This window comes from Streptomyces sp. NPDC033174 (genome assembly GCF_055577795.1).
This window is the reverse complement of the sequence record NZ_JBVIPQ010000004.1, coordinates 426,603-537,477: the sequence shown is the minus strand read 5'-3', so window position 1 is coordinate 537,477 and position 110,875 is coordinate 426,603. Positions and strand designations below refer to the sequence as shown.

At 70.4% G+C, this 110,875-nt stretch carries 109 protein-coding genes, 2 tRNA genes and 3 pseudogenes (2 of these 114 only partly in view); 54 read left to right on the top strand and 60 right to left on the bottom strand.

Translation table 11 applies throughout. The features are described 5' to 3' along the window. On the top strand, window positions 1-811 hold the 3' portion of the coding sequence (locus ACZ5VC_RS16130; protein ID WP_469120654.1) for a metallophosphoesterase. 128 nt of this gene lie to the left of the window's left edge; only the last 811 of its 939 coding nucleotides appear in the window; its start codon lies beyond the left edge, outside the window; it ends in the stop codon at window positions 809-811. A 128-nt stretch (window positions 812-939) separates the two neighbouring features. Beyond that, window positions 940-1,013: transfer RNA gene (locus tag ACZ5VC_RS16125), tRNA-Pro, on the top strand. A gap of 78 nt (window positions 1,014-1,091) precedes the next feature. Here the strand turns inward: ACZ5VC_RS16125 and ACZ5VC_RS16120 are convergent. Beyond that, window positions 1,092-2,103, bottom strand: a pseudogene (locus tag ACZ5VC_RS16120) (tyrosine-type recombinase/integrase). Between the two features lie 959 nt (window positions 2,104-3,062). On the opposite strand from ACZ5VC_RS16120, the gene ACZ5VC_RS16115 reads away from it, so the two are divergent. Continuing rightward, a complete protein-coding gene (locus ACZ5VC_RS16115; RefSeq protein WP_469120653.1) occupies window positions 3,063-3,308 on the top strand; it encodes a hypothetical protein in 246 nt (81 codons plus the stop codon). 502 nt (window positions 3,309-3,810) lie between these two features. On the opposite strand, the pseudogene ACZ5VC_RS16110 reads toward ACZ5VC_RS16115, so the two are convergent. From ACZ5VC_RS16110 to ACZ5VC_RS16100, 3 genes and pseudogenes are all read right to left on the bottom strand, one after another. After that, a pseudogene (locus ACZ5VC_RS16110) lies at window positions 3,811-4,066 on the bottom strand (site-specific integrase); the annotation flags it as partial. Between the two features lie 346 nt (window positions 4,067-4,412). After that, entirely contained in the window at window positions 4,413-5,327 is a 915-nt protein-coding gene (locus tag ACZ5VC_RS16105; protein ID WP_469120652.1) for a YncE family protein, read from the bottom strand. Between the two features lie 366 nt (window positions 5,328-5,693). Next, window positions 5,694-7,793 (bottom strand): nuclease-related domain-containing DEAD/DEAH box helicase, encoded by a 2,100-nt coding sequence (locus ACZ5VC_RS16100; RefSeq protein WP_469120651.1) that lies wholly within the window; start codon window positions 7,791-7,793, stop codon window positions 5,694-5,696. 177 nt (window positions 7,794-7,970) lie between these two features. Here ACZ5VC_RS16100 and ACZ5VC_RS16095 point away from each other — a divergent pair, with 177 nt between their 5' ends. The 4 genes from ACZ5VC_RS16095 (at window position 7,971) to ACZ5VC_RS16080 (ending at window position 10,363) form a co-directional block, all read left to right on the top strand. Beyond that, window positions 7,971-8,567 carry a dihydrofolate reductase family protein gene (locus tag ACZ5VC_RS16095; protein ID WP_469120650.1) on the top strand — a complete coding sequence of 199 codons (597 nt, stop codon included), beginning with the start codon at window positions 7,971-7,973 and terminating at the stop codon, window positions 8,565-8,567. 120 nt (window positions 8,568-8,687) lie between these two features. Further along, complete coding sequence (locus ACZ5VC_RS16090) at window positions 8,688-8,897, top strand: hypothetical protein (RefSeq protein WP_469120649.1); 210 nt, start codon at window positions 8,688-8,690, stop codon at window positions 8,895-8,897. A 33-nt stretch (window positions 8,898-8,930) separates the two neighbouring features. Then, on the top strand, window positions 8,931-9,545 hold the full coding sequence (locus tag ACZ5VC_RS16085; RefSeq protein ID WP_469120648.1) for a dihydrofolate reductase family protein: 615 nt from the start codon (window positions 8,931-8,933) through the stop codon (window positions 9,543-9,545). A gap of 311 nt (window positions 9,546-9,856) precedes the next feature. Beyond that, window positions 9,857-10,363 carry a hypothetical protein gene (locus ACZ5VC_RS16080; protein ID WP_469120647.1) on the top strand — a complete coding sequence of 169 codons (507 nt, stop codon included), beginning with the start codon at window positions 9,857-9,859 and terminating at the stop codon, window positions 10,361-10,363. A gap of 59 nt (window positions 10,364-10,422) precedes the next feature. Here the strand turns inward: ACZ5VC_RS16080 and crcB are convergent, their stop codons facing one another. From crcB to ACZ5VC_RS16065, 3 genes are read right to left on the bottom strand one after another with little or no spacing between them, the layout of a single operon-like run. After that, window positions 10,423-10,797, bottom strand: a complete 375-nt coding sequence (crcB, locus tag ACZ5VC_RS16075) for a fluoride efflux transporter CrcB (RefSeq protein WP_469120646.1) — start codon at window positions 10,795-10,797, stop codon at window positions 10,423-10,425. Beyond that, the gene (locus ACZ5VC_RS16070; protein ID WP_469120645.1) at window positions 10,794-11,165 is read right to left on the bottom strand and encodes a DUF190 domain-containing protein; all 372 of its coding nucleotides are present in this window, start codon (window positions 11,163-11,165) and stop codon (window positions 10,794-10,796) included. Before ACZ5VC_RS16070 ends, crcB begins: the two co-directional genes overlap by 4 nt. Further along, window positions 11,162-11,614, bottom strand: a complete 453-nt coding sequence (locus ACZ5VC_RS16065; RefSeq protein WP_469120644.1) for a fluoride efflux transporter FluC — start codon at window positions 11,612-11,614, stop codon at window positions 11,162-11,164. The genes ACZ5VC_RS16070 and ACZ5VC_RS16065 overlap by 4 nt, the downstream gene beginning before the upstream one ends. An 80-nt stretch (window positions 11,615-11,694) precedes the next feature. Here ACZ5VC_RS16065 and ACZ5VC_RS16060 point away from each other — a divergent pair, with 80 nt between their 5' ends. Next, window positions 11,695-12,909, top strand: a complete 1,215-nt coding sequence (locus ACZ5VC_RS16060) for a winged helix DNA-binding domain-containing protein (protein WP_469120643.1) — start codon at window positions 11,695-11,697, stop codon at window positions 12,907-12,909. Here the strand turns inward: ACZ5VC_RS16060 and ACZ5VC_RS16055 are convergent. Beyond that, window positions 12,878-13,717 carry a class I SAM-dependent methyltransferase gene (locus tag ACZ5VC_RS16055; RefSeq protein ID WP_469120642.1) on the bottom strand — a complete coding sequence of 280 codons (840 nt, stop codon included), beginning with the start codon at window positions 13,715-13,717 and terminating at the stop codon, window positions 12,878-12,880. The two genes, ACZ5VC_RS16060 and ACZ5VC_RS16055, sit on opposite strands and share 32 nt — an antisense overlap. A 193-nt stretch (window positions 13,718-13,910) precedes the next feature. Between ACZ5VC_RS16055 and ACZ5VC_RS16050 the strand changes: the two genes are divergently transcribed. The 4 genes from ACZ5VC_RS16050 to ACZ5VC_RS16035 all read left to right on the top strand — a co-directional run bounded on the left by ACZ5VC_RS16050 (window position 13,911) and on the right by ACZ5VC_RS16035 (window position 18,354). Next, the gene (locus ACZ5VC_RS16050) at window positions 13,911-15,692 is read left to right on the top strand and encodes a S9 family peptidase (protein ID WP_469120817.1); all 1,782 of its coding nucleotides are present in this window, start codon (window positions 13,911-13,913) and stop codon (window positions 15,690-15,692) included. 323 nt (window positions 15,693-16,015) lie between these two features. Beyond that, entirely contained in the window at window positions 16,016-16,762 is a 747-nt protein-coding gene (locus ACZ5VC_RS16045; protein WP_469120641.1) for an SURF1 family protein, read from the top strand. Between the two features lie 369 nt (window positions 16,763-17,131). Further along, complete coding sequence (locus ACZ5VC_RS16040) at window positions 17,132-17,776, top strand: dihydrofolate reductase family protein (protein ID WP_469120640.1); 645 nt, start codon at window positions 17,132-17,134, stop codon at window positions 17,774-17,776. 125 nt (window positions 17,777-17,901) lie between these two features. Beyond that, window positions 17,902-18,354, top strand: coding sequence for an integrase core domain-containing protein (locus ACZ5VC_RS16035; protein WP_469120639.1), 453 nt, complete (start codon window positions 17,902-17,904; stop codon window positions 18,352-18,354). On the opposite strand, the gene ACZ5VC_RS16030 is transcribed toward ACZ5VC_RS16035, so the two are convergent. From ACZ5VC_RS16030 to ACZ5VC_RS16015, 4 genes are all read right to left on the bottom strand, one after another. Further along, window positions 18,351-19,679, bottom strand: coding sequence for a hypothetical protein (locus ACZ5VC_RS16030; protein ID WP_469120638.1), 1,329 nt, complete (start codon window positions 19,677-19,679; stop codon window positions 18,351-18,353). The genes ACZ5VC_RS16035 and ACZ5VC_RS16030 overlap by 4 nt on opposite strands. Continuing rightward, window positions 19,676-20,386, bottom strand: coding sequence for a SigE family RNA polymerase sigma factor (locus ACZ5VC_RS16025; protein ID WP_469120637.1), 711 nt, complete (start codon window positions 20,384-20,386; stop codon window positions 19,676-19,678). Before ACZ5VC_RS16025 ends, ACZ5VC_RS16030 begins: the two co-directional genes overlap by 4 nt. Before the next feature lie 308 nt (window positions 20,387-20,694). Continuing rightward, window positions 20,695-21,789 carry an aspartate-semialdehyde dehydrogenase gene (locus tag ACZ5VC_RS16020; RefSeq protein ID WP_469120636.1) on the bottom strand — a complete coding sequence of 365 codons (1,095 nt, stop codon included), beginning with the start codon at window positions 21,787-21,789 and terminating at the stop codon, window positions 20,695-20,697. Between the two features lie 48 nt (window positions 21,790-21,837). Further along, window positions 21,838-23,109, bottom strand: coding sequence for an aspartate kinase (locus tag ACZ5VC_RS16015; RefSeq protein WP_468711549.1), 1,272 nt, complete (start codon window positions 23,107-23,109; stop codon window positions 21,838-21,840). 427 nt (window positions 23,110-23,536) lie between these two features. Here ACZ5VC_RS16015 and ACZ5VC_RS16010 point away from each other — a divergent pair, with 427 nt between their 5' ends. Next, window positions 23,537-25,087, top strand: a complete 1,551-nt coding sequence (locus tag ACZ5VC_RS16010; protein WP_469120635.1) for an MFS transporter — start codon at window positions 23,537-23,539, stop codon at window positions 25,085-25,087. Between the two features lie 118 nt (window positions 25,088-25,205). On the opposite strand, the gene ACZ5VC_RS16005 is transcribed toward ACZ5VC_RS16010, so the two are convergent. Genes ACZ5VC_RS16005 through ACZ5VC_RS15995 form a run of 3 tightly spaced genes read right to left on the bottom strand, consistent with a single transcriptional unit; the run spans window position 25,206 to window position 26,893 of the window. Beyond that, window positions 25,206-25,871 (bottom strand): DUF5063 domain-containing protein, encoded by a 666-nt coding sequence (locus ACZ5VC_RS16005; protein ID WP_469120634.1) that lies wholly within the window; start codon window positions 25,869-25,871, stop codon window positions 25,206-25,208. 35 nt (window positions 25,872-25,906) lie between these two features. Then, window positions 25,907-26,506, bottom strand: a complete 600-nt coding sequence (gene recR / locus ACZ5VC_RS16000; protein ID WP_469120633.1) for a recombination mediator RecR — start codon at window positions 26,504-26,506, stop codon at window positions 25,907-25,909. 51 nt (window positions 26,507-26,557) lie between these two features. Further along, window positions 26,558-26,893 (bottom strand): YbaB/EbfC family nucleoid-associated protein, encoded by a 336-nt coding sequence (locus ACZ5VC_RS15995; RefSeq protein ID WP_468711557.1) that lies wholly within the window; start codon window positions 26,891-26,893, stop codon window positions 26,558-26,560. A gap of 275 nt (window positions 26,894-27,168) precedes the next feature. Between ACZ5VC_RS15995 and ACZ5VC_RS15990 the strand changes: the two genes are divergently transcribed. Then, window positions 27,169-27,948, top strand: coding sequence for an SLATT domain-containing protein (locus ACZ5VC_RS15990; protein ID WP_469120632.1), 780 nt, complete (start codon window positions 27,169-27,171; stop codon window positions 27,946-27,948). Window positions 27,949-28,206: 258 nt separating this feature from the next. Here the strand turns inward: ACZ5VC_RS15990 and ACZ5VC_RS15985 are convergent, their stop codons facing one another. From ACZ5VC_RS15985 to ACZ5VC_RS15975, 3 genes are all read right to left on the bottom strand, one after another. Then, a complete protein-coding gene (locus ACZ5VC_RS15985; RefSeq protein ID WP_469120631.1) occupies window positions 28,207-28,857 on the bottom strand; it encodes a hypothetical protein in 651 nt (216 codons plus the stop codon). 217 nt (window positions 28,858-29,074) lie between these two features. After that, window positions 29,075-29,755 (bottom strand): GntR family transcriptional regulator, encoded by a 681-nt coding sequence (locus tag ACZ5VC_RS15980; protein WP_469120630.1) that lies wholly within the window; start codon window positions 29,753-29,755, stop codon window positions 29,075-29,077. 251 nt (window positions 29,756-30,006) lie between these two features. Next, window positions 30,007-31,368 (bottom strand): aminotransferase class III-fold pyridoxal phosphate-dependent enzyme, encoded by a 1,362-nt coding sequence (locus ACZ5VC_RS15975; RefSeq protein ID WP_469120629.1) that lies wholly within the window; start codon window positions 31,366-31,368, stop codon window positions 30,007-30,009. A 189-nt stretch (window positions 31,369-31,557) separates the two neighbouring features. On the opposite strand from ACZ5VC_RS15975, the gene ACZ5VC_RS15970 reads away from it, so the two are divergent. Both ACZ5VC_RS15970 and ACZ5VC_RS15965 read left to right on the top strand, forming a co-directional pair. Next, window positions 31,558-32,199, top strand: coding sequence for a type 1 glutamine amidotransferase family protein (locus ACZ5VC_RS15970; protein ID WP_469120628.1), 642 nt, complete (start codon window positions 31,558-31,560; stop codon window positions 32,197-32,199). Next, window positions 32,196-32,663, top strand: coding sequence for a MarR family winged helix-turn-helix transcriptional regulator (locus ACZ5VC_RS15965; protein ID WP_469120627.1), 468 nt, complete (start codon window positions 32,196-32,198; stop codon window positions 32,661-32,663). The genes ACZ5VC_RS15970 and ACZ5VC_RS15965 overlap by 4 nt, the downstream gene beginning before the upstream one ends. Here the strand turns inward: ACZ5VC_RS15965 and ACZ5VC_RS15960 are convergent. From ACZ5VC_RS15960 to ACZ5VC_RS15950, 3 genes are all read right to left on the bottom strand, one after another. Further along, a complete protein-coding gene (locus ACZ5VC_RS15960) occupies window positions 32,660-33,124 on the bottom strand; it encodes a VOC family protein (protein ID WP_469120626.1) in 465 nt (154 codons plus the stop codon). The genes ACZ5VC_RS15965 and ACZ5VC_RS15960 overlap by 4 nt on opposite strands. 77 nt (window positions 33,125-33,201) lie before the next feature. After that, window positions 33,202-33,750, bottom strand: coding sequence for a DinB family protein (locus ACZ5VC_RS15955; protein WP_468711568.1), 549 nt, complete (start codon window positions 33,748-33,750; stop codon window positions 33,202-33,204). Between the two features lie 55 nt (window positions 33,751-33,805). Continuing rightward, window positions 33,806-34,933, bottom strand: coding sequence for a CapA family protein (locus tag ACZ5VC_RS15950; protein WP_469120625.1), 1,128 nt, complete (start codon window positions 34,931-34,933; stop codon window positions 33,806-33,808). A gap of 146 nt (window positions 34,934-35,079) precedes the next feature. Here ACZ5VC_RS15950 and ACZ5VC_RS15945 point away from each other — a divergent pair, with 146 nt between their 5' ends. Further along, window positions 35,080-35,640: a hypothetical protein gene (locus ACZ5VC_RS15945; RefSeq protein WP_469120624.1), complete on the top strand. Its 561-nt coding sequence runs from the start codon at window positions 35,080-35,082 to the stop codon at window positions 35,638-35,640. 74 nt (window positions 35,641-35,714) lie between these two features. Beyond that, window positions 35,715-36,581: an alpha/beta fold hydrolase gene (locus ACZ5VC_RS15940; protein ID WP_469120623.1), complete on the top strand. Its 867-nt coding sequence runs from the start codon at window positions 35,715-35,717 to the stop codon at window positions 36,579-36,581. Here ACZ5VC_RS15940 and ACZ5VC_RS15935 read toward each other — a convergent pair. After that, entirely contained in the window at window positions 36,553-37,440 is an 888-nt protein-coding gene (locus tag ACZ5VC_RS15935) for a glycoside hydrolase family 19 protein (protein WP_469120622.1), read from the bottom strand. The two genes, ACZ5VC_RS15940 and ACZ5VC_RS15935, sit on opposite strands and share 29 nt — an antisense overlap. A 269-nt stretch (window positions 37,441-37,709) precedes the next feature. After that, window positions 37,710-38,993 (bottom strand): adenylosuccinate synthase, encoded by a 1,284-nt coding sequence (locus ACZ5VC_RS15930; RefSeq protein WP_469120621.1) that lies wholly within the window; start codon window positions 38,991-38,993, stop codon window positions 37,710-37,712. Between the two features lie 175 nt (window positions 38,994-39,168). Here ACZ5VC_RS15930 and ACZ5VC_RS15925 point away from each other — a divergent pair, with 175 nt between their 5' ends. Continuing rightward, a complete protein-coding gene (locus ACZ5VC_RS15925; RefSeq protein ID WP_469120620.1) occupies window positions 39,169-39,975 on the top strand; it encodes a serine/threonine-protein kinase in 807 nt (268 codons plus the stop codon). Further along, the gene (locus ACZ5VC_RS15920; protein WP_469120619.1) at window positions 39,927-40,250 is read left to right on the top strand and encodes a hypothetical protein; all 324 of its coding nucleotides are present in this window, start codon (window positions 39,927-39,929) and stop codon (window positions 40,248-40,250) included. The genes ACZ5VC_RS15925 and ACZ5VC_RS15920 overlap by 49 nt, the downstream gene beginning before the upstream one ends. 54 nt (window positions 40,251-40,304) lie before the next feature. Here the strand turns inward: ACZ5VC_RS15920 and ACZ5VC_RS15915 are convergent, their stop codons facing one another. The 17 genes from ACZ5VC_RS15915 to ACZ5VC_RS15835 all read right to left on the bottom strand — a co-directional run bounded on the left by ACZ5VC_RS15915 (window position 40,305) and on the right by ACZ5VC_RS15835 (window position 58,432). Further along, complete coding sequence (locus ACZ5VC_RS15915; protein WP_469120618.1) at window positions 40,305-41,519, bottom strand: cytochrome P450; 1,215 nt, start codon at window positions 41,517-41,519, stop codon at window positions 40,305-40,307. Between the two features lie 87 nt (window positions 41,520-41,606). Beyond that, entirely contained in the window at window positions 41,607-42,266 is a 660-nt protein-coding gene (locus ACZ5VC_RS15910; protein WP_469120617.1) for a response regulator, read from the bottom strand. Further along, the gene (locus ACZ5VC_RS15905; RefSeq protein ID WP_469120616.1) at window positions 42,263-43,621 is read right to left on the bottom strand and encodes a sensor histidine kinase; all 1,359 of its coding nucleotides are present in this window, start codon (window positions 43,619-43,621) and stop codon (window positions 42,263-42,265) included. The genes ACZ5VC_RS15910 and ACZ5VC_RS15905 overlap by 4 nt, the downstream gene beginning before the upstream one ends. A 177-nt stretch (window positions 43,622-43,798) precedes the next feature. Next, window positions 43,799-44,701 (bottom strand): alpha/beta hydrolase family protein, encoded by a 903-nt coding sequence (locus ACZ5VC_RS15900; protein ID WP_469120615.1) that lies wholly within the window; start codon window positions 44,699-44,701, stop codon window positions 43,799-43,801. An 85-nt stretch (window positions 44,702-44,786) separates the two neighbouring features. Continuing rightward, window positions 44,787-45,977 (bottom strand): kynureninase, encoded by a 1,191-nt coding sequence (gene kynU / locus ACZ5VC_RS15895; RefSeq protein ID WP_469120614.1) that lies wholly within the window; start codon window positions 45,975-45,977, stop codon window positions 44,787-44,789. Then, window positions 45,970-46,815, bottom strand: coding sequence for a tryptophan 2,3-dioxygenase (locus tag ACZ5VC_RS15890; RefSeq protein ID WP_468711583.1), 846 nt, complete (start codon window positions 46,813-46,815; stop codon window positions 45,970-45,972). Before ACZ5VC_RS15890 ends, kynU begins: the two co-directional genes overlap by 8 nt. A 113-nt stretch (window positions 46,816-46,928) precedes the next feature. Further along, window positions 46,929-47,864 (bottom strand): DUF3152 domain-containing protein, encoded by a 936-nt coding sequence (locus ACZ5VC_RS15885; RefSeq protein ID WP_469120613.1) that lies wholly within the window; start codon window positions 47,862-47,864, stop codon window positions 46,929-46,931. A gap of 184 nt (window positions 47,865-48,048) precedes the next feature. Continuing rightward, a complete protein-coding gene (locus ACZ5VC_RS15880) occupies window positions 48,049-48,462 on the bottom strand; it encodes a DUF3151 domain-containing protein (protein ID WP_469120612.1) in 414 nt (137 codons plus the stop codon). Window positions 48,463-48,466: 4 nt separating this feature from the next. Beyond that, window positions 48,467-49,921 (bottom strand): MFS transporter, encoded by a 1,455-nt coding sequence (locus ACZ5VC_RS15875; RefSeq protein WP_469120611.1) that lies wholly within the window; start codon window positions 49,919-49,921, stop codon window positions 48,467-48,469. A gap of 175 nt (window positions 49,922-50,096) precedes the next feature. Beyond that, on the bottom strand, window positions 50,097-51,119 hold the full coding sequence (gene fbaA, locus ACZ5VC_RS15870) for a class II fructose-bisphosphate aldolase (protein WP_468711588.1): 1,023 nt from the start codon (window positions 51,117-51,119) through the stop codon (window positions 50,097-50,099). Window positions 51,120-51,331: 212 nt separating this feature from the next. Beyond that, window positions 51,332-51,880: an orotate phosphoribosyltransferase gene (pyrE, locus tag ACZ5VC_RS15865; RefSeq protein WP_469120610.1), complete on the bottom strand. Its 549-nt coding sequence runs from the start codon at window positions 51,878-51,880 to the stop codon at window positions 51,332-51,334. 24 nt (window positions 51,881-51,904) lie between these two features. Next, on the bottom strand, window positions 51,905-52,705 hold the full coding sequence (locus tag ACZ5VC_RS15860) for an aldose epimerase family protein (RefSeq protein WP_469120609.1): 801 nt from the start codon (window positions 52,703-52,705) through the stop codon (window positions 51,905-51,907). A 57-nt stretch (window positions 52,706-52,762) separates the two neighbouring features. Then, window positions 52,763-53,653 (bottom strand): SRPBCC family protein, encoded by an 891-nt coding sequence (locus tag ACZ5VC_RS15855; protein WP_469120608.1) that lies wholly within the window; start codon window positions 53,651-53,653, stop codon window positions 52,763-52,765. A 52-nt stretch (window positions 53,654-53,705) separates the two neighbouring features. Then, window positions 53,706-55,367 (bottom strand): polyamine aminopropyltransferase, encoded by a 1,662-nt coding sequence (locus tag ACZ5VC_RS15850; protein WP_469120607.1) that lies wholly within the window; start codon window positions 55,365-55,367, stop codon window positions 53,706-53,708. A 68-nt stretch (window positions 55,368-55,435) separates the two neighbouring features. Further along, a complete protein-coding gene (locus ACZ5VC_RS15845; protein WP_468711595.1) occupies window positions 55,436-55,954 on the bottom strand; it encodes a DUF2617 family protein in 519 nt (172 codons plus the stop codon). A 324-nt stretch (window positions 55,955-56,278) separates the two neighbouring features. After that, window positions 56,279-56,521, bottom strand: a complete 243-nt coding sequence (locus tag ACZ5VC_RS15840) for a hypothetical protein (protein ID WP_468711597.1) — start codon at window positions 56,519-56,521, stop codon at window positions 56,279-56,281. Between the two features lie 279 nt (window positions 56,522-56,800). After that, window positions 56,801-58,432, bottom strand: a complete 1,632-nt coding sequence (locus ACZ5VC_RS15835) for a serine hydrolase (RefSeq protein WP_469120606.1) — start codon at window positions 58,430-58,432, stop codon at window positions 56,801-56,803. A gap of 216 nt (window positions 58,433-58,648) precedes the next feature. Here ACZ5VC_RS15835 and ACZ5VC_RS15830 point away from each other — a divergent pair, with 216 nt between their 5' ends. Both ACZ5VC_RS15830 and ACZ5VC_RS15825 read left to right on the top strand, forming a co-directional pair. Then, window positions 58,649-59,824: a pyridoxal phosphate-dependent aminotransferase gene (locus ACZ5VC_RS15830; RefSeq protein WP_469120605.1), complete on the top strand. Its 1,176-nt coding sequence runs from the start codon at window positions 58,649-58,651 to the stop codon at window positions 59,822-59,824. Between the two features lie 105 nt (window positions 59,825-59,929). Continuing rightward, a complete protein-coding gene (locus tag ACZ5VC_RS15825; RefSeq protein ID WP_469120816.1) occupies window positions 59,930-61,093 on the top strand; it encodes a hypothetical protein in 1,164 nt (387 codons plus the stop codon). 39 nt (window positions 61,094-61,132) lie between these two features. Here ACZ5VC_RS15825 and ACZ5VC_RS15820 read toward each other — a convergent pair whose 3' ends face one another. Together ACZ5VC_RS15820 and clpB are read right to left on the bottom strand one after the other, a co-directional pair. Next, the gene (locus ACZ5VC_RS15820) at window positions 61,133-61,666 is read right to left on the bottom strand and encodes a type III secretion system chaperone family protein (RefSeq protein ID WP_469120604.1); all 534 of its coding nucleotides are present in this window, start codon (window positions 61,664-61,666) and stop codon (window positions 61,133-61,135) included. Window positions 61,667-61,838: 172 nt separating this feature from the next. Continuing rightward, window positions 61,839-64,424, bottom strand: a complete 2,586-nt coding sequence (gene clpB, locus ACZ5VC_RS15815) for an ATP-dependent chaperone ClpB (protein ID WP_469120603.1) — start codon at window positions 64,422-64,424, stop codon at window positions 61,839-61,841. A 134-nt stretch (window positions 64,425-64,558) separates the two neighbouring features. On the opposite strand from clpB, the gene ACZ5VC_RS15810 reads away from it, so the two are divergent. After that, window positions 64,559-64,972, top strand: a complete 414-nt coding sequence (locus tag ACZ5VC_RS15810; protein WP_469120602.1) for a pyridoxamine 5'-phosphate oxidase family protein — start codon at window positions 64,559-64,561, stop codon at window positions 64,970-64,972. A gap of 124 nt (window positions 64,973-65,096) precedes the next feature. Here the strand turns inward: ACZ5VC_RS15810 and ACZ5VC_RS15805 are convergent, their stop codons facing one another. After that, window positions 65,097-65,417, bottom strand: coding sequence for a (2Fe-2S)-binding protein (locus ACZ5VC_RS15805; RefSeq protein ID WP_468711606.1), 321 nt, complete (start codon window positions 65,415-65,417; stop codon window positions 65,097-65,099). A 331-nt stretch (window positions 65,418-65,748) separates the two neighbouring features. On the opposite strand from ACZ5VC_RS15805, the gene ACZ5VC_RS15800 reads away from it, so the two are divergent. Continuing rightward, window positions 65,749-66,783, top strand: a complete 1,035-nt coding sequence (locus ACZ5VC_RS15800) for a helix-turn-helix transcriptional regulator (RefSeq protein WP_469120601.1) — start codon at window positions 65,749-65,751, stop codon at window positions 66,781-66,783. Beyond that, window positions 66,735-67,208, top strand: a complete 474-nt coding sequence (locus tag ACZ5VC_RS15795; RefSeq protein ID WP_469120600.1) for a hypothetical protein — start codon at window positions 66,735-66,737, stop codon at window positions 67,206-67,208. Before ACZ5VC_RS15800 ends, ACZ5VC_RS15795 begins: the two co-directional genes overlap by 49 nt. A 160-nt stretch (window positions 67,209-67,368) precedes the next feature. Here the strand turns inward: ACZ5VC_RS15795 and ACZ5VC_RS15790 are convergent, their stop codons facing one another. From ACZ5VC_RS15790 to dnaK, 4 genes are read right to left on the bottom strand one after another with little or no spacing between them, the layout of a single operon-like run. Further along, on the bottom strand, window positions 67,369-67,821 hold the full coding sequence (locus ACZ5VC_RS15790) for a heat shock protein transcriptional repressor HspR (RefSeq protein ID WP_468711612.1): 453 nt from the start codon (window positions 67,819-67,821) through the stop codon (window positions 67,369-67,371). A gap of 4 nt (window positions 67,822-67,825) precedes the next feature. Continuing rightward, complete coding sequence (gene dnaJ, locus ACZ5VC_RS15785) at window positions 67,826-69,007, bottom strand: molecular chaperone DnaJ (RefSeq protein WP_468711613.1); 1,182 nt, start codon at window positions 69,005-69,007, stop codon at window positions 67,826-67,828. 27 nt (window positions 69,008-69,034) lie between these two features. Continuing rightward, window positions 69,035-69,685 (bottom strand): nucleotide exchange factor GrpE, encoded by a 651-nt coding sequence (grpE, locus tag ACZ5VC_RS15780; protein ID WP_468711614.1) that lies wholly within the window; start codon window positions 69,683-69,685, stop codon window positions 69,035-69,037. Next, on the bottom strand, window positions 69,682-71,535 hold the full coding sequence (gene dnaK / locus ACZ5VC_RS15775; RefSeq protein WP_469120599.1) for a molecular chaperone DnaK: 1,854 nt from the start codon (window positions 71,533-71,535) through the stop codon (window positions 69,682-69,684). The genes grpE and dnaK overlap by 4 nt, the downstream gene beginning before the upstream one ends. A 235-nt stretch (window positions 71,536-71,770) precedes the next feature. Between dnaK and ACZ5VC_RS15770 the strand changes: the two genes are divergently transcribed. The 3 genes from ACZ5VC_RS15770 to ACZ5VC_RS15760 all read left to right on the top strand — a co-directional run bounded on the left by ACZ5VC_RS15770 (window position 71,771) and on the right by ACZ5VC_RS15760 (window position 76,024). After that, entirely contained in the window at window positions 71,771-72,502 is a 732-nt protein-coding gene (locus ACZ5VC_RS15770; protein WP_469120598.1) for a sugar transferase, read from the top strand. A gap of 143 nt (window positions 72,503-72,645) precedes the next feature. Continuing rightward, window positions 72,646-74,892 (top strand): (Fe-S)-binding protein, encoded by a 2,247-nt coding sequence (locus ACZ5VC_RS15765; protein WP_469120597.1) that lies wholly within the window; start codon window positions 72,646-72,648, stop codon window positions 74,890-74,892. 211 nt (window positions 74,893-75,103) lie between these two features. Beyond that, entirely contained in the window at window positions 75,104-76,024 is a 921-nt protein-coding gene (locus ACZ5VC_RS15760) for a Yip1 family protein (RefSeq protein ID WP_469120596.1), read from the top strand. Between the two features lie 111 nt (window positions 76,025-76,135). Here ACZ5VC_RS15760 and ACZ5VC_RS15755 read toward each other — a convergent pair whose 3' ends face one another. Together ACZ5VC_RS15755 and dcd are read right to left on the bottom strand one after the other, a co-directional pair. Continuing rightward, entirely contained in the window at window positions 76,136-76,633 is a 498-nt protein-coding gene (locus ACZ5VC_RS15755; protein WP_468709229.1) for a phosphoribosyltransferase, read from the bottom strand. A 3-nt stretch (window positions 76,634-76,636) separates the two neighbouring features. Beyond that, window positions 76,637-77,212 carry a dCTP deaminase gene (gene dcd, locus ACZ5VC_RS15750; RefSeq protein WP_469120595.1) on the bottom strand — a complete coding sequence of 192 codons (576 nt, stop codon included), beginning with the start codon at window positions 77,210-77,212 and terminating at the stop codon, window positions 76,637-76,639. A gap of 479 nt (window positions 77,213-77,691) precedes the next feature. Here dcd and ACZ5VC_RS15745 point away from each other — a divergent pair. Beyond that, a tRNA-Gly gene (locus ACZ5VC_RS15745) sits at window positions 77,692-77,765 on the top strand. Between the two features lie 249 nt (window positions 77,766-78,014). Here ACZ5VC_RS15745 and ACZ5VC_RS15740 read toward each other — a convergent pair. From ACZ5VC_RS15740 to ACZ5VC_RS15730, 3 genes are all read right to left on the bottom strand, one after another. Beyond that, window positions 78,015-78,839: a sulfite exporter TauE/SafE family protein gene (locus ACZ5VC_RS15740; RefSeq protein WP_469120594.1), complete on the bottom strand. Its 825-nt coding sequence runs from the start codon at window positions 78,837-78,839 to the stop codon at window positions 78,015-78,017. A 181-nt stretch (window positions 78,840-79,020) separates the two neighbouring features. Next, complete coding sequence (locus ACZ5VC_RS15735; protein WP_469120593.1) at window positions 79,021-79,704, bottom strand: response regulator; 684 nt, start codon at window positions 79,702-79,704, stop codon at window positions 79,021-79,023. Further along, window positions 79,701-80,828, bottom strand: a complete 1,128-nt coding sequence (locus ACZ5VC_RS15730; RefSeq protein ID WP_469120592.1) for a sensor histidine kinase — start codon at window positions 80,826-80,828, stop codon at window positions 79,701-79,703. Before ACZ5VC_RS15730 ends, ACZ5VC_RS15735 begins: the two co-directional genes overlap by 4 nt. A gap of 197 nt (window positions 80,829-81,025) precedes the next feature. On the opposite strand from ACZ5VC_RS15730, the gene ACZ5VC_RS15725 reads away from it, so the two are divergent. Continuing rightward, a complete protein-coding gene (locus ACZ5VC_RS15725) occupies window positions 81,026-81,448 on the top strand; it encodes a DUF6223 family protein (protein ID WP_469120591.1) in 423 nt (140 codons plus the stop codon). A gap of 70 nt (window positions 81,449-81,518) precedes the next feature. On the opposite strand, the pseudogene ACZ5VC_RS15720 reads toward ACZ5VC_RS15725, so the two are convergent. Beyond that, window positions 81,519-82,255: pseudogene (locus ACZ5VC_RS15720) on the bottom strand (sigma factor-like helix-turn-helix DNA-binding protein); the annotation flags it as partial. Between the two features lie 512 nt (window positions 82,256-82,767). Between ACZ5VC_RS15720 and ACZ5VC_RS15715 the strand changes: the two are divergent. Next, complete coding sequence (locus ACZ5VC_RS15715) at window positions 82,768-83,142, top strand: STAS domain-containing protein (protein WP_469120590.1); 375 nt, start codon at window positions 82,768-82,770, stop codon at window positions 83,140-83,142. Window positions 83,143-83,382: 240 nt separating this feature from the next. Here the strand turns inward: ACZ5VC_RS15715 and ACZ5VC_RS15710 are convergent, their stop codons facing one another. The 3 genes from ACZ5VC_RS15710 to ACZ5VC_RS15700 are packed head-to-tail and all read right to left on the bottom strand — an operon-like array spanning window position 83,383 to window position 84,780. Next, the gene (locus ACZ5VC_RS15710; protein WP_469120589.1) at window positions 83,383-84,165 is read right to left on the bottom strand and encodes a YhjD/YihY/BrkB family envelope integrity protein; all 783 of its coding nucleotides are present in this window, start codon (window positions 84,163-84,165) and stop codon (window positions 83,383-83,385) included. A gap of 49 nt (window positions 84,166-84,214) precedes the next feature. Then, window positions 84,215-84,589 (bottom strand): DUF1206 domain-containing protein, encoded by a 375-nt coding sequence (locus ACZ5VC_RS15705; RefSeq protein WP_469120588.1) that lies wholly within the window; start codon window positions 84,587-84,589, stop codon window positions 84,215-84,217. A gap of 50 nt (window positions 84,590-84,639) precedes the next feature. Then, window positions 84,640-84,780, bottom strand: coding sequence for a CsbD family protein (locus ACZ5VC_RS15700; RefSeq protein ID WP_469120587.1), 141 nt, complete (start codon window positions 84,778-84,780; stop codon window positions 84,640-84,642). Window positions 84,781-85,811: 1,031 nt separating this feature from the next. On the opposite strand from ACZ5VC_RS15700, the gene ACZ5VC_RS15695 reads away from it, so the two are divergent. The 9 genes from ACZ5VC_RS15695 to ACZ5VC_RS15655 all read left to right on the top strand — a co-directional run bounded on the left by ACZ5VC_RS15695 (window position 85,812) and on the right by ACZ5VC_RS15655 (window position 92,429). Next, complete coding sequence (locus ACZ5VC_RS15695; RefSeq protein WP_469120586.1) at window positions 85,812-86,108, top strand: helix-turn-helix domain-containing protein; 297 nt, start codon at window positions 85,812-85,814, stop codon at window positions 86,106-86,108. Further along, window positions 86,063-86,533, top strand: coding sequence for a LysR substrate-binding domain-containing protein (locus ACZ5VC_RS15690; RefSeq protein ID WP_469120585.1), 471 nt, complete (start codon window positions 86,063-86,065; stop codon window positions 86,531-86,533). Before ACZ5VC_RS15695 ends, ACZ5VC_RS15690 begins: the two co-directional genes overlap by 46 nt. 128 nt (window positions 86,534-86,661) lie before the next feature. Then, window positions 86,662-87,204, top strand: coding sequence for a GNAT family N-acetyltransferase (locus ACZ5VC_RS15685; RefSeq protein WP_469120584.1), 543 nt, complete (start codon window positions 86,662-86,664; stop codon window positions 87,202-87,204). Between the two features lie 359 nt (window positions 87,205-87,563). After that, on the top strand, window positions 87,564-87,767 hold the full coding sequence (locus tag ACZ5VC_RS15680) for a cold-shock protein (RefSeq protein WP_469120583.1): 204 nt from the start codon (window positions 87,564-87,566) through the stop codon (window positions 87,765-87,767). Window positions 87,768-88,099: 332 nt separating this feature from the next. Beyond that, window positions 88,100-89,596, top strand: a complete 1,497-nt coding sequence (locus tag ACZ5VC_RS15675; RefSeq protein WP_469120582.1) for a DEAD/DEAH box helicase — start codon at window positions 88,100-88,102, stop codon at window positions 89,594-89,596. A gap of 49 nt (window positions 89,597-89,645) precedes the next feature. After that, window positions 89,646-90,050, top strand: coding sequence for a CBS domain-containing protein (locus ACZ5VC_RS15670; RefSeq protein WP_469120581.1), 405 nt, complete (start codon window positions 89,646-89,648; stop codon window positions 90,048-90,050). Window positions 90,051-90,107: 57 nt separating this feature from the next. After that, window positions 90,108-90,413 (top strand): SCO5918 family protein, encoded by a 306-nt coding sequence (locus tag ACZ5VC_RS15665; RefSeq protein ID WP_469120580.1) that lies wholly within the window; start codon window positions 90,108-90,110, stop codon window positions 90,411-90,413. Window positions 90,414-91,237: 824 nt separating this feature from the next. Next, entirely contained in the window at window positions 91,238-91,576 is a 339-nt protein-coding gene (locus ACZ5VC_RS15660) for a helix-turn-helix domain-containing protein (protein WP_469120579.1), read from the top strand. Between the two features lie 232 nt (window positions 91,577-91,808). Beyond that, complete coding sequence (locus tag ACZ5VC_RS15655; RefSeq protein WP_469120578.1) at window positions 91,809-92,429, top strand: hypothetical protein; 621 nt, start codon at window positions 91,809-91,811, stop codon at window positions 92,427-92,429. Window positions 92,430-92,547: 118 nt separating this feature from the next. Here ACZ5VC_RS15655 and ACZ5VC_RS15650 read toward each other — a convergent pair whose 3' ends face one another. After that, a complete protein-coding gene (locus tag ACZ5VC_RS15650; protein ID WP_469120577.1) occupies window positions 92,548-93,072 on the bottom strand; it encodes a DUF5994 family protein in 525 nt (174 codons plus the stop codon). 277 nt (window positions 93,073-93,349) lie between these two features. Between ACZ5VC_RS15650 and ACZ5VC_RS15645 the strand changes: the two genes are divergently transcribed. The 5 genes from ACZ5VC_RS15645 (at window position 93,350) to ACZ5VC_RS15625 (ending at window position 95,181) form a co-directional block, all read left to right on the top strand. After that, entirely contained in the window at window positions 93,350-93,910 is a 561-nt protein-coding gene (locus tag ACZ5VC_RS15645) for a DUF5994 family protein (protein ID WP_469120576.1), read from the top strand. A gap of 4 nt (window positions 93,911-93,914) precedes the next feature. Then, the gene (locus ACZ5VC_RS15640) at window positions 93,915-94,139 is read left to right on the top strand and encodes a hypothetical protein (protein WP_469120575.1); all 225 of its coding nucleotides are present in this window, start codon (window positions 93,915-93,917) and stop codon (window positions 94,137-94,139) included. 115 nt (window positions 94,140-94,254) lie between these two features. After that, the gene (locus ACZ5VC_RS15635; RefSeq protein ID WP_469120815.1) at window positions 94,255-94,518 is read left to right on the top strand and encodes a hypothetical protein; all 264 of its coding nucleotides are present in this window, start codon (window positions 94,255-94,257) and stop codon (window positions 94,516-94,518) included. 12 nt (window positions 94,519-94,530) lie between these two features. Beyond that, window positions 94,531-94,803 carry a hypothetical protein gene (locus ACZ5VC_RS15630; protein ID WP_469120574.1) on the top strand — a complete coding sequence of 91 codons (273 nt, stop codon included), beginning with the start codon at window positions 94,531-94,533 and terminating at the stop codon, window positions 94,801-94,803. A gap of 210 nt (window positions 94,804-95,013) precedes the next feature. After that, window positions 95,014-95,181: a hypothetical protein gene (locus tag ACZ5VC_RS15625; RefSeq protein ID WP_469120573.1), complete on the top strand. Its 168-nt coding sequence runs from the start codon at window positions 95,014-95,016 to the stop codon at window positions 95,179-95,181. A gap of 134 nt (window positions 95,182-95,315) precedes the next feature. On the opposite strand, the gene ACZ5VC_RS15620 is transcribed toward ACZ5VC_RS15625, so the two are convergent. Beyond that, the gene (locus ACZ5VC_RS15620) at window positions 95,316-95,930 is read right to left on the bottom strand and encodes a dihydrofolate reductase family protein (protein WP_469120572.1); all 615 of its coding nucleotides are present in this window, start codon (window positions 95,928-95,930) and stop codon (window positions 95,316-95,318) included. 338 nt (window positions 95,931-96,268) lie between these two features. Here ACZ5VC_RS15620 and ACZ5VC_RS15615 point away from each other — a divergent pair, with 338 nt between their 5' ends. Then, window positions 96,269-97,054, top strand: a complete 786-nt coding sequence (locus ACZ5VC_RS15615) for a hypothetical protein (RefSeq protein WP_469120571.1) — start codon at window positions 96,269-96,271, stop codon at window positions 97,052-97,054. Between the two features lie 132 nt (window positions 97,055-97,186). On the opposite strand, the gene ACZ5VC_RS15610 is transcribed toward ACZ5VC_RS15615, so the two are convergent. Together ACZ5VC_RS15610 and ACZ5VC_RS15605 are read right to left on the bottom strand one after the other, a co-directional pair. Continuing rightward, window positions 97,187-98,404, bottom strand: a complete 1,218-nt coding sequence (locus ACZ5VC_RS15610) for a L,D-transpeptidase (protein WP_469120814.1) — start codon at window positions 98,402-98,404, stop codon at window positions 97,187-97,189. 72 nt (window positions 98,405-98,476) lie between these two features. After that, a complete protein-coding gene (locus ACZ5VC_RS15605) occupies window positions 98,477-99,121 on the bottom strand; it encodes a hypothetical protein (protein ID WP_469120570.1) in 645 nt (214 codons plus the stop codon). Window positions 99,122-99,309: 188 nt separating this feature from the next. Between ACZ5VC_RS15605 and ACZ5VC_RS15600 the strand changes: the two genes are divergently transcribed. The 8 genes from ACZ5VC_RS15600 to ACZ5VC_RS15565 form a co-directional block, all read left to right on the top strand. Then, window positions 99,310-100,575 carry a helix-turn-helix domain-containing protein gene (locus ACZ5VC_RS15600; protein WP_469120569.1) on the top strand — a complete coding sequence of 422 codons (1,266 nt, stop codon included), beginning with the start codon at window positions 99,310-99,312 and terminating at the stop codon, window positions 100,573-100,575. A gap of 691 nt (window positions 100,576-101,266) precedes the next feature. Continuing rightward, window positions 101,267-101,452 (top strand): plantaricin C family lantibiotic, encoded by a 186-nt coding sequence (locus ACZ5VC_RS15595; protein WP_468709202.1) that lies wholly within the window; start codon window positions 101,267-101,269, stop codon window positions 101,450-101,452. Window positions 101,453-101,515: 63 nt separating this feature from the next. Then, window positions 101,516-104,557: a type 2 lanthipeptide synthetase LanM family protein gene (locus ACZ5VC_RS15590; protein ID WP_469120568.1), complete on the top strand. Its 3,042-nt coding sequence runs from the start codon at window positions 101,516-101,518 to the stop codon at window positions 104,555-104,557. Window positions 104,558-104,626: 69 nt separating this feature from the next. Next, window positions 104,627-104,827 carry a class II lanthipeptide, LchA2/BrtA2 family gene (locus ACZ5VC_RS15585; RefSeq protein ID WP_468709198.1) on the top strand — a complete coding sequence of 67 codons (201 nt, stop codon included), beginning with the start codon at window positions 104,627-104,629 and terminating at the stop codon, window positions 104,825-104,827. Window positions 104,828-104,924: 97 nt separating this feature from the next. Beyond that, entirely contained in the window at window positions 104,925-107,693 is a 2,769-nt protein-coding gene (gene lanM / locus ACZ5VC_RS15580) for a type 2 lanthipeptide synthetase LanM (RefSeq protein WP_469120567.1), read from the top strand. Next, window positions 107,693-109,855, top strand: a complete 2,163-nt coding sequence (locus ACZ5VC_RS15575) for a peptidase domain-containing ABC transporter (RefSeq protein WP_469120566.1) — start codon at window positions 107,693-107,695, stop codon at window positions 109,853-109,855. The genes lanM and ACZ5VC_RS15575 overlap by 1 nt, the downstream gene beginning before the upstream one ends. A gap of 8 nt (window positions 109,856-109,863) precedes the next feature. After that, window positions 109,864-110,619, top strand: a complete 756-nt coding sequence (locus tag ACZ5VC_RS15570) for an ABC transporter ATP-binding protein (RefSeq protein ID WP_469120565.1) — start codon at window positions 109,864-109,866, stop codon at window positions 110,617-110,619. Further along, window positions 110,616-110,875: the beginning of an ABC transporter permease gene (locus ACZ5VC_RS15565; protein ID WP_469120564.1), read on the top strand. The gene runs 592 nt beyond the window's last position; only the first 260 of its 852 coding nucleotides appear in the window; the start codon lies at window positions 110,616-110,618; the stop codon falls past the right edge of the window. The genes ACZ5VC_RS15570 and ACZ5VC_RS15565 overlap by 4 nt, the downstream gene beginning before the upstream one ends.

Here is a 110,875-nt window from a genome sequence, read left to right as displayed (position 1 = left end):
ACTGCCTCCGGGCATGAGAGACCTGCGGGTCCTTCAGGTGTCCGACATCCACATGGTGTGCGGGCAGCGCAAGAAGCGCGCATGGCTCCAGTCGCTGGCCGGCCTGCGCCCCGACTTCGTCGTGAACACCGGTGACAACCTCTCCGACACGGAAGGCGTACCGGAGGTCGTCGACGCGCTCGGCCCCCTGATGGAGTTCCCGGGTGTCTATGTCTTCGGCTCCAACGACTACTACGGCCCGCAACTCCGGAACCCCGCGCGCTATCTCTACGAGAAGGCGAAGGGCCGGCACGGCCTGAACGGCAACGCGCCGGTGGTCGGCGCGGTGCACAACCCCTGGGAGGGGCTGCGGGACGCGTTCGACGCGGCGGGCTGGGTGAACCTCACGAACACTCGGGGGCGCCTGAAGCTCGACGGGCTCGACCTGGCCTTCACTGGGGTCGACGACCCGCACATCAAGCGGGACCGCTACGAACAGGTGGCGGGCGGCCCCGACCCCGACGCCGACTTCTCGATCGGCGTGGTCCACGCTCCGTACCTGCGCTCACTGGACGCCTTCACATCGGACGGCTACCCCCTGATCCTCGCCGGCCACACCCACGGCGGTCAGCTGTGCATCCCCTTCTACGGGGCACTGGTCACCAACTGCGACCTGGACACGGACCGGGTGAAGGGCCTCTCGACCCACTCCGCCTCGGGCCACCTCTCCTACCTCCACGTCTCGGCGGGCTGCGGCACGAACCGCTACACCCCGGTGCGCTTCGCCTGCCCTCCGGAGGCGACCCTGCTGACACTGACGGCCCGGGACTGATCACCGAGGGACCCCCGCCCCGGGGCCCCGCCCCCACCTGCGGGACCGCGAAAACCGGATTTCGTCTCCGGCCGCGGGTGGGCTAAAGTAATCGATGTCGCCGCGACGGAATGCCTGAGCAGTGACATCGGGGTGTAGCGCAGCTTGGCAGCGCGCTTCGTTCGGGACGAAGAGGTCGTGGGTTCAAATCCCGCCACCCCGACAGCTGAAACACCAGGTCAGGGCCGGTTTCCTTCACGGGAAACCGGCCCTGATTCGTTGTGAGGGTCTAACTGAGTGCCTACGGTTTCGGATCGACCTTGAAAATGCCGTCCATGGCGATCGCTCCGGTCCGGATCACGGGGCGGATCTGCTTCCGGTAGACCTCCTCCGTGACCGCGGTCCCGGAGTGTCCCACCAACCGAGAGATCTCTTCGAGCGATACACCGTTGTCGGAGAGCGCAGACACGAAGCTGTGCCGTAGCTCACGAGGTGTCCACTCGTCAGCGTTCACTCCGTCTGTCGCCTTGATGGCTTGGCGGAAGGCTCTACGGACGTTGGTGGAGTCGAGCTCGCGGCCGACGGCGGAGGCGAAGACGAGACCGTTCTCTTCCCACTTGTCACCAGCCGCCAGCCGATCCCAGCCCTGGTCCTCCCAGCGCTGCCAGAGCACGTCCACGCACCGCGCAGCAAAGCGAGGGTCCGCCGTGACTTCCGCGTCTTGGTATCTCCCCCTGCCCGTACCGAGCGCCACACCGCGATGTGCGGGGGTACGGGCGGACCCGCATCCGGCTTTCCCTTGAGGAAGACGTGATTCCAAGTGAGAGCCCGCAACTCCTCCGTACCTGCCCCGGTGAGCAGCGCCAGCACGACATAAGCGTGCATGGACGTGCCTGCGGCAGCCTTCAGCACGGCCTCGGCCTGAGCGAACGTCAGCGCCTTGGACGGGCGTCCCGGCTGGCCCTTCGGCACAGAGCACAACTCCACGACATTGCGCTTCACCTTGTCCCGCGCCATGGCTCGTTTGACCGAGCGGTTCAGGCAGGAATGGATCCCTTGCAGCGTCCGGGTACTGAGCGACTTGGCCTTGATGCAGCCACTTGTCCACGTCTTCCGCGCCCAGGTCACGAAGCTTGCGGGCACCCAGCGACGGAATCACGTGGCTGCGGCTGAGGGTGGAGCACGCGTCCAACGTTGCTTTGTCGCGTCCGGCCAGGCCGATACATCAGCCAGTCGTTTACCGCGTTCTCCACCGTGTAATTCGTGGGCGCGATGGCCAGGCCATCCTCATGATCGCGAAGAACCTCCTTCAGCTTGTTCTTGGCTTCAGTCGTTCTGGCGAACCGAGACTGGCCGGTCGTCGGCGGCCCGGGTGGAGCTCCGGCGCCTGGTCCGCGCGCAGGAGGGGGGAGCCCCGTGGTCGATCACCTCACCGGGCGGCAAGAGAGCGTCCTGCGGTGCATCACAGAGTGGATCGCTGAGCACGGCACGGCGAGGCGCGGCCCGACGGCTCGGGCCGCGCACCTGTCTTCGCCCAGCACGACCCGGCCGGCGGCCGCACGCCGAGCGGCGAAGGGCTACTGAGGAGAAACGCGGAGCCTGGGGCGGTCGGCTCCACGGCTTGAGGCAGCCACAATGGGGCGAACCTCGAAGAGGGGCCGTGACATCCGCCCCCACGAGCAGCGCCCACACGCGCCGGAGGAGTTGCGCCCCCGTTCACGCGCGGTGCTGTCATGTCAGTCACGTCCCCGGGACGAGCTCGCCCGAAAGGCTGACGCCAAGCCTGTATTCACAAGCACGATGAGCCAGCGCGCTGTGTGGTTATAAGACCGAACGGGTCGTTCACTACGGAAAATGGGTGCAGCCGAGTATGCACGGCGCGTAACTCTCAGTAATTTACCGCAGCGGTGGTAGCTTGCGGCGCGTGGGCAAGGCAAGAATTGATGCTCACGCCGCAAGCCCCTAGAGCGATCGAAGATGAGGAGGCCCTTCAATGGCCGTTGGCTATGACCCAACAGTCCACTTCATTGGACCGAATCAAACGCTGGGATTCAATTGGGCGTGGGGAAATGGAGGCTACCACGGTCCGATTGTGCTCGGCGCCGCCCCTGAAACGAACCACGTGGCACTAAACGGGTCGCTTGGCCATGTGGAGTTCACCGCAACTGGCGGCCTCACTAGTCCATGCTTCTACCACAACACAGTCACGAACTTCAATGGCTTCGGAGTATCCTTCAGAAGCCATTCGTTTTACAGTTAACCAGGAGGCATGATGAATAAGATCACGCTGGTTACCGATGACGCGGGTAATGTCATCGGTGGCTCGCTGGCGGGCAGCTCGGACAGGGATACCCGAGCAGAATTCAGCCAAACCATTGTCGCTATGGACGGACAACGGGTTCATCATGACGTCGATTTGCCGACGGAGCTACTCTCGCAGGAAGACAACGAGTCACTCGTCCGAGAACTCCTGAAATACCGGATCGACGAGTCCGGAAACCTCGGACGCAAGGATTGACCTGCGTTCGTTGCGTCGGCGCAGGCGGCCAAGTGACTGACGATTGTGCGCGTCGCCAGTGTGCTGGAACGGCAGCAGCGCGCAAAGGCCCAAGCCTCAGAGGGCGCACACGCTAAGCGGGGCCGGCATCAGTTTTGGTCTCGATTAGTGCGTAGGGGTTCGAATCCCGAAGGCGGCTCAGGTGAAGCCCAGGCCAGTTCTCCGCTGACCTGGACTCTGCTCCGGACACGCTCGTCCAAGTCCGTCCCAGCTGTCCGACTGTCCGGTTAGGCCCACGACCTGCGGAAACGACCCGGACAGCTCAAGCCGAGGCTGTCCGGAGTGTCCGGTTACAGACGGCTGCAACACTCGGGGATGTTGCAGCCCGTCGGCGAAGCCGACCCCTGTGGGGTGCAGGCGCCGAAGGCGACGTCCCTTGAGCTCCTGCACTGCGGCTGAGTGTCTAACGTTCCTAGGGGGCCTGTTTCGTTGTGCGCGACTACTCGGGTGACTATCTGCGTGGCTACCGCTTCTGATCTTGCTTGAAGATGCCGTCCATCACGGTCGCCCTGGTCTGGATCACGGGGCGGATCTGCTTCCGGTGGACCTCCCCGGTGACGGCCGTACCGGAGTGCCCGACCAATCGAGAGATCTCTTCGAGGGCACCCCCTTGTCGGAGAGCAGCGACACGAAGCTGTGCCGCAGCTCCCGTGCAGTCCACCTCGTCGCCTCCATCCCCTCGGCGCCTGCGATGCCTGCCGAAAGGCCCGGCGAACGTTGGGAAGGGTGTCCGGTCATCATCCGGATGCGTCTGTACCTGTCCCGCGGCAGGCTGTTGGGATGCCGGACCGTACGGAGACCGTCATCCACCGTTTCACCGAAGGCGGCAGGAAGGGGACAGTGCAAGCGCTCGGGGTGATGCCCACCTTGAGCGGGCGTTTACGCTGGCGGACGTGTCCGAGTTCCTGCGCAGTGCCGGCCTGGAGTACGACCAGTACCGGGACGGGTTGGCCAGGTACTTGAGCACCTGACGGGGGCAACCGCCTCAGTGAGTGGTCGCGGCGGTCGCCGCGCGCACTCGCCGCCAAGGGCGTGAACGCCACCGCTTCACAACGGTGGTGACTTCTAACTGGCGGCGAGATCGATCGCCGATACGGTGCCGTCGCCGCTGTTGGCAACATAGACGCGATCGCTGTGGGGCTCGAAGGCCAGGCCCTCCGGTCGGGAGCCCACCGGGATGGTGGCACTCACTCTGTTGGACGCGGCATCGATCACCTTCACCGTGCCGTCGAATTGGGTGACGTAGGCGTCGCCTCGGGAGTCAACCGTTACACCAGTGGGTCTGGCAGTGACGTTGATATCAGCGACGCCGCCGGTAGTGATATCGATCACGGACACTGCGTTGAAGCCTGAATTGGCGACATAGACACGCCGCCTCAGGGCGTCGACCGCGAGACCGGTGGGCTGCTGTCGTACCGGAATGGTCGCAACGACCCCGTTGGCCGCAGGGTCGATCACCGACACCGTGTTGAAGTCGGGTTGCGTGACGTAGACGCGGTGACTTGTCGAATCAACCGCCACACCAAGGGGACCAGGGACATCGATGAAATGGTGGGCGGGGAGCGGCCCGCCGCTGACGCTGATTATCGACACCCGGTGGCTGCCGCGGTTGGTCACGTACGCGCGACTCAAAATGTGATCAACCGCCACCCCCATCATCTTGGGTAGGGGGATGAGCACGCCTTCGATGCTGATTGTGGCGATGACGGCGTTGAATCTGTCGATCATTGTCACGGTGTTGTCGCCGCCGTTGGCCACGCAGGCGCCGAATTGAGGATCTGTTGCCACGCCCTCTGGGCGCAGGCCGACGTTGATGGTGCCGCTCACCGTGTTGGTCGACGAATCGATCACTGACACGGTGTTGGCACCGCTGTTGGTGACGAAGACGTGGTCGTGGACATCCACCGCCACAGCAAGCGGCTTCGCTCCCACCGGGATGTTGGCTACGACACGCAGTTGTTCAGTGTTGGATATGTTCATTACTACATGACCTTCGTGATCGAGCGGCCCGCAGGGGAAGTTGTGGTGGCCGCCCGTCTGCGGTGGGCGTCGCTTCGGAGGGTTGTGTCGCGGTGGTACTTCACGGTCACCGGCTAGCCGCAGGTCGGAGACGGCCAAACCCTGACCGGCGGGGCCTGGGGAGCAGCGCGCCACGGGGCACGCCAGTTGCCCAGGGGGAAATTCGCCCACGCCCGCGTCGACGCCTGCCGTGGCCTCGAAGACCAGCGCAAGAACCCGACCACCTCCGGTGCCAGTGGCCGACATCAGACTCTGGTTCAAGTATGGGCGCGAGCCTTGCGCCCTGCGAGTTGGGCCGCCGCGAGGCCCCTGGCGATGAGGCCGGTCTCAGCGAGTGGCCGCCTGGGCCTGTCGTTCCATGCGTACGCTGCCCAGCCACAGGACGTCGCGGGCGCGAGTCATCGCCACGAAGAGCTGGCTACGAGCGATCTCGTCCCGTTCGCGTTCTGTTTCGGGAGTCCCGGCCGCCCTCGGAGGGGCTGCGTCGTAGTTCGGTAGATACACCCGTTTGAATTCGAGGCCCTTGGCGCGGCGGTAACTGCCCAGCTTCGCCGCCTCGACCGGGCGCCCGTCGTAGTGCTCCAGCAGGCACACGGGGATGCCGGCGCGGGAAAGAAGGCGTTGGTAGTGCTCGATGGCACGCATTGAGGGACACAGGACAGCGGCGTCTGCCAGCGCCTGCGGCGACAGGGCACGCAGGGCGTCCAGCAGTGCCCGGTCATGTTCCGCCGTTGTTTCCGCTCTCACGCGGTGCACGTGGCCGTCGTGGTACGTCAGATCGACATCCCGTCGACCCGGGCTGCTCAATCCGTCGATGTCCTCGAAGGCGTCCTCGGCGACGACCGCGAGAGCTGCCTCCAGGATCTCCTTGCTGTTGCGGTAGTTGACCCGCAACACCTGTCCTCGATCGCCACGGATGTCCACGCCGGCGTCGGAGAGGCGGAACCCGCCCGGATAGGCCGCCTGTTGGCCGTCGCCGATGAGCAGCAGACCGTTGGGGGCGTCGCCAACCAGGGCGTGCAGGAGCCGGACCCCGACGAGGGTCAGGTCCTGTACTTCGTCAACGATCACAGCGGTGTAGGGCGATCGATGCTGTCGGCCGGTTCCGTGGCCCGCCTCTGCCAGGGCGAGGGAGAGAACGTCGTTGAAGTCGTGCACTCCGCGTTCGACGCGCGCGCGTTCGTAGGCCTCGTACAGTGCCCATACCGCCTGGCGGTGTGACCTGCGCAAGACAGTACGGCGTCGGCGCCTGGGCACAGCGGCGTACTCCTCGAAGGACGTGATGCCGCGGCCCTTGATGACGTAGTCGATCTCGTCACGCCAATAGCGGTGTCCCGAATCGATCTCGGTAAGGCAGCTGCCCCGGCCGACGTGCTTCCAGGCAAGGCTGAAGGCGGTCTCTGCCTTGTCCCCACTGAGGCGCACCGCCACCTCGCGACTCTGCAGGAATTCCTGGGCCCAGGAGTGAAGACTGCGGAAGTCGACGCGATCCGCCACGGCCGGCGCCATGGCCTTCAGGAAGGTGCCCTGCACGCGGGGCAGGTTGTTGGCGAAGGTGACGTACAGGATTCGCCCGGCGGTGCGTTGGGCGAGGTGTGCCGCGCGGTGGAGACCCACGACCGTCTTGCCCGTGCCCGCGGGACCGCTGATCCGGGCGGGACCTGCCCAATTGCGCCGGACTAGAGCGACCTGGTCGGGGTGGAGAAAGGTCATCCATTGCTCGATGGGAGCCTGCCGCGCCTCGTCCAGAGCGGCCTCGCGCAGCGTTCCGATGTCGAAGAGGCCGTCGGCCTCACCGTGCACCGCGTGCTCGTCGCGTCGAAGCGTCTCCGGAACAGCCGAGTCTTCGTACTCGGGAAACACACGCTCCAGATGGTCCGCGATCGCCCGGATCTGCGCCGGCTGAAGCCGACGGCGCTCCGAGAGCAGACAGGGCCCGACCTCCCGTTCGCCGAGCAGCCGGATCCTGCCCAGCTCGGCGTCCAGGCGTCGGCCCGCGAAGACCATGACCGGCCGAACGGCCACGGGTGACAGCCCCAGGGCCCCGACCGCGCTCTCCGCGGCCTTCGTCACCGCCAGCAGCTTGCGTGCGTGTTCGTCCCTCGGCTCGCCGCCGGCCCGGAGCCTTCCGTCCGAAACCTCCGGAGCGGCCCGCCAATTCTTGACGTCGATGACGAAGACGCCACCTGGGCCGACCAGCAGCATGTCCACGTTGGCGGCACGCGTTCCCGGCCACCGCCGGTCGACCAGCAGCCGCCACCCGTGCTCGGTCAGCACCAGCAGTTGAGCCGCGACGCGCCGCTCCCCCTCGCTCGCCGCCTGCCATCTGCGGGCCTCCTGCCGAGCGGCCTGCCACTGCTCACGTAAGCGCCGTTCCTGCCGCCGCGCCTCCTGCGCCCGCCGGGACGCCGAATCCCCCGCAGCCATGCCCGCCCCCTCGTACACCGAGTAGCGATCATAAAACGTTGTGCAACACACCGACAGGGGGCCTGCCGACCGCACCGATGGGCGGCAGCCGAGAGGATCCCCGTGTAGCGATGACTTTTTGACGGTGCGACAGTCTCTATTGCCGTAAACCGAAAGCGTTGAAGAGGAGCCAGTCCCGTGCGCATCGTGATCAGTGAGTTCATCAGCCTGGATGGCGTCGTGCAGGCACCCGGTGGGGCGGGCGAGGACACCGACGGCGGGTTCGCCCATGGTGGGTGGTCGAATCCGTTCTTCGATCCGGAGGTGGTCGGTGGGGCCTTCAATGAGGTGGTGGGGAAGGCCGAGGCGCTGCTGTTCGGGCGGCGTACCTGGCAGACGATGGCCGGGGCGTGGCCCGGGCGGGCTGGGGATCCGTTCGCCGATCGGATGAACGCGCTGCCGAAGTACGTGGTCTCACGGACGCTGGGCGAGGGCGAGTTGACGTGGGAGAACACGACCCGCATCGACGGTGACAAGGCTCTCGAGCGCATCCGGGAGCTGCGGGACGGCGTGGGTGGGGACGTGCTGGTCATGGGGAGCCCCACGCTCGCGCGGACGCTGCTGAGTGAGGGCCTGGTCGATGAGCTCCGGCTCATGGTGATGCCGGTGCTTCTCGGCGGGGGTAAGTCGATTTTCCCCGCGGATGATGGCCTGCGGACGCTGGAGCTGGTGTCCACGGTCACCAGCGCCACGGGAGTCAATGTGTGCACCTACCGCCCGGTCGGCGGAGCGTAACGTCCGCCCTCGGCGGCCGCTGCGCCGGTGTTCCGCCCGGCCGGGTGTCCGGCCTCCGCCCTCGGCGGCCTTCCGGCCGTTGCCGGAAGGCCGCCGGGCCTCGGCACGGAGGTGGTTCTCGTGGCCGAAGGTGGCGCGAGCGAACCGTGGATGCGTCAGGGCGCTGGGGAGCTCACCGAGTTGCTGCCCGCCTCCGCCGGAGGCGCGCGGGAGCTCGCCGGGTTGCTGCCCGCCTCCGCCGGAGGCGGGCGGGAGTTCGCCGGGTTGCTGTCCGCCTCCGTCGGCCGCACGCTCGACGGGCAGGTCCGCGCGCCCTCGCCCCGCTGCTGACGGACCCCTTGACCATGAACGGAGAGCGGTGACATGAGCAAGGTCTTCGCCAGCCTGGGTATGTCCCTGGACGGCTTCATCGCCGGGCCGAACGCGCGGCCCGGCAACCCGCTCGGCGACGGAGGGACGCGCATCCACCAATGGCTGTACGGGGTCGAGGCCTGGCGGGAGCGTCAGAGCATGAGCGGCGGCGAGACCAACGTCTCCGGTGAGGTCGTCGAGGAGAACTTCGCCCGGGCGGGCGCCTATGTCATGGGCCGGAGCATGTTCTCCGAAGGGGAGATCGGCTGGCCGGACCCGCCGCCGTTCCGCGCGCCCGTCTTCGTCCTGACGAGCACGCCGCGTGAACCCTGGGTACGGCAGGGCGGGACGACGTTCACCTTCGTCACGGACGGCATCGAGAGCGCCCTCGACCGGGCCCGCGCCGCCGCCGGGGAGAAGGACGTGCAGATCGCCGGGGGCGCCGGGACGGTCCGCCAGTACCTCAACGCGGGACTGGTGGACGAGCTTGAGATCCACCTCGCGCCGATCGTGCTCGGTGAGGGACTGCGACTGCTCGACGGCGTCACGGCCGATCTGCGACTGGAACCGGACCGGGTCGTCGACGCGCCGGACGTCACGCATGTGCGGTACCGCGTCGTGCGCTGAGCCGGCGCACCTCAGCACCTTCGTCCACCGAAGCCTCGCCCCTCAGGGCGGGGCTTTTGCCGTGCCGCCGTCGCCCGTGCCGTACCGCCATCGTCTGCCGTTTCCGCACACCTCCCCCTTGTCCGGCGTGTCCGGAGGACGAGACGTATGGACGGGACGTATTGACGTGCGCGGCCGCAGCCACTTAGGTTCGCCTAACCTCACTTCACCGAAAGGTTTCAGCCATGTCCGGGGCTTCCCATCCGCCAGCGTCCCTGACGCCACAGACGCCCCAGAGCTCTCTTGCGCCCCTTTCGGCCATCGGCACCCCGGTGTCGACCCTGGTGGTGATCGGCGCCCTGAGCTGCGCCGCGCTGACCACGGTCTGCTGGGTGGCAGGCCATGTCCACGCCACCACGTCCCTCCTCACCGGGGCGCGCTTCCTGCACCTCGCGTCACTCGTCGTCGGACTCGGCTCCGTACTCGCCGTCGACTGGCTCGCCATCCTCTGGGTCCTCGGCCGCCGGCGCCTCAGCGACGTCGTGCAGACCGCCTCCGCGCTGCATGTCCCGATCTGGGGCGGGCTGGCCGGCCTGGTGCTGAGTGGCATGTTCCTCAGGCCGAACATGGAGTCGCCGCTCACCTGGGTCAAGCTCGGACTCGTCCTCGTCGTCACGCTCAACGGCCTCTACGCCCACTGGCTCGGACAGCGCCTGACTCCCGTGGGAGCGGCGCCCGTACCGCGTCGGCTGCTGGTACGGTGCGCGATCGCCGCCACCGTCTCCCAGTGCGGGTGGTGGGGCGCCACCTTCATAGGCTTCCTCAACAGCCAGTCCTAGGAGCCTCAGGCGGCAAGGGCGTGGAGCTTCGCCGACATGCCTGGGCTCACGTAGGCCACCTACCCCCACAGCGCCTCCGCCGCCTCCACCCCCGCGAAGACCGCCCCCAGCCCCGCCGCCACACTCCCGATCACATTCGCCGCGGCGTAGAGCGTCGCGCCGTCCTCCGCCAGACGCAGCGTCTCGTACGAAAAGGTGGAGTACGTGGTCAGCGCCCCGCACAGGCCCGTGCCGAGCAGCAGTTGCAGTTCCGATCCGGCGGCGCCCGCCGTGGCCGCTCCGGTCAGGAGGCCGAGGACGAGGCAGCCCGTCACGTTCACGGTGAAGGTGCCCCAGGGGAAGAGGGAGTCGTGGCGCTTCTGCACGGCGCGGTCGGTGAGGAAACGCAGAGGGGCGCCGACCGCGGCGCCGACGATCACCAGGAGCCAGTTCACCCGGGGGCCCCGGTCCCCGGACCCTCGTCCGCCGCGCGGCCCGCGTAGCGGATGACCTCGCACTCGTCGAGGATCACCAGGCCCTCCCCCACCAGTTCGTCGAGCTGCGGCAGGAAGGCCCGTACGCGCTCCTCGGTGTCCACGATCACGATCGCCACCGGCAGGTCCTCGCTCAGGGACAGCAGCCGGGAGGTGTGGATCAGGGACGAGGCCCCGAAGCCCTCGATGCCCCGGAACACGCTGGCACCGGCGAGGCCGGCCGCGTGGGCGCGGTGCACGATCTCCGTGTAGAGAGGCCTGTGGTGCCACAGGTCGCTCTCCCCGATGAACACCGTGACCCGCAGGGCCGTGCCCGTCAGCCTCGTCATGGCGCACTCCTCTCCGTTCGGGGTGGCCTGCCCGCCGGACGCCGGGCCGCCGCCACGCGACGCGCCGCGCCCACCCCGAGCCATACGCCGGCGAGCGCCGCGAGCAGTGTCGCCCCCAGATAGGCCAGCCCCTTGACCGCCTCGCCGCCGTCCACAAGACGCTGGATGTCGGCGGCGTACGTGGAGAAGGTGGTGAAGCCGCCCAGGACACCGGTCCCGAAGAAGGGGCGTACGAGCCGGTGCGCGGCCCACACGTCCGCGATCACGACCATGAACGCCCCGATGACCACGCACCCGACGGCGTTCACCGCCAGGACCGTCCACGGAAAGGCCCCGGGCTCCGTCGGCCAGAGCAGAGCGGCTCCGTACCGGGCAGCGGCTCCGACGGCCCCGCCGGCCGCCACCACACCGACGACGGGCCACAGCGCCGTCGGGGCTGGCCTGGTCATACGTCTCCTACGGGGGCGGGGCCTCAGCGTATCGCCGCGCCCGTCCGCAGGGCGGGAGGGGCGCATTAACCTTCCGGGCCATGGGCACTGTGCGGCGGAGGATCTCGGGGGAAGAGCGGCGCGTACGGCTGGCGGTACGCCATCGGCTGGCGGGGGACGCCCGGGGCGGCGGGGCCGAGGAAGTCGGACGGGCCGTCGTGGCCCTGCACGCCACCGACGCGGCGAGCGTCTACCTCGCGGTCGGCGCCCGGCTCCAGGACGCCGGCAGGACGGTCGCCGAGGTCGAGAGGGCGCTGTACGAGGACCGGACGCTGCTTCGGATGCACGGCATGCGGCACACCCTCTTCGTCTTCCCGGCCGACCTCGTGCCCGTAGTCCAGGCGTCCACCACGCACGCCGTCGCCGTCCGCGAACGCACCGTGCTCATCAAGCATCTCGAGGCCGGCAGCGACCTCGACGCGGCGTGGCTGGAGCAGACGGAGCAGGAGACGCTCGCCGCCCTGGAGGCGCGGGGCGAGGCGACGGCCGCGCAGCTGGGTGCGGACGTACCGCGGTTGCGGACACGGTTCGTCTACGGTCCCGGCACGCCCAACGAGGGGCCGCAGTCCGTGTCCTCCCGGCTGCTGCGCGTCCTCGGCACCGAGGGGCGGGTGACGCGCGGGCGGCCGCTCGGCTCGTGGACGTCCAGTCAGTTCCGCTGGGCCGTCGCGCCGCCCATGCCCGACGTGCCGGTCGGCGAGGCGCAGGCGGAGCTCGTACGGCACTGGCTGGCCGCCTGCGGTCCCGCCACCGAGGCCGATCTGAAGTGGTGGACCGGCTGGAAGGTCACGGATGTGCGCAAGGCCCTCGCCACCCTCGGCGCGGAGGCCGTCGATCTCGACGAGGGCGTGGGGTACGTGCTGCCCGGGGACACCGAGGACACCTCGGCGCCCGGGCCCTGGGCGGCCCTGCTGCCCGCGCTCGACCCCACCGCGATGGGCTGGCAGGGCCGCGACTGGTTCCTGCGTCCCGGCCATCGCGCGGAGCTCTTCGACCGCAGCGGCAACATCGGTCCCACCGTCTGGTGGAACGGCCGGATCATCGGGGGCTGGGCTCAGCGGGCGGACGGCGAGATCGTGTGGAAGCTGTTCGACGACCCGCCCGCTCCGGTCCGGGACACCGCCGCCGCGGTCGCCGCCGTCGAGAAGGAGGCCGAGCGGTTGTACGGGTGGCTCGGCGAGGTCCGCGTCACTCCCCGCTTCCGTACGCCCCTCGAGCGCGCGCTCACCGGCCCGAGGACGGGCGGGACGCCTTGATCGAGTACATCAGCGGGGTACGGGGGCGGTCCGCCGGGTAGCGGTAGTAGCCGTCCTCGTGCCGTCGCAGCGAGCCGAAACGGGGGAAGAGCGTGACGTCGTGCTCGTGCAGGAACTCGATGCGCAGGCCGGCCGCCGCTATCGCGGAGACGACGTCGCCGACGGGGTGCTGCCACTCCACGCTGCGGTTGTTGACGGTGGCGGCGTCGGTGTCGGCGTACGTCCCGGCCACCTCGTCCACCCAGGCGTCCCGGGCGAAGTAGTCGTAGCTGATCCGCGAGCCGGTCTCCTCGTCGAGCGCGTCGGTGAGCGGGTGGAACTCGCTCAGGTAGAGGAAGCCGCCGGGCGCGACGAGGGACGCGGCGGTGTCGGCCCAGCGCTCGATGTCGGGGAGCCAGTTCAGCGCGCCACAGCCGGTGTAGACGATGTCGTACGCGCTGTCGGGGACGGCCTGCGCGGCGTCGTACACGTCGGCGGCGACGAACGCGGCCGCGTCCGGTGCGAGTCCGAGGCCGGCGGCGAGCGAGCGGGCGGTCTCGACGGCGGGTTCGGAGAAGTCGAGGCCGACGACGTGAGAGGTGCCTCGGCGTGCCCAGGAGAGAGTGTCGAGGCCGATGTGGCACTGGAGGTGAAGCAGCGAGCGGCCGCTGACGTCGCCGACCTCCGCCACCTCGAAGTCGCGCAGTACGTCCTTGCCGGCCCGGAAGGCGGCGAGGTCGTAGAAGTCGCTCGCGACGTGGATCGGGACCCGTTCGTCCCAGCGTGCGCGGTTGGCCTCGCGCCAGTCGGCGGGGGTCGGAGAGTACATGCCGGGGAGGTTATCCACAGGCTGCGGACGATGCGAGCGGATTGTCGGCGGGGCAGAGCATCATGGGCGCATGACTGAGCACCGCAACACGAACGAGTCGTCGCCCGCCGGCCCGGGGACCAGCCCCGCGAGGGCGGACCTCGCCGGGACGGCCCCTGCGGGAGCCGGCATCGACGGGCCGGACCTCGCCGGGATGCCGGAGTGGGAGAAGCGCTTCCGCGCGCCGCGGGTGTCGCTGCCCGACTGGGCCCTGGACGCTCCGGACCGGTCGCTGTTCGTGTCCAATGCCACCGGGACGTACGAGCTCTACGCGTGGGACCGGGCCACCGGCGAGCAGCGGCAGGCCACGGACCGGCCGAACGGCACGACCGACGGCACGCTGTCGCCCGACGGCGAGTGGATCTGGTGGTTCTCGGACACGGACGGCGACGAGTTCGGCGTGTGGATGCGTCAGCCCTTCGGTGGCGGAGGGGACACACCGGCTGTGCCCGGGCTGGAGGCGTCGTACCCGGCGGGGCTGGCGATCGGGCGGGACGGCACGGTGGTGGTCGGCCGGTCCACCGACGAGGACGGATCGACGGTCCATGTCGCGCGGGACGGCGGGGCTCCGGTCGAGATCTACCGGCACCGGGAGCTGGCCGGGGTCGGCGACCTCTCCCACGACGGCACGCTGATCGCCCTCGAACACACCGAGCACGGGGACGCGATGCACTCGGCGCTGCGGGTGGTCCGCCGGGACGGCTCGCCGGTGGCGGAGCTGGACGACACCAAGGGCGGCCAGGAGGAGCTGGGGCTCTCGGTGCTGGGGTTCGCGCCGGTCGACGGGGACACCCGGCTGCTGGTCGGGCACCAGCGGCGGGGCCGCTGGGAGCCGTTGCTCTGGGACGTCGCGTCGGGCACGGAGACCGACCTGGACCTCGGGCTGCCGGGCGATGTGTCGGCGGAGTGGTACCCGGACGGGTCGGGGCTGCTGATCGTGCACAGCTTCGAGGCGCGCAGTGAGTTGTGGAGGTACGACACGGCCACGCGCGCCCTGGAGCGGATCGAGACCCCTGCCGGGTCGGTGACGGACGCGACGGCCCGCCCGGACGGGGCCGTCGAGTACCTGTGGTCGTCGGCGCAGCGCCCGCCCGCGGTGCGCTCCACCGGAGGCCGGGTGGTGCTGGACCCGCCCGGCCTGAAGGCACCGGAGTCGGTGCCGGTGGAGGACGTCTGGGTGGAGAGCCCGGGCGGCCGTGTCCACGCCCTGGTGCAGCGGCCCACCGGCAGCGGTCCCTTCCCGACGGTCTTCGAGATCCACGGCGGCCCGACCTGGCACGACAGCGACGCGTTCGCGGCCGGGCCGGCGGCCTGGGTGGATCACGGGTACGCGGTCGTACGGGTCAACTACCGGGGCTCCACGGGGTACGGCCGGGAGTGGACGGACGCGCTGAAGCACCGGGTCGGGCTGATCGAACTGGAGGACATCGCGGCGGTCCGTGAATGGGCCGTCTCCTCCGGGCTGGCCGACCCGGGGAAGCTGGTACTGGCGGGCGGTTCCTGGGGCGGCTATCTGACGCTGCTCGGGCTCGGCACGCAGCCCGACGCCTGGGCGGTGGGGCTGGCGGCGGTACCGGTCGCCGACTACGTCACGGCGTACCACGACGAGATGGAGGCCCTGAAGGCGATGGACCGCACGCTGCTGGGCGGGACACCGGAGGAGGTCCCGGAGCGGTTCGAGGCGTCGTCGCCGCTGACCTACGTGGACGCCGTGCGCGCGCCGGTCTACATCTCGGCGGGCGTCAACGACCCGCGCTGCCCGATCCGCCAGGTCGAGAATTATGTGGACCGGCTGGCGGCGAGGGACGCGGTGCACGAGGTGTACCGGTACGACGCGGGGCACGGCTCGCTGGTGGTGGAGGAGCGGATCAAGCAGGTGCGGCTGGAGCTGGACTTCGCCGAGCGGCATCTGCGGGGGCCGCGTGCCGAGGCGTGACCCGCGGAGCGGGGGGTGAGGGCGTGAGCGGGCGGTGACCCGTGTCAGCGGGGCGAGCGGGACGAGCGGGAAGGCGTCGCGTGGCCTGGCTTGCGGGGGACAGCGGGCGGCGACCGGTCGGCGCGGCGGGGCGTGCGTGGGTGAGCGGGCGGCGACCGGTCGGCGCGGCGGGGCGTGCGTGGGTGAGCGGGCGGTGACCGGGCCGGCAGGGTGAGCCCCGGTTCTCGGTACGGTCCGGGGACCCCGGCCGGGGGAGCCGGGTTCTCGGCGCGGTCCGGGGACCCGAGCGGCCGGGAGGGGAGCGCGTTCCGTACCGTGGAGGGGTGTACCGGTTCCTGAGAACACCCCGCTGGTGGGGGATCAACGTCTTCGTCCTGCTGGCGATCCCGTTCTGTGTGTTCATGGGCACCTGGCAGCTGGGCAAGTTCGAGGACCGCGTCGACTCCCACCGGCAGGCCGAGCAGCGGCCCGATCCCGGTACACGGGCCGCCGCGCCGCTCGACGAGCTCCTGCCGGTCGACAAGGAGACGTCCGGGCGGCACGCGTCGGCGAGCGGGCGGTACGGCGAGCAGTTCCTGGTGCCGGACCGTGAGCTGGACGGCCGGACCGGCTCGTACGTGCTGACGATGCTGCGGACCGACGGCGGCAGGTCCCTGCCGGTGGTACGGGGATGGCTTCCGGCGGGCGGGAAGGCCCCGGCCCCGCCGTCGGGCGAGGTCACCGTCACGGGTGCGCTCCAGGCCTCGGAGAACCCCGGGACGAACGGTGTCCACGCGGGTGGCGGCCTGCCGGAAGGGCAGCTGGGGATGATCAGCGCGGCGTCGCTGGTGAACGTGGTGTCCGACGACGTCTACGACGCCTGGGTGACGCTCACGGACGCCCCTCAGGGCCTGAAGCCGGTCCCGGCGAGTGCGCCGGCGGGCAGCGGTCTGGATGTGAAGGCGTTCCAGAACCTCGGCTACACGGGCGAGTGGTTCGTCTTCGCCGGCTTCGTGATCTTCATGTGGTTCCGTCTGTTCCGCCGGGAGGCGGAGGCGGCGAGGGACGAGGCCCTGGGCCTCACGGCCTGAGGCGGCCGACGCCTGGCCGTGTGTCGCGTCGCGTCCACCGCGACCGGCGGCCCCGACACGGCGCTCCGGCCGGGGTGCGCACGGCCGCCGCGCCCGCGGCCCGGCCTCCGCGCACTGCGCCTCACCGGCCCGTCCCGTGCGGTTCCAGCCCCCAGCCCCGGCCGGTCCCGTGCGGTTCCAGCCCCCAGCCCGGCGCGTTCCGTGCGCTTCCAGCCCCCAGCCCCGGCCCGTGCCGGCCCGCCTGGGAGCACCACCGCGGCGGCGGTCGTCGTGCCGCGCAGTCCGGCCGGGTTCCGGCGCGGCAATGAGTCTGCGGGCAGCCGCAGGTCTATCTCTTGACGGAGACAACCGACTCATCGGGAGTAAGCCATGGGCCTCATCCACATCGAGCTGTTCGCGACCCTCGACCTCGTCGGGCAGGCGCCCGGCGGCCCCGACGAGGACCCGGTGGGGTTCCCGTTCGGCGGATGGCAGGCGCCCCTGCTGGACGAGGTCGCCGGGGCGCAGGTCGGTGCCGCGTACGAGGGCACGGACGCCCTCCTGCTCGGCCGGCGGACGTACGACATCTTCGCCGCCTATTGGCCTCACCAGCAGGGCGGCGAGGACCAGGAGATCTCCACGCTCTTCAACAGCGTCCCGAAGTACGTGGCCTCCCGCGGCAGGCCCGACCTCTCGTGGGCCGGGTCCACACACCTCGGACCGGACCTGGCCGCCGCGGTGCGCGAGATCCGTGACCGGCACGAGCACGTGAAGGTCGTCGGGAGCCTGAACCTCGTGCAGAGCCTCCTGCGCGAGAAGCTCTTCGACCGTCTCGACCTCTGGGTGCACCCGATCGTGCTCGGCGTCGGGAAGAAGGTGTTCGAGGGCGGCGCGGTGCCCACCAACCTCACGCTCCTCGAACCCCCGGCGGCCGGCCCGAAGGGCACCGTGTATTTGCGCTACGGGCTCGCCGATGGCACGCCCGCCACGGGAGACATGAGCGCACCCGATCGCGGTGCCGGAAGCGACGGCTGAAGCGGCGACCGCAGCGACGACTGAACCCACTGGACCCACCCCGTGGACGTGAGAAACTCAGCCGGATCCCCGACGGCGGCGGCCACAAGATCAACGACCGCGAGGCCGGCAGGCCGATCCGCGGCATGGGTTTCGACTACGTCCACTCCGCCGTCGACCACCACTCCCGCCTGGCCTACAGCGAGATCCCCCGACGAGAAGGCCGCGACCTGCGCAGCCTTCAGCACCCGCGCCGCCGCCTTCTTCCACGCCCACGGCATCGACCGCATCGAACGGGTCCTGACCGACAACGCCTGGTCCTACCGCAAGGGCCAGGCCTGGAAGAACGCCCTCGCCGACCTCGGCGCAACCGGCAAACTCACCCGCGCCTACCGACCGCAAACCAACGGCAAAGTCGAACGTACAACCGCACCCTGCTCGACGAATGGGCCTGCATCCGGCCCTACACCTCAAACGATGAGCGGACCAAGGCCCTGGCAGACTTCCTCCACACCTACAACCACCACCGCTGCCACACCGCACTCGACGGACACCGACCCATCAGCCGAGTCAACAACCCTGCGGGTCAATACACCTAGGACGCGTCCAGCACTCCCGTGCGGTAGATCGTGCCGGCGCAGGCGTTCGGGATGGTGGCCTCGGCCGCCGGTGCTCCCGGTTCCGCCGTGTGGCTGACCGCGACGCTGCCCTCCTGCGGGGTGCCGTCCTCCGTGCCGAGCTGCGGCGTGGTGTTCGCCGACGACGTGTCCGTACCGGTCGAGCCGCTCGTCGTGCCGCCCGCGTCGGCCGGGGGCGTCGGGTCCGGGGAGACGCCCGTGGTGGGGCAGGTCTCCGTCGGGACCCAGGCGAACTTCACCTCGTACGCCGTGTCCGGCTTGAGGACCAGTGCCTGGGCTTCCTGCGACGGGTCCGGGAGGCCGCTCGCCGCGTCGCCCGCCGCGTGTTCCACGACGCTGATCCTGGACTTGTCGGCCGCGCCCTTGGCCTCGAAGTTGACGCTGCCCGCGCCGTTGACCGCGCATTCGGTGCCGGAGATGTTGGAGACGCGGAACGTTCCGTAGACCTTGCCCTCCGCGTCCGGCTTCTCCGCCTGCGCCGAGATGACGCTCAGCTGGCCGGCCGCGCAGACGGGGGAGGACACCGCGTACGAGGTGGACGGCGTGACCGTGCCTCCGCCGGCGCCCCCCGTGCTGCCCGAGATCGCCTCTTCGGGCTTCCGCGTGCCGGGGGTCGCGCTCTCTCCGGCAGACGGGCCGACCGAGGGCTTGCCGGGCGCGTTGCCGCTGCCGTCCTCCCCCGCCTCGTCGCCGGTTCCGCCCTGGGCCTGCTCGCCGTGTCCCGCGTTGACCGGGAGGTCGTCGGAGATCGCTCCCGAGGTCGCGACGTGGACGAACGCGGGGACCGCGGTCCCGATCAGCACCACCGCGGCGGCGATGCCGACGACGGCCTGGCGCTTGCGGGCGCGTCGCGCAGGGACCGCGAGCCGCAGATGGTCGAGGGCGCCTTCTGAGGGTTCGAGGTCCTCGACAGCCCCGCGGAGCATCCGCCGGAGCGCCAGCTCGTCGTCGCCGCCCTTGCCGAGTCCACCACCGAGTCCACTGCCGAGCCCACCACCGAAGCCACCGGCACCGAAGCCGGTGCCGCCGTAGCCGCTCGCACCCTCATGGCCCTCACGGTCCGGTCGGCTCTCATGGCCCGGTCGGCCCGCGGCGCCCGCGTGGCCGCCCGTTTCCTTCACGTGCCGCTCGTTGTCCGGCCCGTCGTTCACAATTCCGTTTCCAGTCCGGTCGTCGTCCAACGGCCCGTCCGGCCCGTACCGCTCATCGTCACCAGGGCCTCGATCGCCGAGGCCCTTGCCCCAGGAGCCCTTGCCCCCGAAGCCCATGCCGCCGCGCCAGTTCATGCGTTCGCCTCCATGGCGACACGCAGCGCCGCGATACCGCGCGATCCGTATGCCTTCACCGAGCCCAGCGATATGCCGAGGGTGTCGGCGACCTGCGCCTCGGTCATGTCCGCGAAGTACCGCAGGACCAGCACCTCGCGCTGTCGGCGCTGCAGTCCCCGCATCGCCTTGATGAGCGCGTCCCGCTCCAGCTGGTCGTACGCGCCCTCCTCGGCGCTCGCCATGTCGGGCATCGGCTTGGAGAGCAGCTTCAGCCCGAGGATGCGGCGGCGCAGCGCCGAGCGCGACAGGTTCACGACCGTCTGGCGCAGATAGGCGAGCGTCTTCTCGCGGTCACGCACGCGGTTGCGCGCGGAGTGCACGCGGATGAAAGCCTCCTGGACCACGTCCTCGCAGGAGGCCGTGTCGTCCAGGAGCAGCGCCGCCAGGCCGAGCAGTGACCGGTAGTGCGCGCGATAGGTCTCGGTGAGGTGGTCGACGGTGGTGCCCGCGGTCATCGTCGCTTCAGCGCCCTCGCGCGGCGCCGGAATGCGGGCGGGCCGCGTGGCGGGCATCGGAGCGATCACCGGCATGCCGCCGGGCGTGCGGGGCCGCCGGAGCGGACGCACGGAAGCGCCCAGGACCGGGGCTGCCGTCGCGGTCCGGAGCGGGACCACGGCCACGCCGCGGAGCGGGACCACCGCTGTGATGTCGAGTACCTCTGCCACGCCTGTTGGACACGCTGCCCCCCGTCAGGGTTGTACGCGTACGCCACCGTTTTTGACGGTGCGTCGTTTGCCCTCATGCGTACCCGCTCTTCCCCAATGCCCCGGTTTTCGCAGCACCGCGAAGGGGCGACCGCATAGACGCCTCCCGCCCAACTACCGGTTGCAGAAAGGGGGAAGAGCATCCTCGAACATGCCATCACCCCAGTTCAAGTGGCATGGACCGGCGACTTGCTCACAGGGCGTTCACAGATCCTACAAACCTCAACGATCACGCCGCAGCCAATTCCCGCCGCATATGGCCGGATACATCAAGTCGGCAGAGGCCGGGCCGCGAACTCGGCGGCGATCGTCTCGGCGATCTGCGCGGTGTTCAGGGCGGCGCCCTTGCGCAGGTTGTCGCCGCAGACGAAGAGCTCCAGGGCGCGCTCGTCGTCCATCGACCGCCGCACCCGCCCCACCCAGGTCGGGTCCGTGCCCACGACATCGGCCGGGGTGGGGAAGTCGCCCGCCGCGGGGTTGTCGTACAGCACCACGCCCGGCGAGGTCGCCAGGATCTCGTGCGCCCGGTTCACGGTGACGGGGTTCTCGAAGCGCGCGTGCACGGAGACGGAATGGGCGCTCACCACGGGCACCCGCACGCAGGTGGCCGCGACGCGCAGATCGGGCAGCCCCAGGATCTTGCGACTCTCCTCGCGGATCCGCAGCTCCTCCGAGGACCAGCCGTCCTCGCGCAGCTCACCGGACCACGGCACCACATTGAGGGCGAGCGGACCGGGGAAGGGGCCGGTGTCGTCCCCGACGGCCCGGCGTACGTCTCCGGGGTGGGTGCCCAGTTCCGTGCCGGCGACGACGGAGAGCTGCGCGCGCAGCGCGCCCACACCGTCCTGGCCCGCACTACTGGCGGCCTGGTACGCCGAGACGACCAGCTCCGTCACGCCGAACTCGGCGTGCAGCGCGCCCACGGCGACGATCAGCGCCAGCGTGGTGCAGCCGGGGCCGGCGACGATGCCGCGCGGGCGCACCCGCACGGCATGGGAGTTGATCTCGGGGACCACCAGGGGCACGTCCGGGTCCATCCGGAAGGCCGCCGAGCTGTCCACGACGACGGCGCCCTTGGCGGCGGCGATGGGTGCCCATCGCGCCGCCACGTCCGCGGGCACCAGGAACAGCGCGACGTCCGTGCCCTCGAGGGCCTCCTCGCAGAGCGTGAGGACCTCGACCTCCTCGCCGCGCACGGCCAGCTTGCGGCCGGCCGGGCTCCCGCCGCCTCCGGTAGGGGTACCCCCAGAGGCGACGAGACGGATGTCGCCCCAGATATCGGCGTGCTGCGACAGGATCTGGAGCATCACCGCGCCGACGGCTCCGGTCGCTCCGACGACCGTGAGCGTCGGCTTGCGGATCATCGTCCGGCGCTCGTCGTCGGGCGTTCCGGGGCGCTCATCGCCGGGTGCTCATCGTCCGGTGCCGCCGTAGACGACGGCCTCGTCCGAGTCGCTGTCCAGACCGAAGGCCGTGTGGACGGCGCGGACGGCCTCGTTGACGTCGTCGGCGCGGGTGACGACCGAGATGCGGATCTCGGAGGTCGAGATGAGCTCGATGTTCACCCCCGCGTCGGAGAGCGCCTGGAAGAAGGACGCCGTGACACCGGGGTTGGTCTTCATACCAGCGCCGACCAGGGAGATCTTGCCGATCTGGTCGTCGTAGCGCAGGGAGTCGAAGCCGATCGCGCTCTTCGCCTTCTCCAGGGCGTCGATGGCCTTGTGGCCCTCGGCCTTGGGGAGGGTGAAGGAGATGTCCGTGAGGCCGGTGGAGGCGGCCGACACATTCTGGACGATCATGTCGATGTTGATCTCGGCGTTCGCGATGGCCCGGAAGATGGCCGCGGCCTCGCCCGGCTTGTCCGGCACACCGACGACCGTGATCTTGGCTTCGGAGACGTCGTGGGCGACTCCGGAGATGATGGCGTGCTCCACCTGCTGGTCCCCTTGCGGCTCGTTGCTGACCCAGGTACCGCGCAGCCCGGAGAAGGACGAGCGGACGTGGATCGGGATGTTGTATCGGCGTGCGTACTCGACGCAGCGGTGCAGCAGCACCTTGGAGCCCGAGGCGGCGAGCTCCAGCATGTCCTCGAAGGAGATCCAGTCGATCTTCTTCGCCTTCTTCACGACCCGGGGGTCGGCGGTGAAGACGCCGTCGACGTCGGTGTAGATCTCGCACACCTCGGCGTCGAGCGCGGCCGCGAGGGCCACCGCCGTGGTGTCGGAACCGCCGCGGCCGAGGGTGGTGATGTCCTTGCTGTCGGCGGACACCCCCTGGAACCCGGCGACGATGGCGATGTTGCCCTCGTCGAGCGCCGTACGGATCCGGCCCGGCGTGACATCGATGATGCGCGCTTTGTTGTGGACCGAGTCGGTGATGACACCTGCCTGGCTGCCCGTGAAGGACTGGGCCTCGTGGCCCAGGTTTTTGATCGCCATGGCCAGCAGGGCCATGGAGATCCGCTCTCCTGCGGTCAGCAGCATGTCGAATTCGCGCCCGGCAGGGATCGGGGATACCTGCTCGGCGAGATCGATCAACTCGTCCGTCGTGTCGCCCATCGCCGAAACCACGACGACCACCTGGTGGCCGTTCTTCTTGGCATCGACGATCCGCTTGGCGACGCGCTTGATGCCCTCGGCATCAGCAACGGAGGAGCCTCCGTACTTCTGCACGACAAGGCCCACGTGCGCTCCTCGCTCGGTCCATGTACCGCAGTCATTACTACGGCCGGTTCAGTCTAACGAGCAGCCCCGAATCGCCCGGGCCATATCGCATCGTGAGATGTCCCGCTCACGAAGTGATCAAGCGCCGGGACCGGAGCTGCTCGTACGGGGCACTTGCCCAAGGTCTCCGGGCATACGCGGAATGTGCGGCAGGTCACGCGCGACACGCGGGGGCGAGGCGCGGACGGCGGCGGGCGGGGCGGGGGGCTGGGCGGAGACGGCGCCCGGGGGGCGAGGCAGGGCGGCGGGCGGGGCGGCGGCGCCCGGAAAGGGGAGGCGTGGCGCCGGCACACGCGTGGCCGGCAGGGATCTGGGCAACCGGTAGCAACCACGGCGAACCCCCGCAGGGCGAGGGTGCTCTGATCGACCGTCAAGGAGGAGAGGCGTCATGAGTTCCACGGCGGACGGCGTGACGGGAACCGTCACCACCAAGGTTCCCGCGCGTCTCGACCGGCTGCCATGGTCACGCTGGCACTGGATGATCGTGATCGGTCTGGGAACCGTGTGGATCCTCGACGGGCTCGAGGTCACCATCGTCGGCAGCATGGCGAGCCGGCTCTCCGAGGACGGCAGTGGACTGTCGATCACGGACGCGCAGGTCACCGGTACCGCCGCGGCGCTGTATGTGGCCGGCGCCTGTATCGGAGCGCTGTTCTTCGGCCGGCTCACCGACCTCTTCGGCCGCAAGAAGCTCTTCCTGATCACTCTCGCCGTCTACCTGGCCGCCACCGCCATGACCGCGCTCTCCTTCTCGGTCTGGTGGTTCTTCCTCTTCCGCTTCTTCACCGGCTTCGGCATCGGAGGCGAGTACGCGGCCATCAACTCGGCGATCGACGAGCTGATCCCCAGCAAGTACCGGGGCCGTGTCGACCTGATCATCAACGGCAGTTACTGGCTCGGCGCCATGGGCGGTGCCCTGCTGTCCGTGGTGGCCCTCGACACCGACCTCCTCCCCAAGGACGTCGGCTGGCGGGTCTCCTTCGCCCTGGGCGTCGTCCTGGGACTTGTGATCATGCTCGTGCGCCGCCATGTTCCCGAGAGCCCTCGCTGGATGTTCATCCACGGACGCTCACAGAGCGCCGAGGACCTGGTCACCGACGTGGAACGCCAGGTGGAACGGGAGAAGGGCGCACCCCTGCCCGAGCCCGGTACGGCGATCACCATCCGGCAGCGCCGCAGCACCGGCTTCGCCGAGATCGCCCGGACGCTGCTGCGCTCCTACCCCAAGCGGGCGACGCTCGGATTCGCGCTCTTCGTCGGGCAGGCGTTCCTCTACAACGCCATCACCTTCGGGTTCGGCTCGATCCTGGTGAAGTTCTTCGACGTGCCCAGCGGATCGACGGGCTACTTCTTCGCCGTCATCGCCTTCGGCAACTTCCTCGGTCCCCTGCTCCTCGGCCGTCTCTTCGACACCGTCGGCAGGCGCCCGATGATCGCGGGTACGTACCTGCTCTCGGGGCTTCTGCTCTTCGTCACCGCCTGGCTCTTCAGCAGCGGCCGGCTGAACGCCGAGACCATGACCCTGTGCTGGTGCGTCGTGCTCTTCTTCGCCTCCGCGGGGGCCAGCTCCGCGTACCTCACGGTCAGCGAGGTCTTCCCGATGGAGACCCGGGCCATGGCCATCGCGTTCTTCTACGCCATCGGCACCGCCGCTGGCGGTATCTCGGGGCCGCTGCTGTTCGCCGGGCTGACCGAGAGCGGGGTCGTCTCCGACGCGGTACTCGCGTTCGGCGTGGGCGCCGCGCTGATGGTCGCGGCGGGGCTGGTGGCCGTGTTCCTCGCGGTCCCGGCGGAGGGCAGGTCGCTGGAGGACATCGCCGCCCCGCTGTCGGCCGGCGGCACGGAGGACGAGGGCCCGAACGCCGACACGGGCCCTGAAACGGACACCGACACGGACACCGACACGGCGAACGACACGGCGAACGTGCCGACCGCCTGAGCGCGCCGCACGCCGTATGCCGCAGGCCGCTTCCCGCACAGCCCGCACAGCCCGCACACAGCACAGGACCCGCCCACGCATCACCGCGCGAGCGGGTCCTCGGGGCTGACGTGCGCGGTCAGCCGGTCGTGCGGGCCTGCATGCCGAGCGGGCCCGCGATCTCCTCCAGCATCACCCGGCCCGCCTCCTCCGCCAGGGCGTCCTCGGCGAGGTCCTCGTCCGTGTCCAGACCGTCCAGCTCGGCCAGCGGCTGGTCCAGGCGGACGTGGGACACCAGGGACTGCAGCGCGCGCAGCGTCGCGGACGCCGTGGGGCCCCAGTTGGAGAAGTACGAGAACTGCCACCACCACAGCGCCTCGGTCGTACGGCCCGCGCGGTAGTGGGCCAGGCCGTGACGGAGGTCCGTGACGATGTCGGCGAGGTTGTCGGAGATCCGGGACGGCACCGGCGCCTTGCGCGGCTCGTACGGATCGAAGACCTCCGAGAACACGTCCACCGGGTCCAGCAGCACCGCGAACCGTTCACGCAGGTCGTCCACGTCCAGGTCGGGGCCCGTGTCCGGCTCGTACCGCTCGTCCGGGAGGATGTCCTCGTGCGCACCCAACCGGCCTCCGGTCAGGAGGAGTTGCGAGATCTCCAGGAGAAGGAAGGGAACCGCGCTGTCGGGCTCGTCGCCCTTGGCCACTTCCGTGGTGGCCACGATGAAGGACTCGATCGAGTCGGCGATCTGGACCGCGAAGCTGTCCGGATCCTGCGTGATGGAGTGCAGTGTGGCGTCAGACATCGAGGATGCCTCCCTTGAGCGCACGGACCCTGTCGTCATACATCTAGCAGCCGCCGCCCCTCGAAAGCACGCCCCAGGGTGACCTCGTCGGCATATTCCAGATCGCCGCCGACGGGCAGCCCGCTGGCGAGACGGGTCACCTTCAGGCCCATGGGCTTGATCATCCGCGCCAGATACGTCGCGGTGGCCTCGCCCTCAAGGTTCGGGTCGGTCGCCAGGATCAGCTCGGTGACCGACCCGTCGGCGAGCCGGGCGAGCAGTTCACGGATCCGCAGGTCGTCGGGGCCGACGCCCTCGATGGGGCTGATGGCGCCGCCGAGTACGTGATAGCGCCCCCGGAACTCCCGGGTCCGCTCGATCGCGACGACGTCCTTCGGCTCCTCGACCACGCAGATCACCGACAGGTCGCGGCGCGGGTCACGGCAGATGCCGCACTGCTCCTGCTGGGCCACATTGCCGCAGACCGCACAGAACCTGACCTTGTCCTTGACCTCCAGGAGCGCGTGCGCGAGGCGGCGCACATCCGTCGGCTCGGCCTGGAGGATGTGGAAGGCGATCCGCTGCGCGCTCTTGGGACCGACGCCGGGCAGCCTGCCCAGTTCGTCGATGAGGTCCTGAACAACGCCTTCGTACAACGGAACGCCTTTCCTGTGCCTGACTCTTACGGTAGTTGCTGGACGTACGCGTTAGAAGGGGAGGCCCGGCATCCCGCCCAGCCCCTGGGTCAGGGGGCCGAGCTTCGACTGCTGGAGCTGCTGGGCGTTGTCGTTCGCCGCCTGCACGGCGGCGACCACGAGGTCGGCGAGGGTCTCGGTGTCCTCCGGGTCGACCGCCTTCGGGTCGATCACCAGGGCGCGCAGCTCGCCGGATCCGGTCACCGTGGCCCTGACCAGGCCGCCGCCGGCCTGCCCCTCGACCTCCGTCGCGGCCAGCTCCTCCTGCGCCCGCGCGAGATCCTGCTGCATCTTCTGGGCCTGCTGGAGGAGCTGCTGCATATTGGGCTGGCCACCACCGGGAATCACGGTCACTCCTGGCATTTCGACGACGAATGTTCGGTAAGCCGAGCCTACGTGGTTGACGCCCGGCGTGCCGCCACAACTCTTTCGAGTGAGAAACGTGGCGCTCCACTACCTGATCAAGGCCCCCGTGAGGGCGGAAATCCCGGGATTCCGGGCGTGCGGCCCACCATTCGGCGGTAGGAAGGGGTGCGCGAACATGCGCACCAGCACGCACGCGTGCACCGCACGTCACGATGGGTAACAGGAGAGCGCAGAGCGCTGAGCAGAGGAGTTCCCCGGTGAGCCAGCCGGAGATGCAGCCCGGGGGGCCCGCCCGGGAGGAGGGGGACGCCTCGCACGGGGCGTCGCACGAGGTGCCTCACAGGGCGTCTCACGGGGTGCCGCACAGCGATCTGACCGGGAGGCCCTTCCCGCTCGGCGACTGGGGGGAGCCCGCGGAGCGGCTCGACGAGCTGTACCGGTGGGTGGAGGGCAATGCGCTGCGGACCACCGAGTGGTACTTGGCCGACCGCGTCCGCAAGCGCCGCGCGGCCAGGGCCCTGCGGGCGGCCACCGCCCTGGGCGTCGTCGCGGGCGCCGCGCTGCCGCTGCTGGACCTGACGGGTGTCGCGAGCGGGGCCGCGGGGTGGGGATATCTGTCGCTGCTGCTGGCGGGGGCGTGTGTGGCCTGCGACCGGTACTTCGGCCTGACGTCCGGCTGGATAAGGGACGTGGCCACGGCACAGGCGGTGCAGCGGCGGCTGCAGGCTCTTCAGTTCGACTGGGCGTCGGAGAGCGTACGAGAGGTGCTGGGGCCCACGGAGGGCACCGCGAGCGAGGCGGCGGAGCGGTGCCTGGGGGTGCTGCGCAGGTTTTCGGAGGACGTGACGGAGCTGGTCCGGGCGGAGACGGCGGACTGGATGGTCGAGTTCCGGGCCGGCCCGGCACCGCTGGTGATGCAGTCGGTGGCGGCGACGTCGGCCCCGCGCCAGGACCAGACGGCGCCGGGGCCGCGGATCCCGCTGCCGCCGGGAACGCGCCCGAACATGCCGCGCCAGAGACCCCCGGAGCCGCGCTGAGCCGAGCCGAACCGGGGCCGAGCCGGGCCGCGCTCGCAGGCATGGCTGGCGCAGGGGCCGGGCTCGCAGGCATGGCTGGCGCAGGGGCCGGGCTCGCAGGCATGGCTGGCGCAGGGGCCGGGCTCGCGGGGATCGCGGGCGCAGGGACCGGGCTCGCGGCGGATGCGCGAAGGGCGCCTCCGTCGAGGAGGCGCCCCCTGTGCCGTGCCGGCCGGCCGGCCGGTCGGTCGGTCGGTCGGTCGGTCGAAGACGGTGCGGTCAGCTAAAAATGATCATGGAGCCTTGGCCGAGGCTGCGGGTCGCCGCCGCGTGGAGGCCCAGCCAGACGTGCCGTTCGCGGGCGAAGGGGCTCTCGTCGTACGGAATCGGGCCCGCCGGCTCCTCGAGGGAGGTGGGGCGTTCCGGAGGGAGGGGCGCCGCCGGGGGGTTGGCCGGGTCGATGCCGATCGAGGGGCCCACGAATTCGAGCTCGCGCAGCAGGCCCTGGGAGGAGCCCAACGGGCCGCCGCCCTCCAGGAGTTCCTCGGTGGACAGGGGTGCGGCGAAGTCCACCGGGACGTACGCGCCGGCGTGGTCGTAGTGCCAGACCAGATGGGACTGCTGGGCGGTCGATTCGAACATCTCCAGGAGCTGCTCGTAGTCGCCTCCGAGTTCATCCACGGGTGTGACGGCGAGACCGCAGAGCTGGAGGAGATACGCCCGGCGCAAGAAGTGGAGGGCGTCGTAGTCGAATCCGGCGACCGGCGCCACGTCACCCGAGAGTCCCGGCATGTAGGCGAAGACGGGGACGGTCGGCAGACCGGACTCGGTCAGGGCCTTGTCGTAGGCCGCGATCTCTTCGGCGAAGGGATTGTCGGGGCTGTGGCACAGCACATCGACGAGGGGGACCAGCCACAGGTCACAGGCCAAGGCAGGCTCGCTCTCCGTCAGGTTCGTACGATGGTCGGGACAGCGTAGTGCGCCGCGTACGCTCCGCACAGTCAGTGGGCATCAGTCACACATCAGCGGGCCTCACCGGCCCCGGGTGCCCATCCCCTACCCACCCACCAGCGCTCTTCTTCCCCATACGGCCCAGCAGTTTCGCGGACTGCCCGGCAGTTCCGGCCGTCGCCGGGTCACCGCCCGCTCATGCCGAGCGGCGCTCCAGACGGTCCGCCCACCGCAGCGCGAGGTCGTTGTCCGACATGGTGGCCTCACGCGCCGCCCGGGCGTCCCCGAGGGTGATGGCGTCCACGAGGTCCGTGTGGCCACTCCAGAGCCACTGCTGGACGTCGGGCTCGGCCCGCAGCCGGGGGACGGCGAAGACCCAGACCTGGACGCGCAGCCGGTGGAGGAATCCGGCGATGTAGCGGTTGGCGACGAGCGCCCCGAGTTCACGCCAGAACCGCAGGTCGTAACCGATGAGGACGTCCAGCTCGCCGCCCCGCGCGGCGCGCGAGGCCTCGTCGGCGCGGCGGCGTACGGAGACCAGGGCGGGCCCGTCCGTCAGAGGCGGGAACGGCGTCCCGTCCACGCGGAAGATGCCGTCCAGGATGAGGGCGCGGGCCTCGACCATGTCCCGGAAGTCCTCGACGGAGAACCGGTGCACCTGGAAGCCCCGGTGCTGGATGGAGTCGAGCAGGCCCTGGCCGGTGAGATCGACGAGAGCTTCACGCACGGGCGTCGCGGAGACCTCGTACTGCTCCGCGATCTGCTTGACCGTGAATTCCTGGCCGGGCTTGAGGCGTCCGGCCAGCACCTCGTCGCGCAGCGCGTCGGCGATCTGCTGCCGCAGCGTGTTGCGGGTGACAGCTCCGCTCGCGAGCATGGCGTGGGTCCCCTCCGTCCGGTTCCGCACACCTTAAGCCAGGGGGATTCCCCGCCGGTGCGGCCCGTGGGTGCCTCGGGGCCGGGACAGCGGGCGACCGGCCCCGCCACGGGGCTGCCCGCCGGGCCGGATTCCAGCCGGTGTTCCGGCCTTCCTCCAGTCCGGCGGGCCCTCCCCCATCCCGCATCCCGATCCCGCATTCCGCGTCCCGCATCCGCAGCGCGCGTCGGAGCCCCGCGGTCGCCGCCCGCCTACACCGTGTGCTCGTCCGCCACCGACAGCGCGGCGTCGAGCGCGGCGAGGCCCTCCTTGGCCTCCGCCTCGGTGATGTTGCAGGCGGGAACGGCGTGCGTGCGGTTCATGTTGATGAAGGGCCAGAGTCCCTGCTTCTTGGCCGCCGCGCCGAAGGCCGCCATGGGCGCGTTGGCCTCGCCGGTGGCGTTGTACGGGACGAGCGGCTCGCGCGTCTCCTTGTTCCGTACGAGGTCGAGGGCCCAGAAGGCGCCGAGGCCGCGGACCTCGCCGACCGAGGGGTGCCGCTCGGCCAGTTCGCGCAGGCCGGGGCCGAGGACGTGCTCGCCGAGGTGGGCAGCGTGCTCGACGACCTTCTCGTCCCTCATCACCTCGATGGTGGCGATGGCGGCGGCGCAGGCGAGCGGGTGCCCCGAGTAGGTCAGACCGCCCGGGTAGGGGCGCTTGTCGAAGGTCGCGGCGATCTCGGCGCTGATCGCCACACCGCCGAGCGGTACGTAACCGGAGTTCACGCCCTTGGCGAAGGTGAGCAGGTCCGGCACGACGCCGTAGTGCTCGGTGGCGAACCACTTTCCGGTGCGGCCGAAGCCCGCCATGACCTCGTCGGCGATGAGGACGATGCCGTACCGGTCGCAGATCTCGCGGACACCGGTGAGGTAGCCGGGCGGCGGGGTCATGATGCCGGCGGTGCCCGGGACGGTCTCCAGGATGATCGCGGCGATGGTCGCGGGGCCCTCGAAGGCGATGGTGTCCTCCAGGTGCGCGAGGGCCCGCTCGCACTCCTGCTCCTCGGTCTGCGCGTAGAACGGCGACCGGTAGAGGAACGGCGCCCAGAACCGGACCACGCCGGCGGAGCCGGTGTCGGAGGCCCAGCGGCGGGGGTCGCCGGTGAGGTTGATCGCCGTGGAGGTGGCGCCGTGATACGAGCGGTAGGCGCTCATCACCTTGTGGCGGCCGGTATGCAGCCGGGCCATGCGCACGGCGTTCTCGACGGCCTCGGCGCCGCCGTTGGTGAAGAAGATCTTGTCCAGGTCGCCGGGGGTGCGCTCGGCGATGAGGCGTGCGGCCTCGGAGCGTACGTCGATGGCGAAGGCGGGCGCGAAGGTGGTGAGTTTCGCGGCCTGCTCCTGGATGGCGGCGACCACCTTGGGGTGCTGGTAGCCGATGTTGGTGTAGACGAGGCCGCTGGTGAAGTCGAGGTAGCGGTTGCCGTCGTAGTCCCAGAAGTACGAACCCTCGGCGCCGGCGACGGCGAGCGGGTCGATCAGGCCCTGGGCGGACCAGGAGTGGAACACATGCGCGCGGTCGGCGGCCTTCACGGCCGCGCCGGCCTGGGGATCGGGTTCGGCATGAGGGGTCATACGGCCAAGGGTAAGGACGCCCAGGTGGGGACGGACATGGCCACCTTGTATGGACTGGGCCACTTTCGTCGGCAGGGTGTCCACCCTGTGGGACGACCCTCCGGGCCACCCCCTCCCATTGACAGCATTCTGTCGATATGACAGTCTGCTGTCATAGTCGAAGCGCACGCAAGGGCACAGGAGGCCGGCATGACCAGCACCGCCACCCACACCCCCACAAGCTCCCGCGGGACCGTTCACCTCGCGGTCTACGACTCCCTCGCCGACTGGGAGACGGGCCACTCGACGGCCTGGCTCGCCCGCTCCGGGTACGAGATCAGGACGGTCGGGCCCGGCACCACCCCCGTCACCTCCCTCGGGGGCCTGCGCATCACACCCGACATCGCGCTCGACGACCTGGAGCCCGAGGACAGCGCCCTGCTCATCCTTCCCGGCGCGGACCTGTGGGACTCCGGCGACGAGCTGGCCCCCTTCGCCGCGAAAGCCCGCGCCTTCCTCGACGCCGGGGTGCCCGTCGCCGCGATCTGCGGCGCCACCGCGGGACTCGCCCGCGAGGGACTGCTCGACGACCGGCCGCACACCAGCGCGGTCTCCTTCTATCTGGCCGCCACCGGCTACAAGGGCGGCGCGTCCTACGTCGAGGCCGACGCCGTCACCGACGGCGACCTGATCACGGCCGGCCCGACCGAGCCGGTCGCCTTCGCCCGCGAGGTGCTCGGCAGGCTCGGGGCCTTCGAGGGCCTGAAGCTGGACGCCTGGTACCGGCTCTTCCACGACTCCGACGCCGCCGCGTACGAAGAGCTCAACGCGCAGGAGGAGACGGCTTCATGAGCCGCGAAGAACAGGACGCGCTCAGCAGGACCGCCCTCGCGGTCTTCCGGCTCAACGGCCAGTTCCTCTCCGTCTCCGAGGAACTGGCCGGACCCGCCGGGCTGACGGCCGCCTGGTGGCAGGTCCTCGGAGCCGTACTGCCCGAGCCGCTGTCCGTCGCGGGGATCGCCCGCGTCATGGGCATCACCCGGCAGAGCGTGCAGCGGGTCGCGAACCTGCTGGTGGAACGCGGCCTCGCGGAGTACGCCCCCAACCCCGCCCACCGCCGCGCCAAGCTCCTCGCCCCCACCGCCGAGGGGCGGGCCGTCATCAAGAAGATCGACCCGGGTCACGCGGAGCTGGCCGCCCGGCTGGTCGGCGAGCTCGGAGGGCAGGAGCGGTTCGACGAGACCGTACGCGTCCTGGAGCGGCTGTCGCGGGCGCTGGACGCGATCACGGGTGACCGGGGCGGTACAGCGAGCTAGTCATGTACGCCATGGCCTCCGTGAAGACGGGGTCGGACATGCGCCGCTCCATCTCCTTCTCGTCGACATCCTCGATGTGCGTCTGGATCCACCAGAGGTTGCCGAACGGATCGCGCACCCGGCCGACCCTGTCCCCGAAGAACAGATGCGTGACCTCGCTGACGGAGGTGCCGCCCGGCCTCGACCGCGCGCCGGTGGGTGGCGTCCGCGTCCTCCACGTAGAGCCGGAGGAACGCGGGCGTCACCGGCCAGTCCGCCGGGCTGTCGAAGGCCATCAGCCGCGCGTCACCGATGCGCAGTTCGGCGTGACCGATCCTCCCGTCCTCCATGACGACCCGGCCCAGGTCCTCGGCACCGAAGGCGCGTTCCAGATAGTCGATCAGCGCCGCGGTGTCGGGGGAGATGATCCACGGCGTGATCGTGGTGTAGCCCTCGGGAACGGGCCTGACCTGTGCGGACATGAGCTGCTCCTCACCGATGGAGTGTGGTGGGAACGACGCTGGGGGCCATTGAGGACAGAAGACGGCCTAGTCGCGCCTCACGCGCCGACGGTTCCGTCGATCCCCTCGCGCAGGAAGTCCGCGTGACCGTTGTGCCGGGCGTACTCGTGGATCATGTGCAGCATCACCAGCCGCAGGGACACGTCAGCGCCCCACCGTGGCTGATGCCCCGTCACATCGAGGGACTCCGCCTCCGCTTCGATACGACGGGCGTGCTCCACCTCCGCCTGCCAGGCCGCGAACGCCTCGGACCGGGTGGCGGTGCGGGCGTCGTAGGCCACCTGGTAGTCGTTCTCCGACCAGACCAGCGGAAGGTCCTCCCCGTTGATCACCTTGCGGAACCAGCTGCGCTCCACCTCCGCCATGTGACGCACCAGGCCGAGAAGGCTGAGCGTGGACGGTGGCATCGACTGCCGCCGCAGCTCGTCGTCGGTGAGTCCGTCGCACTTCATGGCGAGGGTGGCGCGGTGGAAGTCGAGGAAGGCGCGCAGGGTCTCGCGCTCACCCGCGGTGAGGGGCGGCCCGACGCGCTCGGTCGTGGCAGGGTCGGTCGTCGCGGGGTCGGTCGTCGTGCGTTCCGTTGTCATGAGGCTCAGTCAATCGTCAGAGGCGCACGCGGTGCACCCGGAATTCGCGCCGCGGTCAGTGCGCTCCGGGCAGGCGGAGCCTGAGAAAGCCGTCGGATCCGGGTTCCGGCTCCACGCCGGTGCCGAAGGGCCGCCCGACCCTGGTCAGCACCTCGCACAGCCAGGCGGCGTCCGCCGCCGGCGCGTGGTCGAGCCGCATCCGCCGGGCCCGCAGGGGAGCGATCCGCAGTCCGGCGAGCTCGCCCGTGTCCGGGTCCAGGGACGGGAAGTACAGCAGGCGCAGGTCGTCCCGGTACCGCTCGTAGCCCGTGATGCCCTCGTAGTCGTCGATGAGGTCTCCGCAGCCGTACAGGACGAGTTTGCCCCGGTAGACCTCGATCGGGCGGGGATGGTGCGAGGAGTGGCCGTGCACGAGGTCGACCCCGCCGTCGACGAGCCGCCGGGCGAAGGCGGTCTGGGCGCGCGGGACCGTGTAGCCCCAGTTCGAACCCCAGTGGATCGAGACGACCAGCAGGTCACCGTCGCGCCGCACCTCACTCAGCCGCCGAACGAGACCCTCCGCGTCCCCGGCGGACAGCTCGGGCAGGAAGTCGACGCCCGGCCGGTCCTCCGTCGCCGCCCAGTGCGCCGGGATCCCGCTGGACGCGGTCCCGCAGGACAGTACGACCACGCGCCCGCCGCCCGGCGTGGCCACCGCGGCCGGCCGCCGCGCCTCGGTCAGTTCCCGTCCCGCGCCGGACGGCCGCAGCCCCGCGCCCCGCAGGACGTCCAGGGTCTCCTCCAGGCCCCGGCGCCCGAAGTCCAGTACGTGGTTGTTGGCGAGCCCGCACACATCGGGGCGGGCGACCGTCAGGCAGGGGATGTTGGCGGGGTGCATCCGATAGGTGACGGCCTTGTCCGGGGCGAAGTCGGCGCTCGTGGTGACGCTCGTCTCCAGATTGATGACCCTGACGTCGGGGGCGGCCGCCTCCAGCGTCTCCAGCGCCGCGCCCCAGGGCCAGGCGGGGTCCACGGGCGCGGGGACGGGGCCGTGGGCGGCCTCGGCCAGCGCGACGTAGTCCCGGGCGTCCCGGATGTACGCCTCCCGCAGCTCGGGGTCACCGGGGTGCGGAAGGATCTGGTCGACGCCCCGGCCCGGCATCACATCGCCGCTCAGGAAGAGCGTCACGAGGGCCCGGCCCATGCGCCCATCCTCCCACCGTCCGGGATCGGCCCACCGTGCGAGGCTCCGCCGCCCCCGGCCTCGCCGCCAGGCCCTCCCCCGTCCGGCGGAGGCGGTTCGTCCCCGGGCGTGATCATGCCCCGGGGCCGGCCGAGGACGCTGAAGCCATGACCACTGCCGGGCGTCCCGCGCCCCTCCCTCATCCCGCGCCCCTCCCCGCCGGGCATCCCGGCCACGGCACCGAGCGACCCGTCCCCCGCTGGGCCGACGTCGTCGCCCACGCGATTCCCCTGGTCGCCCTACCTGTCTGCCTGTGGCGCCTTCCGTACGCCTTCGGTTACGACATGGGCAGCACCCAGCCACCGTCACCGTGGCAGTGGTGGCACGTGCCGTACGTCTTCGGCCTCAGCCTCCTGTCCGAGGCGGTCGCGCTTCTCTGCCTCGGTCTCGTGCGCCGCTGGGGCGAGGTGGTCCCGGCTCGGGTCCCCCGGCTCGGCGGCAGGCGCATACCGCCGTTCGCGGTGATCGTTCCGGCGACGCTCGGCGGACTGCTCTTCACCGCGCTGTTGGTCGACTGGGTGTGCGGAGTCTTCGGGATCGGGGGCGCCGCCCGGCCCCCGTACGAGGACGGCTGGTACGTGCTGGCGACGACGGTCGGGGTGCTGATGACCCTCTGGGGACCGATGATCCTGGCCCTCACCTACGCCTATTACCGTCGCCGCCGCTGATCTTCCTGTGTAGCCTAGGCAAGAACCTAGAGCTCCTAGGCAAGGGCTCAGGTCCAACGAACAGGAGACGCGCCGTGAACCACCCGCCGAAGACCGGCACCCTGGCCGTGCCGGGCGCGACCCTGCACTACGAGGTCCGGGGCACCGGACCCGTGCTGCTGCTCATCCCCGGCGGCGGAGCCGACGCCTCCGCGTACGACGGACTCGGGGGCGCGCTCGCCCACCGGTACACCGTCGTCTCGTACGACCCGCGCGGGAAGTCCCGCAGCGTCCTGGACGGACCGGTCACCGACCAGCGGGTGGAGGAGCAGAGCGAGGACGCGTACCGGCTGCTGCTCCACGTCCTTCCCGACGGCGAGCGGGCCTTCGTCTTCGGCAGCAGCTCGGGCGCGATCATCGCGCTGGACCTGCTGACCCGGCACCCCGAGAGGGTCCACGTGGTCGTCCCCCACGAGCCGCCCGTGGTGGAGGTGCTGCCGGACGCGGCCGATCACCGGGCCTTCTTCGCCTCGGTCCCCGCCGCGTACGAGCGGGGCGGGCTCGCCGCCGCCGTCGCGGTCATGAACGAGGGTGTCGGAGAGCAGGGCGGCGAACTGCCGGACCCCGACCGGCTGCCCGCGCCCCTCGCGGAGTCGTTCCGGCGGGTCCTGGCGAACATGCCGTTCTTCCTGGTGCGGGAGTTGCGCCAGTACACGGCGTACGTACCGGACGAGGAAGCGCTCGCGGACATGGTGCGCGCCCGGCCGGGGCAGCTCGTGCTCGCCGGGGGCCGTGACTCCCGCGGAAAGCTGCTGTACCGGCCGGGCGCGGCTCTGGCGGAGCGGCTCGGCGTGGAGTTCGTCGAGTTCCCGGGTGGCCACACGGGGTACCGAGGCCACCCGAACGCCTTCGCTCCGGTGCTGGAGAAACTGCTCAGCAGTACAGGTTCGCGCCCGGCGTGACGCCGAGGATCTGCGTGAACCGCTGGTAGCTGTCCACCCGGCTCTGGACCTGGGCGGGGTTCTTCCCGTCGCACTCCAGCGAGCCGTTGATCGAGCGGATCGTCTGACCGAAGCCGGCGCCGTTGACCATGGCGTTGTGGCCGGTCATCGTGCCGGGGCCGTTCTGGGTGTTCCAGTACCAGAGACCGGTCTTCCAGGCGATGGGCGCCTCGCGCTCGACCCGGTAGGGGTTGTTGAGCAGGTCGATGCCCAAGGCGTCACCGGCGGCCTTGTAGTTGAAGTTCCAGCTCAACTGGATCGGTCCGCGACCGTAGTACGCGGCCTGTCCGGCCGGGCAGCCGTAGGGCTGGCTCGTGTCGCAGTAGTGCGGGTAGTTGGCGGTGTTCTGCTCGACGATGTGGACCAGACCGCCGGTCTCATGGCTGACGTTGGCGAGGAAGGCGGCGGCCTCCTGCTTCTTCACGGTGTCGCTGCCGGTGTTGGCGAAGCCCGGGTACGCGCTCAGGGCCGCGGTGAGGCCGCTGTAGGTGTAGAACGAATTCCGGTTCGGGAACATCTGGTTGAACTGGGCCTCGCTGACGACGAAGCCCGAGGGGTTCGGACCGGGGCCCGGGTCGGTGCCACCGCACGCGCCCTGGTCGGACCAGACGTCCGTGGTGCCGGGCCGCTCGTTCTGGGTCCACCACTTCGCGTACCAGTTGTGGCCGTTGTACGAGGCGGTCTTGCCGCCGGTGTAGACGGTGGCGGAACTCCAGGGCGTGGCGCAGGCGGCGGCAGAGGCGACGGAGGCGGGGAGGAGGACGGCCAGTCCGACGGCCGTGGTGAGTGCGGCGAAGAGAGACAGCAGGCGTCGCAACATGCGTGCGTCCTTCCGTGTGGGGACGCCCACCGAATCGCGATTGGTATGGACCTGTCAAGGTCTAGACCACGGCTTGTTACAGAGCGGCGGACCGCCGCCTCAGCGCCTCCCGGAGGGCCTGCGGCCGGCTGCGCCGCCTCGAGCGCGTGGGCGGACGGCACGCCTCGCATCCTGATGCGGCCGGGCGGGGAGCCGTACGGCGAAGGGCGCCCCGCCGACGGTCGTCGGCGGGGCGCCCTTCTCGAGCAGCGGCGGTTGCCGCGTGGCTGCTACAGGAACGAGTTGATCTCGATCGTCTCGGTCCGGCCGGGGCCGACACCGATCGCCGAGATCGGCGCGCCCGACATCTCCTCCAGCGCCTTCACGTACGCCTGCGCGTTCTTCGGCAGGTCGGCGAAGGTCTGCGCCTTGCTGATGTCCTCGGTCCAGCCGGGCAGCATCTCGTAGATCGGCTTCGCGTGGTGGAAGTCGGTCTGCGAGTACGGCAGCTCCTCGACGCGCTTGCCGTCGATCTCGTACGCGACACAGACGGGGATCTGCTCCCAGCCGGTGAGGACGTCGAGCTTGGTGAGGAAGAAGTCCGTGAGGCCGTTGACCCGGGTCGCGTAGCGGGCGATGACCGCGTCGAACCAGCCGCAGCGGCGGTCACGGCCGGTGGTGACACCGCGCTCGCCACCGATGCGGCGCAGCGCCTCGCCGTCCTTGTCGAACAGCTCCGTCGGGAACGGGCCGGCGCCGACGCGGGTGGTGTACGCCTTGAGGATGCCGATGACACGGCTGATCTTCGTCGGGCCCACGCCCGCGCCCGTGCAGGCACCGCCGGCGGTCGGGTTCGAGGAGGTGACGAAGGGGTACGTGCCGTGGTCGACGTCGAGGAGGGTGCCCTGACCGCCCTCGAAGAGGACGACCTTGCCCTCGTCGATGGCGTTGTTCAGGATCAGCGTCGTGTCGGCGACGTACGGCTTGATCTGCTCCGCGTACTGGAGCATCTCCTCGACGATCTTGCCGGACTCGATCGCACGGCGGTTGAAGACCTTGGCGAGGAGCTGGTTCTTCTGCTCCAGGGCGGCTTCGACCTTCTGCTCCAGGATCGACTCGTCGTAGAGGTCCTGGACGCGGATACCGACCCGGTTGATCTTGTCGGCGTAGGTCGGGCCGATTCCCCGGCCGGTCGTGCCGATCTTCCGCTTCCCGAGGAAGCGTTCCGTCACCTTGTCCAGCGTGACGTTGTACGGGGTGATCAGATGGGCGTTTCCGCTGATCAGGAGCTTGGACGTGTCGACGCCGCGGTCATTGAGCCCGCTCAGCTCGGAGAGCAGGACCGCCGGGTCCACGACGACACCGTTTCCGATGACCGGAGTACATCCCGGCGAGAGGATTCCGGAAGGGAGCAGATGCAGCGCATACTTCTGGTCGCCCACGACGACGGTGTGACCGGCGTTGTTGCCACCCTGGTATCGCACTACATAGTCAACGGATCCACCGAGGAGGTCGGTGGCCTTTCCCTTGCCCTCGTCACCCCACTGAGCACCGAGCAGCACAAGTGCGGGCACAGGCGTACACCCCTTCCGGGTGGGGCATGTCCAAGGTCAGGGGGCAGAAAAACGTCGTACGACGGTGTACGACACAGCCTGAGCCGTCGAACCGGTTGCCCCGGAATAGACGAAGCCCCTGGCGCAATAGCGCAAGGGGCTCTTGCACAAAGATGCTACCCGAGGAAGGACCGAGGTGTCGGCTCACGACCAGCTCCTGGTGGTCATCGACCCGGTCGCCCGCCGAATCGACGGCGAGTCTGTACGGATCGCGAAAGATGTTCTCTGCGCCGGATCCACGGCGAAGATTTGCCTCCCGGAGAGCCCGGAGGAGTTCGCCCGGGCCTTGGCGCGCCGGGGCTCCCGGCGCCCCGTACTGATCGGCGACGACCGTGCGCTGCTACGCACCGTGACCCTGCTGCACCGGGAGCGTGAGCTCGCGAGGGGGTCACTGTCGCTGGTCCCGGTCGGGATCCCGGGTTCTTTGGAACTCGCCCGTTCGCTCGGCGTGCCGCTGGGGGCGGTCGCGGCGGCACGGGCGGTCCTGGAAGGAGCCGTACGCCGGCTCGATCTGCTCGTCGACGACAGCGACGGCGTGGTGGTCGGGGGCCTGCGGATCCCGGCGGCGCCCGGGCCGGTCGTGTCGTTCGGCCAGCCGCCCTCCGTCTGGGACACCTGCCGCTCCCTGGTCCGCACCCTGGTCCGGCCGGCGCCCGCGCCGCCCTCCGTGCGCACCCACCGGCTGCGCGTGGAGGCGGACGGGGTACTGCTGGCCGATGTCGGTGAGCCGGTGGAGGGGGTCAGCGTCCGCTCCCTCGGTGGCTTCGCCGAGGTGACCGTGAGACCCCGGGGCGCGGAGCCGGTCCGTGCCGAGGCCAGCACGGTGACGGTCTCGGGCCCCGACTTCCGCTACCGCGCGGACGCCCTGGTAGCGGGTCCGGTGCGCCGCAGGACGTGGACGGTTCGCGAGGGGGGCTGGGGCCTGACCCTGCCGGTGCCCTAGCCTCACCGGTCGTCCTGCCGGTCGCCCTGGACCTGCCGGAGACCACCAGGGGGCTGGCCCGGCAGCGCGCGGACGCGGGCGGCGCGGGCCGGCGAGAGACGGGCTTCGCCGTCTCGTACGGGCCGTGGAAGGGCGATCTCGCCACCGCGGACGGGCGGGGCACACCCGCGGACGAGGTGAATGACGCACTGTTCGCGGGAGGCGCCCTGGTACTTCTCGCCGGAGTGGCGGGCGGGGTCGTACGGCGGGCGCGGGGCCGGGGCCTGCCGGCCTGAGGCCCGGGGGCGGCGGGGCCGCCGCACACCCGGGTCGGGGCCGGATGGGGCACCTCAGGCTTCCACCAGCAGGGACTCGAGGCCCCGGATCACATAGCCCGGCTTCCGACGCGGCTCCGACGCGAGGCGCAGGTTCGGCGCGCGGGTCAGAAGGGAGTTCAGGGAGGCCGCCAGTTCCATCCGGGCCAGTGGCGCGCCGATGCAGTAGTGCAGGCCCGCGCTGAAGGAGATGTGCGGGTTGTCGCGGCGCGTGAGGTCCAGGATGTCCGGGGCGCGGAAGACCGCCGGGTCGCGGTTGGCCGAGCCGAAGAGGAGGGCGACTTCCGAACCGCGGGGGATCACCGTGCCGTCGATCTCGATGTCGTCGAGGACCCAGCGCTCGAAGAGCTGCAGCGGAGTGTCGTAACGCAGGAGTTCCTCCACAGCTGTGGAGGACAACGTGTGGTCCGCCCGCAGCGCCGCCAGCTGTTCGGGGTGCCGGAAGAGCGCCCACCAGCCGTTCACGGTCGCGTTCACCGTCGCCTCGTGCCCCGCGTTCAGCAGCAGCACGCACGTGGAGATCATCTCCTGCTCCGACAGCCGGTCGCCCTCCTCGTACGCGGCGATCAGCCCGGAGATCAGGTCCTGCCCCGGCTCCTTGCGCCGCTCCGCGATCAACTCCCGCAAGTACGCCGAGAATTCGACCGAGGCCACGACCGCGCGCCGCGCCGTCTCCTCCGAGGGATTCAGCTCGTACATCCCGCAGATGTCCGCCGACCACGGCCGCAGCGCCGCCCGGTCCCCCTGCGGAATTCCCAGCATCTCGGCGATGACCGCGACCGGCAGCGGCTCGGCGACGGCGGCCAGCAGGTCGCCTCCGCCGGCCGCGACGAGCCCGTCGACCAGGTCGTCGGCCAGCCGGTGGACGTACGGCCGCAGTCCCTCCACCGTCCGTGGGGTGAACGCCTTGGAGACCAGGCGCCGGATCCGCGTGTGGTCCGGCGGCTCCAGATCGAGCATTCCGTGGTCGTTGAGCGTGTGGAAGGGCTCCTGCGACGCCGGCGGCGCGCTGCGCCCGAAGTCCTCGTGCCGGAAGCGGTGCTGGTACGTACGCCCCAGGCGCCGGTCCCGCAGCAGCGCGGACACATCGGCGTGATGAGGCACCAGCCACTGCCCCGTCGGCTCGAAGTAGTGCACCCTCCCCCGTGCGCGCAGCTCGGCGTACGCGGGGTAGGGGTCGGCGACGAAGGCCGGCGACGCGGGGTCGAAGGGCGCGGAGTCTGCATCCATGCGGGGACGCTACCCGGCCGGACGGGCTCGGGCACAGGGCCCCGCCCGACGGCGGCCAGGACGGTCCCGGCACGGCGCGAACCCGCCCTACCCCGGCGTCACCAGCCTCGCCTCGTACGCGAACACCGCCGCCTGCGTCCTGTCCCGCAGCCCCAGCTTCACCAGGATCCGGCTCACATGCGTCTTGATCGTCGACTCCGCGACCACCAGATGGTCCGCGATCTCCGCGTTCGACAGGCCCTGCGCGATCAGCACCAGGACCTCCGTCTCGCGTTCCGTCAGGTCCCCGACGCGCGCCAGCGCCGGCGGCCTCGGGTTCTCCGCCGCCTTCGCGAACTCCGTGATCAGGCGCTTGGTGACGGTCGGCGCGAGCAGCGCCTCGCCGGAGGCCACCACCCGGACGCCGTCCGCGAGCTGCCGGGCCGAGGCGTCCTTGAGCAGGAAGCCCGACGCGCCCGCGCGCAGCGCCTGGTACACGTACTCGTCCAGGTCGAACGTCGTCAGGACCAGCACCTTCGCGTCGGCGTCCGCCGCGACGATCTCGCGGGTCGCCTCGATCCCGTTGAGCTCCGGCATCCGGATGTCCATCAGGACGACGTCCGGCCGCAGCGCCGCCACCTGCGACACCGCCTCGCGGCCGTTGACCGCCTCGCCGACCACCTCGATGTCCGGCATCGCGCCGAGCAGGACGGAGAAGCCCTCACGGACCATGATCTGGTCGTCGACGATAAGGACCTTGATCGTCACTCCGCCCCCTCGCGCACCAGGGCGACCGGAATGAACGCGGTGACCTCGTAGCCGCCGTCGTCCGTACCCTCGGCCGTCATCTCGCCGCCCAGCATCGCCACCCGCTCCCGCATCCCCGTGATCCCGTGCCCCGCCCCGGGCGACGGCTTCACCAGGTCCCGGGCCGGGCCGTTCGCGATCCGCAGACCGAGCCCGCCGAGGACGTACGACACCTCCACCTTCGCGGTCGCCCCGGGGGCGTGCCGCAGCACATTGCTCAGCGCCTCCTGGATGATCCGGTACGCGGACAGCTCGACGCCCTGCGGCAGCTCGCGCACCGCGCCGGTGACGGTCTTGTCGACGCTCAGGCCCGCGTCGCGGACGTTCGCCACGAGGCCGTCGAGGTCGGCCAGGGTCGGCTGCGGGGCGTCCGGCGCCTCGTAGTCCTCGGCCCGTACGACTCCGAGGACCCGGCGCAGCTCGGTCAGCGCGGCGACGGCGTTCTCGCGGATGGTGAGGAAGGCCTGCTCGAGCTCGGGCGGCGGGTTCTCGACCCGGTACGGCGCGGCCTCCGCCTGGATGGCGACGACGGACATGTGGTGGGCGACGACATCGTGCAGCTCGCGGGCGATGGTGGTGCGCTCCTCCAGCAGGGTGCGCTTGGAGCGCTCCTTCTCGGTCACCGTCTGCTGGGCGGTGACCTCCTGTCTGGCCTCCCGGCGGACGTGCAGGACGGTGACGCCGAGCAGGACGACCGCGGAGGCGAACAGCATCTCGGGGCTGTTGCCGCCGTAGCCCCGGTTGAGGAAGACCTCGCCGAACATGCAGTACGCCGCGGTGAGCGCCCACATCCACGCGGCGGTCCGGGGGCGGGTGCGGGCGGCGACGACCGTCAGCACCACGAGGTGTCCGAAGAAGGAGAAGGGCGACCAGGGCACGTCCCCACCGTCGAGGTACGACACCGGTGCCGAGCTGAGCAACGACACCCAGAACGCCGCGACCGGCCGGACGAGGGTGAGCAGCACGGCGGCCGCCGAGACGGCCGCCAGCGGGACGGTCCCGGTGTCGAAGGTCAGCATCAGCATGAACAGCGCGATGGCCGCCACCACGGCGTGCCGCGCCCACACCGCGTACCGGCGTATGCCGCGCGGCAGCCGCCTCACGACGGGGGCGTCCGGCGAGAGGGGCGGCAGCACCCGGTAGGCGAAGACGTCGTCGAAGAGCTCACGGCGCATGCCCCGGAGCGCGCTCGCGGCCAGTCGGTACTCGGGGCTGCGGCTGCCGTGGGAGTCGGCGCGCGGCGGATTCGGCGTGTGGGGCGGGGTCTGTGTCACATCGGCCACGGTAAGGGCGCGGGCGGACGCGGTCGTCACCATGAATACGGATCCTTCCGCGTCCGTCCCAGGTACTACACGCCGCCGTGTCGCGGTATCCGGAACGCCGCCGCGTTCTGGGACGCCCAGGAGGCGAACGTCCGGGCATGGGTGGTGTGCGTCATGCCCGCACGCCGGGGACCCCTGCGGACAGTTCCGGTCCCCGCTCCCCCGGCCTTCTCACCAGGCCAGTTGGGCGATCTCCTCGGCCACCACCGCGCACGCGTCCGCGGCGGGGTCGATCAGGGGGAAGTGGCCGACGTCCTCCAGGAGCGTGAAGCCGACCGTCTCGCCGGCCTTCGCCGCCGCCTCGACATAGGCGTCGGCGACGGCCGGGGGCACCACGATGTCCTCGCGGCCGTGCACGACGGCCGTGGCGATGCCGGTGGGCAGCAGCAGGGCCGGGTCGGCGTACGGCGCCCGTTCGGCGACATGGTCCCGGCCGCCGAGGAGTTGGGTGACGGCTCCGCCGCACACTCCCAGCTCCACCGCCCGCTCGAAGTGCGCGATCGGGGCCAGCGCGACGGCGCCACGCAGCGCCGGGGGCCCGGCCGGCCGCCAGGGGGAGCCGGCGGGAAGGACATGCCGGGCCGCCGCCCACAGCGCCAGATGCCCGCCCGCCGAGTGCCCGGTGACGACGATCCGGCGCGGATCGGCCTGCGGAAGGTGTGCGGTGACCAGGTCGGGCAGCGCGTCCAGCGCCGCGGCCACGTCGTCGAAGGTCTCCGGCCAGCGTCCCGCGACCGGGCCCTCGCCGGCCCGCTGCGCGGGAATGTCGCCGTCGGGCTCGCCGCCGCCGCGGCGGTACTCCACATTGGCGACCGCGAAACCCCGGCGCGCCAGGAAGTCCACGAACGGAGTCAGATGCCGCCGGTCGTACGGCGCCCGCCACGCCCCGCCGTGCAGGGCGACGACGAGCGGCGCCTGCGCCCGTCCGCCGCCCGCCCGTTCACCGCGCGGGGCGTAGAAGTCGACGATCTGGTCCGGGTGTTCACCGTAGGCGGCGGAGGCGTCCGGTTCGACGGCCGGATGCGAGAAGGCCGATGCCTCCTCGGCGGCGTCGCGCGCGGCGGGGTCCGGCATGCTGCTCAACCTTTCGGTGACGGGGCCGAATTGGTCTGACCTGCGGGGACCGTACCAGGACTGGGGCCCCCGCAGATCAAGCCCTCTACTGGCCCAGCACCTCGGCCAGCACCCGCGCCGCCCGCTCGGTGTCGGCGAAACCGACGTACAGCGGGGTGAATCCGAAGCGCAGGACGTCCGGCCGGCGCAGATCACCGACCACGCCGCGCGCGATCAGTGCCTCCATCACGGCCGGGGCGTCCGGGCAGCGCAGGGCGACCTGGCTGCCGCGTTCGGCGTGCGCCTCGGGGGTGAGCGGGACGACCCGGCCCTCCGGGACGTAGGCCCGTACGCACTCCAGGAAGAAGTCCGTCAGGGCCAGCGACTTCGCCCGTACGGCGTCGATCGCGACGCCGTCCCAGACGTCGAGGGCCGACTCCAGCGCGAGCATGGACAGGATGTCGGGGGTGCCGACCCTGCCGCGTACCGCGCCGTCCGCGGCCGTGTAGCCGGGGGTCATCGCGAAGGGATCGCTGTGCGAGTTCCAGCCGGGCAGCGGCGAGTCGAAATCCGCCTGGTGCCGCTCGGCGACGTACAGGTACGCGGGCGAACCGGGGCCGCCGTTCAGGTACTTGTACGTGCAACCGACCGCGAGGTCCACGCCGTGGTCGTCCAGGCCCACGGGCAGTGCGCCCGCGCTGTGGCACAGGTCCCAGACCGCGAGGGCGCCCTCCGCGTGCAGGGCGGCGGTGATACCCGGCAGGTCGTGCAGCCGTCCGGTGCGGTAGTCGACATGGTTGACGAGCGCCGCGGCGGTACGGGAACCGATCGCGGCCGGCAGGTCGGCCGGCGTGACGGGGACGAGCCGCTTGCCCGTCATCCGGGCCGCCGACTCGGCGATGTACCCGTCCGTGGGAAACGTCGTCGCGTCGACCAGGATCTCGTCGCGGCCGTCCCCGGCCAGCCGGGCCGCGGCCACCACCGCCTTGAAGACGTTGACGCTGGTCGAGTCGCCGACCACGACCTGGCCGGGGGCGGCGCCGATGAGCGGGGCTATCCGCTCCCCGATCCGCTGCGGCGCGGTCCACCAGCCGCTCTCGTCCCAGGAGCGGATGCGCAGCTCACCCCACTCGCGGGTGAGGACGTCCGCCATGCGGGCGGGGACGTGGCGGGGCAGCGCCCCGAGCGAGTTCCCGTCCAGGTAGACCCCGTCGTCGAGGGCGAACAGTTCCCGGTGCTTGGCCAGCTCGTCGCCCGCGTCCAGGGCGGCGGCCTCGGCGGCGAGCGACTCAGACATGGCTGCGCGCCGTCCACAGCTCGGGGAAGACGTTCTTGCGGGCCCGCTTCTCCAGCCAGGCCACGCCGGCCGAGCCGCCGGTGCCGGTCTTGGAGCCCATCGCCCGCCGGGTCGCCACGAGGTGGTCGTTGCGCCAGCGCCAGACCAGTTCGCCGACATCCGTCAACGCCTCGCCCAGACGCACCAGTTCGGCGTTCTGGTCGGGGTCGGCGTAGATCTGCGCCCAGGTGTGCTCGATCACCGGCGACGGCTCGTACTTCTGCGACAGGTCCCGCTCGAGCACCTCGGCCGGGATCGGCAGCCCGCGCCGCGAGAGGAGCCGCAGCACCTCGTCGTACAGGCTCGGCTGGTACAGCGCCTTCTCCAGCTCCGCGTGGACGCGCGGGGCGGCCTTGTGCGGCACCAGCATCGACGCGGACTTCTCGCCGAGCAGGAACTCCATGCGCCGGTACATCGCCGACTGGAAGCCGGAGCCCTCGCCGAGGGCGCTGCGGTAGGCGTTGAACTGCGCCGGGGTGAGCTGCGAGAGCGGGCGCCAGGAGTGGTTCAGCGCCTCCAGCTCCCGTACGGACCGCTTGAGGGCGTCCATCGCCACCGGGACGCGGTCCTCGCGCAGGGCGCGGCTCGCGGTCTCCCACTCGTGGACGATGACGGTGAACCACAGCTCCATCACCTGGGTGGTGACCAGGAAGACCATCTCTCCGGGGTCGTCGGAGAGGGGGTGCTGGAGGTGGGTGAGTACGTCCGCCTGGACATAGTCCTCGTACGGCGTCGTGCCCGCGAAGTCGAGGTTCGGGTCGACCGAACCGGCTCCGGAGGCATCGGGGATAGTCGACATCTCTGTCTCCTCGATACGAACTACCGGGTAGCGGTCCGCTCCCTCCCATCGGCTGTGGAGCCCCGGTCCCCTCGGGTCCGCCCGCTTCGTCGCGTGCGGCCCCACGCGCATCATTACACGAGCGGGCCCTTGATGTAGATGCCATCTTCGTCATACGGATACGCATTCGAACGGCAGCCGTTCAGACCCTTGATCTGCTGCATCATCACCGGCGCGAGCTTGCCCGGGCCCGGGCAGCCCATGTGCTGCCGGATGCCGATCTCATGGCCGACCTCGTGGTTGATGATCAGATGGCGGTACTCGGACGGCGGCCCGGCGAAGGTCGGCGAGCCGAGCAGCCAGCGCTTCAGGTTCACCACGACACCGTCGGTGGTCTCGCAGTTCAGCTCACCGTGCGTGTTGAGGCCCTGGGCGAGGCAGAGCTTGTCGGCGGTCTTCGGCGTGGCGATCCGGATGACGAAATCGGCGTTCTCCGACACCAGCTGGAAGGAACCCCGGCCGTGGGCGGCCCAGCCGCGCGGGTGGGCAAGGATCTGCTGGATCTCGGCCGCGGCCTGCTTGGCGGATACGTCCACCCCGTCCTCGACCTGGACGCGGTAGCGGCGCACGGTCCCCGCCCCGACGGCCTTGCCCGCGGCCTGCGCGGTGCTGAAGGTCCCGGCGCCCGAAGGGGGAACGTCCTTCTCGTCGACCTTCTTCTCCTGCTTCTTCACGGCCTTGGAGGGCGACGCCTTGGGGGACGCGGAGACGGAGACCTTCGGCGCGGGCGGCGAGGCCGGCGCCGCGGCGGTGGCCGACGAGGACTGTTTCCCGTCCGCGCGATCGTGGGTGGTGCCCACCTCGTCACCCCAGAAGGCGAGGGCGGCGCCGCTGCCGAGGATCATGACGCCCAGACCGACGGCGAGCAGGAGTATCGGCCCGAAGGGGCGGCCGCCGCGCCTACCGCCTCCGCTTCTTCGCCCCCCGCCGCTGCTGCTCGCCCTGCTACTGCTGCGGCGGCGGCCGTGGCCACCACCGCGTTCTTTGGGTGCGGCGGCACGCTTGCCCAAGACAGACTTCTCCCCTGTGTCGGCCGGGTGGGGGAAGAGGGTGTGGGGGACCTCTGCGCCGGCGCTATGAAATCGATGGCGCGTGCGATCGTACCGGCGTCCGGTGAACGCTCCGACGCGACGAGGCCCGCCCCGCCCGGTTTCGTCCGGGCGGAACAGGCCTGTAACGGTGGAGAATTGACGCTCAGCCGAGCGTGTCGGCCGCCGTCTCGGAGGAGTCCCGGAGGAACGTCGAGCAGCGCTCGTACTCCTCCTTCTCGCCGATCGCCTGGGCGGCGCGGGCGAGGGCGTGCAGGGCGCGCAGGAAGCCGCGGTTCGGCTCGTGCTCCCAGGGGACGGGGCCGTGGCCCTTCCATCCGCTGCGGCGCAGCGCGTCCAGACCGCGGTGGTAGCCGGTACGGGCGTACGCGTACGACTCGACGACCCGGCCGACCTCGAACGCCTCGTCGGCGAGCTGGGCCCAGGCCAGCGAGGACGTGGGGTACTTCGCGGCGACATCGTCGGGCGCGGCGCCGCCGGCGAGCAGCTCGCGCGGCTCCGGTTCGTCGGGCAGACGGGTGGGGGGAGGTCCCCCCAGCAGGTTCTCGTGGATGGCCATGCCCTCAGTCTGCCTGACCCCGGCGCGCCTCCGTCCCGCCCGGGTCCAGTGGTGGCGAGGTCACCCCGCAGTGGACCCGGCACTCCGGGTGGCAGCCGGCGCTCTTCGGGTTGCGGACCGTCGCCCATGCCAGGAGGGCGCCTGCCACCAGCAGCCCCGCGCACATCGGCATGGCCCTGCGGAACGTGGCACCGAACTCGCTCGCCGAGCGGTACGCCTCCGGACCCATCCCTGCCAGCAGCGGCAGCGCGGCCACCGCGAGGAGCCCGGCGGCGCGGGCGGCCGCGTTGTTGATCCCGCTGGCCAGTCCCGCCCGGGCCACGTCCACGGAGGCCAGGACCGTGGCGGTGAGCGGAGCCACCAGGACGACCATGCCGAGCCCCATGACCATCAGGGCGGGCAGGACGTCCAGCAGGTACGAGGCGTCCTCGCCGACCCGCAGCATCAGCAGCATCCCGGCGGCGCACAGCAGCGGGCCGGCGGTCAGCGGGATGCGCGGCCCGAACCGCTCCCCCAGCTCGCCGGCCTTCGCCGAGAGCAGCAGCATCAGGAGGGTGGTGGGCAGCAGGGCGGTGCCGGCGCCGAGGGCGGAGTACCCGGAGACGACCTGGAGCTGGAGGGCGGCGAGGAAGAAGAAGCCCGAGAAGGCCGCGTACACACAGAGGGTGACCAGATTGATGGCCGTGAACTGCCGTGAGGCGAAGATCGACGGGGGCACCATGGGCTCGGGCCTGCGCCGCTCGACCACCACGAAGACGGCGCCGAAGGCCAGCCCGAGACCCCCGGCCCACCACGCCTCCCCGATGAGCGCGTAGGTGATCAGGGCCAGGGCGGCGGCACCGAGGACGGCCCCCAGGACGTCGAAGCGGCCCCGCGCCGCCGTGTCCCGCGACTCGGGTACGTGGCGCAGGGCGACCGGCACACACAGCGCGGCGAGCGGCACATTGAGCAGGAACACCCACCGCCAGCCGGGCCCGTCGACGAGCCAGCCGCCCACGAACGGCCCGACGGCCGCACCGACGCCGCCGAAGCCGGACCACAGGCCGACCGCGCGGGCCCGGTCGTCCGGGTGGAAGCTGGCCTGGATCAGCGCCAGCGATCCGGGGGTGAGCAGCGCCCCGCCGACGCCCTGGAGGGCGCGGGCGGCGATCAGGAACCCCGCGTTCGGCGCGATCCCGCACAGCAGCGACGCCACGGCGAACCAGACGGTCCCGACGACGAACACCCGCCGGCGCCCGTAGCGGTCCCCGAGCGCGCCGCCGAGCAGGATCAGCCCGGCGAGCGTGAGCATGTAGGAGTTGACCGTCCACTGGAGGTCGGCCATGTCGGCGCCGAAGTCATGACCGATGTGGGGCAGGGCGACGTTCACGACGGTGGAGTCCAGCAGGACCATCGCGGACCCCAGCACGGTGGTGAACACCACCCACCGTCCCTGGGCCGTGGCCAGCCGAATGTCCATACGGGCCATCCTGTACGGCCGCCCGCCGGTGGGCTAGTCGAGCAGCCCCGCCGTGGCCGGCGGGTGGGCGAACGGGTTCGGCGCGGGCCGGGCGTGGTCGAACTCTCCGGCGAGGAACCGTCGGCATGACGAAGGCCCGGCACCGCATCGGTGCCGGGCCCTCGTCCTCATCCGACTACTTGAGCTTGGTGCCCGTGGAACGCAGCGCCGCGCAGGCCTCGGCCACGCGCTTGGCCATGCTCGCCTCGGCCAGCTTGCCCCAGGTGCGCGGGTCGTAGGTCGACTTCTTGCCGACCTCGCCGTCGACCTTCAGCACGCCGTCGTAGTTCTTCAGCATGTGGTCGGCGACCGGACGCGTGAAGGCGTACTGCGTGTCGGTGTCGAGGTTCATCTTCACGACGCCGTTCTCCAGCGCGGTGGCGATCTCCTCGGCCGAGGAGCCGGAGCCGCCGTGGAAGACGAAGTCGAACGGGGACGCCTTGCCGTACTTCTCGGCGACGCCCGCCTGCAGGTCCTTGAGCAGCTCGGGGCGGAGCACGACGTTGCCCGGCTTGTAGACGCCGTGCACGTTGCCGAAGGAGGCGGCCAGCAGGTAGCGGCCCTTCTCGCCCAGGCCGAGGGCCTCGGCGGTACGCAGGGCGTCGTCGACGGAGGTGTACAGCTCGTCGTTGATCTCGTGGGTGACGCCGTCCTCCTCGCCGCCGGTCGGGGTGATCTCGACCTCAAGGATGATCTTGGCGGCGGCGGCCTTCGCGAGCAGCTCCTGGGCGATGGCCAGGTTGTCGGCGAGGGTCTCGGCGGAGCCGTCCCACATGTGGGACTGGAAGAGGGGGTTCTGACCCTTGGCGACCCGCTCGGCGGAGATGTCGAGCAGCGGGCGGACATAACCGTCCAGCTTGTCCTTGGGGCAGTGGTCCGTGTGCAGCGCGACGGTGACGTCGTACTTCGCGGCCACGATGTGCGCGAACTCGGCCAGGGCGACCGCGCCGGTCACCATGTCCTTGCTGTACTGGCCACCCAGGAACTCAGCGCCACCGGTCGAGATCTGGATGATGCCGTCGCTCTCGGCCTCCGCGAAGCCGCGCAGCGCGGCGTGCAGGGTCTGGGACGAGGTCACGTTGATGGCCGGGTAGGCGAACTTGCCTGCCTTCGCCCGGTCGAGCATCTCGTTGTAGATCTCGGGGGTTGCGATGGGCATGTGTCCGCTCCTTGTGATGCGCGGGGGTGCGATATGTGCAGGCCCTGACCTGGGGGCGACGTCATCGTCGCCCCTATCTTTCCAGACTCTGACGCGGGCTCCACCCCCCGTCGAGGCCCTGCATGGGTGAAGGGCGGGCTGTTTCACGTGAAACAGCCCGCCCTTCACCAAAAGCCCAGGTCACCCCATGTGCAACCGTCGACTCGTCAGTTTCAGCCGAGTCCCAGCTCGTCCAGCGCATACGCGTAGAGGTACGGCACACCAGCCGTTTCCTTGATCTTCTCGGCCGCTCCGGTCGCCCGGTCCACGATCGTCGCGACCGCCACGACCTCTGCGCCGGCGGCGCGTACCGCCTCGACGGCGGTCAGCGGCGATCCGCCGGTGGTGGAGGTGTCCTCGACGACCAGGACACGGCGGCCCTTGATGTCCGGTCCCTCGACCTGGCGCTGCATCCCGTGGGCCTTGGCGGCCTTGCGGACGACGAACGCGTCGAGCGTCCGGCCACGCGCGGCGGCCGCGTGCAGCATCGAGGTCGCCACCGGATCGGCGCCGAGGGTCAGGCCGCCCACCGCGTCGAAGTCGAGATCGGCGGTCAGGTCGAGCATGACCTGACCGACCAGCGGCGACGCGGCGCCGTCCAGCGTGATCCGGCGCAGGTCGACGTAGTAGTCGGCTTCCAGACCCGAGGAGAGGGTCACCTTGCCGTGCACCACGGCCTTGTCCTTGATCTGCTGGAGCAGGTCAGCGCGTACGTCAGTCATGCCCGTCAGCTTAAAGCCGCCCGCTCAGAGCCGCCGCCAGCTCCAGGTCGTCGCGATCTCCAGGGGCTCGATCGGAGTCACATAGTGCGGATGAGTGTTGAGGCCGTTCGGCGGCCCGGACTGGGGCTCCACACAGACGGCGGCCTCCTGCTCGTCGTAGAGGACGACCCACTCGGCGCGGCTGGTCACCTTCAGCTCGAGCCGATCCGGCCAGGTGAGGGTGACGTCGACGCCGTCGGGCATACCGAAGCAGTCGTCCCAGGGGCCCGGGACGGGGCCGATCCGGCGGCCGGTGGGCAGATGGTCGGCGCCGCGCTCCTCCTGCCAGTCGGCGGTGAAGCCGATGCGCACGGGGGCGCTGGGGGTACTGCCGTCGAGCGTGCGGTTGAACCACGGGTGCCAGCCGGCCTGCGCCGGGAAGGAATCGCCCAGGGTCTCGATGCCGAGCTGGATCGTCAGCGTGTCCTCGGTCAGCTCGAAGGTCTGGGTGACCCGCCCGGGATACGGCCAGGGCTCGGCGAGGTCGTAGGTGAAGGCGGCCTCGGCCTTCTCCTCGCGGACCGTCCGCCAGGCGGCGTCGCGGCCGGTGCCGTGGATGGCGTGGGGCGGGGAGTTGAGCGGCATCCGGTGCCGGATGCCGCCATTGGCGAACTGCCCGTTCGCGATGCGGCCGCACCAGGGGACCATGGGGAAGCAGCCGTAGCGCTCACCCTGGCGCAGGAGCTCGATGCCGCCGACGCGCAGGCTCGCGATCCGGCAGCCGTTGTCGGGGTCGATGGTCAACTCGGCGTCGCCCGCCGTCAGTCGCGTCTCGTTGTTGCTCACGCTCCGACCCTAGGACAGGGCGCTGCCCTTGTGACCGGGACGCGGCGGCGCCTCGCGTCAGCGGCGCCGGCGCAGTGCGCGGCCGACCACCACGGCGGAGGCGAGGGCCAGGGCCGCGGCGGGCGCCATCCAGCGGAGCGTGGCGCCGGCGGAGCCGGAGTCGGGTGCAGGGACGGGGGCGTAGCGGCCACGCGGCGGGGCGTGGTCGACCTCTTCCGCGCTGCGGCCGATCATCGTGCGGCGGGCGTGGGCCGCCTCCGCCGGGGGCTCGGCAGGAAGGCCGATGCGGGGCTCGCCGAAGTCGTCGTCCTCGAGGGGGTCCATGGCGGACGGGGGGACCGGGGCGTCGAAGACGGACGGACGGGGCGGCGGCGGGGTGGCTTCGTCCACGTCGTCGGTGAGTTCGTCGACCTCGTCCGTGAGGTCGTCGAGCTCGTCCACGATGCCGGCCGTGGCGCCCGTGGCCTCGTCCGCTTCCGCGGGCTTCTTGTCCTTGTTCTCGTCGCCGTTCCCGGGACTCTCGTCCGCCGCCGTGGTGAGGGATTCCGCGAAGCGGTCCAGCAGGCGGTGCGCGGTGGCCGCGGCCGCGTCGGCCGGGAGCTCCGCCAGCCGGCCCTGGGACGTGGTGGTACCGGTGAACGTCAGCGTCGTACCGTCCCCGGTCGGGGTCAGCCGGATCTCCAGTGCCAGCTTCGCCGCGCCGCTGCCCCGGGCTTCCGTGCCCTCACCCTCGACGGCGAAGCCGCCACCGCGCGCGGTGACGTGCAGGGAGCCGCGGTAGGTGATCGTGTGCCCGGCGACCCGGATCCTCAGACGGCCCGCCAACGGCCCGGCCGTCGTGTCCGCGTTCTGCTGGAGCCCCGGCACACAGCGCGCGACGCGCCCCGGGTCGGCCAGCGTCTGGCGAAGAATCTCGGGCGCAACCGGAACGAACACCTCATGCTCCATGGGATCGAGCCTACTCAGACAGACCGGTCCCGTCTTCGTTTCGACGGCCGCCTCAGCCGCCGTAGCGCGGATGCACCAACGTCGACGGCGCCACGTCCCGGGGCCTCGACCGGTCCTCGACCCGCCCCGCCGCCAGCAGGGCGGGGCTCAGCGTCCGCAGCCGGGGCACGTCCGCCGCGAGCGCCAGGTCCGGCCGGCCGCCCGCCGCCGCCAGGACGAATCCCCAGTCGTGCGGTTCCTCGGACGAGCCTTCGCCGGACCGGTCGGGACCGGCAGCGAACCCGTACGTCCGGCCCGTGGCGCTGTACGGCCGGGTGGCGAAGCCCGCCGCCCGCAGCGTCGCCTCGACCGTCCAGTACGTCCGGGGCCGTGACGACAGCGGCCCGGCGTGCACGGCCAGCCGCCCGCCGTCGGCGAGCACACCGGCCGCGAGCCCGTAGAACTCCGCCGAGTACAGCTTGGTGCTCGCCGTGATGCCCGGGTCCGGCAGATCCGAGATCACGACGTCATATCCCGTCGACGCCGTGCGCAGCCATCGGAACGCGTCCGCGTACGCGACCCTGACGCGCGGGTCGCGGTAGGCGTGCGCGTTCAGCGTCGCGAGCGCCGGGTCGGTGCGGGCGAGGCGTACGACTCCGGGGTCGAGCTCGACCACGGTCACCGACGCGACCCCGGGATAGCGCAGCACCTCGCGGGCGGCGAGGCCGTCCCCGCCGCCGAGGATGAGGACGCGGCGGTGCGGGCCGCGCATCGCGGGGTGGACCAGCGCCTCGTGGTAACGGCGTTCGTCGCGGCCGCTGACCCGCAGCCGCCCGTCCAGGAAGAGGTCCGGCGGGCCCGCCCGCCCCCCGGTCAGCACGACCTCCTGGAGGTCGGTGCGGATGGCGACGCGCACGCTGTCCCCGTACACCGCCCGCCGCGCCGCCCGCTCGAAGTCTCCCGCCAACACCGTCGCCGTGGCCAGCACGGCGAGCACGGTCACATTGACGGTGATCAGCAGCACGCGCGAACGGGCCGTCAGATCCCGCCGGAACAGCCACAGCACCAGCGCGCCACCCGCTATCGCGTTCACCGCGCCCGTGACCAGCGCGCCGGTGAGCTGCCCGAGCCAGGGCAGCAGCAGGAACGGAAAGGCCAGCCCGCCGACGAGCGCGCCCACGTAGTCCGCGGCGAAGAGCTCGGCGACCGTGCTTGCCGCGTCGTCGTCGGCGGGGCCCTCCGGGGGCTCCTCCTGGTGCGACGCGCCCCGGCCCCGGCCCCCCACCGCCGGCCGTGCCGTCCGCTGGATGAGAGACATCAGCAGGGGGATCTCCGCGCCGATCAGCACCCCGATCGCCAGCGAGAACCCGACCAGGACGTAACTGGATTCGCCCATCCACGCGAACGCCGCGTAGAGCACCAGCGCGCTGCATCCCCCCACCAGCGCCAGCGCCGCCTCCACCAGGCCGAACCCGACGGCGGCCCGGCAGCGCAGCCGCTTGGCGAGCAGCGAACCCACGCCCATGGCGAAGACCATCACCGAGAGCACCACCGACGCCTGCGTGACCGAGTCACCGACCAAGTACGAGGCGAGAGCGACCAGTTCCAGCTCGTAGACCAGCCCGCAGGCAGCGCAGACGAAGACCGCGGCGAGGACGAGGGACCGCCCCGCGCCGGGCCGTACTGGCAGCCGCGCCACACGTTCGGGTGGCGCGGAGACGGACGGTTCGATCATGTTCGTAACGCTACGTCACACCCGCATCGCGGCCTGTCACCCACACGGATGTTTAGTCGCTTTCACACCTATAGGGCGGCTGCGATCCGGGCACCAATGCGCGTCCGCGTCACCACCAACTGCCCCTCCTGCGGGTAGGCGTGCCAGGTGCGCCACCGCACCTGTCCCTCGTGGCGCTGCGCCAGCATCGCCGTGAAGGCGTGCGGCGAGCCGGGGAACGTTCCGGCGAGGCCGTTGGGATGGTCGGCGACGAGGGCGAGCAACTCCTGTGCCCGGCCCGCGAACGAGCCCTGCGAGAGCGTCTCGACGCGCGCCGCGAACTCGTACTCCCATCCGCCCACTCGTTTGGACACGCCCAGCGGCAGCGGTGTACTACTGCCGGGCATACAGGCGACGGTTTCCGAGCAGGTGCCCTTCTCCTCCTCGAGGAGCACTTGGTGAGAGGCGCCAAGCAGTCTCAACTGGAGCTTGGCCCCTCTCAGTTCGAGGTCGAGCACGGCGAGGGCGGGCAGCGGCTCCCGCCCCAGCGCCCAGGCCAGGTCGGCCGCGCGCGTGTCGGTATAGGTCGTCTTCAGGGTCGTGAGCATGGGTCGGCTCCGCAAACACGGTTTGACGGGTGGACCGGGGGCGTCCCGGTGAGTCTCACCGGGAGTGGGGTTCGCCGGCTCGGGTCCACACGAGGTCCGAGGGCTGGATGTTCTCGACAGCGAGGGAATCATGAACTGCGGGGGACTCACAGCGTTTTTACCCAACTTGACGTGGTTTCCATCCCCCCGGGGGCCCCTCGGTTCATCTGTTCAAAGAGAAACCGATCGCGCGGTACGACAACCGTCACACCGGTCAACAAGAAGACGCCCGGCGGCAGTTCGCCCGCCGGGCGCCTTCAGTGGTTGCGGACCAGCTGCCCCGTGTCAGCTGCCTCCACCACCGCATCCACCCCCGCCGCCACCGCCGCCACAGGACGACCCGCCGCCGCAGGAGGAGCTTCCACCGCAGGAGGAGCCACCGCTGTCGCCGCCGCCCGCCCACCAGCCGCCCCCGTGGCTGCCGCTGGACCTCCCCCGCCTGCGCCGCTTGTCGCGGGAGCCCGCCATCAGGCCCACCACCACGACCGCCATCACGAATCCGATGACCAGTACTTCCATTCGTGTCACCCCCGTACGCCTTGTGTGAGGGGGATGCCCCCGCCGTCACACGGCCAAATCCGAATTGAGCAAGTCCAGAGCTTCGTGCCGGCAGCGGGACGAGCCGGCCACGTGGCAGGGGGATCCCCCCGCCCGGGATCCGTCAAAGCACACTTGAGGAAGTTCAGAGGGTTCTCGTGGGGCAACGGCCCCTGACCTGCACAGAAGGGCAGTTCAGGGGCCGTCCGAGGCTGACTGGGCCGTCCGTGGGCCCGGCCGCCGGGCCACGGCCGACCGTGTACGAGGTCGTCAGTCGCTCCTCGTGAAGGTGCCGAGACCGGTCGTGTCGAGATTCTCGACCCGGACCTTGCCGGCGCGTCCGCCGGAGACGGTGAAGGTCACGCCGGACAGGCCGACGGCGTTCTCGCCGGTGGTGCGGTAGCTGAAGGTGTCCCCGGCGTAGTGGCGCAGGCGGAACCGCTGCTTCTTCGGTCCGAGTTGCATCGTGAGTTCGCCGCCCTGGGCGCTGACGGTCATCGGGCCGTAGTACTCATTGGCGTACGTTCCGGTGTAGGCGCTGTCCGCCTTGGCGGGTGCGGGCGAGGCGGGAGGCTTGCTGTAGTCGGTCGGCGAGCGTTCCCCCGCCAGGGTCTGCTTGATGATCGGCCCGAGGAACGTCAGCCAGTCGACGGTGGGCCCGCCCGTCTGCGCGGTGTCGAGGAACGTGGCGGTGATCGCCTCGGGCAGGCCGACGGGCTGGCCGTTGGTCAGCACGACGATGCCGAGCTTCTCCGAGGGCAGCAGTGCGACGTGGGTGGCCGCCCCCAGCGCGAAACCGCCGGAGTGGCCGAGCTTCAGCCTGCCCTGGTCGTCGTAGCTCACGTTCCAGCCGAGCCCGTAGAACCCGGACCGGTCCACAGGCGAGTGCGGCGGCTCGGAGAGCATGTGCGGCAGATGGGTCAGCGCCAGCGCGTCGGCGTCGACGACCTGCCGCCCCTCGAACTTGCCGTTGCCCAGTTGCAGGCGCATCCACTTCGTCATGTCCCGGGCCGTGGAGCTGGCCCCGCCCGCCGGACTCTGGGCGTCCGCGTCGCGCACATACTCGGCGCGCCAGGTGTCCCCGCTCTGCACATGCAGGGCGGCTTTGTTCTCCGCCTTCTCGTAGTCGGCGAAGGAAGAACTGGAGGAGTCCATGCCCAGCGGCCGGTACAGCTTCTCGGCTGACAGCTCCTCCCAGCTGGTCCCCGCTGCTCGCGCGGCGGCAACGCCGGCTTCGGTCAGCCCGAAGTTCGTGTACGCGTATTCGGCTCGGAACGGCGCCAGCGGCTGGTAGCGCAGGCGGTTCAGGATGTACGAGCGGTCGTAGCCGAGGTCTTCCAGGAGGTCTCCGGCGTGGTCGGGCAGTCCGCTGCGATGCGAGAACAGGTCGGCCAGCGTGACACGGCGGCTGACCCACGGGTCCTTCAGAGCGAAGCCGGAGTCGTGCTCCACGACCGGGTCGTCCCAGCCGACAGTCTTCTCCCCCACGGTCGCGGCGACCACCGTGGACGCAAGCGGCTTGGAGACCGAGGCGAGCTGGAAGACGGTGTCCGCCCCGACCTGGTCCTGCGTGCCCGCCTTGCGCACGCCGAACCCCTTCACGTACAGCACCTCGTCGTTGTGCACCACACCCACGGCGACACCGGGCACACCGGTGCGGCGCATGGAATCCCGCACGACGTCGTCCAGCTGGCCAACCGCGGTCTCGACCTCGGCCCGGGTGATCTGCGCCGGCGGCTGAGCCGGAGGGGCAGTGGGCAGCGGCAACGTCGCGGCGGCCGCACGCGCGACGGCGGTGGTGTCGGCATCGGCCCCGGTACAGCCGACGGCCAGCGCCGCCACCAGACCCAAAGCCACGGCGGAGCGAACAGAGCGGGAGCAAACACGATCACGTCGTGACATACCGCCATCGAAAGCCCACCCTCGCCACCTGTCACACCCAGACAGGCCGATCAGGGGAATACCGCGTACGCCGACACCCCACCCTCCCCCCTGGAATGCCTACCTCGGGCGCTTTCAGGCAGGTGTCAGGGGCAGGGTCGGAGATGGCGCGTTGGGTCCTCCCCCAGGTGCGAATCCACGAACGGCAGTTGAGGAAGTCCAGAGGTACGCCCGAGGATGACCGTCATGACACGACCGCTGCTCAACCGCCGCCTCGCCGAATTCGGCACGACGATCTTCGCCGAGATGTCCGCGCTGGCCATGCGCACCGGGTCGATCAACCTGGGCCAGGGCTTCCCCGACACCGACGGCCCCGAGGAGATCCGGGAGGCCGCGGTCCGGGCCCTGCGCGACGGGCGCGGCAACCAGTACCCGCCGGGCCCGGGCGTCCCCGAGCTCCGCACCGCGATCGCCGCCCACCAGGAGCGCCGGTACGGCCTCGCCCACGACCCCGACACCGAGGTCCTCGTCACCGCCGGGGCCACCGAGGCGATCGCGGCGGCCCTTCTCGCGCTCGTCGAGCCCGGCGACGAGGTGATCGCGCTCGAGCCGTACTACGACTCGTACGCCGCGTGCATCGCCATGGCGGGCGGGACCAGGGTGCCGGTCACCCTGCGCCCGCACGAGGGGGCGTACGTCCTCGATCTGGACGAGCTGCGCGCCGCCGTCACCGACCGGACCCGGCTGATCCTCCTCAATACCCCGCACAACCCCACCGGCACCGTCCTCACCCGCGAGGAGCTCACCGCGGTCGCCGCCCTCGCCGTCGAGCGGGATCTGCTCGTCGTGACGGACGAGGTCTACGAGCACCTGGTCTTCGGCGACGCCGAGCACATCCCGATCGCGACGCTTCCCGGGATGCGGGAGCGCACGGTCACCATCGGCTCGGCGGGCAAGACCTTCTCCTTCACCGGCTGGAAGGTCGGCTGGGTCACCGCGAGCCCCGCTCTGACCACCGCCGTCCGGTCCGCCAAGCAGTTCCTGACGTATGTCTCCTCGGGCCCGTTCCAGTACGCCGTCGCCGAGGCCCTGCGGCTGCCCGACAGCTACTTCGACGGGCTCCGGGCCGATCTGTCGGCGAAGCGGGACCTGCTGAGCGACGGTCTGGCCGAGGCGGGCTTCGAGGTCTACCGCCCGTCCGGCACCTACTTCGTCACCACCGACATCCGCCCCTTCGGCGAGAGCGACGGCTTCGCCTTCTGCCGCGCACTGCCGGAGCGCTGCGGGGTGGTGGCCATCCCGAACGCCGTCTTCTACGACCACCGCGACGCGGGGGCGTCCTTCGTCCGGTTCGCGTTCTGCAAGAGGGAGAGTGTGCTGCTGGAGGCGGTATCGCGGCTGAAAGCGCTTTAGCGCTGCACGGGATCTGCCGATTGTCGGGTTGACCGATGTTTGACTCCCCGCCGGCCCGGGCCGCCGGGGGGTCGGGCCGACCGATCCCGCGCCCGGAGGTGCCCCCTGTCCGCCGAGACCTTCGATCACGCCGCTTCCGCCGGTCCGCGGACCGTTCCCCGGTGGCGGGCCTCGCTGCACAGGGCCACTCCCGCGCTCGGGCTGTTCGCGCTCGCGCGGCTCACCGGGATGGCCGTCCTGGCGCTCTGGTCCTGGCACATCGGCCGCTCCCCGAGGGCGCTGCTCGCGGGCTCGTACGACTCCGACTGGTACATCGGGATCGCCGCCCACGGCTACGGCCGCACGGTCTACTGGCCGGACGGGGCGGTCCAGTCCGATCTGGCGTTCTTCCCGCTCTATCCGGGGCTCGTACGGGCCGTGACCGAGGTGCTCCCGGTGACCGGGGGGACGGCTGGACTGGCGCTGTCCTGGGCGGCGGCGGGGGCCGCCGCGTGGGGGATCTACCTCATCGGTGAACGGCTGCACGACCGGACCACGGCCACCGTGCTCGTGCTGCTCTGGGGCCTGCTGCCGCACTCGATCGTGCTTTCCATGGCGTACACCGAACCGGTGATGACCGCCTTCGCCGCCTGGGCGCTGTACGCGGTGCTCACCCGGCGCTGGCTGTGGGCGGGCGCCCTCGCCTCGCTCGCCGGGCTGTCACGGCCCAACGGGGTCGCGGTCGCCGTGGCGGTCCTGGCGGCGGCCGCCTACGAGATCGGCCGGCGCCGCGGCCGGGTCCCGGGGGCGGTGTGGGCGGGCGCGGCCCTGGCCCCGGTCGGCTGGACCGGCTATCTGCTCTGGGTGGGCGGGCAGCGGGGCGATCTGTTCGGCGGCTACTTCGCCGTGCAGGAGGGCTGGACGTCCCGGTTCGACTTCGGGATGGGCGCCCTGCGCTTCGTCCGCACGCTGCTGACCCAGCCGATGGCCTTCGGTTTCTCGATGGCCCTGCTGATCACCGCGGCGGGTGTGCTGCTGTTCGCGCTGCTCGCGATGGACCGCCCGCCGGTGCCGGTGTTCGTCTACGCGGCCGTGCTGGTGGTGATCGCCGTGGGCGGCTCCGGCTTCTTCGAGTCGAAGCCCCGTTTCCTGCTGCCCGCGTTCCCGCTGCTGCTGCCGCTGGCGTGCGCGCTGACGAAAGCCCGGCCGCGGGCCGCGATCGGAGTGATCACGGCCCTGGCCGGGCTGTCGTTCTGCTACGGCGTCTACGCGCTGACGATGGTCCTGTAGGGCCTCACGAGTGACCTCGCGGGGCCGCGGCGGAACCGCTCAGGCCTCGTCGCCGGGCTTCTCGTCCTCGCCGGACTCCAGGCCGAACTGCTCCAGGAGCCACTTGTCGAACTCGATGGACGCGCGCACCCAGCTGACCGTCGAGGAGACGAAGTGCTCGAGCGCGACGCCGGTGCCGATCAGCATCTGCGCCTCGCCGATGAGACGGAGGGTGGCGGAGCCGTCCTCCTCCTCGTGCAGGTGCGTGTAGACCTTGGGCCACAGGGTGCGGCGGTTCCAGTCGTCGATCGTGTCGAGGATCTTGGCGCGGTCGTCCGCGGCGTGCGGCCGGTCGTAGAAGGTCCGCACCGAGAAGACCTTCTGGTCCTCCTCGCCCCGGAACATGAAGTACGTCCGGAACTCCTCCCACGGCGCCGCGAGGTCACCCTCGTCGTCGACGACGTACTTCAGCTCCATCTGGTCCAGGAGCTGCTTGACCAGGTCCTGGTCGGGGACGACGGGGCCCGCCGGTCCTGAGGCCTGAGGCTGGGGCTGTCCCCCGAAATTCGGAATCGAGGACGGGTCGATGCTCACCGTGAATTTCCCTTCGTACGGTTCCTGCCATCCTCCCCCATCCCGACCGGTCGGTGGCAAGCCCGGGCCGCCGCGATCCGCTGCGGGCTGACAGATCGTACGAGGGCGGCGGGCACCACCCTCGCACGTCTGTTCGCATCCACCCTGTGGTTATGGGCGGCGAGGGCGGCGGCTACTGGGCGGCGCCCACGATCAGGCCGTCCTCGAAGCGGTCCACACGGACCGTGTCGCCGTCCGTGACCTCGCCGGCGAGGATCTCCTTCGCGAGCCGGTCGCCGATCGCCGTCTGGATCAGGCGGCGCAGCGGTCGCGCGCCGTACGCGGGGTCGTTGCCCTTGTCCGCGAGCCACTCCAGCGCGGCCGGGGTGACGTCCAGGGTGAGCCGGCGCTCGGCCAGCCGCTTGGCGAGCCGGGAGATCTGGAGCTCCGCGATGTGCGCCAGCTCGTCCTTCGACAGGGCGGAGAAGACCACCAGGTCGTCGAGCCGGTTGAGGAACTCCGGCTTGAAGGAGGCGCGGACCACCTCCAGGACACGTTCCTTCTTCTCCTCCTCTGTGGCCGTCAGGTCGATCAGGAACTGGCTGCCCAGGTTGGAGGTCAGGATCAGGATGGTGTTGCGGAAGTCGACCGTCCGGCCCTGACCGTCGGTCAGACGGCCGTCGTCCAGGACCTGCAGCAGGATGTCGAAGACCTCGGGGTGCGCCTTCTCCACCTCGTCGAGCAGCACCACGCTGTACGGACGGCGGCGGACCGCCTCGGTGAGCTGGCCGCCCTCCTCGTAGCCGACGTAGCCGGGAGGCGCGCCGACCAGCCGGGCGACGCTGTGCTTCTCGCCGTACTCGCTCATGTCGATACGGACCATGGCCCGCTCGTCGTCGAAGAGGAAGTCGGCGAGCGCCTTGGCCAGTTCGGTCTTGCCGACACCGGTCGGGCCGAGGAAGAGGAACGATCCGGTCGGCCGGTCGGGGTCGGCGATCCCGGCGCGCGTGCGGCGGACCGCGTCGGACACGGCCCGTACGGCCTCGCCCTGACCGATGAGCCGCCGGCCGATCCCGTCCTCCATGCGCAGCAGCTTCTGCGTCTCGCCCTCCAGGAGGCGTCCCGCCGGGATGCCGGTCCAGGAGCCCACGACGTCCGCGATGTCGTCGGGGCCCACCTCCTCCTTGACCATGGTGTCCTTCGCGGCCTCCTGCTCGGCCTCGCTGGCCGCCTCCAGCTCCCGCTCCAGGGCGGGGATCTCCCCGTACAGCAGCTTGGAGGCGGAGTCGAAGTCGCCGTCGCGCTGGGCGCGCTCGGCCTGGCCGCGCAGGTCGTCGAGCTTCTCCTTCAGCTCACCGACCCGGTTGAGGCCCTGCTTCTCCTTCTCCCAGCGGGCGGTCAGCCCGCGCAGCTCCTCCTCCTTGTCGGCGAGGTCCTTGCGGAGCTTGTCCAGGCGCTGCCGGGAGGCCGGGTCGGTCTCGTTCTTGAGGGCCAGCTCCTCCATCCGGAGGCGGTCGACGGCGCGCTGGAGCTCGTCGATCTCCAGTGGCGAGGAGTCGATCTCCATCCGGAGGCGGGAGGCGGCCTCGTCCACGAGGTCGATGGCCTTGTCGGGCAGGAAGCGCGAGGTGATGTACCGGTCGGAGAGGGTCGCGGCGGCCACCAGGGCGGAGTCGGCGATCTGGACCTTGTGGTGGGCTTCGTAGCGCCCCTTGAGGCCGCGCAGGATCGCGATGGTGTCCTCGACCGTCGGCTCGGCGACCAGCACCTGCTGGAAACGCCGCTCCAGGGCGGGGTCCTTCTCGATCCGCTCGCGGTACTCGTCGAGCGTGGTCGCGCCGACCATCCGCAGCTCGCCGCGGGCCAGCATGGGCTTGAGCATGTTGCCGGCGTCCATGGCGGAGTCGCCGCCGGCGCCCGCGCCGACGACGGTGTGCAGCTCGTCGATGAAGGTGATGATCTGGCCGTCGCTGGCCTTGATCTCGGACAGGACGGTCTTCAGCCGCTCCTCGAACTCGCCGCGGTACTTCGCTCCGGCCACCATCGCGCCGAGGTCGAGCGCGACCAGCCGCTTGTTCTTCAGCGACTCGGGGACGTCGCCCTTCACGATCCGCTGGGCGAGGCCCTCGACGACCGCGGTCTTGCCGACACCCGGCTCACCGATGAGGACCGGGTTGTTCTTGGTACGACGGGACAGCACCTGGACGACCCGGCGGATCTCCTGGTCGCGCCCGATGACCGGGTCGAGCTTGCCCTCGCGGGCCGCGGCCGTGAAGTCCGTACCGAACTTCTCCAGCGCCTTGTACTGACCCTCGGGGTCCGCTGTGGTCACCCGACGTCCTCCCCTTGCCTTCTCGAACGCGTCCAGCAGCTTTGCCGCGCTCGCCCCCTGCTGGGCGAGCACCTCGCCGGCCTGTCCGCCCTTCGCCGCGATCCCGATGAGCAGGTGCTCGGTCGAGAGGTAGTCGTCCCCGAGCTCCTTGGCGCGCTTGTCGGCGTCGGCGATGACGGCGAGAAGATCACGGTTGGGCTGCGGCGGCGCGACGGTGGAACCGGTGACGCTGGGCTGGGCGGCCAGCAGCCGCTCCGCTCCGGACCGTACAGCGGCCTGGTCGGCCTCGACGGCCGCGAGCAGGTCGATGATGTTCTCGTTGTCCTGGCCCGCGAGCAGCGCGAGGAGCAGATGCGCGGGGGTCAGGTCGGCGTGCCCCTCGGACACGGCCCGGCTGGTGGCCGTGTTGATCGCGTCCCGGCTCTTGTTGGTGAGTTCTGCGTCCACGTGCGGTGTCTCCTCCTCGTTGCGCGGGTGCGGCTCAGCGGTCCCTGACTTCTATGACTCTTCTAAGGTACACAAAGTTGAGTCTATTCCGCTCAAGGTGTCGCGGATCCCGGATGCGCGGGTAGGTTCCGCCCATGGCCATCGACCCGAGCAACCCCGACGACTCGTACCGCGCCTTCTGGAGCGAGTACCACATGAGCACGCTGACCACTCCCCGGCCGGACGGCAGTCCGCACGTGGTCGCGGTGGGCGTGACGTACGACCCCGAGGGCGGCGAGAACGGCATCGCCCGGGTCATCACGAACAAGCACAGCCACAAGGTCGCCAATGTCCTGGCGGCGGGCCCGGGCGGCGCGCGGGTGGCGGTCTGCCAGGTGGACAAGGGGCGCTGGGCGACGCTGGAGGGCGTGGCGACGATCCGCACCGAGGCGGAGGTGGTGGCCGACGCGGTCGAGCGCTACGCCGCCCGCTACAACCGCACGCCGGCGCCGAACCCGGACCGGGTGGTCATCGAGATCGCGCTGACGCGCGCGATGGGCCGGGCGTAGGGCCCGCCTTCCGGACCGATCGGCCGCACGGGCACAGCACAGCGGCGCCATCGTGTTTCAGGTCCACGATGGCGCCGCTGTGTGGGGGAAGCACCTGAGCGATTTACAACGACGGGGGAACCGCTCAGGCACTGCGGGGGGTGGCGGTGGTGGTCTCGGGCTCGACCAGCTGGTGGTCGCGCTGGTCGAGATTGACGAAAATCATGCCGTACCGGATGGCACAGCGGACGGGCTGTGGGGCCCCTCGGGGCCGGCGGAGGCAGCGGTAGGCGCGAATGTCCTCGTCTTCTCCGCGGGTGACGAGGATGGGCTCCCCGAAGAGGGTGACCATCAACGATTCGCCACGGTGTGGCACCGCGGTGACGAGATCGATGAAATGCCACCCGGATCGATAGGCCGAAGCCATCTCCCGGCGGAAGACCCGGTCGTCCGGCGGAACGGTCATGCGTCCACGTCCACCGGTGCGAGGTCCCACGTGGGCTCCCCCTCGACCGTGGGAGCGATGTCCCACGTCGGCTCGCCCGGAGCCGCTACTACGCTGTGTGCGGGTTCGCTGTCCCACGTCGGCTCACCGTTGGCAGCGACAGCGCCGAGAGCAGCCGCCGCAACAACAGCTATGGCGCTAAGTGCACGAACCATCCTGGTCATGGCCGATCTCCACCTCTTTTGATCATTACCTCCTCCCCCGCGCCTACGACGATGGCTCACTCCGAACGCTTCCACCAGCAAGTCCAGGCATCATGTTCCTGTAATGCAGGACCCTGAGGGGGGTGTAAATGCAGTCGAAAAGGGGCGATACGGATAACGGTCACAGTCATGGCGAGCTGTGCGATGCCGGAAAGCACCTGTACGCGACCGCTCTACGCGCCGGCCGGATAGCCCGGGCGGACGTCGAAGAAGTGCCGTGCCTGATCGACCTCGCCCTGCTGCACCCCGATCCGGACGACACCAACTGGCTGCGGCCGGTTCCTCCGTCGATCGCGCTGAACAAGCTGATACACCCCATCGAGCGGGAGATCCAGCAGCGGAGGCAGCTCGCGATCTCGCTGGCCGACACGTTCGAGCCATTCATGACCATCAACGCCCCGGACCCGTCGGCCACCCAGGCCATCAGCGTCCTGGAGGGGCTCAGCCTGATCAACGCCACGCTGGACCGCGTGATCAACGAGTGCACGATGGAGCTGCTCACCCTCCAGCCGGGCAGCGGGCGCACGCCCGAGGTGCTGAAGGAAGGGCTGCGCCGGGTGGAGCCGCTGCTCGACCGCGGTGTGCAGATGCGCACGCTGTACCAGCACACCGCCCGCCACCACTCGGCCACCATGGGATACGTCGAACGCATCGCGCCCTACGGCCTCGAGGTGCGCACCCTCGAGGAGATCATCGACCGGCTCATCATCGTGGACCGGAAGGTCGCCTTCATCCCGGCGCGAAGAGACCGGCGGGTCGCCCTGGAGCTGCGCCACGAGGGCCTCGTGCAGTATCTCGTCGGCGTCTTCGACCAGTTCTGGCTGCACGGTGTCCCCTGGGAGCACGAAGTCCCCTACACGCCGGCCGTGGACGGCATCAGCGGCGTGCAGCGCTCCATAGCCAAACTCCTCGTCGAGGGCCACGTCGACGAGGCCATCGCGCGCCGGCTGGGGATGAACGTCCGCACCTGCCGCGCCCACATCGCCAAGCTCGCGTCCGCCCTCGGCAGCGGCAGCCGCGCCCAACTCGGCTTTCTCATCGCACAGTCCGGAATGCTGGAACGGGATCACCAGGCATGCTCACTCACGTCGCCCTCGACATCGACGCCGGGACCCTCCACGTGACCGGCGAGGGCCTGCCCTCCGTCACGCTCGTACGGGCCCCCGGCGCCACACCGGACGTCCATGTCCCCATCGGCACCCGGGCGGCCGACCTGCTCACCCTGACCGTCGACGGGCGGCCCGCCCGCATCCTGCCCGCCAAGGGGCGGATCTCCCGGCGGTCCTACCGCGTCGACGCCGAGGTGGGTGGGGCGAACTACCGGCTGGTGCCCTGCTCGTACGTCACCAGCCGGCTGCTGAGGGACGGCCGGGCGCTTGGGGAACTGGACTCCACCGGCGACGGCACGGTCTCGGCGGACTGGCGGGACGACGCCAAGGTCCTCGGCCAGGACATCGCCGTGGGAACGGCGCTGGCCGCCGCCTTCGGGACGGGCGCGGCGCCGTGGTGGGAGTCGGCGCTCGACCTGGGCATCGAAATGATCACGTGAGCCGGGTGGCGGCGCGGACGGGGGCCGGACGACGGGCCGGGTGGCGGCGCGGACGGGGGCCGGACGACGGGCCGGGTGGCGGCGCGGGTGACAGGCCGGGTGACCCGGCGCCGGGCACGACGAAGGCCCCCTCCGTCGGAGGGGGCCTCGCCTCACGGGCCTACTCGGGTCGCTTCGGCCGCCAGACCACCAGAGCGCTCGCCTGCTGCACATCCTGATACGGCACCAGATCCCGCCGGTACGACGCGTGGACCTGCGCCTCGCGCTGCCGCAGCGTCGCCGCCGCGCCCTCCACGGCCGCCGACAGCTCGGCCACCCGGGACTGCAGCGCGGCGACCTGGTTCTCCAGCTCGATGATGCGCTTGATTCCCGCCAGGTTGATGCCCTCGTCCTGCGAGAGCGCCTGCACCTGCCGGAGCAACTCGATGTCACGGGCCGAGTAGCGCCGGCCACGCCCCGCCGTACGGTCCGGGGAGACCAGACCCAGGCGGTCGTACTGCCGGAGCGTCTGCGGGTGCAGGCCGGAGAGCTGGGCCGCCACCGAGATCACGTACACCGGCGTCTCGTCGGTCAGTTCATACGGATTGCGGCTGCGTCCCGGTCTGATGTCCATGACGTCAAGCTCCCTTCGCGGCCTGGAACAGCTCTGCCCTGGGGTCCTCACCCGCGGTCGCCTCGCGGTAGGTCTCAAGGGCCTCGCGCGCCTTGTCGTCGAGGTCCTTCGGCACGACGACCTCCACGGTCACCAGCAGGTCCCCGCGGGTGCCGTCCTTGCGGACCGCACCCTTCCCACGGGCGCGCATCGTACGGCCGTTGGGCGTGCCCGCGGGCAGTTTCAGCGTCACCGGGGGGCCACCGAGGGTCGGGACCTTGATCTCGCCGCCGAGCGCCGCCTCGTCGAAGGTGACGGGCACGGTGACGGTGAGGTTGTCGTCCTTGCGGCCGAACACCGGGTGCGCGTCGACGTGCACGACGACATAGAGGTCGCCGGCCGGACCACCGCGCTCGCCCGGCGCGCCCTTGCCGCGCAGCCGGATCCGCTGCCCGTTGGAGACACCCGCCGGGATCCGGACCTGCATGGTCCGGGAGGACTTGGCGCGCCCGCTGCCGTGGCAGACGTCGCAGGGGTCCTGGGCGATCAGCCCACGGCCCTTGCAGTCCACACACGGGTCGGTCAGCGAGAAGGAGCCGCTGCCGCCCCGGGAGACCTGCCCGGTGCCGACACAGGTCGGGCACACGCGCGGCGTGCCGTTCTTGTCACCGGTGCCCGAACAGGCCTTGCAGGGCTGCTGGCTGGACATCCGCAACGGGACCGTGGCCCCGTCGACCGCCTCGGTGAAGCTGAGTGTCACCTCGGACTCGATGTCCTGGCCGCGGCGCGGCTGGGTACGCGTACCCGGACCGGCGCCGCGGTTGAACAGACCGCCGAACACGTCCCCGAGTCCGCCGCCGAAGCCTCCGGCGCCGCCCTGCCCCGGGCCCTGGGCACCCCCGAAGAGGTCGCCCAGGTCGAAGTTGAACGAGCCGCCGGCGCCGCCGGGCCCGGCCCGGAACCCGCCGTTGCCGAACAGCGCGCGGGCCTCGTCGTACTCCTTGCGCTTCTTCGGGTCACCGAGGACGTCGTTCGCCTCGGAGATCTCCTTGAAGCGCGACTCGGCGCCGGCGTCACCCTTGTTGGCGTCCGGGTGGAACTCGCGGGCGAGCTTCCGGTACGCCTTCTTGATCTCTGCGTCCGTGGCGTCCTTGGGGACGCCGAGAACCTTGTAGTAGTCCTTCTCGACGAAGTCCTTCGTACTCATCGACGTCCCTCCTTCCACCGGGTCGCGTCAGCCCTCGTCCGGGCCACCGCTCTCCTCGTCGGACGACTTCTCTTCCTTCGCGGCCGGCGTCGCCCCGGGCTGGGGCTCGGCCACCGCCACCCGCGCGGGCCGGATGGTCCGCTCGCCGATCCGGTACCCCGGCTGCAGAATCGCCACGCAGGTCGTCTCGGTGACGTCCGGCGCGTAGCTGTGCATCAGGGCCTCGTGGATCGTCGGGTCGAAGGGCTCGCCCTCCTTGCCGAACTGCTGCAGGCCCATCTTCGCGGCGACCGTCTCCAGCGATTCGGCCACCGACTTGAAGCCGCCCACCAGCTCGCCGTGGTCACGGGCGCGGCCGATGTCATCGAGCACCGGAAGGAGCTCGGTGAGGAGGTTCGCCACCGCGATCTCCTTGACGGTGATCCGGTCGCGCTCCACCCTGCGGCGGTAGTTCTGGTACTCGGCCTGGAGCCGCTGGAGATCCCCGGTGCGCTCGGTGAGCGCGCTCCGGACCTGGTCCAGCTGGGCCGTCAGGCCGGCCGTCTGTGCTGCGTCCCCGGCCGGGGCCGCCGAGCCCTCCTCCGTGGAGGGGGCCTCGGCGGCTTCGGCGGCGTCGTCAGAGGCGGCGCCGGAGGGGACGTCGGGCTTCTCCTCGAAGCCCGGGGTCTCCTCCGTCATGCGGCGCCACCCTTCGCGTCCTTCTCGTCGTCCACGATCTCGGCGTCGACGACGTCGTCCTCAGCCTTGGCCTGGCCCGCACCGGCACCGGCGTCGCCGCCGGCGGCCTGGGCACCCTGGGCGTCGGCGTACATCGCCTGGCCGAGCTTCTGGGAGACGGCCGCGACCTTCTCGGTGGCCGTACGGATCTCGGCGGTGTCCTCGCCCTTCAGCTTCTCCTTGAGCTCGGCGACCGCCGTCTCGACCTCGGTCTTGACGTCACCGGGGACCTTGTCCTCGTTGTCCTTGAGGAACTTCTCGGTCTGGTAGACGAGCTGCTCGCCCTGGTTGCGGGCCTCGGCGGCCTCGCGGCGGCGGTGGTCCTCCTCCGCGTACTGCTCGGCCTCCTGGCGCATCCGGTCGACCTCGTCCTTCGGCAGCGAGGAGCCGCCGGTGACGGTCATCTTCTGCTCCTTGCCCGTGCCCAGGTCCTTCGCGGTCACGTGCATGATGCCGTTGGCGTCGATGTCGAAGGCGACCTCGATCTGCGGGACCCCGCGCGGGGCCGGCGGCAGACCGGTCAGCTCGAACATCCCGAGCTTCTTGTTGTACGCCGCGATCTCGCGCTCGCCCTGGTAGACCTGGATCTGCACGGACGGCTGGTTGTCCTCGGCCGTCGTGAAGATCTCGGACCGCTTGGTCGGGATCGTGGTGTTGCGCTCGATGAGCTTGGTCATGATGCCGCCCTTGGTCTCGATACCAAGCGACAGCGGGGTCACGTCGAGGAGCAGGACGTCCTTGACCTCACCCTTGAGGACACCGGCCTGGAGGGCGGCGCCGATGGCGACGACCTCGTCGGGGTTCACGCCCTTGTTGGCGTCCTGGCCACCGGTCAGTTCCTTGACGAGCTCCGCGACGGCGGGCATGCGGGTCGAGCCACCGACGAGAACGACGTGGTCGATCTCGGACAGGTTGATGCCCGCGTCCTTGATGACGTTGTGGAACGGCGTCTTGCAGCGCTCCAGAAGGTCCTGGGTGAGCTGCTGGAACTGAGAGCGGGTGAGCTTCTCGTCCAGGTGCAGCGGGCCCTCGGCGGAGGCCGTGATGTAGGGCAGGTTGATCGTCGTCTCGGTGGAGGACGACAGCTCGATCTTCGCCTTCTCCGCAGCCTCGCGCAGACGCTGGAGAGCCATCTTGTCCTTGGACAGGTCGACGCCGTGCCCGTTCTGGAACTGCTTCACCAGGTAGTCGACGACACGCTGGTCCCAGTCGTCACCACCGAGGTGGTTGTCACCGTTGGTGGCCTTCACCTCGACGACGCCGTCGCCGATCTCCAGGAGCGACACGTCGAAGGTGCCGCCACCGAGGTCGAAGACGAGGATCGTCTGGTCGTCCTTGTCGAGGCCGTAGGCCAGGGCGGCCGCGGTCGGCTCGTTGACGATGCGCAGCACGTTGAGGCCCGCGATCTCACCGGCCTCCTTGGTGGCCTGACGCTCGGAGTCGTTGAAGTACGCCGGGACGGTGATGACCGCGTCGACGACCTTCTCGCCCAGGTACGCCTCGGCGTCGCGCTTCAGCTTCTGCAGGATGAAGGCGCTCATCTGCTGCGGGTTGAAGTGCTTGCCGTCGATCTCGATCTTCCAGTCGGTGCCCATGTGGCGCTTGACCGACCGGATGGTCCTGTCGACGTTGGTGACCGCCTGGCGCTTCGCGACCTCGCCGACGAGCACCTCGCCGTTCTTGGCGAAGGCGACGACGGACGGCGTGGTCCTGGCGCCCTCGGCGTTGGTGATGACGGTGGGCTCGCCGCCTTCCAGAACGCTGACGACGGAGTTAGTCGTGCCCAGGTCGATGCCGACCGCACGTGCCATTTCAATTCCTCCAGCTGACTACTTGAGTGGAACTGGCTCAAGGATGCATGACCCGTGGCGACGCGTCAACAGACCTGAGTGTGGGCGGCTCAACTCTTCGCCGACCGGGCCGCTCATAGCACTGGCCCGGAGCCCGCGTGGCAGCCCGGGGAATCCCTCCCCGCCGTGAGAGAGTCTGACCGCAAACCCGCAAACATGGACAAATAACTCACACAATCCAGGGACGGTGTGGGACATGACGGCCAAACGCGCACTCGATCTGGCAGGCAGCCTGCTCCTGCTGCTGGTACTGGCCCCGCTCCTGCTCGCCGTGGCGGCGGGCGTGGCGGTGAGTTCACCCGGAGGAGCACTGAGACGGGAGCGGCGGGCGGGCCTGGCGGGCCGGGAGTTTCAGATGCTGGCGTTCCGCACGACGAGGACGGCGGGCGAAACGGGGGCGGGCGCCGGATCCGAAAGCGCGACCGGGGCCGAAGGGGTGACCGGGGGCGCGACCGGGTCCGAAGGTGCGACCGGGGGCGTCGGCGAGACCGATACCGGCGTCGAGGCCTGGGGCGTGCGCGCGGCCCCGGCCGTCGGCGCGAGCGCGGAGGACGGGGCAATCACCCCGTACATCCCCCACTCCCGCAGCACACCGCCCCGCGACCCGCTGCTGACCCCGCTGGGCCGTCACATCCGGCGCCTCGGTCTGGACGCCCTGCCGCAGCTGATCAACGTCGTACGGGGAGAGATGTCCCTGGTCGGCCCGCGCCCCCTGCCGGCCACCGACGAGAGCTGCACGGGCGAGGGGCGCCGCCGGCTCTCCGTACGCCCCGGTATGACGGGGCTGTGGCAGGTCAGCGGCCGCTCGGAACTACCCTGGGAGGAAATGACCCTCCTCGATCTGCACTATGTGGATCAGCACTGGCTGGGGATGGACCTCGCGATCCTCGCCCGGACCCTGCCTGCGCTCAGGGGAAGGGTCACCTGAGCGATACAGATCACCGCAGGCCTGGCTACAGCGTGGCGCGATAAGTGGGTAGTCTCAGCCTGAACTGATTAAGTTACCGCTTAGTAAGCCCACGCTTGATCAGCATACGCTGACTTCCGCCTCGCAGGCCCGAGGAGCCCCTCATGCAACTCGCCGCGATCATTGTGTCGCTGGTGCTGACCGTGGTCGGCGTCGCGCTGCTCGCACGCGCCATCGGCCAGTTCGTCCGGTACTTCAAACTCGGGCAGCCGGTCCCGGCCGGCACCCGGACCGACAACCCCTACCAGCGCAGTGTGACCCTGGTGCGGGAGTTCCTCGGCCACACGCGCATGAACCGGTGGGGCATCGTGGGCTTCGCCCACTGGTTCGTGGCCGTCGGCTTCCTGACGCTGCCGCCGACGATCATCACCGCGTACGGCCAGCTCTTCCAGGCCGACTGGACGCTGCCGATCATCGGCGGCTTCCTGCCGTACGAGCTGTACATCGAATTCATCGCCGCGATGACCACCCTCGGCATCGCCACGCTGATGGTCATCCGCCTGCTGAACCTGCCCTCGCGGCCCGGCCGCAAGTCGCGGTTCGCGGGCTCCAAGATGGGCCAGGCGTACTTCGTCGAGTGGGTCATCCTCACCATCGGCCTGGCGATCTACGTGCTGCGCGGCCTCGAGGGCGCCCTGCACCACGTGGACCACTACGAGGCCGCGTACTTCGCGTCGTACCCGCTGATCCTGGCCTTCAAGGGCCTGAGCATCACCGCGCTGCAGAATCTCGTCTACCTCGCCGCGATGATCAAGCTGGGCACCACCATGATCTGGATGATCACGGTGAGCCTGAACACCAACATGGGTGTGGCCTGGCACCGCTTCCTCGCGTTCCCGAACATCTGGTTCAAGCGCAACGCGGACGGTTCCACCGCTCTGGGCGAGCTCAAGCCGATGACCTCGGGTGGCAAGGAGATCGACTTCGAGGACCCGGGCGAGGACGACGTCTTCGGCGTCTCGCAGGTCGAGCAGTTCTCCTGGAAGGGCCTCCTCGACTTCTCCACCTGCACCGAGTGCGGGCGTTGCCAGTCGCAGTGCCCCGCCTGGAACACGGGTAAGCCGCTGTCGCCGAAGCTGCTGATCATGTCGCTGCGCGACCACGCGCACGCCAAGGCGCCGTACCTGCTGGCCGGTGGCGGCAAGACCATGGAGGGCGAGGAGAAGGCCTCCGCGGAGCAGCTCAAGGACGTGCCCGCCGCGGCGCTGGCCGAGGCCGAGCGCCCGCTGATCGGCACCCTCGAAGAGAACGGCGTCATCGACCCGGACGTGCTGTGGTCCTGCACCACCTGCGGCGCCTGCGTCGAGCAGTGCCCGGTCGACATCGAGCACATCGACCACATCGTCGACATGCGCCGCTACCAGGTGATGATCGAGTCCGCGTTCCCGTCCGAGGCGGGCACGATGCTCAAGAACCTGGAGAAGAAGGGCAACCCCTGGGGGCTTGCCAAGAAGCAGCGCGTCGAGTGGACCAAGGAGGTCGACTTCGAGGTCCCGATCGTCGGCAAGGACATCGAGGACCTCAGCGAGGTCGACTACCTCTACTGGGTCGGCTGCGCCGGCGCCCTGGAGGACCGGGCCAAGAAGACCACCAAGGCCTTCGCGGAGCTCCTGCACATCGCGGGCGTGAAGTTCGCGATCATGGGCGGGGATGAGAAGTGCACCGGTGACTCCGCCCGCCGCCTCGGCAACGAGCCGCTGTTCCAGCAGCTCGGCCAGGAGAACGTGGCCATGCTGAACATGGCGTACGGCGAGGACGACGAGGACCCTTCGACGAAGAAGCCGAAGGCCGCGAAGAAGATCGTCGCGACCTGCCCGCACTGCTTCAACACGATCGCGAACGAGTACCCGCAGCTGGGCGGCGAGTTCGAGGTCATCCACCACACGCAGCTGCTCCAGCACCTCATCGACGAGGGCAAGCTGATCCCGGTGACCCCGGTCGACGGTCTGATCACGTACCACGACCCGTGCTACCTGGGCCGCCACAACAAGGTCTACACGCCCCCGCGCGAGATCATGTCCGCCGTCCCGGGCCTGCGCCAGCAGGAGATGCACCGCCACAAGGAACGCGGCTTCTGCTGCGGCGCCGGCGGCGCGCGCATGTGGATGGAAGAGCGGATCGGCAAGCGCATCAACACCGAGCGTGTGGACGAGGCGCTGTCGCTCAACCCGGACATCGTCTCCACCGCCTGCCCCTTCTGCCTGGTCATGCTGACCGACTCGGTCAACGGCAAGAAGAACGACGGCAAGGCCAAGGAAAGCCTCCAGGTCGTCGACGTCGCCCAGCTCCTGCTGGACTCCGTCAAGACGCCGGTGGAGGACGTGCCGGTGGAGGAGCCGGTCTCCTCGTAGCCGCCCGCACGCAGGGCGTCTGCACGCAGCCCGTAAGAGGTGCCTGAGAACGACGAAGTGGCCGGTCAGCCCGTGCGGCGGACCGGCCACTTCGTCGTTCGGGTTCCCCTAGGGGATGCCTCCTTAGGGGATGTCACAGGTCAGCCGCAAAGACAGCCGCGTTCCGCCGCCCCGCCCACCCCGCACAGCGGGAGCAGGTACGTTCGTTGACGTGGCTGGATTCAGGATCGGACGCGGCCGGGACAACAACCGCCCCCCGCAACAACAAGCGCAGCAGGCGCCGTACGGACAGAACGCGGCGCCGCCGCCTCCGTACGCGCAGCAACATCAGCAGCAGTGGCCCCAGGGAGGCGGGGGGCAGGGACCGTACGGCGAGCCGGAGTACTTCGGCGACCCGCGCCACTCCCCGCACCCACAGCACCCCCAGTCGCCGCAGCAGGCCCAGCAGTACGGCTACGACCCGTACGCCGGCGGTCCGCAGCCGGCGTCGGCGGCCAACAACCCGGGCCACACCCAGGCGTTCAGGATCGACGAGGACCCGTACGGCGACGGCGCCACCTACCGCGCCGGCACCGCCCCGGCCCCCTCGGGCCCCAGGCTGCCCTGGAAGGCCCTGCTGAGCGGCATCGTGATGCGCCCGGGCCCGACGTTCTGGCAGATGCGGGACCACGCGGTGTGGGGCACGGCGCTGATCGTCACGTTCCTCTACGGCCTGCTGGCGATCTTCGGCTTCGACCAGGCGCGCGAAGAGGCGATCAACGCGACGATCTCGACGGCGATCCCGTACGCGCTGATGACGGGTGTCGGCTTCGTGATCGGCGGCGTGATCCTGGGCGCGGTGACCCACACCCTGGCCCGCCAGCTCGGCGGCGACGGCGCGTGGCAGCCCACCGTGGGCCTCTCGATGCTGATCATGTCGATCACGGACGCACCGCGCCTGATCTTCGCCCTGTTCCTGGGCGGGGAGAACGGCCTGGTGCAGGTGGTCGGCTGGCTGACCTGGCTCGCGGCGGGAGCGCTGTTCACGTCGATGGTGAGCAAGTCGCACGACCTGCCGTGGCCGAAGGCCCTGGGGGCGTCGGCCATCCAGCTGATCGCGCTGCTGTCGATCATCAAGCTGGGCACCATCTGAGAAGCGCGGACATCTCGAAGCGCGGAGATCTCTGAAGCGCGAAAGGCCCCGCCGAGCGTCTCGGCGGGGCCTTTCCCTTGCGTTCCATGTCGTCCGTCCTGCGGGGCCGCGCTAGGCGTCCAGGACCTGCCCGGAACGGCGTACGACGGGCTTCTCGACGCTCCAGGGGAAGTTGATCCACTCGTCGGTGCGCTTCCACACGTACTCGCACTTCACGAGGGAGTGCGACTTCTCGTAGATGACGGCGCTGCGGACCTCGGCGACGTTCCCGAGGCAGAAGTCGTGCACGAGCTTGAGCGTCTTGCCGGTGTCGGCGACGTCGTCGGCGATCAGCACCTTCTTGTCGCTGAAGTCGATCGCGTTGGGGACGGGGGCCAGCATGACCGGCATCTCGAGCGTCGTACCGACCCCGGTGTAGAACTCCACGTTGACCAGGTGGATGTTCTTGCAGTCGAGGGCGTAGGCCAGGCCGCCGGCGACGAAGACTCCGCCGCGCGCGATGGAGAGCACGATGTCGGGCTCGTACCCGTCGTCGGCGATGGTCTGAGCGAGCTCGCGCACGGCGCGCCCGAACCCCTCGTACGTCAGGTTCTCGCGTACGTCACTCATGGCTCACACCTGCGTCCGATGGAAGTTCATGTACGACCGGGAGGCCGTCGGCCCCCGCTGCCCCTGGTAGCGCGACCCGTAGCGCTCGCTGCCGTACGGGAACTCCGCGGGCGAGCTCAGCCGGAACAGGCACAGCTGCCCGATCTTCATCCCCGGCCAGAGCTTGATCGGCAGGGTGGCGAGGTTCGACAGTTCCAGCGTGACATGCCCGGAGAAGCCGGGGTCGATGAAACCGGCGGTGGAGTGGGTGACGAGCCCGAGCCGCCCGAGGGAGCTCTTGCCCTCCAGCCGCGACGCGATGTCGTCGGGAAGCGAGATGACCTCGTACGTCGATGCGAGCACGAACTCACCGGGGTGGAGGATGAACGCCTCGTCCCCCTCCGGCTCGACCTCGCGGGTGAGGTCGGTCTGCTCGACGGCGGGGTCGATGTGGGGGTAGCGGTGGTTCTCGAACACCCGGAAGAAGCGGTCAAGCCTCACGTCGATGCTCGAGGGCTGCACCATGGATTCGTCGTACGGGTCGATGCGGACCCGCCCGGCGTCGATCTCGGCCCGGATGTCCTTGTCTGAGAGAAGCACGCCCCGAGGATACGCAGAGCGCGCGGGCCCGCCCCAATCGGACGGCCCCCGCGCGCCCCCACCCGGCCTCCGCGGCGGTCCTACCGCCCCTGCAGCTCCACCGGCACGGCATGCCGCAGCCGCGCACAGCGCGGACACCGCAGCAACCGCCCGGGCCCGATCCGGCCGGTACCGAGCTGCTGCATCGGGAACGAAGTGGTGCTGAACACGTGCCCTTCGGCACAGCGAACGAGGGTGCGCTCCATCGGGTCCATCGAGTCCCTTCCCCAACAAGCCGTGGACGAGATAGCCACATTAGGGGATGAACAGGACACAGCCGCGAGCGGCACTCCGCCCGCCCAACCTACGCCCCAACACCCGCTCCCCGCACCCGCGTCCACCCCCGGAAGACGACACGTGCCCCTCGGGAGACGACACCGAAGGGCCTGGATATGGGGTAGAGTGTGCGACGATGCGGCACCGATGATCGGGTCCGTTACGCGGGTGTAGTTTAATGGTAGAACATGAGCTTCCCAAGCTCAGAGCGCGGGTTCGATTCCCGTCACCCGCTCCACACAGAAGGCCCTGGTCAGCGACCCGGGCCTTCGTCGTTGTCTAGACCTATCGGACCCTTTCCGTGCCCTCGCGTGCCCCAACTCGCAGGAATGCCCTGGCCGGAGGCCCTTTCGCGCACCACTTGCACCACATGGACGCGAAGCCCTATCGAATCACGGGACGACTTCCGTATGACCTGCGCCATAACTCGCGACGTCCGTGCGAATTCGCGCTCTCGAAGAGGCACTTGACCGGTGGCTCCAGCCGGTCAGTCGTGGCGGGCGACCTTGACCGCTGAGATCAGCAGGATGACCGCGAGTGCGGGAATGAGGACCGGGTCGGGGATCACCCCGAGCAGGAGCCCGCCGAGGAGCGCGCCGACGATCGAGCCCGTGGCCATGAGTCCGGCGAAGCGCAGGTTGGCACCGAGGACGGCGAAGCTGCCGTCGCGGCTGTAGCGGGCGAACGCGACGAGCATTGTGGGGAGGGACACCAGCAGGGACAGGCTTCCCGCCAGCTTGATGTCGGCTCCGTACAGCAGCACGATCGTGGGGATCAGCAGCTCTCCGCCCGCGACGCCCATGATGGCGGCGACCACGCCGATGCCGAACCCGGCGGCCAGTCCGGCCACCACCTGGACGGCGGTCGGCAGGGAGAGCGAGCCCACGGCGGTGGTGTGGGTGACGACGAGGGCAGCGGCCATGCCGACCATCAGGATCGCGAGGACCTTGTAGAGGGTGGCGGACCGCATCCGCACGGCCCACGAGGCTCCCGCCCATGCGCCGAGCAGACTCCCGGCCAGCAGGTTGACCGCGATCGACCAGTGGGCGCCGAGCTCACCGAAGGAGACGGCGGCCAGGCGGGCGGGCAGGGCGGTGACCACGACGACCAGGCTCATCGCCTTGTTCAGGATGACGGCCGACAGCGCCGCGAAGCCGAACATCCCGATCAGGAGCGGGAGCCGGAACTCCGCGCCGCCCAGACCGATCATCCCGCCCAGAGCACCCACCAGAGCGCCGGCGCCCAAGACCAGCGGTGCCGATCGCAGCCGAGCGGATGCCACGAGGCTCTTGTCCGAAGTCACATCGATCACGCCCGCCCTCCTAGCGTCAGGGCAGCAGCCGAATGTTCGGTGTCAGTCATGTGGGCAGTCTGACGTCCCCCAAAAGGCCGTACACAGTGGACGATCGCACCAGGTCACAGGGACGAGATCTGCCATCCATCCGAGCCTGTGACCTGGCACATCACAGCACGATACGAGCCTTGCGGCGCATCTACCCGACGTGGGGTGGCGAGCTGCGTGGGACAACCAGACCGGATTCGTAGGCGAGGACCACGAGCTGGGCGCGGTCGCGGGCGTGGAGTTTGGTCATGGCCCGATTGACGTGGGTCTTCGCGGTCAGTGGGCTGATCACCATGCGGGCCGCGATCTCGTCGTTGGAGAGGCCGTGCGCGACCAGGACGACGGCCTCGCGTTCGCGGCCGGTCAGCTCCTCCAGAGGCTTGCCGGTGCCACTGGAGGTGGGGGGCGGCTGGGTGACGTACCGGTTGATCAGCTTGCGGGTGATCGAGGGGGCGAGGAGGGCATCGCCGCGCGCGGCCACGCGTACGGCGTGCAGGAAGTCCTCCGGCACGATGTCCTTGACGAGGAATCCGGCTGCGCCGGCGCGCAGGGCGTTGAAGACGTGTTCGTCCAGGCCGTAGTTGGTCAGGATGACGACGTGCATTCCGGCGAGGACGGGGTCGGCTGCGATGCGCCGGGTCGTCTCGATGCCGTCGAGGACCGGCATCTGGATGTCGATGAGTGCGATGTCGGGGAGGTGCTCTCTGGCGAGCTCTAGTCCCTCCTGCCCGTTGGCGGCCTCGGCCACGACCTCGATGTCGTCTTCGAGGTGGAGGAACGCGCGGAATCCGCTGCGGATGAGCGGCTGGTCGTCGACCAGCAGGACACGGATCATGAGGCTCGTTCCACGGGAAGCTCGGCCTGGACGGTGAAGCCGCCCTCGCTTCTCGGTTCGGCGCGGAGCCGGCCGCCAAGGGCGGTGACGCGTTCGCGCATGCCCAGGAGCCCGATGCCGGGCTCCGGCGCACTGCCCGGCGTGGCTTTGCCGTCGTCGTCGATGCGGATCGCGAGCGTGTCCGGCCGGTAGTCGATGTGGACCGATGCCGTGCCGGCGTCGGCGTGACGGGCGATGTTGGTCAGCGATTCCTGAACGACCCGGTAGGCGGTCCTGCCCACTGCGGTTGGCACGTCGTGTCGCCGGCCCTCGATCGTCAGCGTCGCCTCCAGGCCGCTCTTGCCAGCCCGCTCGACGAGTTCGGTGACGTGATCGAGCCCGTGCGGCGGAGTGGTGTCGTCGTCGCGCAGCGCCTCCAGGGTCGCGCGGAGCTCCCGGGACGCCTCCCGGCCGGCCTCCCGGATCGCCAGGAGGGCCTCCGGTACCTCTTCGCCGCGCTTGCGGGCCACGTGGACGGCGGCTTCGGACTGCACCTTGATGACCGAGATCTGGTGGGTGAGCGAATCGTGCAGCTCCCGCGCGATGTGCAGCCGCTCCTCGTCGGCGCGGCGCCGCGCGGTCTCCTCGCGGGTGCGTTCGGCTTCGTCGGCCCGCTGTTCGGCCTGGCGGAGGGCTTCACCGGCGGCGCCGGCGGCGATGAGCCAGGCAATTTGGAGGGCGCCCCGGGCCTGCGCGAATGCCTCGCCCGTGTCGTGCAGGCCCGATGCGAGAGCCGCGAGGGGGAGAGAGGCCAGCACGGCCACGCTCACCACCACCGTGACGATCCGGTGTCCCGCCCGCATGGCCGCGTACACCGCGAAGAGGAACGCGACGGCAGCCACGTCGAACCCTGCCGCCTGGTAGCCCACCGCGCAGAGCCCGGTGACGGCGAGGACGGCGACCGGAGCCCGGCGGCCCGCGGCCAGCGACAGGCCGCCCACCGCCAACAGCACGTAGCCGAGCAGGCCGAGGCCCGTGGCGGAGTGCTGCCCCGACAGACCGGTGACCAGCAGCGCTGCCGCCACGCCTACGGCGATCAGCCAGTCCCTGACACCGGCCCGAACGCGGAACCGTCTTTGGCTCATGCGCGCACCGTAGCCGGAGGCTGCCGCGGGCGAATCCCGCTCGGGGACGAGCGGCCGACTACCGCGCACGCAGTAGCTCCGCGGCGCCTGCCGCGGCCGTGGTAGCGCGAAGTGCCTGCGCCTGCTGGACGACTTGCCAGGGGCTCGGCCGACATGCTCGAACGACATCCAGTCGTGGGAAGAGAAGGAGCACCCTGATGTCCGCTCGTCGCCTGGTCGCCGCCACCGCGACCGCCCTGCTCTGCGGGCTCGGTCTTGCCACACCAGCGACAGCGCACGCCTCGGTCCAGCCGCTCGCCGCCAGTGTCACCGACTTCAGCCTCGGAAGGCTCGGAGCCACCACCGGCGGGCTGCTGGGGCTGGCCGCCGTGGTCATCGCCGTGCTGGCGCTGACCCGACCCGCCGGTCGTCTCGGCATTGCCAACGGGTCGCTCGGGGCCACGGCGGCCGTGATCGCGGGGCTGATCGCCATGGCTCTCGGCGGGCTGGTCGCGGCCACCGCCGACGGTGGACTCGGCACCGGCAACGGACTGGGCGGCGCGTACGTGGCCCTGCTTCTGGGGCTGATCGGCACAGTGCTCGGCTGGCGGGCTCTTACCCGCTCCCGCCGCACCGGCTGACTGGCGCGGTCACGCCCCGCCGACGTAGCAGCAGGGTAAGTACGACCGGAGACCTGGTCACCCGATCCGGTCACCATGCGGCGATGACCGGCGCGTCAGGTTCGTGCTGCCGCCAAGCCTCGTTGAGGCGCGCGAGCCGTCCCGCTGCGGCGATGCCGCACAGGGACGCGACCTTCCCCTTACGGACTTCGAACGCCACGGCGCCCACGACCCGGTGGTCGAGCACGGCGAGGACGGCCGGGGAGCCGTTGACCAATGCGAAATGGAACGTGGGTGAGCCGCCTGCCAGCCGCCGCTTCGCCGGCGTCGGCTTGAAGCCGGCCCGCACGTGCGAGGCAACCTGCTCGGGCGTCTTGTACTGCAACAGCCGCTTGGCCAACCCGGCGCCGTCCGAGAGTGCGCCATCACGTCGTCGGTGAGCAACGCCACCAGCCGTTCGGTGCACCCCGACGCGGCGACGCCGAGGAACTCCTCGACGACCCGACGACCCGACGCGCGGACGCGGGGTCGGCCTCACCGCCTCGTCGGCGCTCGGCGGCGACCCGGATTCGGGCCCGGTGGACATGCTGCTGGCTCGCCGACTCGGTGATGTCGAGGATCGCGGCCATCTCCGCGTGGCTGTACGAGAAGGCCTCGCGCAGGACGAGACGGCCCGCTCGACCGGCGAGAGGCGCTCCATCAGGGTCAGCAGGGCCAAGGAAACCGATTCGCGCTGCTCGAAGTGTCGGCCGGGCCGAGCATCGGGTCACCCTTCCGCGGCAGCACCGCGAAGGCGTGCCCCAACCGTGCCCTTGAGAGACGGTCAACAGCAGTCAGAACCGGTTCCCGGAGGCCCTCCGAGAGGGGCTCGCCAGGGCCTGCCTACGCAGGTCAGCGATGGTGTGAACGCGTTCCGCGCAGTAGATTCCCAAGCTCAGAGCGCGGGTTCGATTCTCGTCACCCGCTCCACACAAGAGCCCCAGGCCGGCGGCCCGGGGCTTCTTTGTTGTCTCGACCTCCCAGAGCCCGGGTGCCATTGGCGGCGGGCCATAAGTGCCGTATCAGGGCGTCAGGTCGAGCCCCGAACCGTCGCTCGCCGGGTGTACCCAGAGCGGCCGGGGGTCGTCTGGACTGCGGCCACGACTTCTGGGACTGTAAGGGGACAACCAGCCTGGTCTGGTGGGAGACCCCGCGCCGCCCCTACGGCCATATCAATGGCCAAGGCCCGGTGCGGGTGGTCTCGCTCGGCTGCGCGCGGCCCTACGCCGCGCGCTCAGCGGCCTTCTTTCCCGCATCGGCGGGCGACCGTGATGGGCTCGACCCCTGAACGGGGACGAACCGTGAACGACGGCATCCGCGTCACCATGCGCCACGATCCAGAAGGCACAGTCATCACGGTGGCCGGCGAACTGGACATGGACACCTGCCCGACCCTGCACCAGGCCACCGCCGCCGCTGCAGCCAATGGCGCCCCCTTGCACCTGGACCTCATTGGCGTGCCCTTCATGGAAGTCATTGCACTGCACCTGCTGCTCGACCTCCAGGGCGACTTCCAGCGGCGTCAGGCATCGTTGACCATCACTGGATTCCAGCAGCAGCCCACACGGCTCCTCACCCTCACCTCCAGCGACCACCTGCTCCACTGCACCCCGGCACGCGACGTCGTCTTTCCGCCGGTCCTCCTGGAGTTGGGGTCCCGCCCGATCCGGCCCTGAGGCATATGGCCGCACACGCTGTCGACATGCACGACACTGACTCGACTGCTCAGCCAGGCTTGGCACGGTCCCGCCGGGTGCGGTGATCAACGCCGATGAATCACGACGTCTTGCGGTGCGAGTCCTGTGAACAGTGCGCTGTCGGGATCGCTCAGAGCGATCCCGCAGCTGACTGGCGAGGTTCGGACGGGTGAGACGGCCCTGCCCCCTGAGCGGAGAAGAGTGCGGTAGATCCGAGCCTCACCCTCGCCGTTTCAGCGCCCCTGCCAGGCGGGGGAGCTCGTCGTGGAGCAGTCGGCCGGCCTGGGCGCCGCCGAACACGACGACGCCCACGCCGACCAGCCACGACTGGATGACCAGGACGGTTCCGAACGGGCCGTAGGTGACGGCGCTCGACGCGATCAGCGGTGAGAACACGAGCCGGGAGAACAGCCTGAGGCCGAGCAGCCCGAGCATGGTGGCGACCGCCCCGGGCAGCAGGGTGGCCCAGGCGACCCGGCCACCGAGCAGTAGCCGCTGGGACCACCAGAAGAACAGGGTGCCGATCAGCACCGTGACCACCCCGCGGGCCAACGAGTCCCGCCACACGGGTGTGAGCGCCGAAAGGAAGAGGAACCCGATGAGGACGGCGAGCCACAGCACGTGCCGCCACCTGGCCCACCAGCGGGCCGGGGGCAGATCCCAGATGTTCTCGTAGCCGCTCTGCACCGCCGCCCCGAACGACAGACCGAAGACGGCAAGCACGGCGAGGCCGAACGCCGTCGTGGTCCGCCACGCCTGGCCCGGCAGAGCGAACAACCGCTCGATCTCCCCCCTGGCAGCCGTCGAGACGCCGAGACCGTCTCCCAGCCACTGCGCGAATCCCCGTCCGCTCGTCGGATCGGCCGCGGACACGACGATCAGCAGTGGCACCAGTGTCAGGAATCCGAGCGCCGCGAATCCCAGTGACCGCTGCCACAGGTCGATATCGCTGCCCCATCCCCACCTGCGCCCGGCCCGCGAGCGGCGGATCGCGCTCCGCAAGCGCCCGAACGGAGACAAGCGGCCCACGGCATCGGACGAGGTGTCCTCATTAGGGCGCACTTGGGGGCGTCTCCGAGCCCGGGGCCTCGGTCGGCTGCTCTGACGAGGCTCCTGGCTCAGGGGCTCTGCGCCGGCGGGCTTCACCGAACGAATAGAGGCCAAACAGAAGGAGGCCCACCACCAGCGCCCACAGCAGCACCCGGCTGAACGGCTGCTCGCCGACGGTTCGCACCGCACCGGACCGGTCGGCCTCCTTGCCACTTTCGCCGCCGAACCCCATCTGCGCGGCCAGCAGCCCCACCAGTACGTAGATCACACCGCGCGCGGAGAGTCCGACCCTGAACTGGACCTCCATGGCACGGCTGTTGGACACACGCCGCCCCTGGGACCTGGCCTGGGCGGCCTTGCCTTTCCTTACGGCCATACCTGGCACCTCCGGGGCCTGCCGTGAGGCCGGCAGTGCGGGCGCAGTGGTCAGTACCTCAAGGCGTCCTTGACCTGGTCACCACGGCCTTCGGCCCGCAGGTGCCAGCTGCCGGTCACACGGCCGATGGTCTGCTCGGCGCCGCCCTTGAACGCCTCAGCCTTGTGCGTGATCTTCGTGCCGATACTCATCGGCAGCCATCCTTCGTGAGTCGTGCGCCAGTATGTGGCGGCCTACCGGGGTTCGGATCGGTGCTTGGACGGGTTTGAGCCCCGACCGCTGCTCGCTGTCCCGGTTGGTCGCTCGCCCACCCATTGCCTGTGGGCGGGCGATGCCACGCTGGTCCACGACGTCTTCGCGCCCTTGGTTGCCAGCGGCCGTCTCTCGGCGTGCGGCACTTTCGGGGCGGACGTCGTGGCCGCGGCGAGAAGTGCGGCGATCAGGAGGACGAGAACGAGAGTGACGAGCATGCGCGCTCCAGAGGTCTGCTCGCTATCTCTCCACGGTAGGACTGTCCTGCCCGGGAAGCCACAGCCAGAGGGCGGATCCAAATCCACCCCGGAAACAGGGACCTCGTATCACCCCGTGAGATCGGCGGACATCATGATCGTCCTCGGAATCGTCCCCGCGGGAGCACCGCCTTCCTATGAGCGCTGGCCTACTCGCCGCGTGCCCCTTGGGCCGGCCGATGACGTCCCTGGGATGCCTCGGGTCGCGGTGGCCCGTGCCCTGGGGCCGGTGACAGGGCGTCGTCCTCGGCGCCGTAGTGAGCGTGCAGGGCCTTCTTTAAAAGGCCCCAGCAGGCGGCGGCAATCAGGGCCTCGCCGGGGTCGCGATCCGCGCGGGAAGTGATGTGGCCGAGGTGCTGGAAGTCGCGTCGGAGCGCGTCGTGCATCGCGTACATCGCCGTCATGTCGAGCCGGCCGTGCATCGTCTTCTTGTTCCTTCTGTTGTCCGTGTCGCGCCGGGACAGGTCACCCCCAGTGGGCGTGCGATCCGATATCTGATGGTTCGTCACAAAGTATGTCAGGGAGGGCGGTTTGCGGCGCGGGTTGTTCCCGACACCGACGAGACCGAGCGAGGGGTGTGACAGGATCGCCCGTGCCGACCTGCGTCGCCTCGGCGCTCTCCGGTGGGTCCAAGCCGCCTTCAGGGCGATGAAGCCGATCAAGCCGGATCAGGGATGGTCTCGATAGCCGCATGGTTATGTCGTGGCTTGTGAGTGAGTACGGGGCGGTGCATCGTGGAAATACGGGACATCGAGATCTTTCTGACGCTCACCGAGGAGCTGCACTTCGGGCGTACCGCCGCACGGCTGCATGTCAGCCAGGCACGGGTGAGCCAGGCGATCAAGCAGCAGGAACGGCGCATCGTGCGGCGCCCTGTTCGACCGCTCCAGCCGACGCAGCGTCCAACTGACACCACTGGGCCACATCCTTCATCGATCCGTTCGCCCGGCTTCGTGCGGGAGAGATGGACGTTCTGCTCGTCTGGCTGCCCGTGGAGGAGGAGGATCTGACCGTCGGGCCGATCCTCTTCCGGGACCCCCGCGTGCTCGCCGTGTCCGCCGACCACGAGTTGGCTGAACGAGATTCCGTACCTCTGGAGACGGTCGCCGAATTCCCGCACGCCATGGTCCCCCACATGCCGGACTACTGGGAGGACAGCTACCTGCCCTTCCGGACGCCCCAAGGCAGGTCGATCCAACGCGTCGAACCCATCACCACCGCCGACGACCTGATCAACCTGGTCGGCACCGGCGAGATCATCCACACGTTCCCCGGCCACGTCACCCAGTACTGGTCCATGCCCCATGTCCGGTGGCTGGCGCTCCCCGACATGCCGGCTTTGTCGTACGCACTGGTACGGCGAACCGAGAGCGAGAACGACCTCGTCCGCGCCCTCGCCGAAGCGGTGCGCAGTGTGGGCACCGCTCGGTTCTGACCTGGGCCTGCCCGGCGGATCTTCCGGCGGCCGGCCACGCGCCTCCGTGCCCTGGGGGCCCGGGAGGTGGCCAATGCCGTCGCCTTATCGGTTTGCCGTCGTCGAACCCGGTCGGATAGGAAGCCCACATGCTTAGAGGCAGCAAGGTCGGGCTCAGGGCCCGGCACGAGGACGACATCCCGATCCTGCGGGCCGAGCTCTACGACGACGTGGTCAACTCCGCGCGGGCCGAAGGCCGGCCGTGGCGGCCGATCACGCCCGGCTCGAAGGACTCGCGGCTCGTCGTGGACGACAAGGAGCAGGGGCATGTCCCGTTCTCCGTAGTGGAGTTGGACGGCGGCACGCTGGTCGGCACCGCGGTGCTGTCGAACATCGACAACCACAACCGGTCCGCGCACATCGGGCTTGGACTGCTGCCGTCCTGTCGCGGCAAGGGTTACGGCACCGACGTGGTCGCGGTGCTGTGCCACTACGGTTTCGTCGTGCGCGGCCTGCAGCGGCTGCAGATCGAGACGCTGTCGGACAACGCCGCCATGCTGCGCTCCGCCGAGCGCAACGGCTTCGTCCGCGAGGGCGTGCTGCGCTCCTCGGTCTGGGTGATGGGCGAGTTTCTTGACGAGGTGCTGCTCGGGCTCCTCGTCCAGGAGTGGAAGCCGGACGTGAAGGGTTAGGGCTGCCCGGAGGATCACGGCCGGTGCAGGTGGCTGCCGAGACGGCAGCGTGGGCAAGGAAATCCGCCTCATGACCTGAAGAAATATCTGTTCCCGCGAAGTGAGGGTTTAACGGACCGCACAGTGAGAGTTTTTGGCACAGCGGAAGAGCGGAAATATTCAACACCCTCCGGGAGCTTCGGCGTGCTACTGTCGATCTCAGTTGCAGTTGTGGTTCCCAAACTTCAAGTGTCTTCGGTCGGCTTCTGTGCGACTGAGAGCGCTTTTGTATTTCCGGTCATTTTCCGGGTGGGGTAATCATCGCGGCGACACGGCGTCCGCGCAGTGCGGACCCCGATGTGCCCCAAAGGAGACATGACATGAGTACTGGCACCGTGAAGTGGTTCAACGCGGAAAAGGGCTTCGGCTTCATCGAGCAGGACGGTGGCGGCGCCGACGTGTTCGCCCACTACTCGAACATCGCCGCCCAGGGCTTCCGTGAGCTCCAGGAAGGCCAGAAGGTCAGCTTCGACATCGCGCAGGGCCAGAAGGGCCCGACGGCCGAGAACATCGTTCTCGCCTGACGTTGACGCGTACGACGTAGCTGGGGCCCGCATCCTTCGGGGTGCGGGCCCCAGCTGCACGCATTCCCCGGAGTGGTTTCGCCTCCGGGAAGATTTTGAGGGGTCCGCGCCCTCACCGCACGCGGACACCCCGTTCAGAGCTGCCATACCGCAGTCGACGCCCGGGCTTCACACCCGTATCGCGTCACCCGTTTCCAGCGCCTCCGGCCGAGCTAATTTCCCGCCGGCCAGATGCGCTTTCGCGTTCCATTCGGCCCATTCTTGCAATTCTCCGAGCGGCTCATTCGCTGCGGGAAATTCCTTGATATGCGCCGCATCGAGGAAGGTTCCGTATGAACCGCACACGCACGAACGACCGCTTCTCCCGCACGCGGAATGGCCGTACCGGCTCCGCACAGGGTGGCAGCCGCCTCGGCTCGTCGGCCCGCAGCAGCTCCGGCGGGGCAGGCCGCTCGGGCGGCTACGGCCGCCGGACCGCCACTGTGCAGGGTGAGTTCGCACTCCCCGAGACGATCACCCCGGCGCTGGCCGCCGTCGAGACGTTCGCCGATCTCGACATGCCCCCGCAGCTGCTCGCCGCGCTCGGGGCCGAGGGCGTGACCGTGCCGTTCCCGATCCAGGGCGCGACCCTGCCGAACACCCTCGCGGGCCGTGACGTTCTGGGCCGCGGCCGCACCGGCTCCGGCAAGACGCTCGCCTTCGGGCTGGCGCTGCTGGCCCGTACCGCCGGTCGGCGCGCCGAACCCCGCCAGCCCCTTGCCCTGGTCCTCGTCCCCACCCGCGAGCTGGCGCAGCAGGTGACCGACGCGCTCACTCCGTACGCCCGCTCGCTGAAGCTGCGGCTGACCACGGTCGTGGGCGGCATGTCGATCGGCAGGCAGGCGGGCGCGCTGCGAGGTGGTGCCGAGGTCGTCGTCGCGACCCCGGGCCGGCTCAAGGACCTCATCGACCGCGGCGACTGCCGGCTGGACCAGGTGCGCATCACCGTGCTGGACGAGGCCGACCAGATGGCGGACATGGGCTTCCTGCCGCAGGTCACCGCGCTGCTCGACCAAGTGCGTCCCGAGGGGCAGCGGATGCTGTTCTCCGCCACCCTGGACCGCAACGTCGACCTGCTGGTCCGCCGGTACCTGACCGATCCCGTCGTGCACTCCGTGGACCCCTCGGCCGGCGCGGTCACGACGATGGAGCACCACGTGCTGCACGTCCACGGCGCCGACAAGCAGGCCACCACGACGGAGATCGCCGCCCGTGACGGCCGCGTGATCATGTTTCTCGACACCAAGCACGCCGTCGACCGGCTCACCCGGGACCTGCTGGGCAGCGGCGTACGAGCCGCCGCGCTGCACGGCGGCAAGTCACAGCCGCAGCGCACCCGCACGCTGGCGCAGTTCAAGACCGGGCACGTCACCGTGCTGGTCGCCACGAACGTCGCCGCCCGCGGCATTCACGTCGACAACCTCGATCTCGTCGTCAACGTCGACCCGCCGACCGACCACAAGGACTATCTGCACCGTGGTGGCCGTACCGCCCGCGCAGGCGAGTCCGGCAGTGTCGTCACCCTCGTCACCCCGAACCAACGACACGGCATGGTGCGCCTCATGTCGGATGCGGGCATCCGCCCGCGGATCACTCAAGTCCGGTCCGGCGAGGCCGAACTGAGCCGCATCACCGGTGCCCAGGCTCCTTCCGGCATCCCGGTCGTCATCCCCGCACCCGTGGCCGACCGCCCCAAGCGCGCCGCCGCCTCCCGCCGGCGGCGCGGCCGGCCCTCGCAGGTGACGCGCGGTACCGCCCAGCGCCGGTCCGCCTTCGGCTCGGCCGCCTAGGACCTTCGTACGCGGATCGACAACCGACCATTCTCTGCTGGAGGCATGTGTGACACCGGTTCAAACGCAGCCCCACCCCACGAGCACCACCTCAACGAACAGGAACGTGGTCGAGGCCTTGGACGAGGCCGGACCGCAGGTCTGGGGCGATATGACCGTCGAGGTGGCCCTGTCCGTCATGGCCAGTGCCCGCGCCGGGCACCTGCTCCTCTGCGACGAGGACGGCCGGTGCACCGGTCTGGTCACCCAGACCCAGCTCACCGCCGCCCGCGAGAGCTCCTCGTACACGGACCGTGTCCGCCTGCGCGACCTCCTCGGCGACCACGGACCGGTCACCTCGCCTGTGACCAGGCCGGCCGGGGCGGAGCACGCGATGCGCCACAGCCGGTTCGCAACGCTGCCCGCGGCCGGCGGGCAGGCCTGCACCACAGGCGTCCTGAGCCTCTCCCGCTGAACCGCCCCAACCCCGGCGGCCCCCTCTCCACCCCTCCCCTTCTCCCTGTGAGGCCCTATGCGCTGCGTCATCGCCCGCTTCCCGTTCGACCTGACGAAGAGCGGGGTGCTGGAAACGATGAAGGGTGTGAAACCAGAACCGGTGACGGGAGAGTCCGTGACCATCGGACGCCGCCAGTACCCCGTCAAGCAGGTGGGCGCGGTCATCACCCGTCAGGACCGTCGTGATTTCAGCGCCGGTGAAGTCGTCCGGGCCATGACCCTCCTCGGCTTCGTCTGCCGACCGGGGCCCCAGGCGGCGCCCACGTACGTCAGCCCGATGCAGCAGGCGTCCGCCCTGCTCGGCACTCCCGCGCCGGTCTGACCGGCGGGGAGACGCAAGCCGCACCTGAACAGCAGTGAGGGCCCGACCGGAACGTTCCGGTCGGGCCCGACGTATGTCCGCCCCTCGCCTACTGGAGGGGCAAGGAGTATTGCCTGATCGTCAGATACGAAAACCTACAGCGGCCAGAGTAGACATTCGGCTGTGGTGTGGTTATGGTTTCTCTCGTAGCCAAGATCGAGGAAGGCCCGGCAGAGATGAACTGCCGGGCCGCAGTACACGAGCAGTTCGCAAGGACGGTGCGGTGGTGGAGTCCCGAAGCCATGGTTGTCGCAGGAAGGCGACGGGACTGACGGCCGGACCGGGTGGCCCGCGGTGATCAGGGGCCGCCGTGAGGAGTAAGTGCAGTTGCAGTTCCGTAGGTGCAGTTCGTAGTACCAGCAGTGCGGTAGTCAGTGGTTCCTCAGTGAAGGCGTCGGGCTGCGGGCGCGCGTGCTGAGGGTCGGCAGTGGGGTTCCAAGCCGGACGGACGCAGGATGGCGAGGGGTCGGCTGTCGAGAGGGTGGCGCTTTCCCAGGCCACCGGCAGTTGCAGTAAGTGAGTTGGTTCAGAGGAAGAACGGAGGAGTTGAGCACCATCGGGATCGCCCGGGCGGAAGTCCTTTTCCCCCGGGTACCGCAGGACATCGATAGGCAGGTGGTCTCCGGTCACACATCCGCGATCCCCGCACCCCCGACCCCGTATGGGGCGGCCGTGCGGACACAGTAGGCCGGCGCAGTACTGAGGCCGGCAGATGGTGCAGTTCCTTCGGGGCCCTGGTGCCGTACGGCACCAGGGCCCCTCCACGCGTTCCGCAGAGAGGTGAGATGACAGCGGACGATCCGATCGGCCGTCTCGAAGACGACGACTACCCCGCCTACACGATGGGGCGGGCGGCTGAGATGCTCGGCACCACTCCGGGCTTCCTGCGCGCCCTCGGCGAAGCACGGCTGATCACCCCCCTCCGATCCGAGGGCGGTCACCGGCGCTACTCCCGGTACCAGTTGCGCATCGCCGCCCGCGCCCGGGAACTCGTCGACCAGGGCACCCCCATCGAGGCCGCCTGCCGCATCATCATCCTCGAAGACCAACTCGAGGAAGCCCAGCGCATCAACGCCGAACACCGCCGCTCCGCGGCCGAACCGCACCCGCCGGCCACGGCCTGAGGTGAGCGTGGCCGCCGGAGCCGGCGGACACCACATGCCCGCGCGGCCCGGATCCTTGCCGGGCTGCCACGGTCAAGGCGTGGAAGACCTCGGGGAAGCCGAACCCACGAGGTGGCCCCGGAAGGCGATGCCGGCATCGCCGGACACGGCCGGTTCCGCCGCCCCCGTGAACTCCGGTCCACGCCATCCGCCGCCAATTGGGCGTGGATACGTCGTGTAACGCCGGCTCACCATGGGCACGATCAAGGCTCCCGAGCAGGCTCCTCCGCTCGCCTACGCCCAAGGACCGCCGATGCTTCCCGAGTTCCGCTCCCACGCATCCGCCCCCCTCGCACATCAGCTGGAACATGGATTGGGCCTGACTCCGCACCTCGAGGCAGGCCGTCTCGACGTGGGGCGCGTCGCCGATATCGCGGTGGTCGCAGCGGCCCACTCCGACGGGTACGCCGCCACCGCGCACCTCCTCGGCCTGTTCGCGGCGCTCCCCGCCCCCACCGAGGCAGGCGAACACTTCTGGTCCGATCTGTGGAGGTCCTCGGGCACCGCCTACCTGCTGCCCGGCAACATCAAGGCGCTGGTCCTGCGTTCCCTGGCCGGAGAGGGCGCCGGTCTGGCCCGGCAGATCCTCTCGGCCGTGGACGAGATGACCCCGCCCCAGCGCATGGCGGCCGGGGAGGTGATCGGACAGGCACTCGCCGAGTCCGACCATCTGCCCGACCTCAAGACCCAGGTCATCGGTGAACTATGGCTCCGCGACCTCGAGCTCACCGCCTGGCGCATCGTGCACGCGGACCACAAATCGGCCAACCTCGAGGGGCGGAAAGCCTTCCTCGACGCCTGGACGAACGTCTGAGCGCCCGGGCTTCTCGGTCTGTCCTCCACGCCCGTGCCGACCTGAGCCGTTCACGCGGGCCGGGTGCGAGCCGTCCCACGGGCGGTCGCGGCACGACCGAAGCGCCCAAACGGCTTCCTCACCCTTCGCGGCGTTCCTGGCCCGTCCGAGGCTCTTCGGCGGGAATCGTGTGTGCTCGCCGGGTTCCGGTCTCGATGAGGATCTGTTCGGCCTGGGTGACATTGTCGGCCCGTACGGCTCGGGCCATCGCGGCGCGTGCCGCGTCAGCCGTCGCGTGCGGCGGGACCACGAGCAGGGAGAAGTGGTCCCGGTCGCCGCGAGTGATGAGGACGGTGTCGTCACCGACGGCGAAGGAGTCGAGGTGCACGATGCGGTCGTCGACGATCAGGCGGGTGGGCAGTTCCTCCCAGGCGCCGGTGTCCAGGCCGACGCGCGTGACCGGGCCGAGATGCTCGGTCAACGCGGAGATCAGGCCGGGAAGCTCGGTGCCGATGTCCCGCGAACGCGGCCACCAGGCGCCGTCGAGGATTCCCTCGCGGGCATGTGTCGTCTCCAGCCTCAACAGCACCGTTCCGGGCCTCACGGCATGGTGAATCTCGTCCGGCAGCAGCTGGGGGTCGCGAAGGTCGTCGGAGTCGGCCATGGTGTGTGCCCCTCTGGGGGAGTTCGGCGCGTCCGCCGAACGAAGTGACCTCGTCTTCTCACCGTACTCCGCCGACGACGCGCAAAGGCTCCGCGCCGACGGATCCCGGCGCGGGCTCCCCAGGAAAAATGCCTGGTCATACGCCCGCCGCAGACCGACATCCGGAGTAGAGTTGAGACACCGGGAGTACTTCGTACGCCAGCTCCGATGCTGGTGCCGTTTCCGGTGAGCAACAACACCGGGACGTCGAAGACGAGCCCGGAGGCGGGTTCGCGTCATGACCGCGACCATTGAACGTACAAGCATCACCGAGCGGCCCGTGCTCTCGCCACCGGCCCGACTTTCCCTGGTCCCCGCGGGGTCGGTTCCGGGGCTCCTGGACGGTGCCTGGTGGCCCCGCTCCCGCGACCTCTCCCGTGAACTCCCCGCCCTCACGGACGCCCTGGACGCGCCTTGGGGCCGGGTCACCCGTGTCACGGTGAACCCCTCCCACTGGCCCGTGATCCCGCGCAAGGTGCCCGTGACCGGGCACACCGTGCACGTGGGCTGGTTCGCCGACGAGCAGGACCCGAACAAGCTGATCATCCTCTCCTACACCAGAGGCCGCATGGACCTCCTGGTGATCCCGCCGGAGACCGACACGGCTACAGCCGCACGGCTGATGACCGCCGCTGCCGTTCCGGGGGCCCTCCTCACCGCCAGCAAGCTGCTGGACGACGACTCGGTCCGCGAGGGGACGGCGGCCCGAAGCCGGGAGGAGGGCTGGGAGACCGACGGCGGCTCCGGCTCGGCGGGCGGGAGCCCGGCCGGGCTCCTCGACTCCGCCCGAGGGAGGTGAGGACGTGGAAACCATCATCACCGTGGCCCTGATCATCGCCATGATCGGCCTGGGAATGATCCTCATCCACCGGCTCAACGCACAGCACGAGGGAAGGATCGCTGCCTTCCGCTACAGCGAGGCCCTGCCGGGAATCGGCCGACTGCGCGGGAAGAACCGACGACCGGAAGAACCCGCCGGATCGCCCCCGGTCGACGATCACGAGCAAGGTGCCGGGGGTCGCGGATGACCTCGGCACTTCCCGACCGGAGAGGCTGGGCGTGCCCCGACGACCGGAGGCGGTGGGCGTGGCGCGCCGACGTCACGCCCACCCCACGCACGTCTCCCCGATGAACGAGGTCACCATGAAGTCACCGGAAGTGCCCGCTCACGGGTACGCCGACGTGCGCATCGTCGCCTCGTCCCCCGAGACCGCCCGGCAGGTCGCGGAGGTTCTCCGTCGCTGCTTCGCCGCCACCGAACAGCGCAGCTACCCCGTCGACACGGTGAACGGCGGAACGCGCCTCCACCTCACCGTGGATACCACCCACGCGGCAGAGCCCGCGCGATCCTGGCTGGCCACCAGTCAGTCCTCCGAGGACGACCGTCAGCAGACGGACGAAATCTGAAGCGGTGCACCCATGGCAACACTGCGCGAGCGGAAGAACTACCGCGATGCGATCATGAAGGCTCTGTACGAGGCCACGGAAGGCAATCGGCTCCTTGGCGTCGCCGGGGCGAAGCTCCGCGACGATCTCGACATCCCCCAGCAGGATCTGGCCGCCGCCTGCACGTATCTGGCGGGCGAGCGGCTCATCACGGTCGACTGGGAGCGGGGAAACACACCCGCGATGGTCACCCTCACCCACCAGGGGATCCGGCTCATGGAGAGCGAGGAGGAGGAAGGCGGCTGACGCCGGTCGAAGGCCGTTCCCGGGTACGGAGAGGCCCGTACCGGCATGAAGAATCACCCATGCCGGGAATGCGCACGAGGCTTAGCATGAAAGTGGGTCGTATCGGCACACTGTCATGTGCCGCCGACCCGGAAGGGCGGTCCCGGTGGGTACGCGCCGGGGTTGTTGCGGCGGCGTCGTCACGCCCGCAGGCGAGGGAGGTGTCTCGGTATGGCATTCCTCCTGTTCCTGCTACTCGTGGCCATCGTCCTGGGAATCATCGGCGCGGTGGCGGAGGGCCTGATCTACCTTTTGATCATCGGCATCGTGATCGTCGTGGCCGAGGTGGTGTTCGTCGCAGTGCGATCCAGGAGCTCAGGCCGACGCCGCGCCCGATGACACCGCTTCGTCGGTGGACAGGGGTCCGATGATGGCTCGTGGTCGGCGTCGCCCCCCTGTGGAGGACCGGTTCGACGACGCCGTGGCCGAGCTTCGCCGCGTCACGCGGCGGGACCTTGGTGTGGCCCGATGACCTACCCCTCGGATTGGGGCAGATGGGCCTTCGCATCGGTGTAGGTGGCGTCGGCGGGGGGTTCCGCCGGGGTGTAGATGAGGCTCAGTACGCCGGTTCGGAAGGTCTCCGACGAGAGCAGCTGCAGAGGGATCGGGCGCTCGCCCTCGTCGAACAGGCGCATGCCCTTGCGGACGGCGATCGGGTGGACCAGGAGGTGGAGTTCGTCCAGCAGGCCGGCGGCCAGGAGTTGGCGGACGACCGAGACCGAGCCGCTCATGCCGATGTTTCCGCCCGGTTCTTTCTTCAGGGCCGTGACGGCTTCGACGAGGCCGCCTTCGAGCTGTTCGGAGTTGCGCCAGGTGAAGTCGAGTTTCCGGTGCGACGCGACGATCTTGCGGGCGTCGCCGAGCTTCTTGGCGAAGGCGGCGTCCTCGCCCCCGGCCGCCTCGCGCTCCGGCCAGGCTCCGGCGAAGCTGTCGTAGGTCGTGCGGCCGAAGAGGACGGTGTCGGCCGCGCCGAGGGTCGCGTCGACGGCGGCGCCCATCTCGTCATTGAAGTAAGGGAAGTGCCACTGGTCGGGCGCCTCCACGACCCCGTCGAGCGAGATGAACAGGCCGGCAGTGATCTTCCTCATGATGGTCCTCCGGGAGAGGTGGTCGGCGGGCTCTACGCAGGGTGAGACCGCGGCGGCCGGACGAACTCATCGGTGGTGTCGCGTCCGCGGCGTGCGTAGTGCCGCATCGGTACCCAAGGAGAGTTGTCGGCGGCCGCCGGTCGTGGGCCGACGCGGCGGCGGTTCGCCCGGACGGCGGAGGAGCCGCGGACCGGCCGCGTCGCCGTGGCTAAGTACCGTTACCGCACAATGACATAAACACACTTTATCGGTCGAGCGGGTGACGAAATGTCAGGTTTGCTCATCTTTAGCTTCTGAATGGGCAGATGAAGTCCCAACCTTCCACCCCAGGAGACCGAATGCCTGCCACATCCCGCGCCCTGACCGCAACCGCGATCGTCTCCGCTCTGCTCATGGCCGTTCCGGCCCACGCGGCAGCGGCCGAGCGCAGTGCGCTTCCCAGTCATCAGTGCACCGTCAACGGTGTTTCCGCGCCTCCCGGTGACACCGTCTTCGGCACCGACCGCAACGACCGCATCGAGTGCGAGAACGACATCGAGAACGTCACGGTGTGGGGCGGCGGCGGCGACGACTACATCCGGATCAAGGGTCTGGTCGTCGACTCGCAGGTGCTCGGCGGCGACGGTGACGACACCATGCAGACCAGCCACCTCCTCCCCCGCGAGGGGTCCAGCTCCGTGCGTGGCAACGCCGGTGACGACACCATCACCGTCGCCACGGTCCGCGGTACGAGCGAGCACGGCGCCGCCGTCTACGGCGACATGGGCAGCGACCGGATCACCGTCGGGAGCGTCCACGGCACCCCCGGCGACTACCAGCGCGGCGGTGGCCAGGTGTTCGGCAACGACGGCGGCGACTACATCGTGACCGGCGTCATCGACTTCGGCGGCCGTGTCCTCGGCGGCAGCGAAAACGACACCGTCGAGGCGAAGGGTCTGGCCGTGGAGGCCGGGGGAGTCATCCAGGGCGGCCCCGGCAAGGACCTGATCCGCGGCAAGGGCGGCGCCGACCTGCTCGCCGGCCCCGGCTGGGGCGTGGTCGACGGCGGCCTCGACACGGACACCTGCAAGGTGAAGCACGCTTCCCCCGAGCGCGCGCGCAGCACCATCGCGTCCTGCCCCTGATCCCCCCGGCGGCCCGTGACTCCGGGCCGCGCCCCACGTCGAAGAGGGCGGGCCGCGCCGCGGCCCGCCCTCTGCGCGTCCCACCCCCCGGGCCGCCCCCGTGAGCCGGCCCGCCCGGGCGGGAACGGCTGCTCAGCGGTTCAGGGCGCTGAGCCCCCGCCACTGGTCGAAGCTGAGGTTCCAGTCGCCGAACCCGTTACCGGTGGCGACCGTCGCCCGGGTCGATCCGTGGACCTTGATGACGTCACCGCGTACGGCCCGGTCGTAGAACCACTTGCCGTCCGCCTCGGACATCCCCACGCAGCCGTGGCTCTTGTTGACCCGGCCGAAGTAGCCCTTGCCCTCGTTCCAGGGGGCGGCGTGGGTGTAGGTGCCCGAGGTGGTCATGTGCACGGCCCACGGGACCTCCTTGTCGTACGGGTCGTCGATCCTGACCGACCGCGAGGTCATCCGTACGAGGGCCTGCTTGCCCAGGACGACCATGGTGCCGTTCCAGGTCGGGTAGTCGGGTGCCCCGCCCGATATCGGGATGACCCTGGTCGTTCGGCCGTCCTCGGTGACGGTCATGGTGTGCTCGCGCAGGTCCACCTCGGAGACGCGGGCGGTGCCCGTGGTGAACGTGGTGGTGACGTCCCGGCGCAGATAGCGGCCGGGGCCGGTCTCCACGCCGCTGAGCTCGGCGACCATCGTGACCTTGGTGCCCTTGGCCCAGTAGGTCCGGGGCCTCCAGTCCACCCGTTCGGTGCCGGTCAGCGGGTCGCGGGCCCAGCCCCACGCCCCCTCGGTCCTCGGAGTGGTGGTGACCGACAGCCGCCGCTCGACCGCCGCCCTGTTCTTCACCGGGATGTCGAAGGCGATCGACACCGGCTGTCCGACGCCGACGACCGTGCCCCTGGCGGGTGTCACGGTCACGCCGTTGCCCCGGTCAGCGGCCGACGTACGGAAGGTGCTCCGGGCCCGGGCCGTCGTGCCCTCCGGGTTCACGGCGGTGGCCTCGACGACGTACTCCGTCCCCGGGGTCATCGTGCGGTCCGACTGCCACGTGCGCCGGGGAGCGTCCCAGGCACCGGTCACCTCGACGCCCTCGCCCCGGGCGGGCTTGACCACGACAGAGGTCAGCGTTCCGCCGGCGGCCACGACCTCCACGACGTCGGCGGGGTTCACGGACTCGCCCCGCGTCCCGGCAGGGGCGATGGTGATGCCGGCAGGGGCTGCGGCGCCCCGCTTCCCGTCGCCGAGCCGGTTCGTGTTCTTCGGGCCGTCCGTCGCGCCGGAGAAGCCGCATCCGGCCAGCAGGACGATCCCCAGGAGCGGGACCGTCAGGGCACGCAGAGCGCGCCCGGGACACATGGTGGTCACTGAATTCCTTGCCAGTGCGGGGTGTCGGTGTGGGGAGTGGAGGGTGGTCCGGGACCGGCCGGCTCAGCGGTAGAGCTTGTTCACCGCCGTACGCGTGGTGGTCGTGAACGCCTTCACCGGGGCGTCCGCCAGATCGCCCAGCTGCCCCCACCGGACGTAGGTGACCGTGCGTCCGTCACGGCCCACGGAGAACAGGCCGATGTCCGTGCTGCCGACCTCCGTGTCCTCGGTGTCGAGGCTGTAGACGTACGCGCCGTCCTCCGCCGGCACCCTGCCGTGGTACGCGCCGCTCGCCCGGACCGTCGGGTACTGCCGCTCGATCCGGTCGGCGCAGGTGGCGAACGCCCGGCGCAGGGCCGTGACCAGCTCGGCGGCCTTTGCGGGCGTCGCGGCGACCGTGGTGATCTGCACGCCGCCGGTGTCCAGTTCGGTACGGAAGACGCGGTGGCTGGTGCCGGCGGCCGGAACGACACCGGGAGCGCAGAACGGGCCGCCCTCCGGAAGGCCCTTGGTCACCCTCCCGGCCGTCCACGGGGTGGAGGACGGGGGCATCTGCGCCGCTGCGAGGAAGGCCGGCGCCGCGGCCGGGCCGGTCGGGGCCGGCGCGGAAACCGGGGCGGCGGCGGCCGGGTTGAGCGTGGCGGCGCCCAGGGCGAGGCCGGCCGCGGCGACGGTGGCGACGGTGAGCGTGGTGCGGAAACTGAACATGGACGGCATCCCCCGATGCGACGGTGACGAGACGCTGATCAGCTTCGGAGCAGTACCCCGGCCCGCGCAATGCCGACGCGACCGCTTGGGACGGTGGAACCATTCCACCCCAGATGATGTGGGGACATGTGGACGGGGTGGAACGCCGCCCGGGACGGAAACAGGGGCGGGACGGGAGCGGGGGGCGTATGCGCACGGGGAAGGAAGCCGAGGTCGAGGAGTTCGCGGAGCGGCTGCGCGGCCTCAAGGACCGCTCCGGCCGCAGCTACGGGGCTCTGGCACGGCGGCTGGACGTGAGCGCCTCGACGCTGCACCGGTACTGCTCCGGCGAGGCGGTACCGGCGCGGTTCACGCCCGTCGAGCGGCTGGCGCGGCTCTGCGGAGCCTCCGCGGAGGAACGGGTCCAGCTGCAGCGGCTGTGGATCCTGGCGGACGCGGTCCGGCGGCCGCAGACGCCCCCGGCCGCTGCTACGGCGCCCGCCACCGCGCCGACTCCCGCCCCTTCAGCCGCCGCGCCACCGACGCCCGCCCCTTCAGCCGCCGCGCCACCGGAGCCTGAGCCCTCGACGGTGCCCGCGACTCGGGAACCCGCGTCCGAGGAACCCGCGACCGAGGAACCGGCCTCCGTACCGCCGGCCCGCCCACTCCGCCGCCGCTGGGCCGCGCTCCTCGCCGCCGCCGCCGCGGTCGCCGCCGCCGTCACCGCCACGGTCACCCTGCTGTCGCTCGGCCCCGGCGCCGGAGCCGCCCCCGCCGAGGGGGCCGGCAGCGAAGGCACCCGGCGTGCCCCCGGTCCCTCAGTCCCTCCGTCGGCCGCCGCCCCCGTCGACCTGCCGTTCACCTGGAGCGCCACCTCCGACGTCTGGCAGAGCGGGTGCGGCCACGAGTACCTGATCAACCGCGGTCCCGAGCAGGTCCCTCCGCCGCCGGTGGAGCAGGACTCCAGGCCATGGGTGAGGGCAGTCGGCGCGGTCCACGGCCGGGACACCAATGTGCGTGTTTCCGTCCAGGGCCGGTCCGAGAGGACCGTCGTCCTCCAGGCGTTGCGCGTACGGGTCATCCAGCGGGACGGGCCCGCGAAGGGGAGCGCCTACCGGATGAGCAGCGGGTGCGGAGGCGCGCTCACGCCGCGTTCCATCGATGTGAACCTCGACATGCCCCGCCCGCTCGCGCGTCCGGTCGCCGGTTTCGACGCAAGCTCGGGGACGACGATCCCGGCGGTCTCGTTCCCGTACACCGTGACGTCCTCCGACCCGGAGGAGCTGCTGGTCACGGCGCGGACGTCGACCTGCGACTGCCGCTGGTACCTGGAACTGGAGTGGAGCAGCGAGGGGCGCTCAGGCACGGTGCGGATCACCGACGAGGGCAGGCCGTTCCGCACCAGCGGCACCAAGGGAAGGCCGATGTACGAGTACATGACGACCGAGCACCGCTGGATCGGCGTGGAGAGCTGAGCGGGGTCTCCACCCCGGAGTGGGCGACGGCGCCGAAGGCGATCGGCCTGCGTCCGATGGACCGCGTCCCCTTCGGGTGCGGCGCCCATGCAGTGGTCGCCCGATGCCAAGCAGCGCTACTTCGACAGCCGTCACGCCCTTAGCGAAGAGGTGGACAACCTCGCTCCGCGAGCCACCGAAGATCCGGACCAGCACCTGAGGCCAGCTAGCCCGAGCCGGCCAACGTCCGCCCCGCGACTCGCGCACACAAGCCGCTCGCGTCAGGCTCAGGAAGTTCGGCCATTCCGCAACTTCCGACAGCCCGGCTCACCAGTAGCGGCGACGAAGTCGAGCGTCTCCAGGCGGGCGACGGTCTCCCAGTCGCGGGCGGCATCTCCGGCGGGTGTCGTGGCGGCGGACTGAGCGGGCCCGCGTACACGCCTTCACCGACCCGGTGAAGCACGGCGTCACGGACACCGCGGCCCCGGTCCCGGCCGCGCTCTCCGTGCCTCTCGCCGGCCCTTTCCCATACCTCTCCCCGTCCGTCCCCTCCCCCGCCCCCTCCCGCGAACAGGTCCCCAGGAGGGGAGAGAACCCGCCCGTGGGCGGGGGTGCGCCGCGCCGCCGGTCCCTAGCGTTCAGGAGGTCAAGATCAGTACGGAACGGCCGGCCCACGGGCCCGCCGTCCGTCCGTGTGAAAGGTGTGAGCCACATGGCGAACCCGAACGTCGGCATCCTCGAAGAGATCACCGACCAGAACCTCGACGCCGTCAGCGCCGCCGGTCAGGGCTGGGGCACGGTCCTCTCGTCCCTGAGCTGCTACGGCGCCAGCTACGTCCTGGGGAACAACGGGAACTTCTGCACTGCCACCTCCGAGTGCCAGAACAACTGCAAGTGACCGAATGACGCCGGGACCTCCCTCCCGGCGTCACCTCATCTCCCCGCCCTGGACCCGGTATTCATGAAGAGCCACGACGACCACGTCATTGACGACAGTGACGACCACGTCATTTCCGAAGCGCTGCGGACGTATCTGCCGGAGCTGACCTCCCCCGAGCTCATCGAGCACGTCGAGGAGCGGCTGCGGGCGGCCCCGGCCGCCGACAGCGTCCAGGGCGGGAAGCGGCGTCCCGTGCGGCCCGCCGCCTACGACCCGGCCCTCGACCCCGACGGGCTCTTCCACGACTACTTCGCGCACTTCGTACGCCCCTGGGCGGACCTGGTCCGTGGCGGCGTCGAGGCCTCCTCCGTGGTGGCCGGCACCCACACGATCGTCGACGACTTCGTCGACAACCAGACGGGTCTCGTCTCCCGGCTGATGATCCGGACCCTTGTCGAGGTGCTCCACCAGCGCCGTTCCCGCGGTCTGCTCGACGGCGACACCCCCGAGGAGCGGTACGCGGCCTTCCGTCGCTGGACCAACAGCGAGGAGGGGCACGGCGAACTGCTCGCCGCCTACCCCCACCTCTTCCACCTGGTCGACTGCCGTGTCGAGGCGTCCGCCCGGTACGTCCTCGACCTGCTGCGCGAAGTAGCGGAGAACCAGGACGGGTTGGGAACGCTCATGGGCGACGGCGGCTCCGCACCCCTGGTCGCGCGCCTCTCCCTGGGCGAGGGCGACACCCACAACGGCGGCACCTCGGTCGCCCAGGTCGTCTTCACCGACGGTCGCCGCGTCCTCTACAAGCCCCATCCCATCGAGGCGGAGGCGGGATACAACTCCTTCGTGGCCTGGATGAACGAGCGTCTGGGCACCGATCTGCCGACGTACTCCGTCCTGCCCACGGACCGGGGCGGCTTCGTGGAGTTCGTCCCCACCGAGGAGTACGCCGGCGAGCAGAAGGACTACTACGCCCGCGTCGGCACCGTCGCCGGTGTCCTTTTCCTGCTCAAGGCCACCGACATCCACTTCGAGAACATGGTGTCCTGCGCGGCGGGACCCGTGGTCATCGACACCGAGACGCTGCTGTCGCCCCGGCTCACCGTCCCGGAGGCCTACGACGACGGCGCGGCGTCCAAGCTCGGGGCGCTCACGCTCCAGGAGTCGATCATCGGCTCCGGGCTGCTCCCGCTCGTCGTCCGCTCCGGCGACAAGGGTCCCGGCCTGGACATCGGCGCCATCGGCTACGACACCGGCCAGCAGGCCCCGTACAAGTCGCTCGGCCTCCAGAACGCCGGCCGCGACGACATGTTCGTCTCCATGGTGAGCACGCGGACCACCGAGCCCAACGCCAATCTCGCCGTGCAGCGCGCCACCCAGCTGCCGGTGGCCGCCCAGCGGGACACCATCAAGGCCGAGTTCCGCCGCGTCCTGGAGTACGCGGCGGCCCACCCGGACGACGTCATGGACGCCATCGAGACCTTCCTCGGCGACGCCCGGTTCCGGCACGTCAACCAGGCGACGATCTTCTACTCGCAACTGCTGCGGATGGCGACCCATCCCCACGCGATGGCGGACCCGGTGGTCCGCGCCGCCGTCCTCAACCGGGTCGTGCTGCGCACCGGCGACAACCCGGCCCTCGCCGACGAGGAGGTCCGGCAGATGGCCGACGGGGACGTCCCGTACTTCTCGTACTCCGCCCGGACCCGCGCCCTGCACGCCCACGGCCGGGTGGTGCGGGAGGACGCGCTGGCCGAGCCGCCGCTGGAGACCGTGCGCGCCCGGCTCCACGGGCTCTGCGAGGACGTCATCGAACGGGAACTGCGCCTGATCGACCACTCCTTCGTCAACAAGCTGCCGACGGACGAGGAGAAGACCGGCTTCGTGCCCGTACGGGGAGCGGGCCGGCCCGCGGTCTCCGTCGACCGGGACCGTCTCGTCGCCGAGGCGGAGCGCGTCGGCGACCGGCTGCTGGCGACCCTCGTCACCAGCACCGACCCCCGCCACCCGGCGACCTGGATCGCCCCCCAGGTCACCACCGACTCACAGAGCCAGTGGAGCCCCGGCACCCTGGGCTACGACCTGTACGGCGGCAGCCCCGGCCCCGCGCTCGTCCTCGCGGGTCTGGCCCGCGAGACCGGGCGGCGTGACTTCGCCGACGCCGCCCGCCGTGTGCTGGACCCGGTCGAGGAGCAGCTGCGCGGCGGTCTCCTCGCCGAACAGGGCGTGTCCGTCGGCGGCATGACCGGCATGGCGGGCACCGCCTACGCCGTCGCCGTCGCCCGGCAGCTGCTGGACGAGCCGGACAGTGCCCGGCTGGGAGAGCTGGCCCGGGAGCTCGCCCGCTGCTCGGGCGCCGAGGTCGGCACCGATCTGCTGAGCGGGATGGCGGGCGCGCTGGCCGTCACGCTGGCCCTGCACCGGCGGGCGACGAGCCCGGCCGAGCGCCGGTCCGTGGCGGAAGCGGCGGCGACCGTGGCCGCCGCCGAGGTTCGCGCGCTGGGCGGCATCGACCTCGGTCTCCACGACCCGGCCGACGCCCGGGTGACCCCCTACACGGGCTATGCGCACGGCGCGATGGGCATCGGACCGGTACTGGTCCGCCACGGCACCGAGCTCGGGGACACCCGGGTCCGGGAGCTGGGCCTGCGGATCGTCGGCGCGGTGCTCGACTCCTACGACGAGAGCGACCGTGACTGGCCCCGCGTCTGGGGCGAGCCGGAGCGCTCATACGGCTGGTGCCACGGCGCGCCGGGGCTGCTGCTGGGCGCCCTGATGACCGCGGAGCACGCCCCCGAGGCCGTCCCCGCGCCCGTCCTGGCCCGGCTCGCGGGGCTCACCCTCAGCCGTGGCTTCGGCAACAACCCGACGTACTGCCACGGCGACCTGGCCAGCGCCGAGGTCGTGATCCTCGGGGAGCGGACGGTTCCCGGACTGTTCGGCGACGGCGTCGACGACATCTATCCGCGCCTCTTCGGTGACGTCGTCGAGCGCTACGAGCAGCGTTCCGACACCAAGTACGCCTACACCAACAGCCTCATGGTCGGGGAGGCCGGACTCGCCTGGTCCGTGCTCCACCACCTGGACCCGGAGGTCTACCCCTCCATCCTGCGCTTCGCCTAGCGCAGCCACGAACGAGGCCCCCTGAAGGGGTCTTGCCAAGAAGAGCACCACCAACTGAAAGGAACCGTCATGGGCAACATCGCCATGAACGACGCCACCGGTTACGTCTCCGTCGACGAGCTCGTCGAGCTGGCCGACGCGCCGGAGTCCCTGGCCGCGGGCTTCACGCCCACCATCATCCCGGCCACCGCCGTCACCACGGTCATCGTCGGCGCCAGCGCCGCGATGCAGGGCGGCTGCCCGACCAGCGGTTGCACCAAGCGCTGCTGAACCGGCTGAACCGGTACGGAACGGGCGCCCCGGAACTGGTACTTCCGGGGCGCCCGTCCCCACCCTCCCACCTCCGCCCCCGACCCGAGAGCAGACCGTGCACACCGAAGAGCTGGTGAAGCGCATCACCGAGGAGAGGGCCGATGTCTTCGGCGCCTTCTACACGCCGTACCTGGAGGACTGCGCGCAGGACATCGCCGCCTTCCGGAACGACGTGACCGACGCCGATGCCGTCACCGAGTCCGTACTGCGCTCCCTGATGGGTGTCTGTGCCGAGACCGGAGTACGGACCCTGATCGCCTCCTTCCACGCGGAGGGCGGGACGTACGAGGCGTTCCACGCCCGGATCGCCGGCGAGGAGGGACGGGCCGCGCTGCTCGCCCGCTTCCCCGAACTGGACCGGCTGCTGCGCCTGTTGACCGTCCGCACCGCGCGGACCGTCCGCGAGGTGCTGAGCGCGGCGGCGGCGGACCGGCGGGAGCTCGGTGACCTCCTGGGCGTCCAGGGGCGGATCACCTCGCTCGTCCCCGGGCTCGGCGACGCCCACCGGGGCGGCCGGACCGTCTGCCTGGTGACCTGGGACGACACGGTCCGGACCGTGTACAAGCCGCAGCAGGACAACTGCCAGCAGCTGCTGTCCGCCCTCCGCGCGCTCCTCGACGAGGACGGCTCGTTCTTCGGCCCGCTGCACCCGAGGTCGATCGTCCGGCCGACGCATGTGTGGCAGGAGTTCATCACCCACACCGACCTCGACGACGCCGCGTCGTCGGGCGCGTACTTCCGGCGCTTCGGCCGGGTCGCCGCGCTCCTCGGCATGATCGGCGCGACCGATCTGCACCACGAGAACATCATCGCCGTGCCGCGGGGGCCCGTGGTGATCGATACGGAGACCCTGGTCTCGCTGCCCAACGGCCCCCTGGGCACGGCGGCGCCGAGCGCCTCGGCGCAGGCCGCGCTGAACCTCGACATCGAGCACTCGGTGCTCAACACCCTTCTTTTCCCAGCCCGTTACGCGGGAGCGAAGCTGGACGTCGACATCTCGGGGATCGGCTGCGTCCGCCCCGGGGCCTCCGAGCACCTGCAGTCGTACATGGTCGTCGACGCCGGCACGGACGACATCCGCTTCGACCGCAGCCCGGTCGTCGTCGAGCACGGCTCCAACATGGCGACGGTATCCGGTGAGCCGCTGGACCCCAGGGAGTGGGTCGACGACATATCCGCCGGCTACCGCGAGGCGCGCGAGCGGCTCACCGCCCACCGGGACGGCGTCGAAGCGGCCGTGCGGGACTCCGGCGAGTGGGCGGTGCGCCAGGTCGTCCGGCCGACGTATGTGTACGCGCGCTTCCTCGAGGCCTCCACCCACCCCGTACACCTGGGGAGCCGCGAGGCGCGGGCCGAGCTGCTCGGGAAGCTGCCCCGGCACTACCGGGGCGCGGCGAAGGAGTCGGCGGACGCGCTGCACCGTGAGGAGGTGGCCGCTCTTCTCGACCTCGACGTCCCCTTCTTCACGGTGGACTGCGACTCCGCCCGGATGCGGGGTGACCTCGGCGAGGAGATCCGCACGGCCGCCGGAACCGCCCCCCGGCAGTCCGCGCTCGACGCCGTCCGCGCCTTCTTCGCCCGGCCACCGCAGCGCGACCTGACCTATCTGCGGTACGCGCTCGCCGGCTCGGTGGACGACGTCTGGGACGTCCGGCGGGCATCGCGCCACGAGACGCTTCCCGACCTGACCGACGCCCGCGCCTGGCACGCCACGCTCCGCGACCTCGTCGTCGGCGACGAGACGGCGCCGACCTGGCTGATGCCCCGGCTCCAGGGCGACGGGCTGCGCCTCGGCGGGGTCAACGCGCCGCTGTACGACGGCGGAGGCCTGCTGCTCTATCTGGCGCAGAGCGAGGTGCTCACCGGCACCTCCCCGCTCGGCGTCGACATGGAGCGGGCCTCCCGGGCCGCGAGGCATCCGGCCTTCGCGGGCGACGGGACTCCGCTGGCGATGTCCCCCTTCACCGGGGCGCTCTCCGAGCTCGTCACCGACTGGGAGATCCGGCGCCTGCGCACACCCGACGCCCCCTTCACCGTCGTGGGCGCCCGCCCCGACGCCCCGGCCCTCGACGTCGACGCCCTCACGGCGGCGGACTTCGACCACCTCAACGGATACGGCGGCTACCTCGTCTACCTCGCGCGCTACCTGGAGCACGGCGCCCCGGAGCTGACCGGCGTCCCGCCCGAGCGGCTGCTGCGGCGGCTGGTCGCCGTCGACGGCTCCCCCGAGACTCACACCGGTGAACTGGGCCTCGCGCATGGTCGGTTCGGACGCATCGCCGCCATGAGCGCCATGGTCGCGAGCGGCCTCGACGGCGACAGCGGCGCACGGGACCATCTGGAGCGGTTCGCCCACGCCTACGCACGCCACCGGTGGCAGGACGAGAGCCTGCGCGACCGGGCGAGCGGCAACGGCTGGTGCAAGGGGTACGCGGGAGTGGCCCACGCGGCCGGTGAGCTGTTCGCCGCCCTCGGCGAGTCCAACGCCCGGATCCGGGCCTTCATCGCTCCCGAGGTGGAGCGGCTCACCGGCGGTGAACCCGGCGACGACATCAGCTTCTGCCACGGCGTCGCGGGCCGGATCGCGGTCCTGTGCCGGCTGGCCGACCGCTTCGACTGGCCGGAGCTGCGCGACGAGGCCGGGGCCCTCCGCGCCGCGTTCCTCGACCGTCACGGCCCGGGCACGGGCGGCGGCTGGTCCTGCGGCATCGGGACCGAGCCACACCTGCCCTCCTTCTTCCTCGGCCTGTCCGGCTGGCACTACGCCCGGCTGATGCTGGACCACCCCCGGGCCGCTCTCCCTCTCTGTCTCGGAGGCCGCTGATGGCAGTGCGTACCCGCAGGGCCCGCCGGGTCCGGGAAGTCCAGCAGTTCGCCCAGTCCGAATGCGGTCTGTGCTGCATCGCGATGGTGCTGTCCGCGTACGGATCGCGCGACTCGGTCGCCGCACTGCGGCGCGAGCACGAAGTGGGCCGCGACGGCCTGACCATCAAGGAGATCGCGACCATCCTGCGCGGCCGGGGCTTCCAGGTGCGCGCCTTCCGGGCGGGCGCCAACCGTCTCGGACAGCTGGCCCTGCCCCTGATCGCCTACTGGGACGACAGCCATGTCGTCGTCGTGGAGGAGATCACCGACCGCCATGTCACCGTCGTCGACCCGGGCAGCGGGCGGCGGAAGTACCCGGTCGAGGAGTTCGAGGCCCACTACTCGGGTCTGGCCCTGGAGGCCACGCCCACCGCCGACCACCAGCCGGTGCGGCACCGGGAGCCCAGCGTCTGGCGGGACTTCCTGAGGTCGCTCAGCGGCGCACGGACGCCGCTGGTCCAGGCGTTCGTGATGTCGCTGCTGCTGTACTCGTTCACGATCTTCATGCCGATCGCCACGCAGTACGCCGTCAACGACTACGCCGGCTATCTGGAGAAGGCGCCGATCGCGCTGGTCCTGGTGGCCTTCACCGTCCCCATGACGGTCTTCTTCCTGCTCTCGCTGCTGCGTACGGTGTGTCTGGCGGCGGTGATCCGCGGCCTCGGCGAGGCGATGATGGGCAGAACGTTCAAGAAGCTGCTCGACCTGCCGTACAAGTACTTCGCCAACCGCTCGCAGGGTGAGCTCTTCTACCGGCTGTCCAGCATCGCGTCCGTCCGCGACATGATCTCCAGCCAGATGTCGATCGTGCTGCTCGATCTCGGCAGCCTCGTCGCGATCTTCAGCTACATGTTCTACCGCTCGTTCACCCTGGGCGCGACGGCCTTCGCCGTCTTCCTGACGATGCTGGTGGTCGCCGTCTGCACCTACCGGCCGATCCGCCGCATCACCGAGCGGGAGATCAGCGAGACCGCGAAGTCCTCCTCCATCCAGATGGAGGCGCTGTCGTCGATCGAGACCCTGAAGGTCTCCGGGATGACGGACACGTTCTTCCGCGACTGGAGGAAGGTGTACGCGGCGGGCCTGGAGCAGACCCGGCGGCGCATCGTCCTCCAGGGCGCGGCCACCAGCGGCTACTCCGTCTTCCAGGTGTTCGGGCCGCTGCTGGTGCTGGCCGTGGGGCTGTGGCTGGTCCTGCACGGCTCCCTCGACCTCGGTTCGGCGGTCGCGGCGCAGACGCTCACCGCCACCAGCCTCGGCATGGTGATGTCCCTGTCCGGCGCCTTCACCCAGCTGATCACGGCGAACGCGCAGGTGGCGCGGGTCGGCGACATCCTGCACCAGCCCGAGTCCACCGGCGCCTTCGGCGACCGGCCGCTCACCATGCGCGGCGCGGTCTCGCTGCGCCGGGTCGCGTTCGCCTACCCGGGCGCCAAGACCCCCGCGCTCCAGGACATCTCGTTCGACATCCGGCCAGGACAGCGGGTCGCGATCGTCGGCAGCTCGGGCTCCGGCAAGAGCACCCTGGGCAAGCTCCTCATGGGGCTCTATCCGATCCAGTCGGGGGACATCGCCTACGACGGCGTCTCCCTGCGGGAGATCGACGCCAACGCCTTCTACGCCGGCGCCGCCTACGTCCCCCAGGACATCGTGCTCAGCAACCGCAGCATCGCGGAGAACATCCGCTTCGGCATCCCTGACGCCTCCATGGAGGCGGTCGTCGAGGCCGCGCACCAGGCCCATGTCCACGAGGACATCGCCGCCATGCCCCTCGGCTACCACACGCCGGTGAGAGAGATGGGCGGCAGCCTCTCCGGCGGGCAGCGCCAGCGCATCGCCCTGGCCCGCGCGCTCGCCCGGCAGCCGCGGGTCCTCGTCCTCGACGAGGCGACCAGCGCCCTGGACACCGTCACCGAGTCCCGGATCGCCGGCGCGCTGGACCGGCTGGAGTGCACCCGGATCGTCATCGCCCACCGGCTGTCGACGATCGTCAACGCCGACCTCGTCGTGGTCCTGGAGCACGGCCGGGTCGTCCAGACCGGGCGCCACGACGAACTGGTCGCTCGGTCCGGTCCCTACCGGGAGCTGATCCGGTCGCAGGTCGACCTCAACACAGTCTGAACACCCCAGTGGACGAGGAGCAGATGGAGCAGATGGAGCAGGAGACGTACGTGATCTCGGTGCGGGGTCTCGCCAAGGAGTTCCGGGGGACGAGAGCCGTCGACGGCGTCACCTTCGACGTGGCGCGCGGCAGAATCACGGGCTTCCTCGGCCCCAACGGCGCGGGGAAGACCACGACGCTGCGGATGCTGCTCGGGCTGATCCGGCCCACCGAGGGCACCGCGCACCTCTGGGGCCGCCCCTACCGCGAACTGACCGCGCCCACCCGCAGGGTCGGCGTCGGCCTGGACGGCGGCGCGTTCGTCGGCGGCAGGACCGGCCGCGGTCATCTGCGCTGCTACGCGCAGGCCGCCGGCTGTGGACCCGAGAGGATCGAGCTGCTGCTGGCGGACGTGGGCCTGGAAGGCGCGGCGGACCGTCCCGTCTCCGGCTACTCGACCGGGATGAAGCAGCGGCTCTCGCTGGCCACGGCGCTCCTCGGCGACCCCGACCTGCTGATCCTGGACGAGCCGAGCAACGGTCTCGACCCCGAAGGGATGCTGTGGCTGAGGGAGTTCCTGCGGGCGTTCGCCGCCTCCGGCAGGACCGTGCTGCTCTCCAGCCATCTGCTGGGCGAGATGGAGCAGACCGTCGACGACGTCCTGCTGATGCACCACGGACGGCTGCTGTGCGCCGGGCCGCTCGGCGGACTGCTGGAGGAGGGCGAACGGCTGGAGTCGGCCTTCATGCGCCTGACCCGGGCCGGAAGCGGAGCACGCGCATGACCACGAGCACCAGCACGACGACGAAGACGAGCATGAGCACGAGCATCAGCGCGAGGACATCCATGAAGACGCACCTTTCCTCCGAGCTGCGCAAGCTCACCACCACCAAGCTGTGGTGGATCCTGCTGCTCGCCATGGCCCTGTGCAGCGCGGGCCTCACCGCTCTCGTCGTCTTCGGCGGCCTCAACGCCCCGAGGAGTCCGCTCAGTTTCGACTCGGCGGACGAGGTTGTCCCCGCGTACAACCTCGCGGTCGC

Coding starts and splice junctions, on each gene's coding strand:
- ACZ5VC_RS15610 (WP_469120814.1), bottom strand. CDS start 98,404: ATGTGTCCCGGGCGCGCTCTGCGTGCCCTGACGGTCCCGCTCCTGGGG.
- ACZ5VC_RS16070 (WP_469120645.1), bottom strand. CDS start 11,165: ATGACGAGGCTGACGGGCACGGCCCTGCGGGTCACGGTGTTCATCGGG.
- ACZ5VC_RS15735 (WP_469120593.1), bottom strand. CDS start 79,704: ATGATCCGTGTCCTGCTGGTCGACGACCAGCCGCTCATCCGCAGCGGA.
- ACZ5VC_RS16065 (WP_469120644.1), bottom strand. CDS start 11,614: ATGACCAGGCCAGCCCCGACGGCGCTGTGGCCCGTCGTCGGTGTGGTG.
- ACZ5VC_RS15835 (WP_469120606.1), bottom strand. CDS start 58,432: ATGTCACGACGTGATCGTGTTTGCTCCCGCTCTGTTCGCTCCGCCGTG.
- ACZ5VC_RS16040 (WP_469120640.1), top strand. CDS start 17,132: ATGGGCCTCATCCACATCGAGCTGTTCGCGACCCTCGACCTCGTCGGG.
- ACZ5VC_RS15685 (WP_469120584.1), top strand. CDS start 86,662: ATGCTTAGAGGCAGCAAGGTCGGGCTCAGGGCCCGGCACGAGGACGAC.
- ACZ5VC_RS15630 (WP_469120574.1), top strand. CDS start 94,531: ATGGCAACACTGCGCGAGCGGAAGAACTACCGCGATGCGATCATGAAG.
- ACZ5VC_RS16020 (WP_469120636.1), bottom strand. CDS start 21,789: ATGATCCGCAAGCCGACGCTCACGGTCGTCGGAGCGACCGGAGCCGTC.
- ACZ5VC_RS15575 (WP_469120566.1), top strand. CDS start 107,693: ATGGCAGTGCGTACCCGCAGGGCCCGCCGGGTCCGGGAAGTCCAGCAG.
- dnaJ (WP_468711613.1), bottom strand. CDS start 69,007: ATGAGTACGAAGGACTTCGTCGAGAAGGACTACTACAAGGTTCTCGGC.
- ACZ5VC_RS16100 (WP_469120651.1), bottom strand. CDS start 7,793: ATGGCTGCGGGGGATTCGGCGTCCCGGCGGGCGCAGGAGGCGCGGCGG.
- ACZ5VC_RS16115 (WP_469120653.1), top strand. CDS start 3,063: ATGAATAAGATCACGCTGGTTACCGATGACGCGGGTAATGTCATCGGT.
- ACZ5VC_RS15795 (WP_469120600.1), top strand. CDS start 66,735: ATGCTCACTCACGTCGCCCTCGACATCGACGCCGGGACCCTCCACGTG.
- ACZ5VC_RS15615 (WP_469120571.1), top strand. CDS start 96,269: ATGCCTGCCACATCCCGCGCCCTGACCGCAACCGCGATCGTCTCCGCT.
- ACZ5VC_RS15810 (WP_469120602.1), top strand. CDS start 64,559: ATGGCCATCGACCCGAGCAACCCCGACGACTCGTACCGCGCCTTCTGG.
- ACZ5VC_RS15690 (WP_469120585.1), top strand. CDS start 86,063: ATGGACGTTCTGCTCGTCTGGCTGCCCGTGGAGGAGGAGGATCTGACC.
- ACZ5VC_RS15600 (WP_469120569.1), top strand. CDS start 99,310: ATGCGCACGGGGAAGGAAGCCGAGGTCGAGGAGTTCGCGGAGCGGCTG.
- ACZ5VC_RS16105 (WP_469120652.1), bottom strand. CDS start 5,327: ATGAACATATCCAACACTGAACAACTGCGTGTCGTAGCCAACATCCCG.
- ACZ5VC_RS15595 (WP_468709202.1), top strand. CDS start 101,267: ATGGCGAACCCGAACGTCGGCATCCTCGAAGAGATCACCGACCAGAAC.
- ACZ5VC_RS15875 (WP_469120611.1), bottom strand. CDS start 49,921: ATGGACATTCGGCTGGCCACGGCCCAGGGACGGTGGGTGGTGTTCACC.
- ACZ5VC_RS15765 (WP_469120597.1), top strand. CDS start 72,646: ATGCAACTCGCCGCGATCATTGTGTCGCTGGTGCTGACCGTGGTCGGC.
- ACZ5VC_RS15960 (WP_469120626.1), bottom strand. CDS start 33,124: ATGTCCGCACAGGTCAGGCCCGTTCCCGAGGGCTACACCACGATCACG.
- ACZ5VC_RS15620 (WP_469120572.1), bottom strand. CDS start 95,930: ATGAGGAAGATCACTGCCGGCCTGTTCATCTCGCTCGACGGGGTCGTG.
- ACZ5VC_RS16005 (WP_469120634.1), bottom strand. CDS start 25,871: ATGTCTGACGCCACACTGCACTCCATCACGCAGGATCCGGACAGCTTC.
- ACZ5VC_RS15590 (WP_469120568.1), top strand. CDS start 101,516: ATGAAGAGCCACGACGACCACGTCATTGACGACAGTGACGACCACGTC.
- ACZ5VC_RS15650 (WP_469120577.1), bottom strand. CDS start 93,072: ATGGCCGACTCCGACGACCTTCGCGACCCCCAGCTGCTGCCGGACGAG.
- ACZ5VC_RS15805 (WP_468711606.1), bottom strand. CDS start 65,417: ATGACCGTTCCGCCGGACGACCGGGTCTTCCGCCGGGAGATGGCTTCG.
- ACZ5VC_RS15655 (WP_469120578.1), top strand. CDS start 91,809: ATGGGCACGATCAAGGCTCCCGAGCAGGCTCCTCCGCTCGCCTACGCC.
- ACZ5VC_RS15585 (WP_468709198.1), top strand. CDS start 104,627: ATGGGCAACATCGCCATGAACGACGCCACCGGTTACGTCTCCGTCGAC.
- ACZ5VC_RS16010 (WP_469120635.1), top strand. CDS start 23,537: ATGAGTTCCACGGCGGACGGCGTGACGGGAACCGTCACCACCAAGGTT.
- kynU (WP_469120614.1), bottom strand. CDS start 45,977: ATGTCTGAGTCGCTCGCCGCCGAGGCCGCCGCCCTGGACGCGGGCGAC.
- ACZ5VC_RS16085 (WP_469120648.1), top strand. CDS start 8,931: ATGAGCAAGGTCTTCGCCAGCCTGGGTATGTCCCTGGACGGCTTCATC.
- ACZ5VC_RS15950 (WP_469120625.1), bottom strand. CDS start 34,933: ATGGGCCGGGCCCTCGTGACGCTCTTCCTGAGCGGCGATGTGATGCCG.
- fbaA (WP_468711588.1), bottom strand. CDS start 51,119: ATGCCCATCGCAACCCCCGAGATCTACAACGAGATGCTCGACCGGGCG.
- ACZ5VC_RS15675 (WP_469120582.1), top strand. CDS start 88,100: ATGAACCGCACACGCACGAACGACCGCTTCTCCCGCACGCGGAATGGC.
- dnaK (WP_469120599.1), bottom strand. CDS start 71,535: ATGGCACGTGCGGTCGGCATCGACCTGGGCACGACTAACTCCGTCGTC.
- ACZ5VC_RS16035 (WP_469120639.1), top strand. CDS start 17,902: ATGGGTTTCGACTACGTCCACTCCGCCGTCGACCACCACTCCCGCCTG.
- ACZ5VC_RS15915 (WP_469120618.1), bottom strand. CDS start 41,519: ATGGATGCAGACTCCGCGCCCTTCGACCCCGCGTCGCCGGCCTTCGTC.
- ACZ5VC_RS15660 (WP_469120579.1), top strand. CDS start 91,238: ATGACAGCGGACGATCCGATCGGCCGTCTCGAAGACGACGACTACCCC.
- ACZ5VC_RS16055 (WP_469120642.1), bottom strand. CDS start 13,717: ATGTACTCTCCGACCCCCGCCGACTGGCGCGAGGCCAACCGCGCACGC.
- ACZ5VC_RS15945 (WP_469120624.1), top strand. CDS start 35,080: ATGACCACTGCCGGGCGTCCCGCGCCCCTCCCTCATCCCGCGCCCCTC.
- ACZ5VC_RS15755 (WP_468709229.1), bottom strand. CDS start 76,633: ATGAGTGACGTACGCGAGAACCTGACGTACGAGGGGTTCGGGCGCGCC.
- ACZ5VC_RS15680 (WP_469120583.1), top strand. CDS start 87,564: ATGAGTACTGGCACCGTGAAGTGGTTCAACGCGGAAAAGGGCTTCGGC.
- ACZ5VC_RS15790 (WP_468711612.1), bottom strand. CDS start 67,821: ATGGACATCAGACCGGGACGCAGCCGCAATCCGTATGAACTGACCGAC.
- ACZ5VC_RS15845 (WP_468711595.1), bottom strand. CDS start 55,954: ATGCTCACGACCCTGAAGACGACCTATACCGACACGCGCGCGGCCGAC.
- ACZ5VC_RS15665 (WP_469120580.1), top strand. CDS start 90,108: ATGCGCTGCGTCATCGCCCGCTTCCCGTTCGACCTGACGAAGAGCGGG.
- ACZ5VC_RS15880 (WP_469120612.1), bottom strand. CDS start 48,462: ATGGCCATCCACGAGAACCTGCTGGGGGGACCTCCCCCCACCCGTCTG.
- ACZ5VC_RS15855 (WP_469120608.1), bottom strand. CDS start 53,653: ATGGAGCATGAGGTGTTCGTTCCGGTTGCGCCCGAGATTCTTCGCCAG.
- ACZ5VC_RS15955 (WP_468711568.1), bottom strand. CDS start 33,750: ATGACAACGGAACGCACGACGACCGACCCCGCGACGACCGACCCTGCC.
- ACZ5VC_RS15900 (WP_469120615.1), bottom strand. CDS start 44,701: ATGCCGGACCCCGCCGCGCGCGACGCCGCCGAGGAGGCATCGGCCTTC.
- ACZ5VC_RS15850 (WP_469120607.1), bottom strand. CDS start 55,367: ATGATCGAACCGTCCGTCTCCGCGCCACCCGAACGTGTGGCGCGGCTG.
- ACZ5VC_RS15975 (WP_469120629.1), bottom strand. CDS start 31,368: ATGACCCCTCATGCCGAACCCGATCCCCAGGCCGGCGCGGCCGTGAAG.
- ACZ5VC_RS16060 (WP_469120643.1), top strand. CDS start 11,695: ATGGGCACTGTGCGGCGGAGGATCTCGGGGGAAGAGCGGCGCGTACGG.
- ACZ5VC_RS15725 (WP_469120591.1), top strand. CDS start 81,026: ATGTCCGCTCGTCGCCTGGTCGCCGCCACCGCGACCGCCCTGCTCTGC.
- ACZ5VC_RS15800 (WP_469120601.1), top strand. CDS start 65,749: ATGCAGTCGAAAAGGGGCGATACGGATAACGGTCACAGTCATGGCGAG.
- ACZ5VC_RS15905 (WP_469120616.1), bottom strand. CDS start 43,621: ATGGTGACGACCGCGTCCGCCCGCGCCCTTACCGTGGCCGATGTGACA.
- ACZ5VC_RS15605 (WP_469120570.1), bottom strand. CDS start 99,121: ATGTTCAGTTTCCGCACCACGCTCACCGTCGCCACCGTCGCCGCGGCC.
- ACZ5VC_RS15705 (WP_469120588.1), bottom strand. CDS start 84,589: ATGGCCGTAAGGAAAGGCAAGGCCGCCCAGGCCAGGTCCCAGGGGCGG.
- pyrE (WP_469120610.1), bottom strand. CDS start 51,880: ATGACTGACGTACGCGCTGACCTGCTCCAGCAGATCAAGGACAAGGCC.
- ACZ5VC_RS15770 (WP_469120598.1), top strand. CDS start 71,771: ATGACGGCCAAACGCGCACTCGATCTGGCAGGCAGCCTGCTCCTGCTG.
- ACZ5VC_RS15635 (WP_469120815.1), top strand. CDS start 94,255: ATGAAGTCACCGGAAGTGCCCGCTCACGGGTACGCCGACGTGCGCATC.
- ACZ5VC_RS15625 (WP_469120573.1), top strand. CDS start 95,014: ATGGCATTCCTCCTGTTCCTGCTACTCGTGGCCATCGTCCTGGGAATC.
- ACZ5VC_RS15980 (WP_469120630.1), bottom strand. CDS start 29,755: ATGCTCGCGAGCGGAGCTGTCACCCGCAACACGCTGCGGCAGCAGATC.
- ACZ5VC_RS16030 (WP_469120638.1), bottom strand. CDS start 19,679: ATGAACTGGCGCGGCGGCATGGGCTTCGGGGGCAAGGGCTCCTGGGGC.
- ACZ5VC_RS15890 (WP_468711583.1), bottom strand. CDS start 46,815: ATGTCGACTATCCCCGATGCCTCCGGAGCCGGTTCGGTCGACCCGAAC.
- ACZ5VC_RS15970 (WP_469120628.1), top strand. CDS start 31,558: ATGACCAGCACCGCCACCCACACCCCCACAAGCTCCCGCGGGACCGTT.
- grpE (WP_468711614.1), bottom strand. CDS start 69,685: ATGACGGAGGAGACCCCGGGCTTCGAGGAGAAGCCCGACGTCCCCTCC.
- ACZ5VC_RS16050 (WP_469120817.1), top strand. CDS start 13,911: ATGCCGGAGTGGGAGAAGCGCTTCCGCGCGCCGCGGGTGTCGCTGCCC.
- ACZ5VC_RS15730 (WP_469120592.1), bottom strand. CDS start 80,828: ATGAGCCAAAGACGGTTCCGCGTTCGGGCCGGTGTCAGGGACTGGCTG.
- ACZ5VC_RS15965 (WP_469120627.1), top strand. CDS start 32,196: ATGAGCCGCGAAGAACAGGACGCGCTCAGCAGGACCGCCCTCGCGGTC.
- ACZ5VC_RS15830 (WP_469120605.1), top strand. CDS start 58,649: ATGACCGTCATGACACGACCGCTGCTCAACCGCCGCCTCGCCGAATTC.
- ACZ5VC_RS15700 (WP_469120587.1), bottom strand. CDS start 84,780: ATGAGTATCGGCACGAAGATCACGCACAAGGCTGAGGCGTTCAAGGGC.
- ACZ5VC_RS15935 (WP_469120622.1), bottom strand. CDS start 37,440: ATGTTGCGACGCCTGCTGTCTCTCTTCGCCGCACTCACCACGGCCGTC.
- ACZ5VC_RS15645 (WP_469120576.1), top strand. CDS start 93,350: ATGACCGCGACCATTGAACGTACAAGCATCACCGAGCGGCCCGTGCTC.